This window comes from Streptomyces sp. NBC_00442 (genome assembly GCF_036014195.1).
GTDB lineage: Bacteria > Actinomycetota > Actinomycetes > Streptomycetales > Streptomycetaceae > Streptomyces.
In genome coordinates, this window is record NZ_CP107918.1 from 7,639,609 (window position 1) to 7,725,772 (window position 86,164).

Genomic DNA, 86,164 nt, shown 5'->3' on the forward strand with positions numbered 1-86,164 from the left:
AAGCCGATCAGCAGCATGCCGACGACCGCGCACCAGGTCCGCACCGACAGATAGGTACCGACGGCCACGAGCAGCCAGCACACCGGCAGCGCCCGAGCCACCGTCGCCGCACGCTGCCGGCCGGTACCGGGGATCCGTGAGAGCCCGCCCACGGCGACGGCGGCGAACAGGGCGTAGGTCGCCGCGACGGGAAGGCCGAGACCGTAGCGGAAGAGGTAGAACCCGGCTGCGGCGGCCAGCGTCACGCGAACGGCCCGACGGCCGGCGGCGGCGTAGGCCGCCGGTCTCCGTAGGCCTGGGAGACCCCACACCTCTACAGAATCACCCACCGCCGGGCCAGGGGCACCTTGTCGGAGAATCGGCGGGCGCGGGCGGTGCTCCCGGTGGCCGCCGGACGGGCTCCTGCCGGCGGGATGCGCGCGGTGGGACTCCCCAATCCCCACGGGATGGCCCCGCTGCTCCAGGTCGCCCCGGCCTTCCCGGTCACCCCGTGCGAGGTGCGAGCCGGGCCGTGGCGGGTCAGCGGGCGAGGGACACCGCGAAGGGCTTGAATCCGTGGCGGCGCAGGATGTGGGGCACGACCAGGATCATGGCCTCGGTGGCGCGGGCTGTGGTGATGTCGCCGAGGTCCTCGATCCGTTCGGGCTGCCAGCCCAGGTCGCCGAGCAGGCCGGTGACGGTGCTCTTCGCGTGGTCGTCATCGCCCGAGAGATAGGCGGTCGGCGGGGTGGCCAGGGTCTCGGGTGCGGTCATGACCATGAACAGCATGGTGTTGAGCGTCTTGACGACATGGGTGTCGGGGAGCGCGGCCTGGAGCTTTTCGGCGAGGCTGCTGCCGGGGTAGCAGAGGTCGCCGGGCAGGCCGTCGGCGTCGTCCCGGGTGGCGTTCGAGACATCGACGAGGATCTTGCCGGCGAGTTCGGTGCGCAGGTCCGTGAGGCGGTCGAGGGAACTGTCGCCGGGCGTCGCGTTGATCACGATGTCCGCGGTCCGGGCCGTGGTGCGCTGGTCGGCGAAAGCGATCTGCGGGGCGAGCCCGGAGACGTGGGTGGCGGCTTCGGGACCGCGGCCACCGAGGGTGACATGGTGTCCGGCTGCGGCGAGCTTGCTTGCGAGGTTGGTGCCGACGCGGCCGGCGCCCAGAATGCCGATGCTGGTCATGTGGTCATGCTCCTTGCGGGGATGGGGGAGGGGTCAGGCAGAGCGGAGACTTCCGTGGTCAGGCGCAGTGAATTCCGGGACTTCCCTGTTCAGGCGCAGATTTCCGGGCAGTCACGTCCGGAGTCGGGCGCGGAGTCCTACGGGTCAGGCGAGCGGCGAGAGCACCTTGAGGGCGGCGGCGTGGATGCCGGGGGCGGCGGCCAGGAAGTCACTGCTGCCGGTGTTCCACGGCCGGCCCGCCAGGTCGGTGACGGTGCCCCCGGCCTCGGAGACCAGCAGGGCGCCGGCGACCAGGCCCGAGCGGACGTCGGAGAACTGCCAGAACGCGTCCATGCGTCCGGCGGCGACGTGGATGAGCTGCATCGTGGCGGGCACGGACACCCGCACGACCAGGCCGTTGATGAGCATCGCGGTGACGGAGTCACCGATCCGCCGGAAGGTGCGCTCGTCCTCGCCGGGCTTGGCCTGGCCCGTGCCGATGAGCGCGGCGCCCAGGTCGGTCTTGGCGGACACCTTCAGGGGTCGGTCGTTGAGCCGGGCACCGCCGCCGGCGACCGCCGTGTAGGTGTCACCGGTCAGCGGCAGGTGGACGACGGTGAGTACCGGCTGGTTGTCGCGGACCAGCGTGGCAGTGACGGACCAGTCGTCCATGCCGTGCACGTGGTTGATGTTGCCCTCCGCGGGGTCGACGACCCACCACTCCCCGGCCGGAAGCGCGCCGCCGGCCAGCTCGTCCTCGGCCCACTGAGACCCCGGCCGGGCCCGAAGCAGCGGCTCCCGCAGCACATCCAGCACCGCGTCGTCGTTGGCGTGGATCTCAGCGACGACCTCGTCGAGCGTCACGCCACGGGCGTGCGAGGTGTAGCGGTCGCGCAGGGTGACGCCGGCGGTCTCCACCGCGGTTGTCACGTCGGACAGGAGGGTCGTACCGGCGGCGAAAGGCGTGGCAGTGCTCATGATTGGGCTCCTTGAGGCGATCGAAGCGGGGTGCTTGTCCGTCCCCGCACTCCGAAGGTAGGCCCCTCCCTAATTAACAACAAGTGCATGCTTGTCACTTGTAAAGTTACTGCCATGCAACTGGACTTGAACCTGCTCACGGCCCTTGACGCCCTGTTGGAAGAGGGCAGCGTCGCCGGCGCGGCGGCCCGCCTCCACGTCACCGCACCGGCGATGAGCCGCTCCCTGGGGCGTATCCGCAAAGCCACCGGCGATCAGATCCTGGTCCGCACCGGCCGCAGCATGGTCCCCACCACCCGCGCGCTGGCCATGCGAGCCGAAGTGCACGCCCTGGTGCAGCAGGCCCACCAACTCCTGTCCGCGCAGCGGGAACTCGACCTGGCGGCCCTGGACCGGGTGTTCACGGTGCGCTGGCACGATGCCCTGACCGCGGCCTGCGGCACCGCCCTGATCTCGGCCGTCCACGATCACGCGCCCGGCGTCCGGCTACGCCTGTCCGCCGAACCCGGCACGGACGACGCCGAGTTGCGCCGGGGTGAGGTCGACCTGGAATCGAGCTCCAGCGCTCCGACGCTTCCCGACATCCGTCACCGTCTCGCCGGCCGGGACCGGCTGGTCATCGCCGTTCGCCCAGAACACCCCCTGGCCGAGGGCTCGTTGACCCTTGAGCGGTACGCGGCTTGCGAACACCTCACCGTCTCGAGGCGCGGGAATCTGCGCGATCCGATCGATGGCATCCTGGCGACACACGGCCTGGAACGTCGCGTCGTCGCCGCCGGACCCACGGCCGCTTTCGCGCTGCAACTCGCCCTCGACTCCGACCTGGTGGTCACACTCCCCGACGCGGTCACCCGCACGGCACGAGAACAACTCGGCCTGGTGACTCTGCCGCCGCCGCTCCCGCTGCCCGACGTACCGCTGTACCTGTTGTGGCACCAGCGCTACGACACCGACCGCGCCCACACCTGGCTTCGAGAGCTGGCCACCGAGACCGTCCGGGCCCTTTTCACGCCACCGGCCGCCGCTCCGTAGCCCCGCACCAACCCGACCGCGGTGACGGACAAGCCCCAGGGGAGGTCCTGGGGCGGCTGGTCCTGCTCGCAGACGAGTGGTGCCATGCCGTCGAGAGCCGGGACGGTAGGCGGGTGCGGGTGCGGGTGCGGGTGCGGATGCGGATGCGGATGCGAGTGTGAGGCGTGAGGTGCGAGGAGGTCTGCACCCGCTTGGTCAGCGGGTCGTGCGCCTGTCGAACCAGATCGTGGCCGCTATGGGTACGAGCCCAGCCCAGAACAGGAAGCGAGGTTCGGACAGGCCCGACCAGGGGGGCCCGGCCATCATCAGGGCGCACAGCATGGCCCATCCCGATTGGGCGACAACAATGCGGGCCCAACGGCCTCGGCGGAGCAGAGAACGGACGTTGAGCTGCACGCCGGCGCGGAGCTTCCGGTAGCGCCGCCAGGCGCCGAAGCCCCAGATCGCCGCCATGATCACCACGGACCACAGGCGCTGGCCGATGGGCACCGGCAGTGCGGGAGAGGGCTCGCCGTCCGAAGGGAACAGGTTGATCATGGCACCCGGCACGACCAGGCAGAGCAGGGCGAGCCATCGGGTCCCCCGCAGGAGACGGTAGGTGGCGCGGTCGAGTTGCTGCCGCATTCCGGGGGAGTCGGGCTGGCCGGCCAGCGCGCCCGCGTAGAGTTCGGCAGCCTGTGCGGCGCTCACGCCCGGCGCCTCCGCTGCCCTCTGGGTCTGGCGGGCGAGGGCTTCGGAATGTGTGGGGTCGATGCGGAGAATGGCCTCGTCGAGCTCGTCGGAGACGGTGCTGTTGCCGGCGAGGCCGACGATGAACTGCGCGACTTCGTGAGCGTAGATGCTCTCCGGGCCGAGGCGCAGCGCCTCCATGGCAATCTCGGTCGCCTCCTGGGAGACGCGGTCGGCGTCCTCCGCCGAAAAACGCGTGATTCCGGTTTCCTTGGCGTACCGGATCGTTGAGTTACGCAATACCGCGTCGGCGAGCATGGCCCGCGCGACGGGGTCCTCAGGAGCGACGCGGACTGCCTCGCGCAGTACGGGCTCGACGTCGCGCCACCCCTCACCGCGTGTCATGGCGAGGGCCCGCAGCATCAATGCGCCGTAGTCCTCGGGCGCCAGCTTCAGGGCCTCCCCGGCCGCCTCCAGGGCCTGCTTGGGCTCATCCTCGTTGAGGTGACAATGGCCGACCATGACCCAGGCCCGCACGTCGGCGGGGTCTTCGGCGAGACGGCCGCTCAGCAGTGCCTTGGCCTGGCCATAGCGTTCGAAGTCGATCAGCGCCGAGGCCTGCTCGACGGTCGGGTGCAGCGCGGTCACAGTTTCCGCTTCTTCTTGAGGTAGGCGACCAGGTCGTCGTACATGCCGCCGTCATTGGCGTACATCGCGACGTTGCGCGCGGCGGAGAACCACGGTTCCGTCGAGGGCACCGTCTGCTTCGCGGCGTCCAGCAGATCCTTCATACCGATCATGCGGACGACCCCGGTACGCACCGAATCGAGGAGGGCGGACTCGGCCGCGGACTCGCACAGATGGGCCAGGTCGGCGCCCGACAGTCCGTCGGTGACCTTGACGAGCTTGCCCAAGTCGACTTTCTCGATGGGCCGTTCGCGCAGGTGGTAGCGGAGAATCGTCTCGCGTGCGGGGGCGTCGGGCGGCAGGACGAGAAGGGTGCGGTCGAAACGGCCGGGGCGGCGCAGGGCGATGTCGACGTCCCAGGGCACGTTCGTCGCGGCGAGCACGAAGACGCCCTCGTTGGCGGCGGCGTCGATGCCGTCGAGCTCGGTCAGGAGCTGGTTGACCGTGTTGCGCATGCCCGCGCTCTGCGTACGGCTGCGCTTGCCGCCCAGGGCGTCCAGCTCGTCGAGGAACACGACGCACGGTGCCTGGCGACGAGCCGTTTCGAAGAGCTCGTGCATGTTGCGCTCGGAGTTGCCGATCCACATGTCGAGTACGTCGTTGACCGAGACCGAAAGGAAACTCGCGCCCAGCTCGCCCGCGACGGCCCGTGCCACGAACGTCTTGCCGCAGCCGGGAGGCCCGTACAGGAGGAGTCCACCGCGCAGGCTCTTGCCGTACAGCTTGCGCAACTCGGGGTTGCGCAGCGGCGCGAGGAACGCGGCTTCCAGACGGTCCTTGACCTCCCGCATGCCACCGACGTCGGCGAGGCGCACGGTGCCCGGAGCATCGACGTCCCAGGCGGGGGAGTCGTCGGGATCGCCGCTGCCGTCGGTGGCGAGAGGCGCTTCGACGAAGCGGGGCGGAATCACATCCTTGACCTGGTCGGAGGCGGCACTCCAGTTGAAGTCGGCGCTGGTGCCGGTGCCGGCGGGTTCGGTTTCGGTGCCGACGTCGATGTCGGTGTCCGTGGCGGGTTCGGGTTCCGTGGGTGGGGTCGCCGAAACCGGCGCGAGCACAGGAGCGGGTGCATGCGCGGGGGCGGGCATGCCCATGGCGCGCACCATCAGCGCCTTCGCCTGACCATCGCCCGGCGCGTGCGTCAGCGCGACGGCCACCTCCATGACCGCGGCGTCCTGCTGCCCGGCATCCAGCAACAAGCCGGCCAAGTGCAGCCGCAGCGGCACGTCGCCGGGTGCGGCCTCGACGGCCGTGCGCAAGCTTTGTATCAAGGGAGAGACCTCAGGCATGCGGCCACTTTACGGATATGGCGACGCCGGCCCGGCGGCGGGCCGTGCGTAGCGCTGAAGGGACGAAGCACCGCAGAGGGCAGCCTCCGCACGTACGTCTTCCTCGCCGGCCGGTGTCACGGTCTTGTCGTCGTGAGGGTGTTCGGCGGGAGTCCAGCCGGCTCAGTGGCCACCGCGAGCGGGCTCGCAGCCGGTGCCGTCGGGGTAGCCGGCAAATGCGTCCGCCTTGGTGGCGTCCCCGCTCATCGTGCCCTCCACGCACCAGGGAGAGGCGCCGAGAGTGATGAGGAACCCGACCCCGGTCGGACCGTTCTGGTATGCCTGCACCTTGTCGGTGGAGTACCCGAGACCGGTGAGTGCGGTGCGGACGTCGTCCGGGGCGAAGTCGCCGCGCCGGCGCAGCGGTTCGAGCGCACTCTTGACGTGCCCCGCCGCGGCAAGCCCGTCGCAACGGCTCTGTCCGCGAAGCGGGATGGGGACTCTGAAGCCGTGGTTCTCGGCGTAGTGGTCCTGGGGCGGCACGGTCGAGCTGGAGGTTGCGGCAGGCGTCGGCTTCGGGGTCTCGCCGGGGCAGGGGAAGTCGGCCGACGTGCTCGGTATCGCCGTACCGGTCGGCGTCGCAGGAGAACCCCCGGAGGTGCCGGCGGCGTCCGCCGACCGCTGCGTTCCGCAGCCGGCCGTCAGCAGGACCACCACGGCCAACGGCAGCAGTCCGAGCCGGGCTCTCGTCTTTCCCAGTGTCGTCACCTCTCGGATCCTTCCTCTCACCACGGCGGGGGGCATGAGTACTCCTACTCATCTTGAACCGCCCGTGACAACCGGCACCTTCGCCACATGGGCCCGTGAAGGGGTGGGCTCCGTGCCGGAATCCGCGTCGGCGGGCGAGAGACCGACCCCGCCCCCCTCCACGGCGGGCTGATCGGCCAGGCGGGACTCGGGGCGGCGCGACGCCGCGGCAGGGGCCAAAGCCGCCGGAGTCGGCGCCGATGGTCGAGAAGCAGGGGTAAGAACCTGTCCCGTCCGCTAACTTCCTGCATGTGGACCAGCTGATCGTCGAAGATCCGGCCCGAATAGGACCGTACCGCCTCATCGCCCGGCTCGGTGAGGGCGGAATGGGACGCGTCTATCTCGCCCGCTCCGACGCCGGACGGACCGTCGCGGTCAAGGTCGTCCAGGCCGAGTACGCCCAACACCCCGAATTCCGCGCGCGGTTCGCACGCGAGGTCGATGCGGCCCGGCGCGTGGGCGGGGACTGGACGGCCGCCGTGCTCGACGCGGACACGGAGGCCGATGTGCCGTGGGTGGCGACCCAGTACGTCCCGGGGCCCGATCTGACCACCGTGGTCGCCAAGGACTTCGGGCCGCTCCCCGAGTACTCCGTCCAGGTCCTCGCCAACCGCCTCGCCCTGGCCCTGCGGGCCGTGCACGAGGCGGGCCTCATTCACCGGGACCTCAAGCCGTCCAACGTGCTCGTCACCGTCGACGGCCCCCGCGTCATCGACTTCGGCATCGCACGCGCGCTGGACAGCCTCGCCGGGGACAGCCTGCGCACCCGTACCGGCATGCTGATCGGCTCGCCCGGGTTCATGTCGCCGGAGCAGGTGCGGGGCCTTCCACTCACCCCGGCCAGCGATGTGTTCTGCCTGGGCGCGCTGCTCGTGTACGCCACCACGGGGCGACTCCTCTTCGGCGCCACCGACACCGGTCTCAACGCCCACCTCTTCAGGATCGCGGAGGAGGAGGCGGACCTGACCGGCGTACCCGAGTCACTCGCCGGACTCGTGGGCGAATGCCTGCACAAGGACCCGGCCCGGCGCCCGACCCCGCAGCAGGTGATCGCACGCACGACGACGGACCGGGCGGACGAGTGGCTCCCCGGCGTGGTGCTGGCCCAACTCGGCCGGCACGCGGCCCAATTGCTGGACTACGCCCCGGAGACGCCGACGGCTGCGGCCGCAGCGCCGGTCCCGGCTCCCCGGGCCGCGCAGCCGCCGCCCCCGCCGCCCGCGTACGCGCCGACGACCCCGGTGAACGCCGGCCCCGCTCCGTCGAATCCGTACGCCGACGCCTGGCGGCCCGCCGCGCCTCCGGCCGGGGATCAGGGGCCGCATCCGCTGCGCTGGTGGGGGCTGGTGGCGATCACGCTGGCGCAACTGCTCGTGCTGGTCAGCGGGTCCATCCTCGACCCGCCTTCCCTGCAGGCAGACCTGCACATGTCGACTGCCGACATGAGAACGGCATTCCTCGCCTACCCCGTCGCCTTCGGCGGGCTGCTCCTGCTCGGCGGACACATCGCGGACCTGATCGGGCGCAAACGGGCGTTGATCACCGGGCTGACCGGTCTCGCGGCCGCCTGTGCGCTCGGAGGTGCGGCCACCGGCTCCGCCATGGTCATCTGCGCCAGTGCGCTGCAAGGTGCCTTCGGCGCGCTGCTGTGGCCCTCCGCTCTGTCCCTGCTGTCCACCTCCTTCACCGACCCCAAGGAGCGAGGCAGGGCCTTCGGGGTGTTCGGTGTCCTCGCCGGCGGCGGATCGGTGATCGGGATGCTCGGGAGCGGCCGGCTGCTCACGGTGCTGGACTGGCGCCCGTGCCTGTACGTCAACGCCGCTGTGGCCGTGGTCGCCGTGATCGGCGCGGCTGTGCTGGTGCACGAGCGCGCGGACCGGTCCGCGACGCGAATGGATCCGCTCGGCGCGGTGCTCGGAACCGGCGGATTCCTCGCCCTGAGCTACGGCCTCGCCAAGGCGCAGCCGTGGGGCTGGACCAATCCCGCGATCGTGGCCCTCCTGGGCGGCGGCGTCCTCCTGCTCACGGTCTTCGTCTGGTGGCAGACCAGGGCGTCGAGCCCCCTCCTGCCGCCGTACGTGTTCAAGGACCGCAACCGCCTCGGTGCCTTCCTCACGATGATCGTGGCCGGCACGGGTCTGCTCGGGCTGTTCCTGACCCAGACCTTCTACCTCCAGGAAGTGCTCGACTACGACACGTTCGAGGCCGGCGTGGCCCTGCTGCCCACCGTCATCGCGATGATCATCGGATCCACGCAGATCTCCGCCCGGCTGTCGCACCGCGTCGCTCCCCGCCTGCTGATGGCACCGGGCCTGGTGGTCGTGGCCCTGGGCGCTGCGCTTCTGACGCGGCTCCGGCTCGACAGCGGCTACGCCGCGCTGGTGCTGCCCAGCATGGTCCTCACCGGCCTCGGCATAGGCGTGACCTTGATGCCGCTCTTCGCCATCGCCACGTCAGGTGTCGCCGGACGGGACTCCGGTGCGGCGGCGGCATCCGTGAACAGCGCGCAACAGCTGGGCGGTTCGCTGGGAGTGGTGGCGTTCGGGGGCATTCTCGGCTCGGCCATCGTCTCGCGACTGCACAACGCGTCCGGGGATCCGGCGGGAATCGAAGACCTGGCCAGAAGCGGGCACGCCGTCGGAGTCAAGGGGCTGCCGCCCGCTCTGTGGAAGCCGCTTGCCGACGCGACCGTTGCCGGGTACGCCGCCACCATCTGGTCGGTGGTCGGCGCCCTCGTGCTGGCCGGCGTGATCGCCTGGCTGATGATCAAGGACAAGGCGCCGGGCGCCTAGTACGAAACGTGGAACCCGGCCCGCCTATCACTCGTCTATCCGTCGTCCTGTCCCTTGTCGGCTTGTTGGTCGTCGGCTTCGTTGGCGCGGTCGATCTCGCTCATGTGCTCCTCCGCCCAGGTCCGCAGCCCCGCAAGCGCGGCTTCCAGGGACAGCCCAAGTCCGGTGAGTCGGTAGAAGACCCGGGGCGGCACGGTCGGTTCGACCCGGCGTGACACCAGCCCGTCGCGGGTCAGGCTGCGCAGCGTCACGGACAGCATCTTCTGCGAGACGCCGGGCATGCGGCGTCTCAGCTCCGCGAAGCGCACCTCGTCCGGTGCTGCGTCGGCGAGCGTCTTGACGGCCATGGACGTCCACTTCGTGCCGATGCGGTCCAGCAACTGCCGCGTAGGGCACTGCGGATCGAACAGATCGCCGCGTGCCCCACGACCGGCGGCGCGGGCTCCCCGGGTGGTCACCCGTGGCTCACCACCTTCCCTGAAAGTGCCGTCTAGTGAGCGGCTGGAGAGTTACCTATCGTTTTCTAGTCACCGATGGTAACCACCCGAAGGAGCCGCCATGCCCGCCACCACCGCACACCAGCTGCACCGCATCGCGACGAACGGTGTCGAACTCAACGTCGCCATCGCCGGTGAAGGACCCGCGGTCCTCCTTCTGCACGGCATCCCCCACACCTGGTACCTCTGGAGCGGCATCATGGAGCAACTGGCGGGGCGGCACCGGGTCATCGCCCCGGACCTGCGAGGCCTCGGTGCCAGTGACCGTGCCGTCGAGGGATACGACGCCGGCACCCTCGCCGCCGACGCCGAAGGGCTGCTCGACGCACTCGGCGAGCCCTCGGCAGCGGTGGTCGGCATCGACGCGGGCACCGCCCCCGCCGTCCTGCTCGCGCTGCGCCGGCCCGGCCTGGTCCGGCGCCTGGTCGTGATGGAAGCACTGCTCGGGCGCCTGCCCGGAGCCGATCACCTCGTCGTCGGCGGCGCCCCATGGTGGTTCGGCTTCCACGCAGTCCCCGGCCTCGCCGAGACCGTCCTGGCCGGCAACGAAGCCCCGTACGTCGACTGGTTCCTCGACTCGGGAACGCTCGGGCGAGGAGTGCCCGACGACATCCGCGCGGCCTTCGTCCACGCGTACACCGGGAGCGAGGCCCTGCGCTGCGCGTTCTCCTACTACCGGGCCCTGCCCACCAGCGCGCGGCAGATCCAGGACGCCACCGGGACAGCTCGCCTGACCATGCCCACCCTGGCCATCGGCTCCCACCCGGTCGGCACCGGGCTCGAACACCAACTACGCCCCATCGCCGACGACCTGGTAGGGCACCACCTCCAGGACTGCGGGCACATCATCCCCCTCGACCGCCCCGACGCGCTGCTCGCGCTCCTTGACCCCTTCCTCTCCGCCGATCCGGCGCAGTGATCGGCGGAGAGGACCGAGCGGGTCCGCAGGATCCCGTTGAGCCTGGTCGGCCTTAGGTGAGACGGGCCACGCGATCGCTCGCGGTGGCGGGCACCGTCACTGTTCCGCGGGGCGACGGCCAGTGGCCGGGGTCGTGCTGATGACACGCGAGTACGTCCCCCACGCCGTCGCCGCCGTGCGTCCGCTCCGGGAGGAGCCCCACGTCGATGCGGCCCGGGTGTTCGTCGCCGGGCACAGCATGGGGGGCAAGATGGCGCCCCGGGTCACCGAGACCGAGCCGTCCGTCGCGGGCGTCGTGATCCTTGCGGGCGACGCAGAGCCCATGCACCGCGAGGCCGTCCGGGTCGTGGGCCACCTCGCGGCCCTCGACCCCGGCCCACGCTCCGAGATGGCCCTTGCGGAGATCACACGCCAGGCCACGACCGTCGAACCGCGCTGTCACCCCGCACACCTCGGGGGACCTGCCCTTCGGTCTGCCTGCGGCCGACTTCATCGCGTACCCGATGGGCGGGCGTAGCGCGCAGGGTGGGCACACCGGTCGACCTGGGCGAGGAAGGAGTCGGTGGCGGGCCCGTCCGGCGTTGTCGATACTCCGAGCCGTCCCCGCCCCGAGCGGCAACCACTCTCCGAGCGAGGGGCTGTCGTCATTCGATCCAGCGGGCAGCGGCCTCGTACGTAGTGTCTGGCGTGCTGTTGAAGGCGATGGCCGCGCCGGGTGCGTGTCGCCGGATCAGGTTGATGAGGAGCTCGAGGAGTTCTACCCGGTCGTCCGAGTGGCGCAGTCCACCGCCGACGGTGACGCACTCCCACGGGTGGGACCGCAGCGCATTCCCGACGGCCGCTTCCACGTCGTCACCTGCATCAAGTCCATCAAGGCCGATGAGACAGGTCTCCACGCCCACGCCATGTTCGGCGAACTGGGTCAGACCCGCCTCGATCGCCTTCGCCGCCGGCTCGGGATCCCACGGCCCGGGTACCCGATACGGATCCAGCCCGATGACGAGAACGCGGGGCGAATCGGAGGTTTCCATGCCGGAACGGTACGCGCCGAACGCCCCACGGACACAGGAGCCGGCGAGTACGTTGGCGTGTCATGCGGATCACGAAGTACACCCACGCCTGCGTACGGCTTGAACACGATGGCCGCGTGCTGGTCATCGATCCAGGAACGTGGAGCGAGCCGGCTGCCCTGGCCGGTGCGGACGCTGTGCTGGTGACTCACGAACACACCGACCACATCGATGTCCTGCGCCTGGCCGGGCTCGGCGTGCCGGTCTACGCCCCTGCCGAAGCGAACATCCCGCGAGTCGAGGTGACCGGGGTGTCCTCCGGTGTGGGGTTCACCGCCGGAGGCTTTCGCGTACGGGCGGTCGGCGGTCGTCACGCGTCCATCCACGCTGGCCGACCGGACTGCGCGAACCTCGGCTACATTCTCGACGAGGCGATCTACCACCCCGGAGACTCGCTGCACGTGCCCGACGAACCGATCGAGACGCTCCTGGTTCCGGTCCAAGGGTCGTGGATGAAGACGGCGGAGGCGATCGACTTCGTCAGGGCGATCGCGCCTCAGCGGGCGTTCGCCATACACGACGCCCAACTCAACGAACGCGGCCTCAGCAGCGTCAACGGCTGGCTCGCCGAGGAGACCAACAGCGGTTACCGGTACCTGAGTCCTGGCGAATCGGCCTGAGGTGAGTGACGTCGAGGTGGAGGTGCGGCACGGCAGGGGAGTGGAGGGCGACTACGAACTGCTGGCCCCAGCACCGGATCAGGACGTTGTGGTCAAGTCCCGCAGGCCGGTGCTGCTGCGACAGGCGCTCAGGAGTCGGCGATGGCGGCGAACAGGGCCGCGGCGCGGGCGATCACCGCGCGGTCCTCGGCGTCGAGGGCGTCCAGGCGCGCGTCGAGCCAGGCGTTGCGCCGCGCCTGTGCGGCACCGCCGAGCCGATCGCCCTCCTCGGTGACGCTGAAAAGCACCCTACGGCGGTCGTCCGCGTCGCGAGAGCGTACGGCGTAACCGGCCGAGGTCAGGCGGTTCACCGTCTGGCTCATCGAGGCGGGCGAGACCCCGCCGCGCTCGCTCAGGGCGGTCAGCGTCTGCGGCCCGCGCTTGTGCAGATGGACGAGTACGTCCAGGGCGACATCGCCCAGCTCCCCGTCGGGCCGCTCGCTGCGGAAGCGGCGGAACAAACTCCACACGGCAGAGCGCACCTGTCCGCCGAGGTCGCGTTCCGCGATATCGGCGGCGGACCGCTCGATCGCGTGGTCATCGTCTGTTGCGTCCTTCTCCATAGCTGATTAGTGTACCTAAAGAATTGTTACGTATACCTAATCAATGACCGACAGAATGACCGACAGGGAGCTGCCCCAGCCATGCCCGCGAACCCCCTCGGTGTCGCCCTGCGCAACCGACGAGCCGGCCAGCACACCCTCGTCTGGGCCCGTCCGGACCTGCGAGCCCCCGACAACCTCACGCTGACCAGCCCCGCCTTCGACCACGGCGCCCCCATCCCGGCCCGGCACCGCGGCCGCGTGTTCGGCGCGAACGTCTCGCCGGCCCTGGCCTGGACCTCGCCGCCGACGGGCACCGTCGAGCTCGCGCTCATCGTGCAGGACCCCGACGTCCCCTTTGGTAAGCCGGCCACGCACGGGCTCGCGCTCGGCATCGCGCCGACCCTGACCGGCATCGCGGAGAACGCCCTCACGAACCCCAGCCCCGTGCCCGGCCTCCGGCTCGGCAAGGGCCCGCTCGGGCGCCGCGGCTACGCCGGGCCCATGCCGATCCGGTCACACGGCCCCCACGCCTACGTCTTCCAGCTCTTCGCCCTGTCCCGGGCCACAGACCTGCCGGACGGCTTCTCCCTCGACCACATGCTCACCGCCCTCGCGGGCCATGTCCTCGGACGAGCGCGGCTCGATGGGACCTACGAGATCTCCTGAGCGACACTGGCAGCGAGCGGCGGAGGCCGGAGGAGTGTTCAAATCCCTTGGGCAACAGCGCAGTTGAGGTGGTTGGGGCTTCGAGAAGGGACGAAGCCCTGCTGACTGGGGCACGTCGGACAGTAAGCGCCATCTGATTACCGACGTTACCGGCCTCCCGCTCGCGGTCACGCCGACCGGCGGCGACAGCAACGACGTCACCCAGCTCATGCCGCTACTCGAAGCGGTCCCGCCGGTGCGGGGCAGGCGCGGCAGGCCCCGACGCCGACCGACGTGGTGCTCGGCGACCGTGGCTACGACCACGACAAGGACGATCGCCTCGTCCGGGCGCTCGGCGTGAAGCCGGTGATCGCCCGACGCGTTACCGAACACGGCGCCCGCCTCGGCACACAACGCCGTTTCGGGGAGCGTGCGTTCGCCCCCCTGCACCGGCTCCGCCGCCAGTCAGCGCAGTCGGCTCTTGTCGGCCGTGCGCGCAACACCGTACGCCCATAGGACCAGCGGGAGTTGCAGGGGGAGCCGACCGAGTGCCGCTGCCCGAAGTACCGGCTCGCGGTCGCGCCAGTCGTAGGCCATCTTGACGTTGGCGGGGGAGACCGCCACGAAGAATGCCGCTGTGGCCAGCGCGGCGGGCCGCCGCGTCCTGGGCGCCGCCACGCCTGCGGCGAGGGCGAGTTCCACGGCCGCGCTGGCATACGTCCACAGGCGGGGTGTGCCCGGCAAGGCGCGCGGCACCATCGCGTCGAACAGGCCCGGACGCGCCACGTGCGCGACCCCGGCGCCGACGAGGAGGCCCGCCAGCAGCCGGTGTGAAGACAGAGAGGAAGCCACAGCATCTCCTGGAGATGTCGCTCGGACAGCCTGACGGAACCTGACAGTAACTTACGGTCGCGAACCAAGGCGCTGCTCGCCGGGTTGCTGCCGTGCGAGGCCTTCGCGGCGGGCGGTCGCCGCTTCTGGCCGTCGGCGGGGCTGATCGACGAGGGAACCTCCGGGGGAACCATGTCTCCCTTCGTGCATGGATCACCAGCGCTCGGGCACTCGCCTGAACCAGCTCAGCCACGAAGAGAACCAGGAGATCTGATGATCCGCACTGCCGTGACCTGCGACAGCGAGAGCTGCCTCGCCCTGTACCTGGAGCCGGAAGAGCTGCCGGAGGGCGCTCGGCTCGAGGAAGTGATCACGGAGGCCGGCTGGGTCCTGCGGCAGGCGGACAGGGCCCTCCCGGGGAATCCGGCCGCCTCCGATGTGCTCGCTCATATCTGTCCCGCCTGCGAGGCAGGACGGGGCCCGGTAAGGGAGCGCGGGGACTGCCCCACGTGCGGTGGCTCGACCAAGGACCTGGAATCAGGGTCCACCTGTCAGTACTGCAGGAGGGTTTTCCCTCGCCTTGCCGACAGGTGGTGCTGACTCCCACGTGGCACAGCGCTGACACCAGGGCAGGACCGTATCCTCCCCGAACGCGGCTTCTCCCAGGGGTGCTCGATCGATGGATCCTGTGCAGGCAGCCGGAGAGCTGACGCCCAAGGGGTGTTTTTGTCCGACGGGAGCACGGGAGCAACTGATCCAGGGTCTGACGACGCTGGATGAGTGCACGGGGGTGGTGGGCGGGACGCCGTCCAGTGCGGATGTGGTCACGCCGCCTGGGGGCTCTTTCGTGGCGCGTTATGACGGTTTCGCGCCGCCGCAGGGGAAGGCGGCGGGGTTTTCCATCGCGGTTCTGGAGGAGTGAGCTTGCTCTGCGGTGGTCCTGCGTCGGCGAGTTGCTGCTCGTCGGCGCGGGGCTGTCCGGGGGACTTGGGCCGGGGCGTGCGTCGTCGTCCGGTGGCGGGTGGGCGGGTATTGGGGAGGGGGTGTGGCAGGGAGGAGTCGTGACGGAGCGACGTTGCCCCACCCCGTTTTCCTGCGGTGAGACGGTTCCTGTAGTTGCCGGCAGGGGCGGTGCTGCGGATGTCTTTGTCCAAGAAGGAGATGTTCGACCGGATCCGGCGTGACAGCTGGCAGCGGCAGCTGTCGATCCGTGCTCTGTCGAAGAAGTACGGCGTTCACCGCCGCCTCGTACGGAAAGCACTCTCCTCGCCGGTTCCCACACCTCGCCGCCGAGCGGTGAGGACGTCACCTCGCTTGGAGCCGTACAAGAAGATCGCATGGAGCCGTACAAGAAGACGGTCGACGCCTGGCTGCGGGCCGATATGGAAGCTCCACGAACCGGTGGAGTCAGGGAAGGTCGGCTGCTTCGATGCCGGCGCGCGCAGCTGCTGGGCCCGTCGGTGACGCCGGGGGGTCCGGCGTCCTTGATCAGAGCGGTGACGTGGGCCAGGAGGCGGGTGGCGCGCTGGTCGACGCCGTCCAGGAGCTGGTGCGCGAGGGCGGGTTCGTCGTCGGCCGCCGGCCCCAAAAGACGTTCGACACCCGGTAGCCGAGCCGGCACGAGGACTTGGCCGACGATGTCCGCGGCCCGGCGGAGCTCGCGGAGTGGGCAGGGGGCAGGTATCGCCTAGCTGCTCGCCGCCACGCCTGCGGGCACCGTCCACGGACTCGGCGTCGACGACATCGTCCAGGCCGAGATCGCCGCCGACGCCGAGGCCGCCGCCGCCCGGGAAGCCATGCTGTGCGAAGCCGCCGGCCTCCACGGTTACGCCCGACCGGCCAAGCTCATCACCGCGGCACCGGTCCGAGCAACTGATCTCTCCGGAGGCATTGAACGCGCCCATGCCATGCACTACGAGGCGTCAGCGACGAGGGGTGTCCCGGGAATCTCTGGGAGTTCGGTGGCCGCGGCGCGATTTCCTGGAGGCGCGGTTCCCGTGCGCGGATGCCGCGCCGCGGCCACGTGATGCCCGTACCCGCGATCCGGAACGTGATGACCCCCATCCCCCAAGTGAGGGGACGCAGCAAACAGGTGGGGGCCCCGCGCCGAAGCGCGGGGCCCCCACCTGATGATCGATTGAGCCCGGCCTACCAGCGGTACCAGCGGCCGCTTCCTCCCTTGGGACGGGCGATGAACCCGACCAGCCACACGACGAGCACGATGATCGCGATCCACCACAGGGCCTTGAGTGCGAAACCCGCACCGAAGAGGATCAGAGCCAGCAGAAGAACGAGAAGCAGGGGAACCATAGTTATCAACCTCCGAGCCATCGAATGCCCCGGCTTTCCTCGCCGACACGGCTCCAACACAATTGTTTACAAGATTCTTATCCGGGAATTCGGTTGCGTCCCTTCCCGCGCCTGAGGCCCCGTCAAGGTGCGCGCGCCCGCTGTGATCCCCGGCCTGCCGTGCCCGGCCCGGCACGGCTGAGCCCTTGGCAGCCTTGCCCGGCACCACGGTCCTGGATCTGGACCTCTCGGCCGCGCTGACCGTCGCTCGGGAAGAAACCGGCGAACAAGGCGACCGGCCGCCGCCGCGGTCGCGTAGTGCACGTACCCAAGTCGGCTGCGCATGGGAGGCCGACGCCCGGCAGGCGCCGGCCTCTGGCTGTCCGGGGACCGAGCCGGCACAGCGGCGGCCGGTGGAGCGTCGACTTCCGGCCGGGGGGTTTGCGTCACGTCTCGACTGGCCCTGGCCTGCGGCGGGACAGTGGCCTGCTGGTTCGGAGCCAATTGGAGCACGGCGTTCTGGCCTGTACTGGTGCGCATGGGTCGGGAGATACGGGGAAGGACAGGCGTTTCTGTCGGATGTCCGTGTGAGTGTGTGTCGCCTCCGGGGGCCGGTGGGGCCGCCGAGTTCAACTTTCCGTGGGGGGAAGCTGATGCATACATCCACGTCTGGCGTGCCCGCAGGACGCGCGAGATCCCGCAGCCGCGTATCGGTAGTCGCAGCGCTCACTGTGGCCGCCCTCGCCGGCACAGCTCTGCCGTCCCTGGCCTCGCCCGCCGCCCCGCATGCGGCGGGTTCGGCATGGGGCAAGAAGACGGACATCGCGGTGCCGCCCCTGGCCGGCGGCACCAACACCGCCCCCGCCTCCAAGCGGGCCACCCCGCAGGACGCGGCCCGCAAGGCCTGGCACACCCGCCAACGGGCCCGCCCCTCCAGCCCCGCGACCAGCACCCAGGCGAAGGCCCGTGCCCAACTGTCAGCCGGGACTCCTCCCCAGGGGCAGGGCGATGTTCCTTGGCACCAGTTCCACGACCTGCGGCTGTCGAAGTCGGTGGCGGTGAAGGTCGACTACTCGACCGGCAACCTCCTGGTCGCGGCCACCGACTTCGACATCGCGGGTGTCGCGGGCAACCTGACCTGGACCCGCACCTACAACTCCCTCGACGCCCCGTGGGGCGCGGTCTCCAACGCCTGGTGGCTCGGCTACGAGCGTTACCTCGACACCGACCCGGCCACCTCCGTCGACCTCTACGACCAGTCCGGCGCGAGGGTCTCCTTCACGAAGAACGCGGACGGCAGCTTCACCACCCCGGCCGGCTACTCGCTGGACCTGAAGAAGAACAGCGACAACACCTACACGCTCACCGACCGCACGTCCGGGTCGAAGGACACCTACGACCAGTACGGCAGCCTGACCCGCATCGCCGACCGCAACGGCAACCACCAGAGCGTGGAACGCGACCGCGACGCCGACAACGCCGTCACCGGACTCAAGGTCACCGACGACGCCTCCGGCCGCTCCATCACCCTGGAGCGCCAGGACGCCGCGCACTGGAACGCCCACGACAGCAGCGGCCGCACGGTCAAGTACCACCTGGACAGCGGCGGCCGGATCGACGAGACCACGGACGCCGAGGGCAACGTCACCAAGTGCAACTATGACGCGGACGGCCGCCTGACCAAGATCACCACCTCCGAGAGCCGGGCGATCCTGTTCGGCTACGACGACCAGAACCGCCTCACCTCCTACAAGCAGTTCCACGAGGAGGGCGGCTCGGGCGACGGCGAGCCCACCTGGACGCTCGCCTACTCGGCGGCGACCCCGTACGCGTCGGGCACGACCACCGTCACCGACCCGCTGAAGAAGTCCACGACGTACGAGCACAACGGTGACGGCGAGGTCACCAAGGTCACCGACCCGCTCAAGCACTCCCGCAGCAAGACCTACACCAAGCACCTCACCCAGACCGCGACCGATGCGCTCGGCACGGGGAACACGCCGGGCAACGTGACGACGTACGGCTGGGACAACCGCAACAACCCCACCTCCGCCAAGCTGCCCACGGGCGCGGTGGCGTCGTTCACGCCGTGGCTGAACAAGGCCGGCATGGACGTCCCGGACTCCTTCACCACCCCCGACAACACCAAGTCGTCGTACGCGTACGACGCGGTGGGGAACACAACGTCGGTCGCGGTGTCCGGTACGGGCGGCTCCACGACGAGCTCGACGTACAACCCGTCGACGCCGACGTGCGGCGGCTTCGTCGGCCAGCGCTGCACGATCAAGGACGCTCGCGGCAAGGTCACCAGCTTCACCTACGACGACCACGGCAACCTCACCAAGTCCGCGCCGCCCGCCCCGCAGGGCGCGACGACCGCGACGTACGACGAACTGGGCCGCCCCAGGACGGTCACCGACGGACGCGGGGTGACGTCGACGTACACGTACGACAACCTCGACGAGGTCCGCAAGGTGGCCACGAGCGGCGGCCTGACGGTGACGTACGTGTACGACATGGACGGCAACCTCACCCAGCGCACCGACCGGACCGGCACGGTCAAGCACGTCTACGACGGCCTGGGCCGGGAAACCGTCCGCACCCTCCAGGACGACTCCCAGTCGGTGCTGACCTACACCGCCGACGGCAACGTCGACACCTACGCCGACCCGGCCGGCACCACCGACTACACCTGGGACGACGCCGACCGCCTGACCGTCCTCAAGGCCCCCGACGGCCAGAAGACGACCTACGAGTACGACTACAACGACCACCGCACCAGCACCACCTACCCCGGCAACACCGTCCAGAGCGTGACCCTGGACGCCGACGGCAAGCCCAGGACCATCAAGGCGACGTCCCCCAAGGGCACCCTCGTCGACCTGGCCTACACGTACACCTACCGCCCGACCGGGGCGAGCGCGGACAAGAACGGCGTCAAGATCTACACCCGCACCGACAACCTCGACGCCACCCACCACAAGACCACCTACAACTACGACGGCGCAGGCCGCCTCTCTGCCGCCCAGGACACCAACAGCGCCGGTGCGGACGCGAGTTGGGTGAGCTACTGCCTGGACCCGTCAGGCAACATGCTCGCCAAACCCGCATCCGCGCCGCCGTACTGCCCCTCGATCGGTTACGGCTACAACGACCCGGGCCAGCTCGTCACGCGCAGCATGAACCCGGCCGGCTGGTCCTACGACGCCAACGGCAACGAGACGGCCGCCAACCCCAGCGAAGGCCCAGCTCGGACCGGCGAGACGTGGAACGACTTCGGCCAGCTGACGTCCGTCACAGCCGGATCGACCACATACCCCGTGGAGAACGCCGACACAGGAAACGCTGAGCGGATCCGCATCGGTGACACCTGGTTCCACCAGACCCAGACCGGACTCGCCGGCTCCACAACCGGCGGCCAGGACACGGGATTTGTCCGCGAACCGTCGGGAACCCTCAACTCCATGACGCGGGACGGAAAGAGCTCCTACTACCTCACCGACGCCACCGGCAACGTCCTCGGCCTCGTCGATGCCACCGGAACCCGCGTCAACAGCTACTCCTACACACCCACCGGCCAGCCCCGCACCACCACCGAGCAGACCACGCAGCCCTACCGCTACGCCGGCACCTACCTCGACCCCACCGGCCTCTACAAAATGGGCGCCCGCTACTACGACCCCAACCTCGCCCGCTTCACCACCACCGACCCCGCGGGCAAGGAGCAGAACGCCTACCTGTACGCAGGCGGAGACCCGATCAACTACATCGACCCCGCCGGTACGAGCCTGCTCGGATGCATCGGGGCGGGCTTCTCCGTACTCGGTGGGGCTATCTCACTTGGTGGTGGAATAGCCGGTGCCATCAGCTCGGGCGGACTCAGCACACCAGCATCCGTGGCGGCCATCGGCAGCGGAATTGGACTCATCGGGACGGGTATCGGAATGTTCGCCGCCTGCACGTCCTAACTGACAGGAAGACAAACATGCTCGCACGGCTGGTGTGGATCGGAATTGCTCTGGGATGTCTCGGAATTCTCCTCTTCCTCCTCGACGTCTTAATCTCACGCTGACCGCTCCCGGGCGAGGGAGCTCCGGATCGGCGCGCGAGATACACAGTCGGAGCGATCCGGGCTGAACAGCACCACCGCGGCGCTGTTCGAAGAGCAGGTGTGTCTGGTCCTGCCTGGGCCAGGCACACCCTTCGCTGCGTCAGCACGGGGCAAGGCTCGTGACGTGGACCGCGACCTGCGGCGGCTTTCAGGGCCAGGAGAAGAACCCCTACCTGTACGCCGAAGGTGACCCCGTCAACGGCATCGACCCCAACGGTCGCTCCTCGCGGGGAATCAGCGTCGTAGTGTGCGCCTTCGGTGGCTGCCTCGGTGGGGCGTCAGCGTCACCGACGACGGGGCGATCCCTCAGCCTCTCTGCGGGGGCAGGTGTTCCTGGTGCGAGTGGAGGATACGAGGCGAACGCCGGCGACGCGTCGGCAGGTCGGGCTGGTGAAGTGGAGTGCTGCGCCGGTTTCTACCGTGCCTCGGCGAGTACCGAGGGGGAGACCGTCGCAGGCGCCAGTACGGAGTACAGCGCCGAGCCGGGATGCTCAGCGAAGATCAAGAAGACTTGGTGGCGAGAGGAGTACAGCGATGCATGCGCTGCAACTAGCCGCTCCCGGGGGAGGACCCGATGGCCCCCCGTGGCTCGGAATAGCGTTCGGTGCGGTGGTAGTTGTCGGCATCGTTTTCTTTGCGATCAGCCTCGCGCGGGGCCGCGGGAAATAGGTCGACAAGAAGGAGGGTGCTCCGTTTCCACGGACACCCTCCTTCCTTGCTCCGGACTTCCCCAGCGGGGCTTGCCCAGACCCGAGCCGTGGGCAACGCCGCGACGAGCGGCTTGATTCCACGCCTCCACAGCAGGCGGCGGTGCTTGTCGAAGTCGAAGCCCTGGTCGGCGACCAACGTACGTGGCCGTGTGCGCGGGCGTCCGCGCAGGCCCCGGATCGGTGGGATCGCGTCCAGGAGCCGTAGGAGCTGCGTAACCAAAGCCATGACAGCTCATTGCGAAACCACCAGTAAGGCGACCCCGTCAACCCTTACACCGAGCGGTGGCATGACCGCGCACCGGGCGGACGTCACGTCGCCGTGGTGCCCGGCCGCAGGGCGAGGCCAGAGCCCCCAGAGGCACGACGCCTCGCGTACCGCCACCATCAGCGTCCTCGCAGCAGTGCGCAGCTTGTCACCCGAGCGGTGGGAGGCGAGGATGTCCGCACTGGTCAACCGACGTCGACTGTGAAAATCGCTGTCCGAGTGCCGGAGCACGGTGATAGACATCCGGAGTGCAAGACACTCTTGAGTTCCCGGACCTGTTGCGACTGATCGATGAACGGTCTGCCGCCTTCCGCTCCGTGGTCGCCGCCGCGTCCACCCTCGATGTGCAGGTGCCCAGCTGCCCCGGGTGGACCCTGTTCGATCTGGTGAAGCACCTGGGTGGGGGAGACCGTTTCTGGGCCGCCATCGTCGGCGCGGGGTCTGCCGACGCTCCGCCGGCCGAGGCCGTCGCCGCGCGCGCCGCGCTGGAAGTGCCGCAGGAGCGTGAGGCCCTGCTGGCCTGGCTGGACGCGTCGACGCGGCTTCTGCTGGGCGCCCTGCGCGCGGCGGGACCGGAGAGCGGCTGCTGGACGTGGTGGCCCGCGTCGCAGTCACCGCAGACCGCCGGCGGCACCGCCCGGCACCGGGTCCAGGAGACCGCGGTGCACACCTACGACGCCCAGCTCGCCGGGGGCGCCCCGCAGCCACTGCCGGTCGGGCTGGCGCTCGACGGTGTGGAGGAGTTCCTGTTCACCGTCTGCGCAACGCCGAGTGCCTGGCCGCACAAGCCCACGGCCTTCGACTTCCACGCCGCCGAGGGCCGCTCCTGGCGCCTCGCCGTCGACGGTGACGGCGCCCGCACCACCCGCATCCCCGCGGCCGCCGCCGCGACCGGCGAAGACTCGGACGCAGCCGGCGCCTCCGTCCACGGCACAGCCAGTGAGCTGGTCCTCTACCTGTACGACCGGCTCCAGGCCGCCTCCTTGCACGTTGACGGAGACGCAGGGCTGCTCGACCTGCTCCGCGCCTGGGAGCCGGAGGAGAAGTAGGACGTAGCGGGGGCGGTTGGCCCAGCCCCGAGCCGGTAAGTGGTTGCTGTCGTTCCGGTCTTGAGGTGCGTGTCGGACGGGAGTCCCGATCGGGTGATCGCTGCGGGGCACAGGGACAGGGCCCGGTTGTCGGAGCCAAGAGCCGTGCCGAGAGGCCCTGTTGTCGTATGTGTACGCGTTCGCGCCGATGGAGTTCAACTCGGTTGCCCCGTCGGGTGATGGTGTCGCTCACCGGTTCGGGAACGTTCTTCCGCCGCTGGTGCGACCACGGCCTGGTCAAGGAGTTCCACGCCCGCCCGCGCGCTCGGCTGCCGCAGCGGGCGGCCCGGTACGAACAGTCCACGGTCGGCGTGATCGATTCGCAGTCTGTGAAAGCGGGGATTCGACGGGGCAAGCTCATCAACGTCCATGATCTTGAGCCATCGCGATGAGGACGACGCTGAACAGGGACAATGCGATGTGGACGGTGTCCTCGGCACGGAGGGTCGGATACCTTTCCGGCTGCGGGAATTGTGTCGCCCGGCGTGTCGCTCGCTCCGGACGGTCAGCCGGACGATGTCTCGACTGTCACTCCGACGCAATGGTGCCGAAGCCGGGCGGCTAGGAGTTCCATCTCGACGAACGTGCCCACGAGGCTGGTCGTCTTCAACTCGTCCGCCAGGGACCGCGCCTGTGCCAGTGATAGGCCGTGCACCTCTCGAAGAGCACGAAGGACGGGCACTCCACTCGCCTCGGGCGCTGTCAGCCGGAGCCGGGCGGGTCCGTGTTCCGCCAAGAGGGCCTGGCGGATCCCCTCGGGAGCTGCGTCACCGAAGTCCTGCTCGCACCAGGCGGCGGGGCAGGACTGGCAGGCCCCCTCGGTTCCCCACCACAGGCGTCCACCCTCGATGGACTGGCCGGTGTCGAGAATCAGCACACCGCCGCAGCCCACGCATTGTGTCGTGATCTTCACACCCTGACTGATCACCGTGCTCCTCAACGTCGGACCTTGGCCCGGACAGTGCCGTGACAGCGGCCCCCGTCGACCGCGAATCCCCGCCGACCTCCCGGGGTGGCTGCCGGACGAGCTGCGGTCGCGATGCCGGTGTATCAGCTTCTCATCACGGGCCGATCGCCCTTGCCGCTGGTGACGTCGCCGTGGCGCGGATGCCGCAGACGTCGGCCGTGCGGCGTTCGCCCAACGCCAGGGCCAAGGGCTGCCGGAGCTCGCGGCTCTCCGACCTCAGCTGCCGGTTGCGCGCGGTGGCGGCCTCCGGGCGCCGCAGCAGGGATGCCTCGGAGGCCCGCTGTCGATCGGGGACCGGGCGGGCAGCGGGGACGGGGCGGTGCCGGACTCGCAGACGTTCGATCTCGGCTCGCAGGTCCGGCTGGTTGTAGAGCCAGGACGCCCGCCGGACTCTCCGACGACCGGCTCCACACACCTGTCGAACCGCTTGGCTGGTCGCCGCTCGATCTGGTCCAGCACCTCAGCCGGGTTGAACACCGACGGCTGCGATGGGGGTTTGGCGCCGAAGACGTCATCGCCTATCCACCCGGTGGAGACGCTCAGGAGTGGACGCCGTTGGACGGGAAGGAATGCGCACCAGAACACTCCATCCCCTTCCCGCAACACGGTCGTTCCACGCCGTAGGGCGACGACGTGCGGCACCGCCCGATACCACCTGTGACGGCACGTCCGATCCTGACATGCGCGAGGCCCGGCATCCCCGGCGGACAACCGCCGTGAACGCCGGGCCTTCGGCTGTCACGTTGCCCAGGTCGCGGGCGTGCCGTCTTCGTCGGGGCTGGGGATGCCGGCGGGCGGTCGCGACGGCCGATGGGCGCCAGGCTCGATGCCCGGACTGTTTCGACCCGTAGGACGAGTCGTCGTCGACGGAGACACGAACGTGCCGACGGGGCGCCGCGCGAGAACTTTGGCGGCCACCCGGCCCGGCCCCTCGGACGGTACCCGGGCCGGTGCGTCGGCCTGGACGGGCGCGTCAGAAGGTGAGCTTCCAGCTGTTGAGGTAGCCGGTGTCCTGCGGACCCTTGTCCTGGAGCTTCAGCTTCCAGGTGCCGTTGGCGACCTCCGACGACGCGTCCACGGTGTACGTCGTGTTGATGTTGGGCGTGGAGTCGGACGAGGAGTTGTGCAGCCGGTAGGAGCGTCCGCTCGGGCCGATCAGGTCGATGACCAGGTCACCGCTGTACGTGTGGACGACGTTGACGGCGACCTTCAGCGTGGCGGGGGCGTTGCCGGCGCGGCCGGAGACGGTGATCGAGGACGTCACGGCGGCCCCGGGCGAGTCCGGGATGCTGAGGTCCGTGGTGTTCTCGAAGGAGCTGCCCGGGTCGGGCGGGGTGGTGCCCCCGCCGGCGGCCAGCTGCCACAGGGCGTACGCGATGGCATCGCTGTTGTGGTCCAGGGCCGTGGTGTCGATGTTGGAGCTGGTGTCGCAGGAGGCGTGGTAGCAGGCGTCGAACTCCTGACCCACCGAGCCGCCCCACTTCTGCGCCTGCGCGGACGTCTTGGTGTAGTCCGCGCCGGAGAACAGACCGCCGACGGGGATGCCCGCGTTCTTGAACGGGGCGTGATCGGAGCGGCCGTCGCCCTCCGTCTCGATCTCGGTGGGGATGGAGAGGGTGGCGAAGTAGTCCTTGAAGACCTTCTCCAGGGTGGGGTCGTCGTCGTAGACGAAGTAGCCCGGGTTCGGCGAGCCGATCATGTCGAAGTTCAGATAGCCCGAGATCTTCGCCCGGTCACCGCTCGCCAGGGAGTTGACGTAGTACCGCGAGCCGACCATGCCCAGCTCCTCGGCGCCCCACCAGGCGAACCTGAGGTGCTTGTCGGGCTTGAGCTGGGCGCGTGAGACGGCGAGCGCGGTCTCCAGGATGCCGGCCGAGCCGGAGCCGTTGTCGTTGATGCCGGGGCCCGCGGTGACGGAGTCGAGGTGGGCGCCCGCCATCACGGTCTGGGAGGTGTCGCCGCCCGGCCAGTCGGCGATCAGGTTGTAGCCGGTCGCGCCCGAGGAGCTGAACTGCTGGACGGAGGTGGTGAACCCGGCCGCGTCCAGCTTGCCCTTCACATAGTCGAGCGAGGCCCGGTAGCCGGACCGGCCGTGCGCCCGGTTGCCGCCGTTGGCGTTGGCTATCTGCTGCAACTGGGCCAGGTGCGCCTTGACGTTGGCGACGGGTATGTCGGGCGCGGCGACGGCCGAGGGACTCGCGGCGGCCGGGGCCGCCGGGGCGGCCTGGACGGTCGGTGCGAGGAGTCCGACGGCGAGCGTGGCGGTGGCCAGCGCCGCGCCCGCGGCCAGGGTGCGTGGGGAGTGCGAGGGATGCCAGGAGTGCATGGGGGGCTCCGTGTTCCGTTCGGGGATGGGGACGGAAACGCGAGCCCGATGGTCAAGGAGAGGTACAGGGGTCGTCAAGAACGTTAATCGGCCAGGGCTGTTCCCTTTCCGGACGCTCAAGGAAAGCTGAACGGGAGACCAACTCGTTCCAAATGGAGCCCAATTGGGGTATGTCTGCCGAGGCCCGCCACGACCCGGGGGTGAGGCGGGCGGAGGGGGGGCGGTCGTCCCGACGGGCCGTCGAGGAATGGTGCGCCGGTCGTGCACGAGTCTGTGCCTCGGCTGTGTCCCTGCTGTGCCTGGGCCGCGCCTTCGCCCTGCGGCCGGCGTCACGGCCGGGTCATTGCACGCAGGACTCCATGCCCTCCGGGGCCGGTCGTCACGGTGAACTCCCCCCTGGCCTGCTTGACTTGGCGTAGAACCGTCGTGTCGAGGGCAGCGAGCCCGGCCACCGCCGCCTCCCGCTCGCCGGGTGCCGCGTGGAGATCGATGTGCAACCGGTTTTCGACGGTCTTGGGCCTCCGTGACCCCGCTGGAACAGGATGCGGCGGCCCGGCCCGGAGCCGCGCTCGGGGTCGTAGGGGTCGTTCAGATACCGGACGGCGACCAGATCTCGCCAGACGAAGCGGCCGTGGTGTCCGAGGGTGAGTTCCGCGTGGCCCTGCCGCCCCGCGGGCCGTCGAGACCGTCGTAACTCGGCACGCAGGTAGGCCAGTTGCTTGTGTCCCGGTATCACGAAGTGCAGCCGGAACCTGCGAAAATGGACGCCTTCCGCCCATTCCTCACCGGCTGGCTCGCCGTGTACGGCGTCCCGGTCCTGGTGGCCCGGGGCTTCGGCTCCCCGTCCTACGCCGACATCTTCCGCGACCGCGTCACCACCGGCCCGAGGGAAGCGGTGCTGCTGACGATTTTCGGGGCATCGGCCCGCATGTCGTCGTACTGCGACTGTGTTCGTAGGAGGGGCTGGAGACGGGTCATCCAGGCAGTGTGGGCCTGGGCCCATTCCTGCGGACATTTGGTTGCGCGTGCGGAGGGGAGGTGGCCGCTGGTGGCGAGGTCTTTGTTGTGGTCGGGGGCGGCGCCGTAGAGGTAGCAGAGGTGGTTGACTGCGCGCACCGGGTTGGGGGAGTGCTCGTCTCTGGTGTCGGTTGCGTCGTCCGTGGTGGAGAGTTCGTAGGCTTCGGCGGCGGTGCGGAGCTGGCGCTCGCCGGGGAGGCCGGTGCGCAGGAGCATGAGGGCGGCGAACTGGTCGGCGGCGTCTTCTTCCTGGCGGTTGGTGAGAGGCAGGTCCAAGAGGTCGGTGAGGGCGTGGGCGGCTTCGTGGTAGAGGGTTTCGGCGGCGATGGCGGCGGCTTCGTCGTCGGCTGGGTGCCGTCCGGCGTTCTGGAAGAGTGCGCGGTCTTCGGTCGTGTCGTCGTAGCAGAGGTCGATGGTGCGGGTCTGCGGGTCGTAGGCGGACCCTTCGCCGTTGCAGGAGCGGCCGGCCACGGTTATCTGCTGGTTCAGGGTGAGCAGGGTGTTGAGGGCGTGTGCGGCGGCCGCGGCGGTATTTCGGTCGCGGAGGAAGAAGGCGGACGGGCGGTCGGCCGGGGTGGGTTCCTCGTAGCGGATCGTGAAGCCGATCCCGCTGGGATGGGCGGGTTCGGGGGTGCGCGGGTCGCTGCCGTTCGTGGTGCAGGAAAGCAGGAGCGTCGCACTCAGTCCTGCTCCGAGGACGTGCCGTATGCCTCGTGGTGCCATGAGCGCATTGTCGGGCACGGGCTTGAGGTCCTCTACCGGCCCTTCTGTTTTGGGGAGTTGGCTGCGGTGGGGTGGCTGTCGCATCGGGTGAAGATGTTTGTGCACCCTTCGGCTCCGTGCGGGTCGAGGGTGTTGAGGCGCCAGGCGATGAGGCCGGTGGTGCTGGCTTCGCGGGGGCGATGGTGGCGGTGAAGGGCGGGCCGGCGGGGATGTCGATCCGTTGGGCCTCGGGGCCCGCGGCGTAGCTGTCGCAGGTGATGTCGAGGCGGTAGGGCTTGCTGCCTGAGGTGTCGAAGGGGTTTGTTCATGCCGGAGGCGACGTGGGGGCGTTGCGGTCTATGACGGGGAGGGTGGTGTCGTCGGTGTCCACGGCACGATCGGCGCGCTGGAGCGCGTCGTCTGGTTCCCACCCTCGTCTGGTTCCCACCCTCGTCTGGTTTGTGCTGCTGGTGGGGGAGTTGTCGCTGGCGCGCCGCCGCCGTTGAGCGCCGTGGTTGTGAACAGGAGCGCGGCGCCGGGGCCGACCTCGTTTGCCCCGTACCGGTGGCCCCGCTTGTAGGAGCGGGAGGAGTCCGGTGCCGCGGGGCGTGCCCACCTGCCCCGGTTGATTGTGCGCACGGTACGTCCGAACCGGATGCGTTCAGCAACGCGAGATGGTCATGGCGGGGCCGCCGGGTATCGCCATGAGGGGGCGGGGCCGGGCGTACGGCGGTGTGCCCACCAGCAGGCCGGGGTGCCCGGGGCGACGCGACGCCTGCCCATGGCCAAAAAGTGCCCCGGCCTTCGGCCACGGCGCGGGCATGTGTGTTCTCAAGGGGCGGGCTCGTCGAGTGCGGAAAGGCCATCCTCCCAGCGCCTGCGCCGCTCATCCGCGCTCTGCTCCCACCAAGGGGTGCCGCGCTCCCCGAGAGCGACTTTCGCACGCTGCACACGCCTTCGGGCGTTCCGTACCGCCGCATCGTCCCCACGTGAGAGTGCCGCACGCACTGAACGCCGGGCTGCCATGAGGTGCTTGCGAAGTTGGGACGCGATGTTCTCGGGGAGTATCGGATCGGTCGCCCGCCACTTGCGCCCATCGATGACCACGAAGTGCCCGTCAGGGGTGTGCTCAGGGCTCCGGTTTGTTGACATACGACCGATTGTGCCGGGCCGGCCTCGGCCCTACCAGGTGAAACGGGGGCACGGGTCGCGGGCACGGGTCGCCAGGCGGTGCCGGCGCCGGCGACCTGCACGGATCTGGCCGAACATGGCGCGCGTACTACTGCGTCGCGAAGTCCGGGCTCGGGGGCCCGTGCCGCTGCCACGTCCGGAGCCGTCCGGAGCCGTCCGGAGCCGTCCGGAGCCATCGGGCGCCACGGGGACACGTTCCCCGTTTCCCACTCCTGGGAGGAGACGGGAAACGGGCTTCGCCCTCGACATCTACTTCTCCGGCAACCCGGGGGAGTGTACGTACGTCGGCGACAACTGGAACAACAGGATCCGGTCCGCCCGCACGGAGGTCGCCACCCGCAGGGTCGAACTGTGGGACAACTACAACTACAACTGCACCGGCGGCGCGATCATCATCGACGGATCCGGCTACAGCAGCATCGGATCGTGGGTCAGCGCCTACCGCGTCATCAACGGACAGCGTCCGCGCCGCACCGGCCCCCGGCCGGCCGAGGGCGGTGCGAGGTCATTGCTTCCGTCACCCTCGAGGGCAGCTCCGCCCGTGCCGCAGGCCCCAGTTGACGGTCGAAGGCCTCTGCCAGGTCGCGAAGAATTCCCGGTGCTACGTCACGCCGCCGGCGGCCGGCCTTGGCCGGCTTGATGAGGGTGCTGGTGGCCACCGCCTCTGCGGGGAGAGCTCCTGCGGGCGGTCCGCCAGGCTCTCGGCACCCCGAAGGACGTCGCCAGGACCGAAGGCGGCGTGCTTCGGCCGCCACCGGCAGGGCGCACTGGCAGGGTCGCTCTCACGGTCGGTGTCCATGGCGCAGGGAGGGTCCAAGACCGCGAGCGCGGGGCCGCGTCCCCGCGCTGGGGAGTGAGTCACCGCCGCCGGCGCGGCAGCCGCGACTCCCGGAGGCCGCAGGGTTCAGCCGTGGACCGTGACACCCAGCTGGTCCGCCACGGTGGTGAGGGCCGCGCCCAGCGGGAGAGCCACGCGCGTGACGGCGTGCTGGTCGCCCCGGGTCGGATCGCGGTTGATGATCAGCACCGGACGGCCGGCCTCGGCCGCCTGGCGGACGAAGCGGAGGCCGGACATCACTGTCAGGGAGGAGCCCAGGACCAGCAGTGCGGACGCCTCGCGGACCATCGTGCGGCAGCGTTCGACGCGCTGGGGCGGCACGGTCTCGCCGAAGAACACCACGTCGGGCTTGAGGATGCCGTCGCACACCGCGCAGGACACCACGCGGAAGTCCTGGACCTGCTCGTCGGTGAGGTCGGCGTCACCGTCCGGGTTCATGGCCGCCGCCACCGGCTCGAAGCCCGCGTTCGCCTCCTCCAGCCTCTCCGCCAGCACGCGGCGTGGGCCGAAGGCGCCGCAGGAGAGGCAGACGACCCGGTCGAGGCTGCCGTGGAGCTCAACGACGTCCTCGGTGCCCGCGGCCTGGTGCAGGCCGTCGACGTTCTGGGTGATCACACCCGAGAGCAGGCCGCGCCGTGCGAAGGCGGCCACGGCCCGGTGCCCGGTGTTCGGGCGAGCCCGGCCGAAGGTGCGCCAGCCGAGGTGGCTGCGGGCCCAGTACCGGCGCCGGGCCTGAGCGCTCGCTGTGAAGTCCTGGTACGTCATCGGAGTGTGCCGGCTCAGGCTCCCGCCCTCGCCGCGGTAGTCCGGGATGCCCGACTCCGTCGAGAGGCCCGCCCCGCTGAGCACCAGCACGCCGCCGTCGCTCAGCGCATCGGTGACCGGCCCCAGATCCGTGGTTCCCGGCGAGAGCTCCGCGGTGGGGGTCCAGCTCAGAGTGGGACGCATGCGCATGCGTCCCAGGGTACGGAACGGGCCGCGATCGCCGGAGGCACCCGTGGGTGGCGCCGCGACGATCAGGGTCGCCCCATCGCTGCTCGGCGTTGCCGAGCGTGACGGTCGTCATCCCGTTCGAGGTGCGCAGCCAGTTCCTTGACCGTGGGGTTGCGGGCGAGCGGGGGAGCGGGGGAGCGGGGGACGCTCCTCGGCCTGTGCGAACCCGGAGCGCCGATTCCGAAGGCGACGAGCCATCGCGGTTGCGGCCCCACGACAGCGATTCGACGGAGAGGGCGGCGTCGCATTCCGGCCCGGCCCGCGGCCCCGTGCAGGCCGAACCTCAGAGCAGCCGGTGCATGGGGCCAACACCACCAAGACCCAGGCAGCCGCCTTGTTCGGCGTATGCGTCGGGCGATATCGGGGCCACGGGCCGGACTCATGCCAGTCCGCCCGTCGCCCGCAGGTTCTGGCCGGTGATCCACCCTCCCTCCGTACTCGTGAGGAACGCGACGACATGCGGTCCGGCGGCGCCGGCCGCCGCTCGATGCCGATCGTCGGATCCACTCGATCCAACCCTGGCGCTGCCACCAGCCGATAGCCGTGCGTGCGATGGACAACTCCCGGTTGACGGCGTCGGCGTCCATCTCGTCCGCCCGCGCCGCCGCCAGCTCGGCCAGCACCTCGGGCGGCGTCGGGGCACCGTTGGCGGCGACGGGGAAGATGGGCGGCTTCGCGCCCCGGCGGGCGGGTCCGGGCGGCGCCGGTTCACCGATGAGCATCCACCCTCAGGTCGTCGGCGAGATCCGGTAGATACGTGCGGAGGACTTCGCGATGCCCGCGCCGGTGAGGGAGCGCTCGACCGCCGCGGTGTACGACGCGGGAGGGGCGGACATGGGCACGACACGGGCGCGCGGCAACCGCAATGCGTCCCCCGCTCCCGGGTTCGGTCACCGGTCGATCGTCATGCCCTCTCCGCCCTCCCGGTGCTGCCGCAGTGAATGCGTACACCCCACCCCGGCGGCCGGGAATGCCCCGCCACAGGTCGCGACGATCACCGTACGGCTCCGTCGCGGTAAAACCGGCGTTTACTGTGGCACTGCCGCGGGCCGTTGCAGCAACCGCAGAACTGAACGTCACGTAGCGCTGCACGGCACCTGGCCGTCGCTATTACGAGGGCTCCCGGCCCCGGCCCTCAGCCTTTGCCGAAGTGCACCGCGGGGAAGGCGCCCGCTGCTCTGAGGGTCCGGGAGAAGCCGCCGGCCAGTTCGGTGAGGCGTGCGGTGGCGGCCGGGCCGAGGTGGTCGTACGGGGCGGCGTCGAGGCGGTCGGTGAGTACCTCGGTCTCGCCGCGCAAGGTCGCGCCCGCCTGCGTGAGGTCGCCTGACTCGTTCAACAGGCCGCGGTCGCGCAACTGGTCCCGGGCGGTGTCCCACTGCTGCGCGGACCACCCGCGCGTCCGCATGAACAGTGCCGATGTCGGTGCCGTGCCGGTGGCGTTGTGCAGGACCAGCGCCTCGATGCCGGACAGGCCGGCGATCGTCAGGGCGGCGAGGTGGCCGTCACCCCGGTGCTCGCGCAGCAGCGTCGCGGCGTGCCACAGAGCCAGGTGCGGTTGTTCGGGTACCGGGAGGTCGGCGTTGGCGGCGTACAGCGGCCGTGCCTCCCGGCGGCAGGCTTCGGTGGCGCGCAGCGCCAGCTCGGCCGCCTCGGTCATTTCCGTGGACGTGAAGGTCTCCTTGCCGAGCAGCCGCTGCAGCATCCGGTCCGCGCCGCGCAGCCGTGCCGTGAGCACTTCCTCCGGCGTCGTGACGCTCCACGCGGCGGGGATGTACCGCTGCACATGCTCGTGGTTGAAGTTGTAGAACGTTGCTGTGACGGTGCCCGCATCGACGGCCCCGAGCGGTGCCGCGCGGCCCGCGAGGTAGACCATGGCTCCGCGTTCCAGCCCGAGCGCCGCGAGCTCGTCCGTCGGCTCCGGCGCGAAGTACCCGGATGCGTGCAGCGGGCTGACGGCGTTGTGGCAGTGGCGGCCTGGGCTCGCCTCGAAAGTAGTCATGCTGTGGCTCCGGTTTCGGCGATCAGGTGCGGTAGTGCGGCCAGGCAGGCAGGGGGCATCAGGCTTCGTCCGTGGGTTCGTGATGGGAGCACTCGGTCAGTCCGGCCGCGGTCTGGGTGAGGTGCTGGGTCAAGACCTGGGCCCCGGTGTCGGCGTCACGGGCGAGTACCGCCTCCTCCAGGCGGCGGTGCTCGGCGGCGCCGTCCCGGTCCGGGTTGCGGTGCGCCGACCAACGGCGGGCCAGCTCGCTCGCGGTCCACATCCGGTCGAAGGTCTCCAGCAGGACGAGGTTGCCGCAGCCCTCCAGCAGCGTGCGGTGGAAGAGGCGGTGGGCTTCGGCCCAGGCGCTGCTGTAGTGCTCGCCCTCCTCCGCCAGGTACGCCGGGGTGCGGGTCAGACGGTGGTGGGAGGCTCGTACGCGGGCTTCCCAGTCCACGTCGCCGCGCTCGATGGACATGCGCAGCATGACCGGTTCGATGGTCCGGCGGGCCTCCGCGATCTCCTGCCAGCGGCGGTCGGAGTAGGCCGGAACGGCGAAGCCGCGGTTGGGCAGGCGGTTGGCGAGGCCCTCGCCGACCAGCCGCACGAGTGCCTCGCGTACGACGGCCAGGCTCACGCCCTGCTCTTTCGCGAGGTCCTGGGGTTTGAGGGCATCACCGGGGGCGTGGTCCCCGCGCATGATCGCGTCCCGCAGGTGTGTGTAGACCTGCTCGGAGAGCATCTGCTTCCCCGCCGAGGGTGAAGTGTGAGTCGTCTGGGTCATACCTTCCACAATAGACGATCCAAGGAATAATCAATTATCGATGTTATGGTCGATCTCGTCGGTGAGCGGAAGCCGTGACCGCGTCGCCTGCTGGCGCCACTACGGCGGGACCTCCGCCGGCCGCGTCACCACCACCCCACAGCACACCTGAGAGGCACGACACCATGAGCTCCAACGACCCCTTTGCCCGCCTCCCCGAGGCGACCGCTTTCACCGTTGTCAGCACCACCGTCGCCGACGGCGCCCCCTGGTCGATCGAGCAGTACTCCGGTCTCTCAGGCGTTCCCGGCGGGAAGGACCTATCCCCGCACCTTTCTTGGAGCGGCGCCCCGGAAGGCACCAAGAGCTACGCCGTCACGGTCTACGACCCCGACGCCCCCACCGGGTCCGGGTTCTGGCACTGGGCGGTCGCCGACATCCCCGCCACCGTCACCGAATTGCCCACAGGTGCCGGCGACGACACCGGCTCGGGCCTGCCCGAAGGCGCGTTGCAGCTGCCCAACGACGCCCGTGCGGCCCGTTTCATCGGCGCCGCCCCGCCGGCTGGACACGGCCCGCACCGCTACTTCACCGTGGTGCATGCCCTCGACGTCGAGTCCATCGGCGTCCCCGCCGACGCCACCCCGGCCGCCCTCGGCTTCACCATGGCCGGCCACATCCTGGGGCGCGCGGTCCTGACAGCCACCGCGGAAACTCTCGCCTGAAGAACGGCCATAAGGCCCGCCCCGAGCGCAATCGGGCCCTCCATCCGGTCAACGTCCGATGGAGGCGCTGAGGACCGCGGCGAACCGGCTGGTCACTTGCCACGCCTACCTCGTCCCGCTGGTCACCAGCCCGGAGGCCGGCCACGAAGGGCGTCCGAAGCTGCAGGAAGCTGCGGACGCCGCTTCGCCTGCACCGCCAGCGCTCACACAAGGAGGCTCGCAGTCGGTCAGGCGGCCCGGCCGAGGCCGGCAACGGTCAGGTCCTGCTCGCGCAGCGGTGTGAAGTCGACGTCGAGCTTCGGGTCGTACGCGTCGGGCCGAATGCCGCATTCATGCGTGCTGACCCGGCATCCGCCGCAGCATCTGCGCCGCGCAGCTCGTCCTCCAGCTGCTGGCGGAAGAACTTGGCGTCGAACTCGGTGCTCTCGCATCGGCCGGATCCTGGCCGGCCAAGACCTGGACGGCGCCATGCGCAGCGACGCCACGTTCTGCCGCTCTGCCAACCGGGCCCTGCCGGAGGCGGAGGGCCGCGTCCGGCGCCGCTCCTACATGCCGGGTTGGCGGCACCTGTCCTTCCGCCTGGCCCTTGGTGGGGGCGTCGTGGAGACCGGCTGTCTGACCACCCGGGACCTGGGCGCCGCCCGGGAGACCCTCGCGCCGGCAGCTGCGGCCGGAGCCCGTTCTCGTGGACGGCGCCGCTCCTTGACTCCGCGGCGGTTTCCTGGCTTTCCCGGCCCTCGGTCATAGTCGGCGCCATGGACTTTGCCATGGACTTTGACGTAGTGGTGGCCGGAGGCGGCCCCGTCGGACTGATGCTGGCCTGCGAGCTCCGACTGGGAGGCGCGCGGGTGGCCGTCCTGGAGCGCCTCACCGAAGTGGACCCGACGATCAAGGGTGGGGCGATCACCACGCCCAGCGCCGAGGCGCTCTACCGTCGGGGCATGCTGCCCACGCTGGCCGAGGTGCAGCGGCAGGCGGTGGACCGCTTCCAGGCGTTCATGCGCGAACGCAACGGCGGGGACGGAGGCGGGGCCCCGCGCCAAGGGATCGGAATCGTCGGGCACTTCGCCGGCATCATGCTGCGCGCCGACCTCGTCGACCGCACGGAGCCGGGCCTCGGCGACGCCGGACCCGCCTCCGAGATCACGTTCGTGGCGCAGCAGGACATCGAGCGGCTGCTCGAAGGGCGGGCGGACGAGCTCGGTGTCGACGTGCGCCGAGGAGTCGAGCTGACCGGGTTCGACGCGGACGACGAGGCCGTCACGGTGCGGACCACCCACGGGGCCATACGCGCCGGCTGGCTCGTGGGCTGCGACGGCGGCCGCAGCACCGTCCGCAAACTCGCGGGGTTCGCATTCCCCGGCACGGACCCGGAGATCACCTGCCACCAGGCGGTCGTGGAGATGGCTGACGCCGAGGACCTGACGGTCGGCTGGGCCACCACGGACAACGGGGTCTACGCTCACGGGCCGATGCCGGGCCGCATCGTCACCGTGGAGTTCGACGGCCCGCCGGCCGACCGGGACGCGCCGGTCACCACCGAGGACCTCCAGGCGAGGCTGCGCCGCGTTTCCGGCGTGGACGTCACGATCACCGGGGTGCGTACCGCGACCCGGTTCACCGACCACGCCCGCCAGGTCACCGAGTACCGCAGAGGCCGGGTGCTGCTGGCGGGCGACGCGGCGCACGTGCACTCGGCGTTCGGCAGCCAGGGGCTGAGCCTTGGTATCGGGGACGCGATGAACCTCGGCTGGAAGCTCGCCGCGGTGATCGGCGGCCGGGCGCCACAGGGGTTGTTGGACACCTACACCGCCGAACGGCACCCGGTCGGCGCGGGGGTCCTCGACTGGACCCGTTCCCAGGTCGCGGCCATGCGCCCGGACCCACAGTCCCGGGCCCTGCGCGAGATCGTCAGCGACCTGGCGGAGACGGTCACGGGCACCACGTACCTCACCGCGCGGCTCAACGGCGCCCACGTGCGCTACGAGTTGCCGGGCGAGCACCCCCTGACCGGCCGCAGCGCCCCGGACCTCGAATTCGCCGACGGCAGCCGCCTCGCGGACCACCTCCACGGCGGCCGGGCGCTCCTGCTCGACCTCGCCGACGACCCGAAGCTCCGAGCCCTCGCCGTGGGGTATGCCGGCCACGTCGACACCCTGACGGTCGGTTGCCCGTCCCGCCCGAAACTGGTGGCGCTCCTTGTCCGTCCGGACGGCTTCACCGCCTGGGCGGCCGAGACGGGGGTGAAGGCGCCGACGTCGACAGCTGGGCTGGCGGAAGCGCTGGAGGAGTGGTTCGGCGTGCCAGAGGGTGCAGTGACGCCGGGCTGATCCGCCGCCCTGCCGGCCGACTCGAACCGGTGTGCCTTTGGCGTGCGGGCCCCGGCACAGGGCGAACAAGCCGATTCCACCCAAGGCCGCCGCACCCACCCGGTGCGGCGGCCGCCGCCGTCCAGGGCTCCCCTGTGGGCGGCAACTCGCCCATAACAGAACCGAGTTCACCGTGCTGAGAGAGCAGCCATTCACAAGGCCCGGATGGCGGGCCTGGGACAACGTGGTGCTGCGGTCGATGTGCTGGAGACGTCCCACGACGTCGTGTCGGCCCCCAACAACACCGTGACGGGCACGGTGGGGGAGCCGGAGACCGCGCATGGCCTTGGTGGCCACCGCTGCCGTCCCTCGCGGCCACTGAGAGCCGGCGCACGAATGCCCGGCCCTCGCCCGGACATCGACCATGCCGTCCTCGGCCATGGCCCCGTGCTCGCGCATCCAGGTCATGCAGACCTGCCGCCCAAGTCCTGCCGACATTGCGCCTGTTCGGGCGGGTTGCGGCTTCGACGTGGCAGGATCCCCCCCCACCTGTTCCGAGAACGTGGGGGAGTCATGCGCTTGACGAGCGAAGCGCGCCAGCAACTGCTGCTCCAGAACGAGGACTTCGAGCTGACGACTGGCTTCTCGGGAGGTAACTTCACCGAGTACCGGCGGTATTGGGTCACGGGTGGGGAGTTGCGTTGCCGCTCCAGCGGCAAGACGTCGTGGGCGGACAGCCGCTTCGACGGCGAGTACGTTGCCACCGACGAGCAGACGCACCGGTTCCTGCGGGAACACCTGGACGAGCTGAACACGGACGGGCTGTCGGGGAGCCCCCGAATCGCACGAAGGCAGCGCCCTCGCACCGATGGAGCCGGGGCGCTGCCGTCCGCTTCCTCGGCTACAACGACCGCCTGGACCGCCAAATGGCGTGCTCCAGTCCGCCTCTGTCGTGCCCGAGGAGCCCGGCGGCTTCCTCGTACACCGCGCGCAGTTGCTCATAGGGGAGAACCGGAACGCCGGCATCTGCAGCGAAGGCGCGCAGATGCACATCGACGGCGATCTGCGAACGGCCGACGAGGTTGCCGATGTAGTCGATGCTCTTCGGGCCTACGCCCTTCACCGTGCGCAGGGCGGCGCGATTGGCCTGCTGGTCGAGCCAGGAGTGGAGATCGTCGCGGGTGTCGACCCCGTTCGCGGCCAAGAGGTCGGTGATGGCGTGAGCTGTCGCGGCCTTCTGGGCGTGCTTGAACCTCATGGCGACGGCGAGGTCATGCGTGGCGAGCCGGCTCTGGAACCCGCGAACTGTGTGGGCGTCCGGCCAGTTCGTTTGCAGATCGAGAAGTCGCGGCCGGAGGGTCGCCTCGTAGGTGCACCGCGGCTGGAAGCTGACATCGCAGATGACAGCACCCATGTGAGTCCACCCGCCGGGCGGCGGAAACGGGCCGCCGCCCAGGAGGTGCCGAATGTGGTCGGCGAGTCGCTGGGCAAGGCTGGGTGCGGTCACGGTCCCATGATGAAGGGCTGATCTGGTGATCGGGACGCACAGCGCGAATTTCTCGAATGGTCGGGCTCGGTGACGAGGCGGCGACGGGGCGGCGACGGGGCGGCGACGGCGACGGGGCGGCGGCGACGCGGCCTGGGCGTTCTGGCGGATCCTGTCGGGGGCGCTCGACAGCGAAGAGAACGAATCCGAGACGCGGACACCTGAGCGGCCAGGCCCACGGCCACAGCACTCGCAACGCCGGAGGGACCACGCCGGCGCCGGCACGACCCCAAACGGGGATGCGCGCGCGGCGGTGGTCGGCTGGACGCACAACAGCGCGGCGGGGCGGAATCCCACGGGACCCGTCGGCTCTCCTCGACGGGGGCCGTCGAAGGTGCGTATCGCGTGACCAGCCGGTGGTGGCGGGTCGTCAGGTAATGGCCACGGTTCGTCCTTCGGCGCCTTTTCTTCTTCCGTAGCCGGGAGTTGGCGAAGAGTGGTATACCGGTTGCTTGAGGTTCCCATTTGGGGGCTCCGATATCCGTGCGGAGCCCGGTGCGCTGACTTCCGCCCCGAACCTTCCGGCCCACCAAGCCTTCCGCGTGAGCCGCGTGCACATCTCTTCAGCCCACGGAGTCCCCCAGGCGGCTCGCCAGGACATTTCCTGCGGCCTCTCGGCGCTTTATGCGCCCTGCTTCGACTGGAAAGACTACTCGGCTACGCCATCGAATCCCCGGCACCGGATGCCTGGTCGCCAGGGGGTTATCCGGATGGCGGCGCGGAGGAGATCTACAATTCCTCATCCGAGGGGTGCACCATGAGTATGGAAACATTCCTGCGTAACCCGCGGCCGGGCGGCGGCCCTGTCGGCGGGGCCGGCATTCTGGGTCCCGGATCCTTCTCGGTCTCGACCCAGCTGATGCAGGATGCGGTACCCGCGGCGGGCGTGTCCGTGGGCGACGGGCGCAACCAGGAGGCGCTCTTCGCGAACCCGTTCAAGAGCAGCCGGGAAGAAGCGCTTGTGATCAACCGGCAGGGGCAACTGACGTACCTGGAACGGACGGACACTTCCCCCACCGGCTGGGTTCAGGAGCCGGTGGCGAACACACCGCAGGTCGCCGAAGTCGTCGTGGCCGTGCACCCTTCCGGGGACGTGTGGGCGATCTGCAGCCCCAAGGACACGGCAGCCATGATGTTCGGGCTGGTCCTGGCCCTCGGCGAGCGCGAACCCGACGGTACGGCGCGCTGCGTGTGGCAGGGCATGACCTCGTTCAACAAGGTCGGACTTGCGGGTCAGGCGATGACCGTGTCCTACGCACCCGACGGCGGAGCGCTGGTTCTGGGGACGAGCCTGGAAGCCGAGACCGGGCCCACCAACCTGGTGCTCACCCCGCAGTTGAAGAGCAGCGACGGTTCGGGAGGCGGCTGGTTCACCGAACCCACCGGGCTGCTGGTCCAGGGATACCCCATGGTGGGCGGCGGCTTCCTGCCCTACCTCTCGTCGGGCAACCAGCCCGGCACCTACGTCTACTACGCCCTGGACGGGCAGAAACTGCTCCGCTGGGAGGAGCGCATGGGCGTGCCGGTGGGCAATGCCCTCCAAGTCAGCACGTCATGTGCGCAGTTCTGCGGCACCTATCACCAGCCGTACCTGAACCGCGACAACCCGCAAGGAGACATCGGGTTCCTCTACGTCGACACGAAGGGGGCCCTGGTCTGGGGCTACCGCATGTCTCCGGGAGGCACAGTCGTCACGGGTGAGGTCACCGATGTCGACTTCGCGGCCAAGACGAGGCTGTGGCAGGACGCCGACGGCAAGATGCACGTCTTCGGCCTCGACAAGGACGCCACCTTGAACGTGCTGCACCAAGCGGGATGGGAAACCGTCAGCCGGCAGATCGGTCCCCTCCGGGCGCAGACACTGCAACCGAAATGGACCCAGGCCCGCGTCGCGTCGGCCCCACCGGGAATCGGCGGATACGACCTGGCCCGCCCGAACGACCGAATGGTGGCATTCGACTACACCAGGTCCGGACACTCCGACCACCTGTTCGCCTACCGGCCCGGCCCCACGCACTACTACAGCGACCAGACCGTGTGGGTGGTCGAGCGGACCGACGAAGTCGGCGGGTTCGCCAGAGCCTTCAGCAACGAGTACGGACTGCCCGGGTACGACTTCACCTCCCCCGACGACCACGTCGTCGCCTACGACTACACGGGGTCGGGAAGCGCGGACCACCTGCTGGCCTACCGCCCGGGAGCGGGCAAGTTCTCGATCTTCAAGAAGCGGGACGGAGCGGAGGGCTTCGTCCCCGTGGCCGGCGCCGCCGCTGGAGGCATCGGAGGCAGCGGTGGAACGTACGACCTGGCAGACCGCCGAGACCGGTTGCTGCCCTTCGACTACCTGGGCACCAAGAAGAACGACCACCTGCTGGCCTACCGGCCGGGCACGCGAACCGCGTGGGTACTGGCACCGAAGGGCGACGGCTCGTTCACCCCAGTGGTCAGGTCATCGACCGGCCTCGGTGGATTCCCCCTGAACAGTCCGGCGGACGAGATAGCCGGCCTCGACTACGACAGCACGGGCAGCAGCACCCACCTGTTGGCCTACCGCCCCGGAGCGGGCATGGTCTACATCCTCGTGCCGGACAAGCACGGCGGCTTCAGGGCGGTGGTGCACAACCAGACCGGCGGGATCGGCGGCTGGGACCTGATGGAACCCGAAGACCGGCTCGTGCCGTTCGACTTCTCCGGCCTCGGCTGCAACGACCACATCCTGAGCTACCGGCCGGGCGACATCCCGGGCCACACCTCCCGACAGGCGTGGGTGCTGCGCCGGGACGGCGAGACCACCACCTACAAGCCCAGCATCCAGGGCAAGGGCCTGGGCGGGTACGACTTCTCCTCCCTGAGCGACCTGGTGACCGGCCTGGACTACAACGGCACGGGCGGCTTGTCCTACCTCGTCGCCTACCGGCCCGGTGCGGGCAAGGTCTCGGTGATGGGCCAGCGCGGCGCGGACAACATGGCCCCGGTCTACCAGGTACCGCCACCGCCGTTCACCACGGTCACCGTGGGAGTGCACGCCTCGGTAGTGGACTACCAGTTGGACCCGTACCCGGACTACAGACCGTCCGAGCTGATCAAGATGAGCGGAATGCCTCCGGCCGAGGCGTACTGCGTGTGCACCCAGGACATCACCACCTCGCAGTGGCAGATGGACAAGGTCCGCCTGCCCGAACCGGTCAAGAAACCCGGCCAGTCCGCGCCTCCTCCCGACGTCGTCTCGCACTACGTCGCCGACGTCACGCTGCTCTCCAAGGGGGGCCAGCCTCTGCCCGGCCACCCGGTGTCCGTCTCCGCCGACTCCCTGGTCGAGGTCCAGATCGCCGAGATCTCCTACCAGGTCGGCCCCGGCCGGCCCATCGCCGTGACCACCAGCCCCATGGGCAAGCTCGCCCTGGCCATCGCAGCGCGCGGACTCAACCCACCGGTGGTGCATCTCAATGCCGACGGCCTGCAGTCCGGCACGGCCATCGACTTCGCGGCCCAGGCCAATGACTTCCTGGCGGGCAACGGCACTCTGCCTTCACAGAAGGGCATGTTCACCCCCGACCTGCTCGAACACGCAACGGTTCCGTCGAACATGCCGGGAGCGCAGGGAGCACCCCCGCCGCTCGCCGACTGGAAGGCCCTCAGAGAACGCGGTCTGACGCCTCAGATCGTCGTCGACCATTGCACCAACATGTACGGGCAGGCAGCGGGCGGCAGCGCACTCCAGCCCGCTCTGATCGACGGCTTCGACGGACCCCAGCCCATCATCGGCTACGTCATCCAGCTGTGGGACCCCGACCGGCCCGCCTACCAGGCGTTCCGCACCCAGGACGAACTCGACGCCTACCGGAAGTACCGCAATGCCCACCCCACGTACGGCGGCTGGTGGGACGACTTCACCAGCTGGGCCTCCGACGTCTGGGAGGGCATCAAGACCGGGGCCGCCAAAGTAGCCGAAGTCATCGTCACCACGATCACCGAGATCGCCCTGTGGGTGGGCAACACCATCGTCTCCCTCGGCGAAATGGTCATCGAGGCCATCGAGCAAGCCATCCAGGCCGTCGAAGCGGTCTTCCAGATGATCGCCGAAGCCATCAGGCGCGTCATCGACTGGCTCAAGTCCCTGTTGTCCCTCGACGCCATCTGGAACACCAAAGTGGCACTGGAGGGAGCCGTCCAGTACTTCGTCCCGCTGTTCTCGTCGACGATCACCTACGCTCAGGGCCAACTCGACGCCTGGCTGATCGGTGTGCGCCAAAGGATCGACGACGCCCTCAATGACCTGACGCGAGAATTCGGCGGGACGCGTATGGGCGACTTCGGCAACAAGGTTCCCGCGGCGACAGGACCCACCGGTACGCAGGTGAACTCCGGCGAACTCAACACGCCGCAGGCCAACTGGATGCAGAACAAGGCCCTTTCCGGGACGGAGGCCTACCGGATCCAATTCCCGGATGCACCGGTGTCCGGAATCGAAGACGAACTGGCCCTCAAATTCACCAACATGTTCAATGCCTTCGGCGCCGCCGGCCCACAGGCCCTGTTCGGGAAACTGGAGGGCCTGTACGCCGAGGTCGAGAGCTTCTGCACGGTCGACGTCGGCGCCGGCGCCGAGCGATCCGCCTTCGAAAGCATCGTCGGGATGCTCAGGTCGCTCATCGACGAAGTGCTGGACGCGATCGGCGCCGTCGCCGACAAGGCCTTCGAGGCTGCCGCTTCGGCCGCCGCTTCCTTCTGGGACCTGTTCAGCCAGCCCCTCACCACTCCCTTCGGGCTGCTCGAAGCCCTCTATGAGTGGATTCACCAGCAGGCGCGGCCCGGTGAGCCTCCCGAGACACTGACCCTGGGCCGGCTCATCCTGCTGGTCGCCGCCTTCTTCATGACGGTGATCCACAAACTCATCCACGGAGTGGACACGGAACCCTTCCCGCAGGGGTTCCCAGCGAACATCCCGCTCCCCTCATGGGACCCGCGCTACGTTCCGAGTCCCCAGGAAGTCTCGTCACCGGACTGGGCGCTCAACGACAGCCTGCTCAGGGTTCAGGAGGTCCTCGGCGTGTTCTCGGCGATCTTCGACGGGGTCGCCACCCTCGGCACCGATCTGATCGCCCTCAACCCCTCAGCCGGGGACAATGTGCTGCGGCGCGTGGTCAACGGCATCGCGTGCTTCGGGAAGACCCTCACCCTGGTGGTCACCTGTCCACCGGTCCTCGGCACCAAGTGGGAGCAGACGGAAGGCGCGATCGCCTGGGGGATGCAGGTCGGCCGACTCGGCTGCGACATCGGCCTGACCGCCGTCGGCCACCTCATCGAGACGCTGGGTGAGCGCTCCACGCTGCTGAAGAACGCTGGCAGGGTCATCGATGACGTTCATCACATGATCGAGGGATCGGCCGGGCACTTCGTCCTGGGCGGCGTCTCGATGGGCTGCGGCATCGCCAGTGTCCTGAAGTCCCCGCCGGACAGCGAGGGCCTGACCCAGTGTGTCCTGGCGAGTACGGTGCTCGGGAACGCTCCCGATGTCCTCCAGGTCTTCCGCACCATCGCCCGCGCGATTTCCAGGGACGCGACGCCCACGAAGGTCATCATCGGCGCCGTCGCTGTGCTCGACGGACTGAGCGTCATGGGGTCCGATCTGCTGATCGGTGTGCCGGCGATCGTCGAACGGTACAACCTTCCGACCATCGACACGACGAACCCGACCCCCGCGACCGTCGGCGTCGAATACACGTGGACGTTCAAGGGAACGGGCGGGGAACGGTTCATCAACGACTCGAAGAAGAGGTTCGCCTTTTACGGTCCGGTGCCAGCTTGGCTGGCGACGCTGGATGAGTGCACGGGGGTGGTGGGTGGGACGCCGACCAGTGCGGATGTGGTCACGCCGCCTGTGGGGTTTTTCGTGGCGCGTTATGACGGTTTCGCGCCGCCGCAGGGGAAGGCGGCGGAGTTCTCCATCGCGGTTCTGGAGGAGTGAGCTTGCTCTGCGGTGGTCCTGCGTCGGCGAGTTGCTGCTCGTCGACGCAGGACTGTCCGGGGGGACTTCGGGCCGGGGTCGGGGGTGAGGGGGGCGTGTGTCGTCGTCCGGTCGCGGGTGGGCGGGCGGTGAGGGGGCGCGGACGGTGGTGGTGCGGTTGTGGAGGTGTTGTTCCTGGGCGGGGCGGAGGCGGATCTCGGGCCCTTCCGGCGCCGCCACGGCGGGGCCCCCGCCCAGACCCGCTTCACCGCTCCCGCTGCACCTCCACCGCTTCATGGCCGCCCCGGTGGCGCGGGGCAGGAGTGTGGTGGCGTGGTGGCGCCGTGTGTGGTCTTTCGCTTTGGTGTCTGCTTGGCATGCACGACGTACGCGGCACGTACGTCTAAAGTGCGGTCTGTGTACGGTTCGGGGGCTAGGGTGCGCTCGGGAGGTGTTCCATGTCCGAGTTGTTCGATCGAATCGATGCGCTGGTTGCGTCCCGGTCTGCGTTGCCGCTCCCGGCGGAGCGCAAGAGGCTGCGCCAGGCGCATGGCCTGACACTGGACGAAGTGGCTTCGGCTCTGGATGTTCGGCGGGCGACGGTCAGTGGCTGGGAGGCCGGCAGGACCGAGCCACGGCCGCCGGAACGCGAGGCGTATGCGCGACTGCTCGCGAAGCTCGCGGAGCTGTACCCCGCCGGCTCCAACGCTGCGGCGCCCGTTGAGGGCACGCTCGTTTCGCGCACGGTGGCGGGCGCCCCAGCCCCTGCCTGCGCTGTCCAGGCGCAGCCTGGGCCCGCAGACCCGGCGATCGAGGCTGCGGCGGTCACGGCAACCGGGCACCCCCCGGCCCCGGCGCCCACTCCGGTCCCGGCCCCGGCCCACACCCCGGGGCCCGTCCCGGCCCCGGCCGCCACCCCTACCCCCGGCGCCCCCGTCCCGGCTCCGGCCTCCCTGCCCGCGGCTGCAGCTCCGGCCGCCATGCCCGAGGCCCCAGCTCCGGCTGCCGCGTCCCGTCCGGCGCCGGCCAGCGGGCCGCTGCCGTCGTCGTCGCGTCGTCCCAGCACCGGGCCGTCGACGTCGTCGTCGCGTCGCTCCGGCGCGCGGAAAACCGCCCCGGCAACCACCCTGGCAAAGACTTCGGCAACGACTTCGGCGACGATTTCGGCGCCCGCCCCGGCGAGCGGCCCCGATCCGCGGTTCGAGAACGGCCCGCTGGCCGTCATCGACGTCGACACCCACGGCACGGTGTCGGCATACTGCGCCCGCGGACTGGTCCTGGACGTACCCGCGACGTCGATCCCGTCCCTGGTGGACTGGACGCTCAAGGAAGCCAGACTCGGGGCCCCGAAACTCGCCGGGCCCGGCAAGGACGCCGACCCGCTGCTCGTGCTTACCCAGACCGCGCTGGAGCGCTACGGCCTGCCCGTCGCGCTCACGCAGGACGAGCGGCTCGCCGGACGGCTCCCGGAGGACCACAACGTCGTCAAGCAGCTGGCCCGCGCGCAATGGAAGCTGACGAAACGGGGGTTCGGGCCGTGGGCACGGATCTACCGCCCCGCGACCGGTCCGGAGCGGGCCTGCGTGCAATTGTGCATCCCGTCCTGGAACGCGCTCGACACCCGCCACTGGGCCCACGCCGGACAGCTCCCGCCGGCCGAACTCGCCCGCGTCCTGGGCGTGTACGCGTCGCGGGTGATGACGCCACGCGGCTCGACGGCTGTGACCGGCCTGGAGCTGATGACCGCGCTGCACCCCCCGACCCGGGCCTCCGCACCGGACGCCGACGGCAAGCGCCATCCCGAGCACAACCCCGGCTCGCTGGGCAAGGATCCGGTGGACTGCGCCCCGTGCGAGGCCCCCGACGGCCACCCTCTCCTCAAGGACCTGCCCCGCTTCCACCTGCGCGGCCCGCAGGAAAAGCTGTTCGAGGAGGCCTACGACTGGGCCCGGCCGATGACCGACGCCGAATGCACCCTGCGTCATCTGGTCGGTATCGACGTGAACATGGCCTTCGCGGCCGGCGCGAACGGCCTGACCGTCGGCCTCGGTGCGCCCACATACCTCAAGACCCCGGTCTTCGACCCGAAACTGCCCGGCTCGTGGCTCGTGGACCTGTCCCATGTCGACCTGTCCCATGTGAAGGCCGGCAAACAATGGGTGGAACTGGACGGCAGCCTGCTGCCCTCCCCGTTCACCCCGAAGGGCGACCGGCCCGAGGGTCCGGCCTGGTACGCGACACCGACCGTCGCCTACGCGGTGGAACTCGGCTACGACGTCACACCGATCGAGGCATACGTGCGCCACGAGAACGGCCGCTACCTGGACAGTTGGTACCAGCGGCTGCGCGACGCCTACCTCGCCACGATGTCCGACCTCGGCATCGACGCCGACCTGCCGCCGCAGGACTTCCTGACAGCCATCGACGGCCACCAGACCCGCGACCGGGAACTGGCGATCGTCGTCTCCGCCGTCAAAGCCACCGTCAAGGGCGGCCTGGGCAAACTCCGCGAACGCCCCCGAGGCGAAGGCTGGCGGCCCGGCGAGCCGTGGCGCGCCCTCGCCCGGCCCACCTGGCGTCCCGACATCCGCGCCGCCGTCATCTCCCGCACCCGCATCAACCTGCACCGCAAAATCGTCAAACACGCGGCATTCACCGGGCAGTACCCCATCGCGGTCCTCTCCGACTGCGTCGTCTACGCCTCGAACGGGCCGAGCCCGCTGGACTTCCTGCCCCACCACGACGGCAAGCCGCTGCCCGGCGGCTTCAAACTCGGCATCAACCCCGGCCTGGTCAAGCCGGAGGGCACCCAGTCCGTCCTGTGGGGCGAAGAGGTCCGCGAGCGATTCAACGCCCCCGAACTCAACCTCGCCCGCTACATCAAGGACGGCACCATCACCGACACCGACAACGGCGAGTAGGACAAGACAATGAGTATGTTCGGGGACGGCCTCGACCAGGCAGTGCAGCAGGCATTCACCCGCCCCGCACCCAAGAACGCCGGCCCGCAGATCCGATACCTGGTCAAAAAGCTGGGCGGCACGAGAGCCGTCGCCCAATTGCTGCGTGTCTCCCAGCGCACCGTCGAACGCTACGTCAAGGACCAGATCAAAAAGCCCCGCCCCGACCTCGCCGCCCGCCTGGAGCGTGAGGTGAACAAACGGTGGCAGCCCCAGATCCGGGCCAGGGCCCGCCAGAACGCGGCCACCACCAGCGGCATCGTCATCGACACCCGCGCCCGCATGGGCTACACCGCACCGATCGGCTCCACCGACCAGGACCGCATCCGGCACCTGACCGTCGCCCTGCCACCCCACCACGCCGCCCGCCTCTTCGCCGCCCAGGAACAGGGCGCCACCGACCAGCGCCTCCAGGAGATCACCGCCGAAGCCCTCAAAGAGATCTACTTCCAAGACAACGGCCACCGCGCCGGCAGCCTCGAAGAGATCCGTTTCACCGACATCGAACACCTCGAGTTCGGCCTGTAGCCACCGCGCCGCGACCATGCCGCACCCGCCGGACCACCACGGCCCCGGGGCCCGCCCGGAATCCGCCGTCGGATCGGCTACGTCCTTGCGGTGGTCTGCTCGGCCGAAGTGCCCACAGGCGCGGGTACCTTCGCTGCGGATGCCCTGGTGAAGAGTGACCGAAGCGAGCCTCGCAGAAGCTGTGGGACGGGCCTGGCGCGAAGGCATGCTCGACGCGAGCCCGAACCTGTTTGTGCGAGCGGTTGTGCTCCTGTTTCCACTCGGTCAGTTCCTCGCCGGCCCGGCGACGGTGCGGCATCACGAGTCCGGTTCCGGGGTAACCGGCGTCGGCGATCGTCATGGTGTGGCCGACGGCGGCCTTCGCGCCGGACTCGCCCCATGCCTTGCAGTCGTTGCGGTTGCCCGACAGTGGCTGTCCGACCACGAGGACCAGGCGGGTGTCGGCGTCGATGACGACCTGGTGGTTGGTGGAGTACCGGTGGTTTTTCGACTGCTCGGCGACCTCGTGGTCGCGGATCGGAACCAAAGTGCCGTCCACGATGAGTACGGCGTCCTTCGCGAAGCGGTGCCGAGGTTGCAGTGCCAGCAGCGGCCCGAGGTGATCGATGATGAGGTCGACCGCGGACTTCGAAATGCCGAAAAGCGGGGGAAGCTGGCGCATCGTCAAGTTCGTGCCCCAGTACGCCGTGACCAACAGCGTCCGGTCCCCAGCGAAAGGCCCCACGGCCGACCCTGGTGGACCGTATCGACACCGGCGCGGCGCAACACCGTCAGCAGCTTCGCGAACTGGCGTGGGCTCAGCCCGGTGAATGGGGCTGTCCAAGACGACTCCGACGCCGTGATCACGCCAGTCATAGCAAGATCATTTCGCTGGTGTTGAGCCCTCCTGCTGGTGAGGGTGGGTTCCGGATGCGAAGGCGAGAATGTCGACGACCGCTGCGCGCAGGCTCCCGAAGTGACGGTGCACGCCGTCGACGGCAACGGAAGCGTTGACCCCCCACACCGTCATGCCGGCACGCAACCCGGACTGCACCCCGGAAGGGGCGTCCTCGATCACCAGACAGTCCTCCGGCTCGGCACCGAGCCGCTTGGCAGCCAGGAGATACGGGACGGGTGAGGGCTTGCCTTCCTCGACGGAGGCGGCATCCACGATGACATCCGCACCGGCAAGCCGGTCCGGGCGAAGCGTCCGCGCACCCGGTGCTCGTAATTCGGGGTCACCAACGCCCACGCCCCGGAGGGCAAAGCGCCCAGCACCTCGGAGGCACCGGAGAAGGCCGTATACACGCCGGACCGCACATCCTCGTCCTCCAGCTCGTGCAGCGCGGCCAGGCACTCCCGTGGGTCCCGGTCTGGAAAGATCTGCGCGAAGGTCTCCATCGGCCTCGTCCTCAGCGCCACTTGGTAGACCTCATCGGGATCCAGCCCGTATCGCTCCGCCCACACGCGCCAAACGCGGCGCTGGTTGTCCACGGCATCGATCAACGTGCCATCGACATCAAACAGGACATACTTCTTGGCTCCGGGCCGAGCAGATTCACCCATCACGCCCCGATCATGCCATCAGGCCCCCGAACAGGCAGTTTGCGGGACAGCCCTTAGGAGGTGCCGTCCTCGCTCCGTCCTTGCGTACTCCGTTCACATGAGCGCATGTGACAAGCCGAATGCCGTGTTGATGACGACAAGACTGCTTCGACTGATCCGAATCGCCATCTCATCCCTCTCCGTGGGTGACAACTACGGTGCTTCGGCTCAGATCTGCGGGTCGGCGTACAGGGCACTGGCGGCTGCCCGCTCCCGAATCCGCAGCACGAATACGAGGCTGAGGATGACCAGGATGTGGCCGCCCGGCGGCACCCGTCGACCGCTCGCCCCGCGCGTTGCCGCGCCCCGTGAGCCGGTCGACCCTGCCTGGATCGGCCGCCGCGTCGTACGGTGCCGGGCGAAGGGGATGGACGCCGGTGCCGTCGCGGCGGCTCTTGAGGTCGCCCGGTTCGATGCCCGGCAGGCGTCCCGGCATGAGGGCCTGGCCGACGACGCCTGCGGCCCGGCGGAGCTCGCGGAGTGGGAACGCATCGACCCCAACTGCTCGCCGCCGCGCCCGCGGGCACCGTCTACGCCCCGGACGTCGACACCGTCGTTCAGGCCGAGCTCGCCATCGGCGCCGCGGCAGCCGCCGCCCGGGGAGCCGAGCTGCGCGAAGCGATGCGGATCGCGGCCCGCGCCGACGAGCTCCAGGCGCTGCGCGAGCTCGGCACGCTGGAACAGACCGAGCCCCGCCGGCGACGAAGCCGTCGGTGACGAGCTCACCCGGCGAGTCGGCGGGTACGTCCAGGCCGACGTCGACCCCTGGCTCGCCCACGCCCTGGCCGCGCACCTTGGGCACTACCGCGACCGCACCGCCCACGAGGAAGCCGCCGGCCTTCTGGCCCCGCCAGTCCTCGCGCACGCCGCGCTGCTCGCCGAACTCGCCCGCCTGGTCCCCGGCGAAGACATGGACCAGCTTGCGTTCGCGGGCCCGGCTCGCCACCACCGAGCCCGAAGCCGCCGGCGCGCTCGCCGCGTTCCTCACCCGCGCCGAAGGACTCCGGGCGTGAGCGACGGCCGGTGATCCGTCTCACTGAGGTTTGACGGCGTCTCAGCGAACTTTGACGAGGCGCTCGTTGGATGAGCGGAGCAGTTGCTGGACGTGCCCCGGGGTCGCCACCGTGCGCTTGCTTGGCGGCCCCGGGGCCCCGGTGGTAGCCGGTCAGCCCTGGAGCGTCTGCTGGGTGAACTCCAGGGTGATGAACTCGGCGGGCCGCAAGGCGGCGAGGCCGACCTGGACAACCAGCCGGCCCGCGGCGATGTCATGCTCCGTCATCGTGACGCCCCTGCCGACCCGGACGAAGTACGCCTCCTGCGTACTGCTACCCATCAGGGCGCCCTGCCGCCACAAGCTGTCCAGGTAGTTGTCGATGGCGGAACGCACCGACTCCCACGTGCGCTGGGCGTTCGGCTCGAACACCGTGACGCTCAGTGCCCTCTGAATGTCGCGCTCGACCATGGTGAACAGTCGGCGGATCGGGATGTAGCGCCAGTCGGTGTCGGCGAGGGTCCGGGCGCCCCAGATCAGCGTGCCCCGGCCGGAAAAGGTGCGGATGAAGTTGAGGTTGAGGTGGGCGCCCTGGTCCGTGTCACTGGCCGGGTGGAGCGGGCCGTCGATGCCGCGCAGGGCGATGTTGGCGGGAGCCTTCCATACTCCGCGCTCGCGGTCGACGGCGGTCCAGGCACCCGCGACGGCGCCGCTGGGTGCGATCGGCTCGTCGTCGCCGCTCTGCTTGAGCCAGGGGGAGTACACCGCCGCGTAGCCCAACACCTCCTGGTCCAGGCCCCATGCCTCGACGGCCGTGCCGGCCTGCTCAGGGGTGTGGTCGCGGTCGGTGTGCAGGATGGCCATCGCTTGGTTCTGCGCGGCCCAGCCGGTGAGCGCGCGGGCCCACTCCCCGGCGCTCTGGGCGCCCTGGTCCCACAGTCCGGGGGCGACCACGATCGTCACGCCCCCCAATGCCGTCACCGCCTCCAGAGCCTCGGCGAGGGAGGATCCGGCGGTGCTGACCAGGTAGCAGTACCCCCCGCCGTTCTGGAAGTAGCTCTTGAGAACCGGCCCCAGCACCTTGCCGACGTCCGCGCCGCCATCCGCGTCGGCCAGTGTGCGGAAGTCCAGCCAGCTGTTCACCCGGACCCCGCCCGCGGGCACCCCGGCGAAGTCGCCGACGAACGCCGTCACCGCGCTCTGCCCCGGCTGGACGGACATGCTGAGGCTGTACGTCTCCGCGACGTAGACGCCCGGGAAGCTCGACGAACCTGCCATGGGACTCTCCTCCACTGTAGGTGTGCAACGCGGATGATCATCCAGCGGGACCGGAGTACCCGTAGCTGTTCGCGTGTTCTGACCAACGCCACACCGCACTTCAGGTAATGCACCCGAACGACGGCGCCAGCCCAACGCCTCCGCCGCACCCTGGCGGTCAAACTCCAGTGAGGCACCCGGCACTCCGTCGAACTTCGACGAGACTCGCCAAAGGTCGTTGCGACGGATCATGACCCGTCGCAAATGATGTGGCCCCTGACCATCCTTGTGACCAGCGGCGACCAGATGCATTGAGATGAGGAGGAGTTGAAAATCTCAGCTGATGTGGTCCAGATTCAGCGAATCGGCCGATGTTGTCGTGTGACATCAAACCTTGAGCGTGGGCCACCGAATTTGGCTGGCTGGCGCAGTAACCGTATGCGGCCCAGCCGGCCAGCTCAGTGCGTTTGACCGTCTCGCGGGAGCACCCGCATTCCACCGGGGTGGAGTCGGCCAGCCACACGTCATCGGTCCACAAGGTGGTGTCGACGGCCAACAGGCGTATGACCTGCCGGACCAGGCCAGCGGATTTTTCGCAGCCGCTTGTTGCAGCCGGGCTGTTTGGGGAGATCTGGGAACAGGTGCCGTAGGTGGGCGTGGGCGTGGCGGATCGAGCGCGCTTCGGAGGTGGAGCCGAGCATGGCCTGCATCATCGCGAGCGTGATCGGCTCGGCGTCGCTCAGTCGCGGCGCGATGCCCACGGTCGGCCGCCGCGGGCCCAGGCAAGGCGAGCCCTTGAGCAGGTCGTCGGTTTTCACGACCAGTGCGGTCGCGAGGGTGTCCAGGCCGGCGTTCACCAGGCCTCCAGGCTCCGGCGTCGGGGCGGTGCGAGGCCGGAACCTGGAAGTACGGTACGGTGCTGACGGCCGGGAATAGCGTGTGAAATTGGGGCAATCGGTTCATTCGGCGAGTTCGAATCGGTCGGCGATCTGCTCGATGAGTGGCAGGTGCTCCTCCCAGGTCGCGCTTCCCATACCGAGCACGTACGCGCCGTTCCCGCGTACGGCGAAGTACTCCCGCATGCGGCAGGTGACTGTTCCCTCGCTGTTGCGGGTGACGAAGTCCAGCGTCACCCCGAGCTGCCCTGCGAACGCTGCCTCAGCGCGTGCGAGTCGTCGAAGCCATGGGCGGCGAGTCTCTTCTGGGCCCCTCGGCTACCTCCATCGCAGTTCCCCTGGCAGGCATCTTGAAGACGATCAGGTTTCGTCCGGGCCCGCCGGTGGCCCGAAGGATTTCCGGACCGTTCGCCGGGACCGGAGGCAGCGCCTCCCAGCCAATTGGTACATGCAGGATCGCCTCGTACGGGACGATCTTGATTGCTTACCAGGTGGCATTGCGGATGTCAGACATGCGGCGGCCTTCCGGAGCGACGTTCTCGGTCGCCAGGTGTAATACCGGCAATCGCCCGCAGTGCGAACCTCGCACAAGCCGCCCGGCCCGGTATCCGTAGGAGCGGCAACCCCACAAGCGTCGAACATGCCGTTGAGCTTGTCGACGACGTCCTCGCTCCACTCCAGGTAGCCCCGCAGCACGACCTCGGTGTCGCTCTTGGTGCGAAGGCGGTGCCCGCGCGACACGAGGTCCGCCCTGTGCTCCCGTTAGTTGCAGATCTCATGAAGGTGAGGACCGCGAGGAGGCGTCCGTCCTCCTCGGCGGTCATCGGCTGACGGCCGCCTTCGAGGTCGATCACCGACAGGCGGCGGTGGCCGATCGCGGCGTGCGGAGCGACACACACGCCTTCGTCGTCCGGGCCACGGCAGGCCAGGTCGACAGGCCGACGCTGAGCACCGGGATTCCGGGCGCTTTGCGGACAGGTGCGACTATGCGCCGTTCGGTCGGGGGTCGGCCCGCCGCCGCCGAAGGGGAGGCAACCGCGGCGGGCCATGGGGGAGAGCGCGGTCCGGGCCCTACTGGGACGCGGGGAACGAGATCTTCCTGGCGTGGTGGAACCAGGCCACGAACACCATCAGGACGGCGGCACAGCCGCCGATCGTCATGACGGTCGAGGGGGAGGAGTGGTCGATGACGATCCCGCCCATCAGTGCCCCGATGGAGAAGGTGGCCTGGAACGACGCTGTGAACACGACGGAGGAGGCCTCGGGGGAGTCGGGGTTGGCCTTGGCGAACCACGTCTGCGAGCAGACCGGCACGGCGCCGTAGGCGATGCCCCAGACGATCAGCAGGGCCACCGCGCCCAGGTCCCACCGGCCGAGCACCGGCAGCAGCAGGGTCACGGAGGCGATCATCGCCGCGGCCGCCGCGAAGGTGGCCCGCGGGTACCGGGTCACAGCGGACCCGCCGAGGAAGTTGCCGACGATGCCCGCGACTCCGTAGATGAGCAGGTAGACCGTGATGAGTCCGGAGCGCACATGGGTCACCTGCTCCAGGAAGGGGGTGACGTAGGTGTAGGTGCCGAAGTGGGCCAGGACGATGAGGAAGGTCAGCACCAGGGCGAACCGGGTGTTGATGCCGCGGAACATGCCGCTGAGCACGTTCAGGCGGGTCGCCTGCACGGCTGGGAGCGCGGGCACCACCAGGAGCAGCATCACGAACACCGCGATGGTGAAGACGCCCATGACGAGGAACGTCGTCCGCCAGCCCGCGATGTCCGCGATGAACGTGCCGAGCGGGACGCCGAGCACCGAGCCGAGGGGCACCGCCGAGAAGATCACCGAGGTGGCCCGGCCCACCTGCTCCGCCGGTACAAGCCGGCCGGCGAGCCCAGCCCCGATGGACCAGAAGCCGCCGATCGTGATGCCGACCATCACTCGCGAGATCAGGATCATCCAGTAGCTCGACGCCGCCGCAGCCAGGAAGTTGGCCAGCGCGAGGAGCAGGATGAACGCGCCGAGCATCACCCGCCGGTCGATGCGCGCGGTGGCCACGGTCACCACCGGCGCGGAGACCGCGGCGAGGAAGCCGGGCATGGTCATCATCAGCCCGGCCATTCCGTCCGAGATGGTGAAGCTGGATCCGATCGATGTCAGCAGACCGATGGGGAGGATTTCGGTGGTGACGATCGCGAAGATCCCCATCATCACCGAGATCACGGTCAGCCAGGAGACCAGGGGTGAACGGAGAGTCGGCGCTGCTGAGGCTTCGCCGGAGGTGATGGTGGTTGCTGTGGACATCAATCCCGTCCTGCGTTGGGCATCACGTGGGGTGTGATCACTAGTCCAGCAGGGACGGCAGCCAGCTTCTGGCAGATTCTCGACACCAACAACAGGCATCCCGGGTGATGTCGCGCTTTCGCGAAGCAGAAGCAGGCCCGCACCGCCTTCCACACCGCCGCACTCTCCGACATGCGCAAGCACGGCCTGTCGGAGCACGGCGGTGCCACCGAGACCGTCGACCCCCCCGGGCCGGGACGCCGCCCTGACCCCGGCGCAGCGGGCCACCGCTGTCCAGGCCCACCAGCAGGCCGGGATGCCCGCGGAGTACCTGGAGGGCCGCACGACCGACCCGGCGACGTGGCTGCGCACACCCAAGAACCTGGACCGGCTCGCCGCCTTCACCCGCGCCGCCGACGCCCGCCGCCGCGCTATGGAGAACCGGAAGGCCCCGGCCACCGGCCCGGCCAGTCCGGTCGACCAGCACCGTCAGAGCACGAGCAGCACCGGCAGCCCGACCCCGGTCAAGGCCAGGGCCAGGGCCAGGGCCGCCGGCCGTGAAGTGCCGTGCGGCCCGTGGCGGGACGGACGACGAAGTCACCGCGCCAGGCGCCGGGACGCGACCGACCGCCCACTCCCGAAGTCACCCGGGAGCGGGAAGGGTGCCAGGGACCCGCCCCCTCAAGCACGAAGGCCCCCCATGGCTGCCCCGAAACGCCCCGCCTTTCGCCGGAGCAGCGCGAGCGCCTGGAGCAGCTCGCCGACGCCGCCCGGTTGCGCGCGGCGCTCTACCCGTCGCCGATGCCGCCCCGCCCGGCAGCAGTACCCCTGTGGCTGGCCGAACCGGTGGCGCGCCGGGGGAGGCCGCCGCCGGGGATGAGTGGACACGGTGCACTCCACCACGCGCGTGCAGGGAGGGGAGTGGACCACGGTGGTGCGGATCGGGCGGTGGAGGACAGATGCCGGGCGCCGCCCGACTCGCACAACGGTCACCCGTGGTCCTCGGCATCCCGACCACCCGCCCCAGCGCACGTGACGAAAAACCACCGGCGAACGCCAGCGATGATCCAATCCGAGGTCACGCCTGGGAGAGGACCTCCGCGCGAAGACGCTCATATTCAGCGCTGGCAGTCGGCTCGCCGTCGAAGTAGTCCTCCCAGAAGCCTGGTCGCTGCCACTCCTCGGGCGCGAGCGTCACCTGGCCGTCCTCCAGCCCTGCGACCCAACAGTCCGGCATTCGACTGCTGACCACGGTGAACATGGCGGCATCCCACAGCCCAGGGGTGTCTCGCTCCAACAGGACGTCGGGCCGCTCGGGGATCCGAAGGAGGACCCGGCGGGCAGTCGTGATGACTTCCAGGACCGGATACTCGGCGCCAACCCGGATCCCTGGATGATCACTCACCACTTCTCCGCTCGTCGGGCTGATGATCTGGAAACACTGAACGATCATGCGGGCACCCTACTCAAGCTCCAGCAGTGCCCAGGCATCGGCTTGACTTACTGATCGTTTCAGAATGAGGTTCGGAGTCGTCTCAGGCAGATGATGCTGCAGGCGAGTTGAAGCAAGCCGAGGTGCAGGTCGGCGCGTATCTCGTAGCGGATGCGCGGGCGCTTGAACTGGTGGAGCCAGGCGAAGGTCCGCTCGACCACCCAGCGGGTCTTGCCCAGGCCCGAGCCGTGGGCGACGCCGCGTCGGGCGATGAGAGGCTTGATCCCACGCTTCCACGCCAGGCGGCGGTACTTGTCGAAGTCGTAGCCCCGGTCGGAGAATAGCCTGCGTGGCCGTGGCCGTGTACGCGGGCGTCCGCGCAGGCCCCTAATCGGCGGGATCGCATCGAGGAGCGGCAGGAGCTGGGTGACGTCGTGTCGGTGGCCGCCGGTCAACGTGACGGCGAGCGGGGTTCCGTGCCGGTCGACGATCAGGTGGTGCTTGCTGCCCGGCCGGCCTCGGTCGACCGGCGAAGGTCCGGTGTGATCCCCCCTTTGAGCGCCCGGACGTGCGAGCCGTCGATCGCGCAGTCGTCCATCTCCAGCACACCCGCCGATCGCAGCTCTGCCGGCAGCACCTCGTGCACGCGAGGCCACACACCTGCCTCGGTCCAGTCCCGCAACCGCCGCCAGGCCGTCACTTCGGAGCAGCCCACACTCTCTGCTGGCACGTCGCGCCAAACAACGCCGGTTCGCAGCACGTACAGCACTCCTGCGAGCGCTGTCCTGTCGGGAACGCGCAGACGTCCGGGGTAGCGACGACGATGCTCGGGAAACGGGCGGCAGCAGCGGCGCGACGCGCTCCCACAAGGCATCCGGAACAAGATCAGCACACGCCCGCACAGCCTGCCGATCGAGATCGCCAGACGCAAGATCTCGGACTCGCTGAAGCCATCGATAAGATCGGCCGGTGGTTTCGTTCTGGCAGGACCGACGTACCGCCGATGCCGCATTCGCCGCAGCGTGCACTTCAATCGGACACGGCCCCGACGAGTGCAATGAGGAAGCTGCTGGGACGGCCTTCTGGTGGACCAGCAGCCTTCCTGCGTGGCCTCACGGGGTGATCGTGTTCTGGCGGCACGGTCGGGACTGGCGGCTCATCCCCCTCGATCGTGATGAGAACCCAGTCAAGGGCGGCACAGAGCAACTCCCCTGGCCGGCCGAGCTGCCACCGGACGAGGCCGCTCAGCGGGTCGCAAAACTGCTCTGAGTGCAGAGAAGGTAGTGGCCCTCCCCACGGCCGGTGAAGTCGAATGCGGTCTCCTGGCCGGCCAGGGCCTGCAGCCCCTGGCCCGGTCGAACGTCAAGGCTGCGCTCGCCCACCAGGTCGTCGTCGTTGACGAACACGCTCAGCAGCCAGCTGATCAGCCCGGCGACCGCCGCGGTCACGCGGTCACCGCCGCGAGCGTCGCCTCGTCGCTCTTGCCCCCCGCGATGGTCCTCATCGCCGTGTTCGCGCATGCGTCCGCCACTCCCGCGATCGCCTTGCGCAACTCCTCGAAGATGTCCCCGCTGTGTTCCTCCCAGCGCTCGATGTTCGCCATCAGTGTCCGGGTGATTTCCCCGCAGAACAGGTGGGTGTCCTCCCGCGAAGTCACGCCTCGCTCCGTGCCCCGGGTTCTCGAGGGCTGGCGAGGTGTAGGACTGGCGGGCACCCGTGTCACCTCCACCAGCCCCGCCTCCAGCGACGGCAGCTCCGGGCCCCGCTCGCGCCGCGCGGCCGCGCGCGGTGTCGCCCCCACGGTCACCGGCAGCCTCACCCCCTCAGTTCCTCATCCTGGCCCGCTACGACGGCACCGGCCGCCTGACGGGTCGGACTCATGGGACCGAGGAGTTCAGCATGAGCATGGCGGTGGTTGGGTTGATGGCCGGCATGGCACTCGGCTTCGCCGCGCACCATCGGCCGCACCGTCCCAAGCTCCGGAGTTTTCCGCTCGCTGGAGCCGAAGTGGTGGGCAGCCTGCTGCAGCACCATGTTCATCTGGAACCGCGTCCTTGATAGAGACGCGGCCACGTGAAGATCATTCCCTGAGCAGTGACGGAGTCGTTGTGCCTCTCATCATCGAGTACAGCACCAATGCCCGGCCGGGCTACAGGCTCGTGGAGGTGTATGACTCGGCTGCCTACCTCGGCGACGATGAGTCGTTGCAGCGGTCAAAGACTCAGGTGGTCGCCGGGAACGGCCATCACCTTTACCTGCAGGCCGGCCAACCCGACATCGAAGTACAGGTCACCATCAGGATCTGGGATACCCCCCAGAGGCCCCCAGGAGACGTTGAGGGCACGATTCCTGTCTCTCTGGAATCAGAAACAGGCCAACTCGTCGTCAACCAAATCACCTTCGGGCCGGCAGGCGTGATGGACCTACCCCGCCCCGGCGTCTACAACGGACACGCGGCATGGAGCGGACGAGAAGCCACGGCTGCCTACTACAACACGTGCATCCAGCGCGGTGCCCAGGAGCAATGGGACGCGGAACAGATCGGAGCAGCGTGGAGGCAGTGCCCTACGACTGAGCAGTACACCCTCGACCTCTGGTGCGTACGCGAATCCGAACCAGAGGACGACTGGGACGAATAGCCCGTGCGCCATGGCCATCCCGGTGCTGAGCGCTTGCACGAGTTCCTGACGGACTGCGTCGAACCTTGACTCCGGAGCTGTCGACTGGTCCGGAATCGGGCTGACCAGGCCGGTCAGGGTTCGATGGCACGAGCCATGCAGTGGTCCAACTTCAGTGGCAATAGGTCCAGGTTCGGTGTCACGGGACACCGGCGCCGCCAACTGCAACACCCGGCCCCGCCTCTAAAACCTCCTCTGCAACACCGCCTCCCACACCGCCGCACTCTCCGGCATGCGCAAGCACGGCCTGTCGGAGCACGGCGGTGCCACCGGGACCGGCGACTGCTTGCGGAACCTGACGCCCAAGGGCCCTGACGCCGCTTCCTACGAACTGCGCCGCCCGGTAACGGAGATGGGCTCCACCGCGCGCGGCGCGGGCTCCAGCGGGGCCTCCCACCCGATGGCCGTGAACGAGACCGTGATCGCACTGCTGCGCCCGAAGCCGGACCTGGCCAAGCTCGCCGACGACCCGCCGCACGCAGAAGGCCACCGGCTGGTTTTCACGCCTGCGCTGCTGAGCCGGGCAAGCCGCCGGCGGGGTGCCGTCCTAGCCCGGTGACGGGGCCTGGGCGGCCTGGGCGGCCTGGGCGAAGTGCATGATGATTCCCTCCGGGCCTGCTGGTTCCTGGCAGAGGAGGAGTCGCTTCCTCAGAGGCTCAAGGAAGGGTGCGGGGCGGGGCTGAAGTCGGCGTGGTCGTGGTGGAGGGTGAGGGTTCCGGGGACGGTGCCGTCCCAGTCCAGGCCGCCGGGTTCGTAGCGGTCGCTGACGGTGGCCCACCAGAGGTTGGAGGTCATGATGTGGCCGACCTCCTCAAGGTAGGACCGCAGTTGTGGTTCCGCCTCGGCATGCTGGCTGAGGATCTGGTCACGCAGGAGCACGAAGGCGGCTTCGTTTTCGTCGATGAGGGAGCACAGCCGGTTCATGGCAGCCTCGGTGCCCAGACCGTCGTGGGTTTTCAGGTGGTGCACGAGGTTCATGTCGTCGCCCATGGCTGCTTCGCGGCGGTAGGAGACGAGATCGTTGATCAGGGTGTACCCGTCGACGGCCGTGTCGTGCAGTGCGGCGACCGCGGGCTCCTCGAAGATGTCGCCGGAGATGCCGAGCCTGGGGTGGGCGGCTTCGGCGAAGCCGAACAGCCAGCGCACTCCCAGGCTGCTGCGCCGCTGCCCCAGATAGTCCTGGTAGCCGGTGTAGGGCGATCCGCGCCACTGTTCCAGCTCCCTGGTGAACCCGTATGCGAAATCCTCCACGTAGGCGACCAGGCGCTCCCAGGCCGGGCGGGGCATCGTACGGCGGAGGTGCCGGAACTCGGCGGTGAGCGGGGTGGCGCCGTCCTGCCAGCCGAGGAGGTCGGCCATGGTGCGGGAGAAGACCCCGCGGGTGGCGAACGAGCTGCCGCCCAGGGCTCCTTGGTCGACCAGGCTGTTCTCGATGCCGATGAGGTAGCTCATGAGCTTGCAGCAGGTCAGGGTCAAGTCGTAGGAGACATGAGGGAGGCTGAAGGCGACCAGGAGAGCCCCGTCGGTGTTGTGGGCGATCTTGTCGTGATCGCCGTCGTAGGCGAAGCCCAGGTGTTCGTGAGCCCAGGCGGCGGCTTCGGCCAGCAACTGCTCGCTGTCGGGGTGCAGGGCGCGGGGCAACGCGTGGGCGAGCGCAGGAAGGCTCACGGTCTGGGGGAAAGGTTCGGTGACCGTGTTCGGGCGGACACGGGGCCGGGTGTACAGATGAGCGGGATGTTCTGGCCCACGCGGTGCGCTGCGGGCTTGTCCGGGGGACCGGTGCCCCGCCGGTGCGGGCTGCTGCGCCCTTCGGTCCCCGGGGTCACCGATCCCAACGGAAGGCGTCGCGGTGCCGGCCGGGTGGGTGAGGTGTCCCAGGGCGCGCAGGACGCAGATGTCGGTGAGCAGGGGGACGTGGTAGGTGAAGGGCCGGGGGCCGACCATGTCGGGCGGGGAGTCGAATCCGCCGTCCTCCCGCTGGCGTTCCAGCAAGTAGGCGACAGCGTTCTGGGCCGCTCGCGCGTCGCGGTAGCAGTCGAGGGCGAGGACCGCGTAGGAGGTGCTGATGGGGTCGCTGGGCCAGCCGGGCTCACGTCCCCAGCCGCCGTCGGTGTTCTGGGTCGCCCTCACGACCTGTTCGATACGAGCGGCCATCCTCAGGCCGGCCGGGGCCACTCCGGCAGCCGCCCGTGCCCGGTAGAGGACGTGCAGGCGGCTGTTGCTCCACCCCGGCTCGAAGTACCCGTCCTCGTCCTGGCCGGCGGCCAGAAAACGGCGGGCGTCGTCAAGAAGCCGCGCATTCCGGGTGCCCTGGTGGATGAAGGCGTTGATGACGGCGGCCGTCATGCATGCCTCGGACGGTCCGCCCGCCACGTAGGTGGGAAAACCGCCGTCCGTTCCGCGCAGCCGCCGCAGGTGCTCCAGCCCCGCCTCCACAGCACCGGTGGAGCGGCCGGGGTCCAGCAGCTGCAGGAACTCCAGGGCAACGGACGTGTCGTCAGTGTCGGCCAGTTCGGTGCAAGAAGTGATGGACCAGCCGCCGCACGGTTTTTGAACACCTTCCAGGTGGGCGGCAACCCGGCGCAGTACCGGCAGCGGGGCGCCGGCGGCGGCCAGCGCCAGGCCACCGGTGGCCGTGGCCCAGGTGTCGATGTCGCTGACGAACGGGAAACCGCCGTCCGGCCGTTGCAGCGGCAGCAGCCCGCGCAGCCCCTCACGGACCAGCCCGTCATGCCCCGGAACCCGCACCAGCGCGTGCAGCATCAGAAGATGCGCCAGCACGTGCTGCTCCCACACCCCGCCTCGGGCCTCGCGCGCGGCGGCCGTCAGCACAGCGATGTCATCCCCCCTGATCTCCCCGGTCCGTCCCTGCGCGGCGGTCACGATCACCTCGGCAGCCACCGTCTGGACCCGGGCCCAGGAATGCAGCCCGGCCCGCCGTGCCGCCCCCGGGATGCTGCCGCCGCGTTGGACCTGGCTGCCGAGCACCACGGCGAGCGCGTCCAGGACGAGCCGACGACGCGGGGCCACGTACGAAGGCACCTGGGCCAGGACGAGTTCGCGGAAGTCCTCACCCTGCGGAGCCGGACCCATGCCACTGGACACCCGGGCCAGGGACCGGTCCAGCGGATCGGACACCGCACACTGGCGGCCCAGGTACCCGGTCACCCGCTGCCGGCTGCCGGAGAAGTCGGTGAGGCGCCGCATCAGGGCCAGCACCAGAGCCGACTCCAGCACCCTGCTGCGACACGGCTCGTGCAGCCCCCCGTCCGCCCCCACCCGACGACGGAGCCGGCAGACCGCGGCACCGAGCGCCGCCGGTACTTCCCACGTGGCGACACTCCCGGAGCTGGGGAGAAGCACGGGGCTGAGGGAGGAAACGCGAGTCATCTGCCCAGGTTGCGCTCCCGCGCGGAATCACGGGTGATGTGGTGTACGAGGCCACCCGATCAAGTGAACGGGCGGCTGGCCGTCTGACCGGCTTGATCATCCTTCTCGGTACGGCTCGGGGAACGTTTCCTGCCGCACGTGCATCACGAAGCGCCGGCGGACCACCGGCCAGCAGTGGGCGCCGGGCGCTCGCCGGCGTCGTCCCGCGCGAGGCGGAAGGCCGGCTGTCCGCGCCGCTGGAGGGCACCGGTGCACCGCGTCCAGAACCGTGCCCGCCTCGTGCGCGCCCTCTGTGAGCGGCTGGACCGGCTGGAGGCCGCACCCGCCCCCGGGAGGGTTGCACCGAGGGGGGCTGAGCTGGTGTCACTTCACCCGTTCTGGCTGCAACAGCCGGTGCAACACCACCGCGCAACACGAGCACAACGGGCCTGCGTTTCACATCTGGCCCGCGGGAACGCCCGAAAGGAGCAGGGTGGCTTTGACGGTGTCGTGTGACTCCATCCGGAAGGTGAGTTCCGACTCCGCTTGGCGTTCGCCGTAACACCGTATCCAGGTGGCAACTGTGCCGTTCGCACCCCACGCGCCGTCCCGAATCAGGAAGATCATGAGGGCGCCCCCGGCGCACCACCCCAATCAAAAGGAGCGATCTCTGTGAGCGACACCAACCCGTCCCTGCCCGCCCCCACCGTCGACGAAGCCCCCGGCGGCGTCCTCGACCCCACCGACGCAGCGGGCGGGGTGAATCTTGTCATCCCCGCTTACGCCGCCTTCGACGCCGGCGACCAGGTCCAGCTCTACTGGGACGGCAACAGCGCCACTGACCCGTACACCGTTCCCCACGGCGAGGGCGACGAACCGATCACCATCCTTGTGCCCGAGTCGGCCATCGAGGGCACAAGTTCAGGCTCCATCCCCGTGTACTACACCGTCACCGACCGCGCCGGAAATGTCAGCCAGCCCTCCCAAAGCGTCCAGGTCACCGTTGACCGCACCGACCGGCGCTGACCCCACACCACTACCCGACCGCCCAGCAGCAGGACGACAGGCAGCGGAGACGGTGGCTCGGACAACACACGCCCGGCCACCGTCTCCGCGACCAGGAACACGCCCAGACTGGCGGGCTGCCCTGCGGATCAAGGGGCCGGCGCACGGTCGACATCTCAAGGCGGAGTCGGAACTCACCTTCCGGATGGAGTCACACGGCACCGTCTGAACCACCAGTATGAGGTCATCTCATTTGGGTGACTCGGTAGGGTGTTGGCCATGGTGGGGATCGTTGAGCGGCTGGTGCCGGACGAGTTGTGGGAGTTGTTCCAGCGAGTCGTGCCGGAGGCGCCGTCGCGGCCGCAGAGTGGTGGTCGGCGTCGGCACGGCGACCGGGAAGTGCTGGCTGCGATCGTGGTCGTGGCTACTTCGGGTTGTACCTGGCAGCAGGTTCCGTCGGCGGCGTTCGGCCCGTCCGGAGCGACTGCCCACCGGCGGTTCTCGGAGTGGTCGAAGGTCAGGGTGTGGGCCAAGCTCCACCGCCTGGTCCTTGACGAACTCGGTGCCCGCGGTGAGCTGGACTGGTCGCGGTGCGCGATCGGCTCGGTGAACATGCGGGCCTTGAAGCAGGGGACCTGACAGGTCCGAATCCTGTCGACCGGGGCAAGTACGGGTCGAAGATCCGACTGATCACGGAACGGTCGGGTCTGCCCATATCCGTCGGCATCTCCGGGGCCAACCTGCACGACAGCCAAGCCATGATCCCGTGCGTGAAGGGCATCCCGCCGATCCGCTCGCGCCGCGGTAAGCCCGGCAAGCTCCACGCCGACAAGGGCTACGACTAAGCCCACTTGCGGAAATGGTTACGCGGACGCGGCATCACCCACCGCATCGCCCGCAAGGGAGTCGAGTCCTCACAACGGCTGGGCCGCCACCGCTGGACCGTGGAGTGCACCATGGCCTGGCTCGCCGGCTGTCGATGACTGCGCCGACGCTACGAGCGCAAAGCCGATCACTTCCTCGCCCTCACCAGCATCGCCTGCACCTTGATCTGCCACCGCAGGCTCGCCAAATGAGATGGTTTCTTAGGAAGATGTCAGCCCTTCGGGATCACGGGTATTTCGAGCGTGGAGGGGTGGCCGGGTGCCCAGAAGAGAGTGGCCTTACCCGAGGTGGTCGGTTGGTAACGGGTGGGGAAATGACCGAAGAAGGGGTTACGGGGCCGCTGGTACCGGCCGGCCACCGTGAGTCGCAGTTTGTCACCGGCGCGAAAGAGGGTCGCCGAAGAGCTCAGCGGGATGAGCACTTCGACTTGTTCGTCGTCCCGCACCGGCTGGAGCGTGCGGAAGGTGTGCTCGGGCTGGTGTGGGGTGCTGAGCACCGGGTCGAGTTCGCGGAGCGCGAGGCGGAGACGGCCCTGCGCTAGCAGGTCGCGCCCGTAGCCGTAAGAACCCTCGAACGGGACCGGCGCGTCGTGTGACCACTTCTCGATTCCAGCGAACAGCCGCGGGTCTTTGGCGCCGTTGGTGGCCACTCGCAGGCGCAGCGTCATCGGGCCGCTCAGCTCCGTGTCCTCGTCGAAGCGGTAGTCGAAGACGGCCGCGTTGCGCCGCAGGTCGAACGTGACGCTGCCCGCGCCGCCCTCGACGTCGCTCAGGACGCCACCCTCGCTGAGCCGCAGTTGGCGCCAGTTGGTGCGTGCGAGCGGCCATTCCTGCTCATCTCGTACCTCGACGACGTGATCAAGCCGGTCCCTGACCTCCAGGCGCAGGCGAGGAAGCGGGGGAACGTCCCGTACCCGCAGATGCCGGTCGAAGAACGCGAGCTGGGCCCGACGAGCCTCTTCACCGTAAAACGAGGCCCACTTGGGTCCGCGATGTGTGTACGCGTGCCGCTCCGTGGAGCCGACGTGCTGGAAGGCGCGCATCGACCCCACGCTGTGCAGATTGCTGTCGGAGAAGCTGGCGCAGACCAGCATCGGGACGGTGATCTTCGACAGCTGAGGAGTAAGGGATTCCCACCATGCATCTCGAAGGGGATGCTTGCGCCGCTCGGCCGCAATGTCAGTCTTCAGACGGGCCACTCGGCCGGTGAGGAAGAGCCAGACCCGGGCGAAGCCGTTCTCGACGACACCGCCGGGAGTGAAGAGGTCGCGGTAGGCGTCGGTGAATCCCTCCCACGGTGAGATCGCCTTCAAGGCGGGCGGGTTGAGCGCGGCGACCTTGTACTGGGACAGAGCGAGGTACGACACGCCAAGCATGCCGACACGACCCGTGGACCACGGCTGCGCTGCGGCCCAGGCGATCACCTGAGCGATATCGTCGGCCTCCTCATCGGAGAGCAGGTCGCCGCGCCCCTCCGAGTGTCCGCCACCGCGAGTGTCCAGGTTGATGACCGCATAGCCTTGCTGGGCCCACCACACCGGGTCGGGAGCCTCCCAGCTCGTCTGGTCCGAGATCCGCAGCGGCTCCGACTGGTTCATGACCCGGAACTGCTTGTTCAGCGACCACTTCCGGCCCTTCCGCTTCGGTACCAGGTCCTTGCCGTAGGGGTGCGCCGACAGGAGGACCGGGAACGGGCCATCGCCGGCAGTGCGGAACAGATTCAGGCGCAGCGTGACCCCGTCACGCATCCGCACCGGAACGTCCTCCTCCTTACTGATGTCCGACGGCATCGGGTAGACGGTGATCGGGGGGTGCAACGCCGTCGCGATCCTGCGGCGTGCGTAGGTCACAGCACCGGGGCGCTTCCAGGGTCGATCAGCTGTGCTCTTCGGCATGGCACCGTTCTACCACGGTTTTTAGTGGCGCTCTAGTGCACTAGATTGACACTAAAAAGCATGCGATACTCCCGCCATGAACGTTGATGATGCTGGCGAACCGAAGCGACGGAGCCGCCAGAAGCAGGTCGGGGACGCCCTACGGCGTGAGACCCGCGCCAGGCTGCTGGAGGCCGCCGCCGACGAATTCGCGACACACGGGTACGCAGAGACGACGGTCACCCGACTTGCCGCCGCGGCCGGAGTGTCCGTTCCGACCCTCTACTTGACATGGGGAAGTAAACGCGAGCTTCTTCGCGGGTACATGGAGGAGTCGCTCTCCGGGTCAGCTTCCTCTCCGGAGGACGCAGCCTCACAATTTGCGGGACGGCCACCGCTGGAGCGACTCACAGGTCTGGCCGACCTCTTTGTGGAAGTCGCCGAACGTGCCGCGACCGGATGGCGCCTATACCGAGAGGCCTCAGCCGTCGACGCTGAGATCGCCGCCGACTGGGACGAACTCCAGCTCCTTCGGCACCGGCTTTTCGCCCGGATTCTTGACGGGATCCCTGAAGCTGCACTGGCCGACGGCCTCACTCGCGAAGCCGCGATCGACACGGCATGGGTGGTCGCGAGTCCTGACACCTACGACCTTCTGGTCCGCCGTCTCGGATACAAGGTCGTCGACTTTCGTAACTGGATGAAACAAACCCTGACCTCAGCCATCCTTGTCCCCGCCGCCGGTGCAGACGCAACCAGGGCCGGAGAAGGAGTCGAGGGCAGCCGTCGAGTTGCGCCTGCGCCGTGCGAAGCGGTAACAGCATGATATTCGCTGGATTGTGAGGTTTATCCGTGACAGGTGCGATGCCGATGCCTGTGGCCGAGCGCTGGCGGGACGGTACAAGGCTCTACGCCTCCGATGAGCCCGAGGATGCGGCCATCGGACGATGGCTCAGCCGACTGTCCTGCGACCGTGTCGTACATGCTCCGGGACTGTTCGCGCACCACGCGCTGGAAGACGGCGGGGCACTGGACTTCCCCGCCGGGATCGCCGATCACCTGTCGCTTTTCGTGGTCAGCGGCAACTGTTCGGCCACCGGCTGATGGGCGTTGTGTGATGTGCATTGGGTGTGCGTCATAGGCTTTCACTGCTGCTGGGTTTAGGTGATGCCGGTGCCGGGGTGTCGTTTTGCCGGTGAAGGCTGGTGTCGTTCGGTGGGTGGGGGGGCTTGTCGCTCCTGTGGGTGGGTGTGGCGAAACGCCGGGTGGGACCGTGTCGGATCTGGCTACGCTCGGTGGATGCCGTCGTTTGCGGGTGAGTGCTTGAGTTGGCGGCTGAGCGCACTACATGGCGAGTTCCCGCGCAGGTCATGAGGCCGCACGGCGCCTTGGGCGGCATCACGCCCGCCGGCTGAAGCGTCGCCGGGAGAGCAGCTTCGGGTTTACACCGTCGTTGCCACGGGTCAAGGGGCTTGCCATGATGAGCGCCACGGTTGAGGATTCCCGTCACCTGGAGCGCTCAGGCACAGTCGGCGAGCAGAATTTGACCGCCCCTGAGGTCCGGCGGGTCCCCAGCCTTGAGCTTTGCTGTCACTGCGGGCCGGGTAGGTGATGCGCCGGCCATCGAGGTCGTCAGGAGACCGCGCGTCCGTGGCGGTCACCTGTGCGAAGATCCTTTGACGGCTTCGGGGGAGGATTCATGCGCGGGACCAAGGTGGCTTTGGCAACTGTCGCAATAGCGGCATTGGTGGCGGGGGTGAGCGGCGTCTTTGACCCGCCCCGCAGGTCTCCGTCCACCGCCAACGACCTCACCCCGCGTGAGCGCGCGATTCGTTACAGGGAACAGCTGAAGATCAGCGCGGACATGAACTGGGAGATAAAGCAGGAGTTCATGTCGGTAGGGCTGGACGTCACGGACGGCATGTCCACCTACACGGCAGAGGCCACGTGCACGCTTGGGCTGCGCGTCATCTACGACGAGGGAATGAAGCTCCGGCTGGTCAAGGCGTACGCCGACCTGGAAGCAGACGGCTGGCAGCACAACCCGGATGCGCCGCCGGGTGCGCTCCGGTACCACAAGGACAACTCGATCACTGCCCAGTCGAAGTACGCCAACGACATATGGCAGCTGGCCGTGGGACGCGAGCACGATGTCAACGAACCCGGCAGCGACATCGACTCTGACAGGCCGGGCAAGTACGTCGACATCACGGTCGATAACTGCACCGCGCCAACCTGAACTGGGCTCACCGGGCCGTCCGGTAGGCGGCAAGGGCACTGGCCAGAGCCGGTGGAGCGAAGACGTCGACACCGCTCTCGCGGCCCGCCGCTACGCCCTCACCGGCGACCGCCGCGCCCTGGACGGCATCGTCCCGTAAGGCGCCGCGTCACTCGGGCGGGCCCAGCAGATGTCCCGGGGCTTGAAGGAAGGCACGATCGCCGGGCGGGAACGGCTGATCCGGCGCTTCCATGAATTCACCAACGAGTACCCGTGGTCGTGGCTGCCGGGCCGCATGGACGCGTGGTCAGCCTCGCTGACGGGCGAGAAGCACCTGGCAGCGTCCACAATCCGCAGCTACCAAGGCGACGTTCGGCAGTGTGCGCGGTCAGCGGGGCATCCGGGTGAGCGGACATCTCGGGTCTAGGTGTGCGGACAGCTCATCTCCCATCGCGGTATGACTATTCGTCCCTCTGATGAGGGTCTGCTCTGGGGCCCCGTTGTTGAGCTTCGGGGCCTGGTGATCGGCTGATGTGACAGGCTTCGTGCTTTCGCCTGTCGTGGGGAACAAAGGGGCGCTGTGCTTGAGCAGGGTCGGTCGGAACTGTCGGTGTCGGTTGTCGAGTCATGGCCCATCGCCTCGGTCGTTGACGGCCGAGATGAGTTGCGCGAGCGTGACTGGGGCCGTGAGGTCGCGGTGATTCGTTTGGACAGTTCTCGGTTCGGTCCTGATTCGTTGTCCGGCCTCGGGCAGTTTTCTCACCTTGAAGTCGTCTTCTTCTTCGACCGCGTGCCGGAGGAAGACATCGATCGGGGTGCCCGCCGGGTGCCGGGACATGAGGACGAGCCGACGGTAGGGATCTTTGCCCAGCGCAGCAGGCGTCGCCCCAACCGGTTGGGAGTGTCGCGGTGCCGGCTCGTAGCGGTGGACGGTTTGGACGTTCACGTCACCGGGCTCGATGCGGTGACCGGGACGCCTGTGCTCGACATCAAGCCGTGGGTCCAGGAGTTCGGCCCGCTCGGTGACGTGCGGCAGCCGGAGTGGGCCTCCGAGCTGATGCGCGGTTCACAGGTTCGGCCTTGCCGAGACGGCGGAGCGGATCGTGTGTCCTACCTGGCCGCGCTGATGACGTAGTTGATCGCGGTGGCGACATCCTCGGCGACATGGGTGGGCCGGAAGAAGGTCTCGGTCCACGACTGCCCGTTCGACACCCACGCGCTTCGGAGCCCGAGCGCGTTCGCGCCGGCGATGTCGGCGTGCGGGGAATCGCCGATGATCCATGCGCCGGTGAGAGGCACTCCGACGGCATCCGCGGCAGCATGGAAGATCTCCGGTTCGGGCTTCTTGCAGCCGACCTTCTCGGAGATCACCCAGCCCTGAACAAGCTGGTCCAGTCCGACATGGCGGATCTTGGCTTCCTGCTGGGCAGTGCGGCCGTTGGTGACGATCACGCAAGGCCAGCCGTCGGCCTGGGCTTTGGCCACGGCCTCGCGGGAGGCGTTCGTCAGCACAACACGATCGGCAGCGCCATGGTCGAGCAGGGCACGGATGGCCGTCGCGGGCACCGCATCCCCATATCGCTCAGTCATGGCCGCGGCGACATCGTGGCGGGCGGTATAACCGCTGGCGTCGAGAGCCATCACCCATGTGAGATCGGTGGCCGGCAGGCGATGCTCGGTGAGGAAGGCGGCGACGGCATCGCGGAAGGCGGCATCGCGGTCGACCAGGGTGTTGTCGAGATCCAGCATCAGCAACGGCATGATCGGCAGTAGATCACGGGCGGCGATCTCGGGGCAGGTCGGTTTCCCGTCCGGGATCGACACGGTCGGCGAGGTAGATGAGGGTGGTGTGAGTGGGCGCGTTGGTGGCGTTGGGTGGGTGTCAGCGGGACAGGGGTGCTGGATGCCTGGTCAGGGGGATAGTTGCGGGCAGGCCCGCTGTCATGAGGCGACCAAGCGGCTGCTGTTTTCCGGCTGGTGTTGGGTGGGTCGGCTGTCGTGGGGGTGGCTGTTCCTGTGGTTTGAAGGACAACTGTAGGGATGCCCGCGAGACTCGGAGTCGGCAGTGGACTGGCGAGGGGGCTCCGGTGAGGACACCTGACGGGCTGGATGAGTTTCGTTGGCGGTGGATGCTTCTTCGTCGTCCGAGGACCGAGTTGTTCTTCCTGCTGAATGCCGCGACGGGGCCTGCTGGTTTTCAGGATGTTCGCGTCTACGGCCGTGATGGGATTTCCGATGCGCGGCTGGTGTGGAAGGTCTGTCATCAGTGTGAGCGGGGCGTCATTTCGAAAATCTCGCTCTCTCCGGAAGTACAGCGGCAGGGTCTCGGCACACGCCTCGTCGACAGGGCGCTCCTGGACGGTCCCGGGTATCGCTGGACGACCAGCAGTCAGTCCCCGGATGGTCGGGCTTTCTTCCGGGCGATGACGGCACGTACCGGTGCCGAGTTCGCGGCGGGAGCTCGGACATGCGAGCACATCCTGGAGAGTCGGCCCGGACGTCATAGGCCAGTACTGGACCGGTGCCTGCACCGGGCGCGTCGCTGACTGTGACCCGTGCACGCCACCGCCGATCGCCTGGCGGCACCGCCCACCGCCCGTGCCTCTCACCGCGCCCACCGCCCAGCGAATCGCCCACCGCCTGCACACGGCGACCGCACATCCGCGCCTGGCCGCGGCCGTCGCCGCCGCGCTTTTCACCGGCGCCTCCCTCCAGCAACTCGCCACCGCACGCCCCCGCGACGACGACACCGCCGCGGCCACGCTCGCCCTGCACGACCGCGCCCGCTACACCGACGGCTGCGCCGCCCACCCCATACCGCCCTGGGCCAGCGTCTTCCTGCGGGCCGCCGTCTGCTTCGCCCGGCTCGTCTCCAACGAGGACCAGGAACTGCTTGCCGCACCAGGTGACCGCGGGCACCTGCTGCGCGTGGCGGAGACGGCCAGGCTGCGCCCGCCCCAGCCGCCCGCGGCCCGCCGCAAAGGCCCGGCCGGCCGTGTGGAGTGGGACTGGCGCGAGCGGCAGGAAGCCGAGCAGTACGAAGCCATGCCGACCAGTCGCGTCAGGCCCTCGCGACGCTGAACCCCCTGACGCATTTCGCTCGAAGGGGAAGGCTCAACCGATCGAGAAGTCGGCGAACTCGACGTCGCTGAAAGCGATGTGCAGACCGGGGGCCCGCCGGCCCCCGTCACGGAAGTAGGCGTGTCCCAGAGCGCGAGCGAGGATCACCGTCTGCTGCTGCTCGCCCGCGCCGGCATCCCGGGCGGCGAACAGCTCCCGGGCCACCTCTCCCGGCAGGTCCTGGGTGATCCACCGCACCCGCGGATCGTCCGACGACCCTGCCGGAGCGGCGAACCCGAATCGCGCCCTGGTATGGAAGACGAAGCCCTCCGCCTCTGCCTGGGCGCGTCGACGGGCCCGTATTCGGGGCTGCCACCGGGCCAGGACCGCTTCCTCGATTGCCTGCACCTGCAGCGGACCCGGCGGACGACGCGCTCCTGGCTTCTTCGTCACCCACCGCTGCACGGTGCGCTGCGACACCTCCAGCACGGTGGAGACCTGCCGAGTGGAACCACCGTGTGATGCCAGCAGAAACCGCAGGCGGGCCTCGGTGCTTGCAGGAACGGGCCGGGTGCGTAACGCGCGCTCCAATCCCTGCTCGATCTGTCCCACGTCCGCCTTTCCCAGCAGCCAGCCGACAGAGCCGGCACCTGCAGTTCGTCGCCTCAATTCTCCCACGTCGTCTGCCCCCGCCTGCCAGTTTCCGCATTCTCGGGACAGCGCTGGCTGAGGCAAGCTATAAGCCCGTCCCGAACGCGGAGAACACCACCACCGCCTCGTCGTCGCCGACGAAGGAAAGAGCCGACGGCCGAGCCGCTATCCTGCCCGCAGGGCCGATGCCCTGGGCTACGCCGACGCCCACACCGCACCCGGACACCCACACCGTCCGGAACACCGGTGGAAGGTCTTCCGGGATCAACGGACCGCTCGACGAACACCTTGACGATCCATCGAGCCGGGGTTGCCGTGTGGGGGCGAGAACCCGGTGCCGAGAGGACCCGTCCATGACCAAACGCACTACCGAGCAGCAGCGCGCCCGCGAACTCCAGCGCACAGCACGCGAGCAGGGCACAAACCTCAGCTACCACGAAGCCCTCAACTGGGTACGCGCCACCGCCGAAGCGCGGGCTGAGAATCCGGGCAAGATCGCCATCTGCGTACCGCACGCGCACTGCATCATGATCTTCGGCGCGGACGAGGACCCCGAGTACATCCGTAAGTCGATCACACCGACTCCCGCGGCCGAAGTCGAGCTCGCCGATGAGCTCCTCCAGCGGAGGAACGCTCTGATGCGCGACCATTCCAAGGCGGAGATCATGGCCATGATCCTCAGGAGGCGGCGCGTTTCGCGCGCGGATCTCGCACGCTACACCAAGCAGGAGCTCGCCAACGATCTGGTAGACGGCGAGGACAGCCGCGAGCGCTATGAGGCGTACGGGCGGGTGGCGCTGATCAACGGCAGACCGCCGCGCGACTCACGATCTCTTTGCGGAGGCATCGGCTGCTCCGGCCACGACAGCGCGACGCCCTGGCCGCAAACCCGCGCGCGCTTCCGCGCCCAAGGGCCCTGCATCGGCGCATAGTAGCCCGAACGGCTTCTACGCCCTTGCCCATTCCAGTCCGAGCGCGGCGAGCGCGGCGAGTTGCTCCGCCGTGAGCTTGTCGCACCTCGACTTGGTGTTGGAGATCCATACGCCGAGCTTGACGACGACCGGTTCGGCCTCGCCGTCGACGAGGATCTGTTCGCTGTGGCCGCGTGGTACGGGCCGGTGGGCGCCTTCCCGTTCCACCCACTGCGTGAGGGCCGTGAGGCCGCGCTGGAACGTCTGCTGTGCCTTGCCGGGCCCCTTCGTTGCGCGCCCTGCCCCCGGGGCGGCAGCGGGTGCCTGGACAGGTTGTACGCCCAATGCGGCCAGCCGTTCCCGCTGCTCGGGCATCAACTGCGCCCAGGTGCCCGGCTCCTGCTGCCGCCACCGCCACGTTCCGATGTCATCGCCCTCGAAGGTGACGCCCGGCGCGATGTGGGGGAGGTGGCCGTCGGCGTCGACCAGGTTGGCGAGGACGCGGTAGTGCCGCTGCCAGTTGAGTGACCAGGGGCAGTTCCAGTCGGGGTCGATCCCGGTGAGCTGCTGCGCGCGCACGGCGGCCCGCTGCGGGTCCTTGCCGAGGCCGCCTTTGCGGCGGAGGTTGGCGAGGAACTGTCCGATGGCCAACTGCTCACTGTCACTCTCGCCTTCGCCCCACATCGCGTCCTGGCGGGGTGCGAGGTGCCCGGTGGCCCGCCGATAGGACCGCAGGGCGGCGAGCTTGCTCTCCCACGCTTCCTCGCCCGGCTCCCAGAGCATGCCGGCCTCCGGTGCGTCCAGCAGCGTCTTGCGCCGCTCCTCCAGCTCGCCCGCCCGCAGCGCCTTCCGCTGCTGATGCACCCAGCGGCCAAGCGGAAAGGACTTCGTGACGCCGACTTCGACCTCGGTGTCGTAGGGGACGGCGTGGACGCCGGTGATCTCGTTCTCCTTCCGCCAGCGGATGAGGGCCTGGTAGCCCTCCAGCCACACGAGGCTTTCCGGCCGGTAGACCCGGGTCCGCAGGAACGCGGCGATCGTCGCGGCGTCGCGCGGGCTGGAGAAGTGGAGCAGGGCGGCTTCGGCGGCGTCAGTGTTGTCGTCGTGCTCTTGGTCCTTGGCGTCGTCCGCGCCGCCGGCCCCGACGATCCGCCCGTCCTCGTCACGCTGGAGGTGGACCTTGCGCTTGCCGCTGGTGAGCGCGCGGGAGGCGAGCTGCTCGACCAGGCGCTCATCGTGGCTGCGCAGGCCCTGGAGGACGGCCACGAGGGGCTTGAAGCTGGCGGAGGCGACCATGTCGCTGGGGTCCTCGTTCGGCTCCAGGAATACCGGCACGATGATTCTGGCGACCTTGGTGGAGCCGTCCTTGTTGAGCCGGAGCGCTCGGCCGATGTTCTGCACGATCTCCACCTGGGAGCCGCGGGTGTCCGCGAAGCAGATCGAGTCGACTCCCCGCTCGCCGGTGATGTCGACGCCTTCACCGAGGACGCGGCAGCTGGCGAGGAAGGCGCGGTGCACCCGGTGCCCGGACGCGTCGATGCCGCCTGCGAACTGGCGCAGGGCCTCGCGGCGTTCGGCGACGGTGTGGTCGCCGCACAGCCATGCCGACCAGACGCGGTCCGGCGGGACGTGGCGGCCGGCCTCCAGCTCGTAGAAGGCCGCGTCGATGGACGATGCGGGGAGGTTGTCGGCGGCGGCCAGGTCGGCGTCGGAGGCGTCGTTGGCGTACAGCGCGGCTGCGGTCTCGGGGAGCTTGTCAGCGAACGCGCGGGCCTCTTCGACCTTCTGGTGGAACGTCATGACCGTACGGAGGTTGTACGCGGCGGCGTGCTCCAACAGGGCGGTCTGCAACAGGGCCAGGCGCCGTCCCCGCCGCGCCTCCTCAGACTCCCCGAGAACGGGCGAGGGATCACGGATCTCCAGGACGTCGATCTCGAACCCCGCGAGGATCTCGCGTTCGATCGCCTCCGACAGCCCGAGCTCCGTGAGCCACGCGCCGTAGGTGCCGTCCGGGGCGTCGGCCATGGTCGCGATCTCTGCCTCCTGCCCGTCCTCGCTCTTCTGCGGGCGGGCTGCGGCGAGGATGCGCGGTGTGGCGGTCAGGTAGAGCCGGAAGTCCGCCGGGATACGGGCGTTGTCGTGGATCGCCGCCCACGGACGGCCAAGATCACCAGCGGTTCCGTGGGCCTCATCCACGATGGCGAGGTCGAACCGGTCCATGCGCTGTCCGTAGAGGCGCTCTCCGCCCGCCAGAGCGGCCTCCAGCGGCCCGCGAACCTTCCGCTGGCCCTCGGCGTCGATGTCCTCGCGGTCCACGAGTGAGGCGTACGTGGCGAACACGACTACGGGCCCGTGTCCGGCCCACAGGGCGAGCTGGATCGGGTTGGTGGTGGTGCGCACCCCGAGCGAGTTGAGGACGGCGTCGTTCTCCAGCGAGCACACCGCGACCATCGGCGCCCGGTGGCCCACCGCCCGCCACGCCTGGGCGGTCTGCGCGAGCAGGTCCAGGGTCGGCACGGTCACGAGGATCCGGCCGTCTGCGAAGCTCTCCAGCGCGCACGCGGCGGCCGTGATCGTCTTGCCCGAACCGGTCGCTGACACGATCGTGCCCCGGGCACCCTGCGGGGGCACGGATGACCTTGCAGGGAATCCCACCCACTTCCTAAACGCGGACCGCTGGTTGGGGGATCTCGGTGGTCTGACCGGGTAGTTTCTCGTTTTGTTGTCCAGTGATCGTTTTGTGTACTTGGCCAACTTGGTTGTTCTCATGGGGTGTTGTGTGTTGCTGATGGGTGTGTCGGTTGGACGGGGAGTGGGGGTCGGCTGGTCACTGGGTGAGGATTGGCTGGTCAGTGAGCTGAGGGTTCCAAGTGGGGTAGGGTTTTTTTGATCGTTTAGGGGTTCGGTGTGCCCGGACTGTGTGTCGGGGGTGCCGGGTGGGGTCTGTTGAGTCTGTGGCGGATGTGGGTGTGTTGCGTCCGGTGGCGGTACGCAGGCTGCTGGCCCTGGAGAGTCGGGGTGAGTTGACACCGGCGCATAGGCGGATGGTGGCGCAGACGCTTGGGACGTCGGAGCGGACGGTCCGCCGCTGGCTTACCGCGGCTCGCGCGGAGGATCGTTTCGGCCCCGCGGTACGCGAGCGGTTTGTTGTCACGCCGGGGGTGTTGAAGCTGTTGGCGTTCCATCGTGGGAACGCGGCTGCGCTCCACCGGGAGCTGGTCACCGTGGAGGCCGGGGGAGGGGCGCAGGCGCCGTCGCTCGCGACGTTGTACCGGGCCATAACGAGGGATGTTCCGCCGGGCCAGTGGGCCGGGCTCAGGGGTGGGGAGAGCGCCCGCCGGGCCCATGACGTGTTCCTTCAGCGCCCGGTGGGGCATCGCAACGAGGTGTGGGAGAGCGATCACGTCCAGGTGAAGGTGGACGTTGATATCGATGGCCGTCCGGGGCGTCCGTGGGTGACCTGGTTCATCGACTGTGCGACGCGGGTGATCTGCGGGTTCGCGGTGACCGCGCAGGTCCCGAGTCGGGAGTCGGTCCTGGTCGCGCTCAGGGACGCGATATCCCGTGAAGGGGAGCACGGCCCGTTCGGTGGCCTGCCGGGGGCGGTACGGGTCGACCGGGGGAAGGACTTCCTGTCGAGGGCGGTGGGTGAGGCGTTGGGCGCGTTCGCAGTCCCGGTCATCGACCTTCCCGCCTACAGCCCGCATCTGAAGGGCACGGTGGAGGCGTTGAACAAAGCCGCGAAGCAGATGTTCTTCGCTCAGCTGCCTGGTTACACCGCAGCTCCGCGTTTGAAGGGCGGCAGGAAGCCGTCCGCCGGGCAGCGGCTGCTGCCGCTGGAGGCGTTCGTTGAGCTGCTGGGGCAGTGGGTGGCCTGGTGGAACACCGAGCACGACCTCCGCTCGCTGGCCGGCAGGACCCCGCAGGCGGCGTGGGAAGCAGATCTGACTCCCATCGAGGACGCTGAGCCGGGCGCGCTGCACATGTTCACCCTCGAGGACGACGGCCGGGCGCGCACTCTTACCGGCAAGGGGGTGCGCTGGCGCAATCGCCACTACGTCGATGCCTGGATGACCGGGCAGGCCGGGCGGAAGGTGCGGCTGCGTTACATGCTGCACCACGAGCACGAGATCGAGGTCTACGACGCAGTGACGGGCCGGCATCTGGGGTCGGCGTACCTGTCGAACCGGGCGAGTGCGGAGCAGATCCGGGAGATGAAGCGGTCCCGCGCCAGGGAGGCCGACCGGCTCAAGCGGCTGCTTACGGCGGCGGAGAAGGACCGGGGCACTCGCTACGCGGCGGCTACCCGCGGCACACCGGCCGAGGTGCTCGGTACCGTCACCGAGATGGAGGCCGAGGTACATCTGCGCGCGGCTGCCGCCGCGGACCTTACCGAGGTGGCGCTGCCCGGCTACCTGCCGCTGTCCGCCCAGATGCCCGCGTCCTGGACTGCACCGGACACGGTCAAGCCGACTGCTCCCCGCCCCGAAGACGAAGACGAGAGCATCCTTACGCCGCGATGAATGCCATACCTGCCGCTCGCCCCTTGCCGGCCCGCCCGCGACGCGGCCCGCTCCCGTCGCCGCGCAAGGACCACTACTTGTCGCTGCCCGACGCGCACGTGATGGGCACATCGGCGTTGAAGGAGACGCTGGCCAATCTCGGGGAGGTGATCGCCGCGCGCGGGATGATGTGTGTCTACGGGGCGGCGGGGCTGGGCAAGACGATGTCGGTCAACGCCTCGCTGCGGGAGCTGGCGCCGGGCGCGACGCGCCGGATTGAGTTCCGAGGCCGGCCCACCGTGCTGGACATCCGACACAACCTGTTCAACGTGCTTGAACTGCCGGGCAGCCCGCCCAGGCAGCCGACCGCGTTCGACACCCTGCTGAAAGACGTGCTGGCCGAACAGTTCCGCGTGCTGGTCTGTGATGAGGCGCAGTGGCTGCGGGAGGAGTCCTTCGAGTACTTCCGGCACCTGTTCGACGACCTGTACACCGATATCGCGGTGGTCTTCGTCGGCGGCGGCAACACCTACGACGTGCTGAGCCGCAAGGACATGCTGGCCTCCCGGGTGCACATCTGGCAGGAGTTTCGTCCGCTGACCCGCGAGGAGGTCCTGACCACGATCCCCGCCTACCACCCGGTGTGGCACGGCGTGGATGGCGATGACCTGCTGTACTGCGATGACGTGGCCGCCCATGGCGTCTTCCGCACCTGGGCCAAGATCACCTACCACTTGGGGCGGGCCCTGGATGCCACCCCGGATCTCGAGGTCAACCGGGACCTGCTGCGCTGGGTCTTCAGCAAGCTCGGCCGCCGCACCCGGCCGTGAGTACTTCCGGACCCGTCCGCATCTGCCCGCCGCACCCTGGCGCCGACGAAACGACGCCGGAGACCTGTGAACAACACATTCCCTGATGTCACCGTCCTGCTCGACCCCAGTGACGACGCTGCTGTGACCCGTGCGGCGCTCGCCGGGCACGACCCGGCGGCCGGCTGTGTCACCGTCCACCCCACGCCGGGTACGACCAGCGACCGCTACTTCGCCCACGACCTCCTGGTGGCGCTGGGCAAACCCGCGCACCTCCCGGGCTTCCCAGATGCGCGCGCCCCGGTGTGGGAGGCCGCCACAGCCTGGCTAGCGGCGCTTCCCGTAGAACGCCTGACGATCCTTCGTGCTCACCTGCTCACCCGAATCCGCCTGCAACGCCTGCTCGACCTGCGGGCGTTCACCGGAGCGCACCTGGTCCTGGTGTGCCACCGCTCCCGTCCGACCGCTGCCCTGCGCGACGCTCTCACCGACGTGCCCCACACGCTCGTCCAGGCTTCGGCCGCCGGCGACCTCCTCGCCGGGGCGGCCGCTCCTGGCCCGGACCGCCCCGCCGTGTCGCCGCGGGCTGCCGGCCGCTGGATCACCGTGCCGGCGCTTCAGCGGCTGGCGGAATGGGACGGTGAGGACCACTGCATCGGATGCCTCCCACCGCCGATCAGATGGCGCTACCGGCCCCGACCGCGGCCGTGCTCGTCACAGACCACCGCGGAGATCATCCGCCGCATCCACGGCGCCACCGCACACCCCCGTCTCGCTGCCGCGCTGGCGGTAGGGGTCTTCACCGGCGCCGCTGGGCAGCAACTGGGCACCGCGCGCCTGGCGGACTGGCGCGAGGAAACCTCCACCCTGGCCTTGCACGACCCCCTCGGGCAGACCGACGGCTGCGCCACGCACCTCGTTCCTTCCTGGTCGACCGTCTTCCTGCACGCCGCTGCCCGCTTCACCCGCCTCACCCCCGCACCCGGCACACCCCTGCTTATTCGTCCCGAGGAGCACTCCGGCCTGCTTCGGCTCGCCGAAGAGGCCCGGCTGCGCCCACCCCAGCCCAGCGCTGACCAGGAGCGCGGCACCGTTCCTGCTCGCGGGATCGAGTGGTTCTACCGCGAGCTGACAGAGTCAGGCATCGACGCAGAGGCCCCCCAGCACACCCGGCGTCCGCGTCTGCGTGTACGGCCTGTCAACAAGCCCCAGGCCAGCACATCATGACCAGGCCACGCGGAACCCGCGTGAACTGCTTGCCCTGGGCCGAGGCTGCGGGAGCCGCCGAGCGCGCGTGGACGGAAGGGTGTGCGCGCGGCGCTGCGGTGGGCCCGGCTGCCGGCTTCAGTTCCAGCGCATGTCGAGAGCGTTGAGCGCGTCGATGCGCTGCGGGTGCAGTCTCGCTCGGCGGGAGCGCTGGTTGGCGATCCATATCCCGAGTTTGATCTCGGTACCGCCGGTGATCTCCACATGCTGGCGGGGGACGTTCAGGTGTCCTTCGCGCCGGGCGTAGCTGGCCGCAGCGGCGAGGTTCCGCGCGAACTTGTGGTCTGGAGCGAGACGCGGCGCGCTCTGGATGCCGCCACCACTGGGCGTCACGCTGAGCTCAGCCAGCAGCCGGCGCTGTTCCTCGTGGAGGGTGTCCCAGTTGCTGCGCTGGTGGGCCAGCCAGGCACCGACGTCTTCTCCGGCAATCATGTGACCCGGCTCGATTTCCGCTATCTCTACCGGTCCTCCCGCGGCGAGGTACCGCTTGAGGAGTGTGAAACGGCGCTGCCACACCAGCGGCCACGCGGGGCACCAGCACGGGTCCACGTCGGCCAACGCCGTCTTGCGCGTGTTGGACAACGCGCCCTTGCTGCCGACGGCAAGGCGTGCCTCCCGGCGCCGGTTGGCCAGCCACGTTCCGACCGGATAGCCGTCCATGACGGCGTCGTGCCCGGCCGCGAGGTGGCCGTGGACGGCATGGTAGGCGCGGGCCATCGACAGCCCAGCGCTGAATACATGGTCGGGGTGGCTCCACACCATGCCCAGCCTGGTCAGCGCGTCGATGCGTACGGCAGGCAGGCGGCCGGTCTTGTTGGCCTTGCGCTGCTCGGCGATCCACTGGCCCAGCGGAAATGCCCCGTCCTTGCAGAGGTAGGGGACGTTCAGGTGGCCGCGGGTCGCGTGAAAGCGGCGGGCGGCCGTCCAGCCGCGCAGCCACCCGCGGCGCTCTACGTTGATCACCCGCAGCCTGACGAACTCCGCGATGTCAGCGGGATGGCGGTCGGTGGCGAACAGCAACGGCCCCTTGGCCAGTGGGGCCGCGCCCGTGTCGTCCCCGCCGGGCCAGGCGGCGAGCCGGTCGATCACGTCAGTGTCGTGGGCGGCGAGCGCGGCCAGGACCTTGACCAGCGGCAGATACGAGCCGGATGCCAGCCAGTCCTCGCAGCGCTCGTCGGGGGACAGGAAGACCGGCACCACCAGGGAGGCGACCTTGTCACCGCTGGGCCCCTGCCGCAGCGCGCGTCCGACCGTCTGGACGGTGTCGACGATCGACTCCCTGGGGTCGGCGAAGACCACCGCGTCCACCTCGGGGATGTCCACCCCCTCAGCCAGCACCCGGGCACTGGAGAGCACGCAGCGTTCCACCACCACCCCGTCCGCGCCCCAGCCGCGGGCGAACTGGGCCAACACGTCGCGCCGGTGAGCCATGCCATGGTCGCCGTGCAGCCAGCCGGACCACACCCGACGCGGATAGATCGCCGGATCCACGGCCCAGAGCTGACGGGAGGCGCCCGGCGATGCCTCGGCAAACGCGCGGGTGTCCGCGACGCGGTGATGGAACGTCATCACACGGTCGAGCTGATGGGCGGCCGCGGCTTTGAGTACGGCTGTGGTCAGCGCTTCCAGCCGCGCCGCGGCCACATCCACCTCCGCGCGCTCCTCACCCGCCGCCCCCGGCGCCAGGGCCTGGTCGCGGATCTCCATCACGATGATCTGGTAGCGGGCCAGCAGCCCGCGGGCGATGGCTTCGGCCAGCGTCAGCCGGTACACCACCGGGCCGAACGTCGTCTCGTCGTCCATCGAGGCCATCAGTGCCGGCCCGCTTGCGGCCTCGTCATCCCCGTCGTCCACCGCGGCCCAGGGATCGGCCACCCGCGGCGTCGCCGTCAGATACAGCCGGCGGTCCGCCGGCAGCACGGCATCGTCATGGACCGCGGCCCACGGCTTGCCCCACGGGCCCGACGTGCGGTGCGCCTCGTCCACCACCACCAAGTCCCACCGCCGAAGCCCCGAGGCGTGAGCCTCGGTGAGCACCGGCAGCGACGCGTAGGTGGCGAACACCGTCACCCGCCCCTTCCTGCCAGCCCACGCCGACAGGAGCCTCGCGTCAGTAGTGCAGCGCACCCCGGCGGCATCCAGCTCCGCGTCCGCCCGCAGCGAGCAGACCGCCACCATCGGTCCCACCCGGCCCGCCTTCCGCCAGGCGGCGACCGTCTGCACCAGCAGATCCAGCGTCGGTACCAACACCAGCACGCCACCTGTGCGCGCCACCCGCAAGGAGATGTGCGCTCCCATGAACGTCTTTCCCGTCCCGCACGCCGAGACCACCGTGGCCCGCAGACCTCCGCTGGCCGGCGGGGTGCCTGCCAAGGCGCGCGCCGCCGCGTCCACCGCCTCGACCTGATGCGCCCGCAGTACTGGCCCGCCCTGCACCTACGCCCCCATTCACCTGCGCGAACTGGCTTCCCTGCCTGCCGGCTCGTAGCGTACGAACGATGCCCCACCAGGGCCAACAGCGATCCGGCCCACAGCCCCTCTCGGGCGTCCGGATACAAGGCATTGACGACGCCGTCGCCAAGACCGCCTGGGTTTCTACTGGTCAGGTCCTGCCACGAAGTGAGGGGATATGCGTGTGTCGCATGCGTCCGCGGATGCTGGTGCATGCGGGCTCGAAACCCCACGGCCACAGACGTCTGGTGGGGAGCATGGATCGGGGTGGGGCTCGTGACAGGTGGTGCGTACGAGGAGCTGCAGACCGGCGGCTTCGGGCCGGCCACGTTCGATCTGTTGTGGCGGCTGGTGCATCAGGTGCGTCGTGCCTACGGATTTCCACCGCCTGAGGGCTACGCACAGTGGGGCAACGAAGCTGCTTATGAGGTGGTTTTGGCGATGGTGACCGCCAAGGGGCAGAAGTTCGTGACCCGCTGCTTCACGCTTACGGCAGACCAGGAATCCCTGGAACGCGTACTTCTCACCTCCATTAAGAACTACCTCATCGACGAAGCGAAGAAGACCCCCCGCGGCAAACTGCGGCGCCGTATCGCCCGGCTGATGGGCGAGGACACGGCCTACCGCAAGAGCAACGGCTCCCCGCCGCGTTGGGCGCTGGCCGACCACCCCGAAGAAGCCCTCTGGCAGGGGGACCTCGACGATCTCATCGCCCATGCCGCGCACGTCAGAGGCGTCGGCATCACCCGCTGGAACCATTCCGGCCCAACGCCCAAGCAGACCGTGCACGCCCTCAAAACCATCCTGCTCTGCGTGCTGCAGCACGCACAGGGAGCGGTAAGGGAGGAAGACCTCGCAAAGGTTCTCGAGTCCCGCTTCGAGCTCTTGGCACCGGCCCGCGTGACCCGGCTGTTCGCCGATGAGGGGACCGTCGCCGCCATCGTCGAGCAGCATGCGGCCACTACCGCGCCGGACCCGACCGGGACGGAGGGGATCGCCGAGGACATCTGGCAGCGACTCTCACCCAACGAGCGCCTGCTGCTTCCCTACCTCGACAAGGACGCGCATCACGCGGCGCAGCTGCTGGAGATCCGGCAGGGCCACGCAGTGCTTGTCCTGTCCAACCTCAAGACCATGCTCCGCGATGCCCTGTCGTTGGACAGCGACCTGCAGGCAGTGATGGCCGCGCTACTGAGGCGTTGCGAAGAGGCTGCGTCGTGAACGGCCCCAGTTACGTCGTCTGGACCCAGTGAGAAGAGAATGCGCTGATGGACCGCAGCCGAGGAGACGGGGGAGACAGCATGAGCTCTGTCCACACCACTGCCTACCAGAGGCTGGTAGCCGCCGCGGCGGGCCTGAGGGTGCCCGACGCCGTCTACCAGGTGGCCACCGCACCACCCCAGGACCCCTGCCCCGGCCACATCTGGCGTGCGGTGTGGGAAGGCACCGTCCAACTGCTTCTGATCACTACCACTGGTGCCGATGACACCGTGCGTGCCGTCCCGGTCTCCTTCGAACGGTACGCCGACGCCGACACGCTGCTCCTGCCCGCCCAGGCGACCACTTTGGAGCAGCCACTTGCACTTTGGTGGGGCCTGGAGACCGACGTGCCGTGGTGTGTGCTGGACCGGCAGGTCAGCGAACTGACCAGCCGCCCCGGCGCCCTCACTCCCCGGACGATCGCAGACACCGTGACCGGCGCCCAGTGGGGGAGCGGTACCGTCTTGTCCGCGGCGGCCAGCGAGTACCGTGCCACCCTCACCGACCACGTGGAGGTCCTCGCCTCGGCACGGTGGGCCCCGCAGGGGTCGGGGGGCCTCTCTCAGGTGTTTCGTGATCACGACATCACCATCCAGCATCTCGCGGCCGAACTGAAACTGCCGCCACCCCTGGCGCTGGACGTGTGGAGGGGCCAGCAGCCCCTCTCCGCCGAACAGGCCGCCACGCTCGCCGCACTCCACGACCAGCCCGCCGACCACTTCCTCGACGCCAACCCCGCCCTACCGCCCACCGTCGTACACGAACTCAACCGGCCCCTGCGTCGCAGCCAGGTCAAGAAGCTCGCCGCTCAGTACGGCGAAACCGAACACGCCGCCCGTCTGCGCGCCGCCTACGGTGTCTACGCGCTCGCGGCACGCGAAGAAAACCGCACCCAGCCGAACTGGACTGCACGCACCGACCGCTACTTCGAACTCCTCCTGGACGAATAGAGAAGAGAGAGGTACGCCCGAGGTGGTCAACTACGTGCTCGCCGGCGCCGCCCGGATCCAGGCCGCCGCCATAATCACAGAACTCGACGCAGCCCGCCCCGGCGCCATCGAGCGCCTGACACAAGGCGCCCTCGCAGAATTGCGGATCTGGCCCGAGCTCACAGTCAAAGACGTTCCCGAGAACGAGACGGCACCAGGCTGCAGCGTTGCCGGAGCGTACGACTACGGCCCCCCACCTCGCTTGTCCATCGCCACCTCCGCCAGCCACGCACGGCGGGACTTCACCGCCCTGCACGAACTCGGTCACCACCTGCAGAAGACCAGCTTCGACCTCATGGAGCCCTTCAGCAGGGAAGCCGACGGCGGCGTCCTCCTCGAAGACGCCGCCTGCGACGCGTTCGCCGCCCAGATCCTGATCCCCACGCACCTCGTCGAGCAGCACGTGGACGCCGTAGGGCCCACCGCCTCAGCGATCACCCGCCTGTGGGAGTCGAGCAGCGCCTCCCGCATGGCCGTCTGCGTGCGAGCAGCCCAGTACCTCCCCGCCCCCGGTCACGTTCTTCTCCTCGACCCTGACGGACACCTCGCTTTCGCCGCCTCCCACGGCCTGCCACCCCTGCGGCGCGGCAGCTTCCAAGGCGACATCCCCGTCATCGACCGAGCCCTGACCGGCTACGGCCGCGCGCAAGGACGAACCCAGATCCGCTACCGCGACGGCATCCTTGGACGCGAACTGCACACTGACACCGCCCCCATGGGCGGCTACACCGTCGCCGTGCTCGTCACCGACTCCGCCCCCTGGCGCGCCTTCACCCCACCCACCCCCGACACCGGCCCCCAGTCACGCAACTACGACTGCGCGAACTGCGACGAGCACTACCGTTCCTTCGAACCCGCCTGCCCGCGCTGCCGCGTTCCCCGATGCCCCGACTGTGGTCGCTGCGCCTGCCCGCTCCGCACCCCCGGCCGCACCTGCCCAGGATGCTTCATCGTGCATCCGCCCGCCATGTTCCCCACGGACAGCGGCCGCTGCCTCGACTGCTCCTGACACCCCGTAGGGCTCGCCCGCCACGTACTCCCGGCTACCCGCGAGTTACGTCGTCCGTCCCAGGCGAAGCACCCCACCCAGGGTGCTCACGGAACCCGGGCGCCGGTCGCGGGAACCCGTTGGAGCGTTGCCGGCAGGAACGGCAGGAACAGCAACATGGCTATCCAGATCACCGCGGTGCGCCTGACGGCCGGCGGCACCACGCACGAGCACATCACCCACCTGTGGTGGACCAACCAAACCTCCGGCGACACCGGCAACAGCACCCGGGCGCAGATCGTCGACTGGATTGAGAACAAATCCGGCAAGGCCTACACCAGCGACGCGGCTGGACACCGCACGGAGGTCGCCGTCGTCACGCCCGCCCGGGGCGAGAAGCACCTGCGGACCCACGCCGACGGCGTATGGACCAACAACCTCCTCGCCCTTCCCCGGCGCTGACCCGCCACCGTCGACCGGCCGTCTGACGCGCCGCCCACACGGCGGCGCGCCAGACGCCCCGGCACCCACCACTCTGAACACACGCTCCCCACTTCAGGAGGACCCCATGTCCCAGGAAACCCACGGGCACAAGTCCGTCACGATCATCGTCAACGCCCGTCCCCACACCTGGGAGGCGAAGGAGATCACCTACGAGCAGGTCGTCGACCTCGCCTACCCCGGCCAGCAGCCGAACGAGCAGGACACCTACACCGTCCGCTACAGCCGCGGCCACGGAGGCCACGGAACGGGCAGCCTCACCGCCGGCCACAGCGTCCGAGTGAAGAAGGAGATGGTCTTCGATGCCTACCGGACCTCTCGCTCGTGACACGGACCTGTCCCGCCTCCTCGACGACGGCTACGACGTCGTCGTCCGCGCCGGCCACCTCGTCGTCCAGCGCATCCCGTACGTCACCGAGAACCGCACCGTCGAGTACAGCTTCCTCACCTACCCCGTAACCGTCACGGGGGACCGCATCGTCTCCGACACCGACCACCGCATTTGGTTCGGCGGCTCGACCC

Annotated in this window: 66 protein-coding genes and 6 pseudogenes (1 of these 72 cut by a window edge); 35 read left to right on the top strand and 37 right to left on the bottom strand. The window is 69.3% G+C overall.

What is annotated here, in order from left to right:
- The 3 genes from OG432_RS34505 to OG432_RS34515 all read right to left on the bottom strand — a co-directional run.
- Positions 1-245, bottom strand: partial view of an FUSC family protein gene (locus OG432_RS34505; protein ID WP_328314887.1) — the 5' portion only. 1,909 nt of this gene lie to the left of the window's left edge; only the first 245 of its 2,154 coding nucleotides appear in the window; its start codon is at positions 243-245; the stop codon falls past the left edge of the window.
- 274 nt (positions 246-519) lie between these two features.
- A complete protein-coding gene (locus OG432_RS34510; protein WP_328314888.1) occupies positions 520-1,161 on the bottom strand; it encodes an NADPH-dependent F420 reductase in 642 nt (213 codons plus the stop codon).
- A gap of 144 nt (positions 1,162-1,305) precedes the next feature.
- Positions 1,306-2,118, bottom strand: a complete 813-nt coding sequence (locus OG432_RS34515; RefSeq protein WP_328314889.1) for an inositol monophosphatase family protein — start codon at positions 2,116-2,118, stop codon at positions 1,306-1,308.
- A 114-nt stretch (positions 2,119-2,232) separates the two neighbouring features.
- On the opposite strand from OG432_RS34515, the gene OG432_RS34520 reads away from it, so the two are divergent.
- The gene (locus OG432_RS34520; RefSeq protein WP_328314890.1) at positions 2,233-3,150 is read left to right on the top strand and encodes a LysR family transcriptional regulator; all 918 of its coding nucleotides are present in this window, start codon (positions 2,233-2,235) and stop codon (positions 3,148-3,150) included.
- A 195-nt stretch (positions 3,151-3,345) separates the two neighbouring features.
- Here OG432_RS34520 and OG432_RS34525 read toward each other — a convergent pair whose 3' ends face one another.
- The 3 genes from OG432_RS34525 to OG432_RS34535 form a co-directional block, all read right to left on the bottom strand.
- Positions 3,346-4,467, bottom strand: a complete 1,122-nt coding sequence (locus OG432_RS34525) for a tetratricopeptide repeat protein (RefSeq protein ID WP_328314891.1) — start codon at positions 4,465-4,467, stop codon at positions 3,346-3,348.
- Positions 4,464-5,795, bottom strand: a complete 1,332-nt coding sequence (locus OG432_RS34530) for an ATP-binding protein (RefSeq protein WP_328314892.1) — start codon at positions 5,793-5,795, stop codon at positions 4,464-4,466. The genes OG432_RS34525 and OG432_RS34530 overlap by 4 nt, the downstream gene beginning before the upstream one ends.
- A gap of 162 nt (positions 5,796-5,957) precedes the next feature.
- Positions 5,958-6,542, bottom strand: a complete 585-nt coding sequence (locus OG432_RS34535; protein ID WP_328314893.1) for a hypothetical protein — start codon at positions 6,540-6,542, stop codon at positions 5,958-5,960.
- 290 nt (positions 6,543-6,832) lie between these two features.
- Here OG432_RS34535 and OG432_RS34540 point away from each other — a divergent pair, with 290 nt between their 5' ends.
- Positions 6,833-9,373, top strand: a complete 2,541-nt coding sequence (locus tag OG432_RS34540; RefSeq protein ID WP_328314894.1) for an MDR family MFS transporter — start codon at positions 6,833-6,835, stop codon at positions 9,371-9,373.
- A 35-nt stretch (positions 9,374-9,408) separates the two neighbouring features.
- On the opposite strand, the gene OG432_RS34545 is transcribed toward OG432_RS34540, so the two are convergent.
- Complete coding sequence (locus tag OG432_RS34545) at positions 9,409-9,831, bottom strand: winged helix-turn-helix transcriptional regulator (RefSeq protein ID WP_328314895.1); 423 nt, start codon at positions 9,829-9,831, stop codon at positions 9,409-9,411.
- Positions 9,832-9,931: 100 nt separating this feature from the next.
- On the opposite strand from OG432_RS34545, the gene OG432_RS34550 reads away from it, so the two are divergent.
- The gene (locus OG432_RS34550; RefSeq protein ID WP_328314896.1) at positions 9,932-10,789 is read left to right on the top strand and encodes an alpha/beta fold hydrolase; all 858 of its coding nucleotides are present in this window, start codon (positions 9,932-9,934) and stop codon (positions 10,787-10,789) included.
- Positions 10,790-10,841: 52 nt separating this feature from the next.
- Here OG432_RS34550 and OG432_RS34555 read toward each other — a convergent pair whose 3' ends face one another.
- Positions 10,842-11,231, bottom strand: a complete 390-nt coding sequence (locus OG432_RS34555) for a hypothetical protein (protein ID WP_328314897.1) — start codon at positions 11,229-11,231, stop codon at positions 10,842-10,844.
- A 202-nt stretch (positions 11,232-11,433) separates the two neighbouring features.
- A complete protein-coding gene (locus OG432_RS34560) occupies positions 11,434-11,820 on the bottom strand; it encodes a hypothetical protein (RefSeq protein WP_328314898.1) in 387 nt (128 codons plus the stop codon).
- 62 nt (positions 11,821-11,882) lie between these two features.
- Between OG432_RS34560 and OG432_RS34565 the strand changes: the two genes are divergently transcribed.
- Positions 11,883-12,479, top strand: a complete 597-nt coding sequence (locus OG432_RS34565) for an MBL fold metallo-hydrolase (RefSeq protein ID WP_328314899.1) — start codon at positions 11,883-11,885, stop codon at positions 12,477-12,479.
- Positions 12,480-12,607: 128 nt separating this feature from the next.
- On the opposite strand, the gene OG432_RS34570 is transcribed toward OG432_RS34565, so the two are convergent.
- Positions 12,608-13,081 (bottom strand): MarR family winged helix-turn-helix transcriptional regulator, encoded by a 474-nt coding sequence (locus OG432_RS34570; protein WP_328314900.1) that lies wholly within the window; start codon positions 13,079-13,081, stop codon positions 12,608-12,610.
- 81 nt (positions 13,082-13,162) lie between these two features.
- Here OG432_RS34570 and OG432_RS34575 point away from each other — a divergent pair, with 81 nt between their 5' ends.
- Positions 13,163-13,729 (top strand): YbhB/YbcL family Raf kinase inhibitor-like protein, encoded by a 567-nt coding sequence (locus tag OG432_RS34575; RefSeq protein ID WP_328314901.1) that lies wholly within the window; start codon positions 13,163-13,165, stop codon positions 13,727-13,729.
- Between the two features lie 444 nt (positions 13,730-14,173).
- Here OG432_RS34575 and OG432_RS34585 read toward each other — a convergent pair whose 3' ends face one another.
- Positions 14,174-14,560, bottom strand: coding sequence for a DoxX family protein (locus OG432_RS34585; protein WP_328314902.1), 387 nt, complete (start codon positions 14,558-14,560; stop codon positions 14,174-14,176).
- Between the two features lie 658 nt (positions 14,561-15,218).
- On the opposite strand from OG432_RS34585, the gene OG432_RS34590 reads away from it, so the two are divergent.
- On the top strand, positions 15,219-15,461 hold the full coding sequence (locus OG432_RS34590; RefSeq protein WP_328314903.1) for a hypothetical protein: 243 nt from the start codon (positions 15,219-15,221) through the stop codon (positions 15,459-15,461).
- Positions 15,462-16,687: 1,226 nt separating this feature from the next.
- Here the strand turns inward: OG432_RS34590 and OG432_RS34595 are convergent.
- Positions 16,688-16,849: a hydrophobic protein gene (locus OG432_RS34595; protein ID WP_267054796.1), complete on the bottom strand. Its 162-nt coding sequence runs from the start codon at positions 16,847-16,849 to the stop codon at positions 16,688-16,690.
- A 710-nt stretch (positions 16,850-17,559) separates the two neighbouring features.
- On the opposite strand from OG432_RS34595, the gene OG432_RS34600 reads away from it, so the two are divergent.
- On the top strand, positions 17,560-20,796 hold the full coding sequence (locus tag OG432_RS34600; RefSeq protein WP_328314904.1) for an RHS repeat-associated core domain-containing protein: 3,237 nt from the start codon (positions 17,560-17,562) through the stop codon (positions 20,794-20,796).
- A gap of 873 nt (positions 20,797-21,669) precedes the next feature.
- On the opposite strand, the pseudogene OG432_RS34605 reads toward OG432_RS34600, so the two are convergent.
- A pseudogene (locus tag OG432_RS34605) lies at positions 21,670-21,866 on the bottom strand (IS5/IS1182 family transposase); the annotation flags it as partial.
- A 296-nt stretch (positions 21,867-22,162) separates the two neighbouring features.
- Between OG432_RS34605 and OG432_RS34610 the strand changes: the two are divergent.
- Together OG432_RS34610 and OG432_RS34615 are read left to right on the top strand one after the other, a co-directional pair.
- The gene (locus tag OG432_RS34610; protein ID WP_328314905.1) at positions 22,163-22,963 is read left to right on the top strand and encodes a maleylpyruvate isomerase family mycothiol-dependent enzyme; all 801 of its coding nucleotides are present in this window, start codon (positions 22,163-22,165) and stop codon (positions 22,961-22,963) included.
- 218 nt (positions 22,964-23,181) lie between these two features.
- Positions 23,182-23,394, top strand: coding sequence for a hypothetical protein (locus OG432_RS34615; protein ID WP_328314906.1), 213 nt, complete (start codon positions 23,182-23,184; stop codon positions 23,392-23,394).
- Positions 23,395-23,507: 113 nt separating this feature from the next.
- On the opposite strand, the gene OG432_RS34620 is transcribed toward OG432_RS34615, so the two are convergent.
- The 6 genes from OG432_RS34620 to OG432_RS34650 form a co-directional block, all read right to left on the bottom strand.
- The gene (locus OG432_RS34620) at positions 23,508-23,930 is read right to left on the bottom strand and encodes a hypothetical protein (RefSeq protein WP_328314907.1); all 423 of its coding nucleotides are present in this window, start codon (positions 23,928-23,930) and stop codon (positions 23,508-23,510) included.
- Between the two features lie 1,012 nt (positions 23,931-24,942).
- On the bottom strand, positions 24,943-26,295 hold the full coding sequence (locus OG432_RS34625) for a M20/M25/M40 family metallo-hydrolase (protein ID WP_328314908.1): 1,353 nt from the start codon (positions 26,293-26,295) through the stop codon (positions 24,943-24,945).
- 846 nt (positions 26,296-27,141) lie between these two features.
- A complete protein-coding gene (locus OG432_RS34630; RefSeq protein ID WP_328314909.1) occupies positions 27,142-28,035 on the bottom strand; it encodes a DUF4344 domain-containing metallopeptidase in 894 nt (297 codons plus the stop codon).
- A gap of 2,074 nt (positions 28,036-30,109) precedes the next feature.
- Positions 30,110-30,997 (bottom strand): NAD-dependent protein deacetylase, encoded by an 888-nt coding sequence (locus OG432_RS34640; protein WP_328314911.1) that lies wholly within the window; start codon positions 30,995-30,997, stop codon positions 30,110-30,112.
- A gap of 1,174 nt (positions 30,998-32,171) precedes the next feature.
- Entirely contained in the window at positions 32,172-33,035 is an 864-nt protein-coding gene (locus tag OG432_RS34645; protein ID WP_328314912.1) for an SCO6745 family protein, read from the bottom strand.
- Between the two features lie 58 nt (positions 33,036-33,093).
- Positions 33,094-33,798 (bottom strand): GntR family transcriptional regulator, encoded by a 705-nt coding sequence (locus tag OG432_RS34650; RefSeq protein ID WP_328314913.1) that lies wholly within the window; start codon positions 33,796-33,798, stop codon positions 33,094-33,096.
- Between the two features lie 164 nt (positions 33,799-33,962).
- Here OG432_RS34650 and OG432_RS34655 point away from each other — a divergent pair, with 164 nt between their 5' ends.
- Together OG432_RS34655 and OG432_RS34660 are read left to right on the top strand one after the other, a co-directional pair.
- Entirely contained in the window at positions 33,963-34,502 is a 540-nt protein-coding gene (locus tag OG432_RS34655) for a YbhB/YbcL family Raf kinase inhibitor-like protein (RefSeq protein WP_328314914.1), read from the top strand.
- A gap of 767 nt (positions 34,503-35,269) precedes the next feature.
- The gene (locus OG432_RS34660) at positions 35,270-36,832 is read left to right on the top strand and encodes an FAD-dependent monooxygenase (RefSeq protein ID WP_328314915.1); all 1,563 of its coding nucleotides are present in this window, start codon (positions 35,270-35,272) and stop codon (positions 36,830-36,832) included.
- Between the two features lie 880 nt (positions 36,833-37,712).
- On the opposite strand, the gene OG432_RS34665 is transcribed toward OG432_RS34660, so the two are convergent.
- Positions 37,713-38,318 (bottom strand): hypothetical protein, encoded by a 606-nt coding sequence (locus OG432_RS34665; RefSeq protein ID WP_328314916.1) that lies wholly within the window; start codon positions 38,316-38,318, stop codon positions 37,713-37,715.
- A gap of 796 nt (positions 38,319-39,114) precedes the next feature.
- Here OG432_RS34665 and OG432_RS34670 point away from each other — a divergent pair.
- The 3 genes from OG432_RS34670 to tpg (OG432_RS34680) all read left to right on the top strand — a co-directional run bounded on the left by OG432_RS34670 (position 39,115) and on the right by tpg (OG432_RS34680) (position 47,792).
- Complete coding sequence (locus OG432_RS34670) at positions 39,115-44,325, top strand: hypothetical protein (RefSeq protein WP_328314917.1); 5,211 nt, start codon at positions 39,115-39,117, stop codon at positions 44,323-44,325.
- Between the two features lie 437 nt (positions 44,326-44,762).
- A complete protein-coding gene (gene tap, locus OG432_RS34675) occupies positions 44,763-47,225 on the top strand; it encodes a telomere-associated protein Tap (protein ID WP_328314918.1) in 2,463 nt (820 codons plus the stop codon).
- Positions 47,226-47,234: 9 nt separating this feature from the next.
- The gene (tpg, locus tag OG432_RS34680; RefSeq protein ID WP_328314919.1) at positions 47,235-47,792 is read left to right on the top strand and encodes a telomere-protecting terminal protein Tpg; all 558 of its coding nucleotides are present in this window, start codon (positions 47,235-47,237) and stop codon (positions 47,790-47,792) included.
- Between the two features lie 196 nt (positions 47,793-47,988).
- On the opposite strand, the pseudogene OG432_RS34685 reads toward tpg (OG432_RS34680), so the two are convergent.
- Together OG432_RS34685 and OG432_RS34690 are read right to left on the bottom strand one after the other, a co-directional pair.
- Positions 47,989-48,647: pseudogene (locus tag OG432_RS34685) on the bottom strand (transposase); the annotation flags it as partial.
- A gap of 7 nt (positions 48,648-48,654) precedes the next feature.
- Positions 48,655-49,337 (bottom strand): annotated as a pseudogene (locus OG432_RS34690) (HAD family hydrolase).
- Between the two features lie 519 nt (positions 49,338-49,856).
- On the opposite strand from OG432_RS34690, the gene OG432_RS34695 reads away from it, so the two are divergent.
- Positions 49,857-50,093 carry a hypothetical protein gene (locus OG432_RS34695; RefSeq protein WP_328314920.1) on the top strand — a complete coding sequence of 79 codons (237 nt, stop codon included), beginning with the start codon at positions 49,857-49,859 and terminating at the stop codon, positions 50,091-50,093.
- A gap of 448 nt (positions 50,094-50,541) precedes the next feature.
- Here the strand turns inward: OG432_RS34695 and OG432_RS34700 are convergent, their stop codons facing one another.
- From OG432_RS34700 to OG432_RS34740, 9 genes and pseudogenes are all read right to left on the bottom strand, one after another.
- A complete protein-coding gene (locus OG432_RS34700; protein WP_328314921.1) occupies positions 50,542-51,645 on the bottom strand; it encodes a phage tail sheath family protein in 1,104 nt (367 codons plus the stop codon).
- Between the two features lie 400 nt (positions 51,646-52,045).
- Positions 52,046-52,481 (bottom strand): annotated as a pseudogene (locus OG432_RS34705) (IS982 family transposase); the annotation flags it as partial.
- A 102-nt stretch (positions 52,482-52,583) separates the two neighbouring features.
- Complete coding sequence (locus OG432_RS34710; RefSeq protein WP_328314922.1) at positions 52,584-52,757, bottom strand: hypothetical protein; 174 nt, start codon at positions 52,755-52,757, stop codon at positions 52,584-52,586.
- A 123-nt stretch (positions 52,758-52,880) separates the two neighbouring features.
- Complete coding sequence (locus OG432_RS34715; RefSeq protein ID WP_328314923.1) at positions 52,881-53,261, bottom strand: hypothetical protein; 381 nt, start codon at positions 53,259-53,261, stop codon at positions 52,881-52,883.
- 330 nt (positions 53,262-53,591) lie between these two features.
- Positions 53,592-54,815 carry an MFS transporter gene (locus tag OG432_RS34720; RefSeq protein WP_328314924.1) on the bottom strand — a complete coding sequence of 408 codons (1,224 nt, stop codon included), beginning with the start codon at positions 54,813-54,815 and terminating at the stop codon, positions 53,592-53,594.
- Between the two features lie 1,057 nt (positions 54,816-55,872).
- Positions 55,873-56,247, bottom strand: a complete 375-nt coding sequence (locus OG432_RS34725; protein WP_328314925.1) for a hypothetical protein — start codon at positions 56,245-56,247, stop codon at positions 55,873-55,875.
- Between the two features lie 59 nt (positions 56,248-56,306).
- A pseudogene (locus OG432_RS34730) lies at positions 56,307-57,128 on the bottom strand (IS5 family transposase).
- A gap of 342 nt (positions 57,129-57,470) precedes the next feature.
- Positions 57,471-57,674 carry a hypothetical protein gene (locus OG432_RS34735; protein WP_328314926.1) on the bottom strand — a complete coding sequence of 68 codons (204 nt, stop codon included), beginning with the start codon at positions 57,672-57,674 and terminating at the stop codon, positions 57,471-57,473.
- Positions 57,671-57,883 (bottom strand): hypothetical protein, encoded by a 213-nt coding sequence (locus OG432_RS34740; RefSeq protein ID WP_328314927.1) that lies wholly within the window; start codon positions 57,881-57,883, stop codon positions 57,671-57,673. The genes OG432_RS34735 and OG432_RS34740 overlap by 4 nt, the downstream gene beginning before the upstream one ends.
- Positions 57,884-58,125: 242 nt before the next feature.
- Between OG432_RS34740 and OG432_RS34745 the strand changes: the two genes are divergently transcribed.
- The 3 genes from OG432_RS34745 (at position 58,126) to OG432_RS34755 (ending at position 59,463) form a co-directional block, all read left to right on the top strand.
- Positions 58,126-58,284, top strand: a complete 159-nt coding sequence (locus tag OG432_RS34745) for a hypothetical protein (protein ID WP_328314928.1) — start codon at positions 58,126-58,128, stop codon at positions 58,282-58,284.
- A 50-nt stretch (positions 58,285-58,334) separates the two neighbouring features.
- Positions 58,335-58,865, top strand: coding sequence for a hypothetical protein (locus OG432_RS34750; RefSeq protein WP_328314929.1), 531 nt, complete (start codon positions 58,335-58,337; stop codon positions 58,863-58,865).
- A gap of 271 nt (positions 58,866-59,136) precedes the next feature.
- A complete protein-coding gene (locus OG432_RS34755) occupies positions 59,137-59,463 on the top strand; it encodes a hypothetical protein (protein WP_328314930.1) in 327 nt (108 codons plus the stop codon).
- A gap of 89 nt (positions 59,464-59,552) precedes the next feature.
- On the opposite strand, the gene OG432_RS34760 is transcribed toward OG432_RS34755, so the two are convergent.
- Positions 59,553-62,141, bottom strand: a complete 2,589-nt coding sequence (locus OG432_RS34760; RefSeq protein ID WP_328314931.1) for a terpene synthase family protein — start codon at positions 62,139-62,141, stop codon at positions 59,553-59,555.
- An 804-nt stretch (positions 62,142-62,945) separates the two neighbouring features.
- On the opposite strand from OG432_RS34760, the gene OG432_RS34765 reads away from it, so the two are divergent.
- On the top strand, positions 62,946-63,299 hold the full coding sequence (locus tag OG432_RS34765; protein WP_328314932.1) for a hypothetical protein: 354 nt from the start codon (positions 62,946-62,948) through the stop codon (positions 63,297-63,299).
- 258 nt (positions 63,300-63,557) lie between these two features.
- Positions 63,558-64,354: pseudogene (locus tag OG432_RS34770) on the top strand (IS5 family transposase).
- A gap of 20 nt (positions 64,355-64,374) precedes the next feature.
- Here the strand turns inward: OG432_RS34770 and OG432_RS34775 are convergent.
- Positions 64,375-66,012, bottom strand: a complete 1,638-nt coding sequence (locus OG432_RS34775; RefSeq protein WP_328314933.1) for a CocE/NonD family hydrolase — start codon at positions 66,010-66,012, stop codon at positions 64,375-64,377.
- A gap of 121 nt (positions 66,013-66,133) precedes the next feature.
- Between OG432_RS34775 and OG432_RS34780 the strand changes: the two genes are divergently transcribed.
- The 4 genes from OG432_RS34780 (at position 66,134) to OG432_RS34795 (ending at position 69,389) form a co-directional block, all read left to right on the top strand.
- A complete protein-coding gene (locus OG432_RS34780) occupies positions 66,134-66,862 on the top strand; it encodes a TetR/AcrR family transcriptional regulator (protein WP_328314934.1) in 729 nt (242 codons plus the stop codon).
- Between the two features lie 44 nt (positions 66,863-66,906).
- On the top strand, positions 66,907-67,140 hold the full coding sequence (locus OG432_RS34785; protein WP_328314935.1) for a hypothetical protein: 234 nt from the start codon (positions 66,907-66,909) through the stop codon (positions 67,138-67,140).
- A gap of 595 nt (positions 67,141-67,735) precedes the next feature.
- Positions 67,736-68,275 (top strand): hypothetical protein, encoded by a 540-nt coding sequence (locus OG432_RS34790; protein WP_328314936.1) that lies wholly within the window; start codon positions 67,736-67,738, stop codon positions 68,273-68,275.
- A 559-nt stretch (positions 68,276-68,834) separates the two neighbouring features.
- Positions 68,835-69,389: an SAM-dependent methyltransferase gene (locus OG432_RS34795; RefSeq protein ID WP_328314937.1), complete on the top strand. Its 555-nt coding sequence runs from the start codon at positions 68,835-68,837 to the stop codon at positions 69,387-69,389.
- Here OG432_RS34795 and OG432_RS34800 read toward each other — a convergent pair.
- Positions 69,365-70,078, bottom strand: coding sequence for an HAD family hydrolase (locus OG432_RS34800; RefSeq protein ID WP_328314938.1), 714 nt, complete (start codon positions 70,076-70,078; stop codon positions 69,365-69,367). The two genes, OG432_RS34795 and OG432_RS34800, sit on opposite strands and share 25 nt — an antisense overlap.
- Before the next feature lie 774 nt (positions 70,079-70,852).
- Here OG432_RS34800 and OG432_RS34805 point away from each other — a divergent pair.
- Positions 70,853-71,335, top strand: a complete 483-nt coding sequence (locus OG432_RS34805; protein WP_328314939.1) for a hypothetical protein — start codon at positions 70,853-70,855, stop codon at positions 71,333-71,335.
- A 33-nt stretch (positions 71,336-71,368) separates the two neighbouring features.
- Here OG432_RS34805 and tpg (OG432_RS34810) read toward each other — a convergent pair whose 3' ends face one another.
- Positions 71,369-71,926 carry a telomere-protecting terminal protein Tpg gene (gene tpg, locus OG432_RS34810; RefSeq protein ID WP_328314940.1) on the bottom strand — a complete coding sequence of 186 codons (558 nt, stop codon included), beginning with the start codon at positions 71,924-71,926 and terminating at the stop codon, positions 71,369-71,371.
- Positions 71,927-72,318: 392 nt separating this feature from the next.
- Here tpg (OG432_RS34810) and OG432_RS34815 point away from each other — a divergent pair, with 392 nt between their 5' ends.
- Positions 72,319-72,897, top strand: coding sequence for a hypothetical protein (locus OG432_RS34815; RefSeq protein WP_328314941.1), 579 nt, complete (start codon positions 72,319-72,321; stop codon positions 72,895-72,897).
- A 15-nt stretch (positions 72,898-72,912) separates the two neighbouring features.
- Here OG432_RS34815 and OG432_RS34820 read toward each other — a convergent pair whose 3' ends face one another.
- Positions 72,913-75,630, bottom strand: a complete 2,718-nt coding sequence (locus OG432_RS34820; RefSeq protein ID WP_443058626.1) for a Helicase associated domain protein — start codon at positions 75,628-75,630, stop codon at positions 72,913-72,915.
- 290 nt (positions 75,631-75,920) lie between these two features.
- Between OG432_RS34820 and OG432_RS34825 the strand changes: the two genes are divergently transcribed.
- The 3 genes from OG432_RS34825 (at position 75,921) to OG432_RS34835 (ending at position 79,414) form a co-directional block, all read left to right on the top strand.
- The gene (locus tag OG432_RS34825; protein ID WP_328306376.1) at positions 75,921-77,399 is read left to right on the top strand and encodes a transposase family protein; all 1,479 of its coding nucleotides are present in this window, start codon (positions 75,921-75,923) and stop codon (positions 77,397-77,399) included.
- A gap of 77 nt (positions 77,400-77,476) precedes the next feature.
- Complete coding sequence (locus OG432_RS34830) at positions 77,477-78,208, top strand: ATP-binding protein (RefSeq protein ID WP_328306374.1); 732 nt, start codon at positions 77,477-77,479, stop codon at positions 78,206-78,208.
- A 66-nt stretch (positions 78,209-78,274) separates the two neighbouring features.
- Entirely contained in the window at positions 78,275-79,414 is a 1,140-nt protein-coding gene (locus OG432_RS34835; RefSeq protein WP_328306372.1) for a hypothetical protein, read from the top strand.
- A 117-nt stretch (positions 79,415-79,531) separates the two neighbouring features.
- Here OG432_RS34835 and OG432_RS34840 read toward each other — a convergent pair whose 3' ends face one another.
- A complete protein-coding gene (locus OG432_RS34840; RefSeq protein WP_328314943.1) occupies positions 79,532-81,889 on the bottom strand; it encodes a DEAD/DEAH box helicase in 2,358 nt (785 codons plus the stop codon).
- Positions 81,890-82,171: 282 nt separating this feature from the next.
- Here OG432_RS34840 and OG432_RS34845 point away from each other — a divergent pair, with 282 nt between their 5' ends.
- The 6 genes from OG432_RS34845 to OG432_RS34870 all read left to right on the top strand — a co-directional run.
- A complete protein-coding gene (locus tag OG432_RS34845) occupies positions 82,172-83,125 on the top strand; it encodes a hypothetical protein (RefSeq protein WP_328306370.1) in 954 nt (317 codons plus the stop codon).
- Positions 83,126-83,205: 80 nt separating this feature from the next.
- A complete protein-coding gene (locus OG432_RS34850) occupies positions 83,206-84,114 on the top strand; it encodes a hypothetical protein (protein ID WP_328306368.1) in 909 nt (302 codons plus the stop codon).
- A gap of 22 nt (positions 84,115-84,136) precedes the next feature.
- Positions 84,137-85,162: an ImmA/IrrE family metallo-endopeptidase gene (locus tag OG432_RS34855; RefSeq protein WP_328306366.1), complete on the top strand. Its 1,026-nt coding sequence runs from the start codon at positions 84,137-84,139 to the stop codon at positions 85,160-85,162.
- Positions 85,163-85,318: 156 nt separating this feature from the next.
- Positions 85,319-85,603, top strand: a complete 285-nt coding sequence (locus OG432_RS34860; protein WP_328306364.1) for a DUF3892 domain-containing protein — start codon at positions 85,319-85,321, stop codon at positions 85,601-85,603.
- 106 nt (positions 85,604-85,709) lie between these two features.
- Positions 85,710-85,970 (top strand): multiubiquitin domain-containing protein, encoded by a 261-nt coding sequence (locus OG432_RS34865; protein ID WP_328306362.1) that lies wholly within the window; start codon positions 85,710-85,712, stop codon positions 85,968-85,970.
- Positions 85,945-86,164 (top strand): DUF6791 domain-containing protein (locus OG432_RS34870; protein WP_328306359.1); only part of this gene is annotated, 220 nt, incomplete at its 3' end. The genes OG432_RS34865 and OG432_RS34870, both read left to right, overlap by 26 nt.

Bases quoted from the DNA above. Each gene is read 5' to 3' on its own strand.
- OG432_RS34510 (WP_328314888.1), bottom strand. From the start codon at position 1,161: ATGACCAGCATCGGCATTCTGGGCGCCGGCCGCGTCGGCACCAACCTC.
- OG432_RS34515 (WP_328314889.1), bottom strand. From the start codon at position 2,118: ATGAGCACTGCCACGCCTTTCGCCGCCGGTACGACCCTCCTGTCCGAC.
- OG432_RS34520 (WP_328314890.1), top strand. From the start codon at position 2,233: ATGCAACTGGACTTGAACCTGCTCACGGCCCTTGACGCCCTGTTGGAA.
- OG432_RS34530 (WP_328314892.1), bottom strand. From the start codon at position 5,795: ATGCCTGAGGTCTCTCCCTTGATACAAAGCTTGCGCACGGCCGTCGAG.
- OG432_RS34550 (WP_328314896.1), top strand. From the start codon at position 9,932: ATGCCCGCCACCACCGCACACCAGCTGCACCGCATCGCGACGAACGGT.
- OG432_RS34560 (WP_328314898.1), bottom strand. From the start codon at position 11,820: ATGGAAACCTCCGATTCGCCCCGCGTTCTCGTCATCGGGCTGGATCCG.
- OG432_RS34565 (WP_328314899.1), top strand. From the start codon at position 11,883: ATGCGGATCACGAAGTACACCCACGCCTGCGTACGGCTTGAACACGAT.
- OG432_RS34570 (WP_328314900.1), bottom strand. From the start codon at position 13,081: ATGGAGAAGGACGCAACAGACGATGACCACGCGATCGAGCGGTCCGCC.
- OG432_RS34575 (WP_328314901.1), top strand. From the start codon at position 13,163: ATGCCCGCGAACCCCCTCGGTGTCGCCCTGCGCAACCGACGAGCCGGC.
- OG432_RS34590 (WP_328314903.1), top strand. From the start codon at position 15,219: ATGGATCCTGTGCAGGCAGCCGGAGAGCTGACGCCCAAGGGGTGTTTT.
- OG432_RS34595 (WP_267054796.1), bottom strand. From the start codon at position 16,849: ATGGTTCCCCTGCTTCTCGTTCTTCTGCTGGCTCTGATCCTCTTCGGT.
- OG432_RS34615 (WP_328314906.1), top strand. From the start codon at position 23,182: ATGGTGTCGCTCACCGGTTCGGGAACGTTCTTCCGCCGCTGGTGCGAC.
- OG432_RS34625 (WP_328314908.1), bottom strand. From the start codon at position 26,295: ATGCACTCCTGGCATCCCTCGCACTCCCCACGCACCCTGGCCGCGGGC.
- OG432_RS34630 (WP_328314909.1), bottom strand. From the start codon at position 28,035: ATGGCACCACGAGGCATACGGCACGTCCTCGGAGCAGGACTGAGTGCG.
- OG432_RS34640 (WP_328314911.1), bottom strand. From the start codon at position 30,997: ATGCGCATGCGTCCCACTCTGAGCTGGACCCCCACCGCGGAGCTCTCG.
- OG432_RS34645 (WP_328314912.1), bottom strand. From the start codon at position 33,035: ATGACTACTTTCGAGGCGAGCCCAGGCCGCCACTGCCACAACGCCGTC.
- OG432_RS34650 (WP_328314913.1), bottom strand. From the start codon at position 33,798: ATGACCCAGACGACTCACACTTCACCCTCGGCGGGGAAGCAGATGCTC.
- OG432_RS34655 (WP_328314914.1), top strand. From the start codon at position 33,963: ATGAGCTCCAACGACCCCTTTGCCCGCCTCCCCGAGGCGACCGCTTTC.
- OG432_RS34660 (WP_328314915.1), top strand. From the start codon at position 35,270: ATGGACTTTGACGTAGTGGTGGCCGGAGGCGGCCCCGTCGGACTGATG.
- OG432_RS34670 (WP_328314917.1), top strand. From the start codon at position 39,115: ATGAGTATGGAAACATTCCTGCGTAACCCGCGGCCGGGCGGCGGCCCT.
- tap (WP_328314918.1), top strand. From the start codon at position 44,763: ATGTCCGAGTTGTTCGATCGAATCGATGCGCTGGTTGCGTCCCGGTCT.
- tpg (WP_328314919.1), top strand. From the start codon at position 47,235: ATGAGTATGTTCGGGGACGGCCTCGACCAGGCAGTGCAGCAGGCATTC.
- OG432_RS34700 (WP_328314921.1), bottom strand. From the start codon at position 51,645: ATGGCAGGTTCGTCGAGCTTCCCGGGCGTCTACGTCGCGGAGACGTAC.
- OG432_RS34720 (WP_328314924.1), bottom strand. From the start codon at position 54,815: ATGTCCACAGCAACCACCATCACCTCCGGCGAAGCCTCAGCAGCGCCG.
- OG432_RS34725 (WP_328314925.1), bottom strand. From the start codon at position 56,247: ATGATCGTTCAGTGTTTCCAGATCATCAGCCCGACGAGCGGAGAAGTG.
- OG432_RS34745 (WP_328314928.1), top strand. From the start codon at position 58,126: ATGAGCATGGCGGTGGTTGGGTTGATGGCCGGCATGGCACTCGGCTTC.
- OG432_RS34755 (WP_328314930.1), top strand. From the start codon at position 59,137: ATGCGCAAGCACGGCCTGTCGGAGCACGGCGGTGCCACCGGGACCGGC.
- OG432_RS34780 (WP_328314934.1), top strand. From the start codon at position 66,134: ATGAACGTTGATGATGCTGGCGAACCGAAGCGACGGAGCCGCCAGAAG.
- OG432_RS34785 (WP_328314935.1), top strand. From the start codon at position 66,907: ATGCCTGTGGCCGAGCGCTGGCGGGACGGTACAAGGCTCTACGCCTCC.
- OG432_RS34790 (WP_328314936.1), top strand. From the start codon at position 67,736: ATGCGCGGGACCAAGGTGGCTTTGGCAACTGTCGCAATAGCGGCATTG.
- OG432_RS34815 (WP_328314941.1), top strand. From the start codon at position 72,319: ATGACCAAACGCACTACCGAGCAGCAGCGCGCCCGCGAACTCCAGCGC.
- OG432_RS34825 (WP_328306376.1), top strand. From the start codon at position 75,921: ATGGTGGCGCAGACGCTTGGGACGTCGGAGCGGACGGTCCGCCGCTGG.
- OG432_RS34850 (WP_328306368.1), top strand. From the start codon at position 83,206: ATGAGCTCTGTCCACACCACTGCCTACCAGAGGCTGGTAGCCGCCGCG.
- OG432_RS34860 (WP_328306364.1), top strand. From the start codon at position 85,319: ATGGCTATCCAGATCACCGCGGTGCGCCTGACGGCCGGCGGCACCACG.
- OG432_RS34865 (WP_328306362.1), top strand. From the start codon at position 85,710: ATGTCCCAGGAAACCCACGGGCACAAGTCCGTCACGATCATCGTCAAC.